Origin of the sequence: Prescottella sp. R16 (assembly GCF_030656875.1) — a bacterium.
Classification (GTDB): Bacteria; Actinomycetota; Actinomycetes; order Mycobacteriales; family Mycobacteriaceae; genus Prescottella.
Map to the genome: position 1 here is coordinate 1,260,622 of NZ_CP130943.1, position 113,438 is coordinate 1,374,059.

Sequence of the window (113,438 nt, forward strand, 5' to 3'; positions counted from 1 at the left end):
CTCACTCATCGGGGTGGACTACCTGTTCGAACCCGATGTGCTCGTCGAACTCGAAGCGACCGCAGTCCTCGACTGACCCCGGTGGGTAGGCCTGCCCGGCACCGGTCGGCCTACCGCCCACCGATGTCCTCCGACCACAACTCGGGCCGCACCGAGGTCATCGTGCGCATCAGGTCGAGCGCCCGCGGATCGGACAGCACGGTCACCTCGACACCGCGGTGTCGCAGCAACTCCAGCTCACCGGGAAACGTCTCGTCCTCGCCGACGACGACACGCGGCACCCGGAACAACAGGATCGCCCCCGCACACATCGGACACGGCGCCAACGTCGTGAACAACGTCATGTCGGCGTGATCGGTGCGGCGGCCGGCGTTCCGGAAACAACTCATCTCGCCGTGCAGAATCGGATCCCCGTCCTGTACCCGCAGATTACGGCCACGGGCGACCAACTCGTCGCCGCGGAACAGTGCCGCCCCGATCGGAATACCGCCCTCCCGGAACCCGGCCTCGGCTTCCGCGAGTGCCACCTCGTATCGACTGTCGTGCGACATCGGCCGCTCCCTCCGACGTAGGTACCGCCAGTACACCCCACCGCAGCGCCGAACGGGATTCACTGTGCGTTCACCGTGTCGAAGGTGGGATCTGTCGTACCCCCGTCGTAGCGTCGGGGCAGGGACGCTACACCGCCGTTTCTCAGCCACGAGGAGCCTCACGTGACCGACATCAGCTCCGTCCGCACCTACGTTCTCGACACCTCGGTTCTGCTCTCGGATCCGTGGGCCGTCACCCGGTTCGCCGAACACGAGGTGGTGCTGCCACTCGTCGTGATCGGCGAACTCGAGGACAAACGCCACCACCACGAACTGGGTTGGTTCGCCCGGGAAGCGCTGCGGATGTTCGACGATCTCCGGCTCGAACACGGCCGCCTCGACCGGCCCGTCCCGATCGGCGACGCCGGCGGCACCCTCCAGGTGGAACTCAATCACACCGACCCGGCCGTGCTTCCCGTCGGATTCCGCACGGACAGCAACGATTCCAGAATCCTGGCGTGTGCCCTCAATCTCGCTGCCGACGGCAAGGACGTCGTCCTCGTCAGCAAGGACATCCCGTTGCGTGTCAAGGCGGGGGCGGTCGGTCTGCCCGCCGACGAGTTCCGTGCCCACGACGTGATCCCGTCCGGATGGTCCGGGATGGCCGAACTCGACGTCGCTCCCGGCGTCGTCGACCACCTGTTCGCCGACGGCCTCGTCGACCTCGACGAGGCCCGGGAGTTGCCGTGCCACACCGGTCTCCGACTGCTCGGCGGCACGTCCAGCGCACTCGGCCGGGTCACCCCCGACAAACGGGTCCAGGTGGTGCGCGGCGACCGGGAGGCGTTCGGCCTGCACGGACGGTCCGCCGAACAGCGGGTGGCCCTCGAACTGCTCCTCGACGAAAGCATCGGCATCGTGTCGCTCGGCGGCAAAGCCGGCACCGGCAAATCGGCGCTGGCCCTCACCGCGGGCCTCGAGGCGGTCCTGGAACGCCGCAGCCACCGCAAAGTCGTCGTCTTCCGTCCGCTGTACGCCGTCGGCGGCCAGGAACTCGGCTACCTGCCGGGCAGCGAGAGCGAGAAGATGGAGCCGTGGGCGCAGGCCGTCTTCGACACCCTCGACGGACTCGCGAGCCCCGAGGTCATCGAGGAGGTACTACGCCGCGGCATGCTCGAAGTCCTGCCGCTCACTCACATTCGCGGACGATCCCTCCACGACTCGTTCGTGATCGTCGACGAGGCCCAATCCCTCGAACGCGGTGTCCTGCTCACCGTCCTGTCCCGGCTCGGAACCGGATCCCGTGTCGTCCTCACCCACGACGTCGCCCAGCGCGACAACCTGCGGGTCGGACGACACGACGGCGTCGCCGCGGTGATCGAGAAGCTCAAGGGGCATCCGCTGTTCGCGCACATCACCCTGACCCGCAGCGAACGCTCGCCGATCGCGGCACTGGTGACGGAGATGCTCGAAGAGTTCGGCCCGAACATGTGACCGAGGGGTCGTCGGGCGGTGGGCTCAACCGGCGTGACCGAATCCACCGCCCGACGACGGGGCGCTCGCCCCCGTCGGGGTGCGGGCGAGCGCCACGCTGCTTCGACAGAGGATGAAGCAGTAGAACCGACGCTAACTCCGCAGCGCCCGATACACAATCCGAATCAGTGCGAAATACGGCATTTCACACGCGGATTCACCCTCCATGGCCGAGAATGTCACTCGTCCCGGTCGACCTGCGTCATCGCGAGCACATCGAGACGCCGGTCCAGCTCCGCCTCGGTCAGCCCGTCACCGACCAGTCCGCGGTCGATCACCGTCTGCCGGATCGTCTTCTTCTCCCGCAACGCCTGCTTCGCGACCGCCGCGGCCTCCTCGTAGCCGATCGCCGAGTTGAGCGGGGTGACGATCGACGGCGACGACTCGGCGAGCGTCCTCAGACGCTCCTCGTCCGCCTCGAGACCGGCGATGCACCGATCTGCGAACAGGCGGGACACGTTGGCCAGCAACCGGATCGACTCGAGCACGTTACGGGCCATCACCGGGATGTACACGTTCAACTCGAACGCGCCCGCAGCCCCGCCCCACGCGACCGTCGCATCGTTGCCCACCACCTGCGCGGCCACCTGCGTCACCGCCTCCGGCAGAACCGGATTGACCTTGCCCGGCATGATCGAACTGCCCGGCTGCAGATCCGGCAACCGGATCTCCCCGAGCCCGGTCAGCGGACCCGACCCCATCCAGCGGACGTCGTTCGCGATCTTCGTGAGCGACACCGCCACCGTGCGCAGCGCCCCCGACAACTCGACCAGCCCGTCCCGCGCGGCCTGCGCCTCGAAGCTGTTGCGGGCGGGACGCAGGGCATCGAGGTCGGTGGTGCGCACCAGCTCCGCCACCACCCGCGGGCCGAACCCGTCCGGGGCGTTCAGCCCGGTACCCACCGCGGTACCACCGATCGGAAGTTCACCGAGCCGGGGGAGTGTCGCCAGCACCCGCTCCATACCCGCCTCGACCTGGTGTGCATACCCGCCGAACTCCTGACCGAGCGTCACCGGGACGGCATCCATCAGATGCGTGCGCCCCGACTTCACCACCGTCCGCCACTGGGTCGCCTTGTCGAGCAGGGCGAGTCGCAGGTGGTCGAGTGCCGGCACCAGATCCTTGACGGTGGCCTCGGTCGCGGCGACGTGCACCGCGGTCGGGAACGTGTCGTTCGACGACTGCGACATGTTCACGTCGTCGTTGGGGTGCACCGTGACCCCGGCCCGCGCCGCGAGACTCGCGATCACCTCGTTGACGTTCATGTTCGAACTCGTCCCGGACCCGGTCTGGAACACGTCGATCGGGAACTGGTCGTCGTGGCGGCCGTCGGCGATCTCGTTCGCGGCGGCGACGATCGCGTCGGCCTTGTCCGGATCGAGCAGTCCGAGGTCCTTGTTGACCTGTGCGCAAGCGGCTTTCAGCAGCCCCATGGCGCGAATCTGGGCGCGCTCGAGGCCGCGGCCGGAAATCGGGAAATTCTCGACGGCACGTTGCGTCTGCGCCCGCCACAGGGCATCGACCGGAACCCTGACCTCACCCATCGTGTCGTGCTCGATACGGAACCGGGGATCGTTGCTGTCAGTCATGGCCCTCAGCTTGCCACCGCGAAACAGCTGAAGGGTCCCTTCACACGCTCGGAGCGCACGAAGGGACCCTTCAGCTGAACGGACTAGAAGCCCACGATCACGGCAGCGGCGGCTGCGCGCCCTCGACCCCGTCGAAGTTGATCGACGAGAACTCGTGCAGCTTCTCGAGGCGGTGGTAGGCCTCGATCATGCGGACCGTGCCGGACTTGCTGCGCATGACGATCGACTGCGTCGTCGCGCCGCCGCCGTAGTAGCGCACACCCTTGAGCAGGTCGCCGTCGGTGACACCGGTCGCGCAGAAGAAGATGTTCTCGCCGGTGACGAGTTCCTCGGTACGCAGGACGCGGTCCAGGTCGTGGCCGGCGTCGATCGCCTTCTGGCGCTCGGCGTCGTCCGTGGGGGCGAGCTTGCCCTGCAGGGCGCCGCCCATGCAGCGCAGCGCGGCGGCGGCGATGATGCCCTCGGGGGTGCCGCCGATGCCGAGGAGCATGTCGACGCCGGACTCGGGGCGGGCCGTCGCGATCGCGCCGGCCACGTCGCCGTCGGAGATCAGGCGGATGCGGGCGCCGGTCTCGCGGATCTCACGGATGATCTCGGCGTGACGCGGACGGTCCAGGATGGTCACGGTCGTGTCGGAGACGGCGCGGTTCTTCGCCTTCGCGACGCGACGGATGTTCTCGGCGACACCGGCGGACAGGTCGATGACGTCGGCGGCCTCGGGGCCGACCGCGATCTTGTCCATGTAGAACACTGCGGACGGGTCGAACATGGCGCCGCGCTCGGCGACCGCGAGCACCGCGATCGAGCCCGGTGCGCCCTTGCTCATCAGCGTCGTGCCGTCGATCGGGTCGACCGCCACGTCGCACAGCGGGCCGTCGCCGTTGCCGACTTCCTCGCCGTTGTAGAGCATCGGGGCTTCGTCCTTCTCGCCCTCGCCGATGACGACGACGCCCTGCATGGAGACGGAGCTCACCATGTGACGCATCGCATCGACGGCGGCGCCGTCGCCGCCTTCCTTGTCGCCTCGTCCGACCCAACGGCCGGCGGCCATGGCCGCAGCTTCGGTGACGCGTACCAGCTCGAGAGCGAGGTTGCGGTCGGGGGCCTCGCGGCGACTCGATGGGGTGCTGGCCGTCATGGGCGGTGCCTCCTGCTTGTCGGTAGACGAATCTCGCTGATGATTCTTTCAGAACGCCCACGAAGAGTGGCCTGCTGGGCCACAATCTCGACGGAACAGGAATACTGGACCTCGTGCCCGACAAGAAGCCCCGTATTCTGCAGAACGGCCAGGACATGGCCTGGTCGTTGATCCCGCTGGTGGTCGCCTGCCTGTTGATCGCGGCGGTTGCCCAGTCCTGTTCGTTCAGCCCGGGTGGGCCCAAGACGGGACCCGTCCCCAGTTTCGACGCCGGCGCGGCGTTCAAGTACGACTCCCGCGAGCTCGGATTCCCGATCCGCCAGCCGGAGATCCCGGAGGGCTGGACGCCCAACTCGGGCAGCCGCAGCATCGTCTCCGGGGACGGCGGCGGCGACTCGAGCAACATCGGATTCATCACCGACGGCGGCCGCTACCTCCAGCTCACGCAGAGCAATGCCACCGAGGAGACGCTGGTGCCGTTCATCGCCGGTGAACCTCGCTACGCGACCGGTACCGAACAGATCGGCGACCACACGTGGGACGTGTTCGGTGGCGACGGGGTCGAGGCGATCTGGGTCAGCGATTTCGGTGACACCCGCATCCTGCTCACCGGCCCGGCACCGGCAGAGGCGTTCACGACCCTCGCGACCGCGGTCGGCGCGGTGGAGCCGCTGCAGCGCTAGTCCGTGTCGTCGGACGCGTCGGACAGGGCCTGTTCGACGCGTCGACGCGCCCCCGCCAGGTGCTCCTCGCAGCGCTTCGCAAGCGCCTCGCCGCGCTCCCACAGGGCGAGGGACGCGTCGAGGTCGAGACCGCCCTGTTCGAGGGCCTTCACGACGTCGACCAGTTCGTCCCGCGCCGCCTCGTAGCCGAGGTCGGCGACATCCGAATTGCTCATTTCTCTCTTCCCATCACGGCGGCGCGCACGGCGCCGTCGGCCAGTCGGACCCGGATCTGGGTGCCGGGCGGTGCGTCGTCGACGGACCGCAGCACCTCCGGCTCGGCGTCCTTCGAATCCCCGAGCACCTTCTGCACGACGGCGTACCCGCGTGCCAGGGTCGCGGCCGGACCGAGTGTCGTCAACCGGGCCCGCAGATGTTCGACGGTGGTCGACTCGGCCCCGATCGCGCGCTGTACGTCGCGGCGGGCGGCGTCGCGCAGCCGCTCCACCTCGTCGGCGCGGCGGTCGATCGATTGCAGCGGGTCGGCGAGTACCGGCCGGCTGCGCAGCTGCTCGACACGGTGATGTTCCCGTTCGACCCAGTTCCGCAGTGCTGCCGCGCTGCGCTCCCGCAACTCCGACACGAGGGCCTGCTCGGCGACGGCGTCGGGCACCACCCGCTTGGCGGCATCGGTGGGTGTCGCGGCCCGCACATCGGCGACGTGGTCGCTGAGCGGGCTGTCCGGCTCGTGGCCGATCGCGCTCACGACCGGGGTGGTGCACGCGACGATCGCGCGGCACAGGGTTTCGTCGGAGAACGGCAGCAGGTCCTCGACGCTGCCGCCGCCGCGGGCCAGGACGATCACGTCGACGGCCGGGTCGGCGTCGAGTTCCTCGAGTGCCGCGACGATCTGCGGCACCGCCGTCGGCCCCTGCACGGTGGCGTGCCGCACCTCGAACCGCACTGCGGGCCACCGTCGTTGCGCGACGCTGATCACGTCCCGCTCGGCGGCACTCGCCCGTGCCGTGATCAGCCCGACCGTGCCGGGCAGGAACGGCAGCGGTCGCTTGAGGCGCGGATCGAACAGGCCCTCGGCCGTCAGCAGCGCCCGCAGTCGTTCGATACGGGCCAGCAGTTCACCGACACCGACCGCGCGGATCTCCGTCACCCGCAGCGACACGCTGCCGCGTCCGGTGTAGAACGACAGCTTCCCGAACACGACCACGCGGCTGCCCTCGGTGAGGGGGACGGGCGCGTCGCGCAGCAGTTGCGGCGAGCACGTCACCGACAGCGACATGTCCACCGACGGGTCCCGCAGCACCAGAAACGCGGTCCGGGTACCGGGGCGGGCGTTGATCTGCGTGAGCTGCCCCTCGACCCACACACTGCCGAGCCGGTCGATCCACTGCGACACCTTCGTCGACACCGTCCGCACCGGCCACGGCTGCTCCGCGGAACTGGGGGACGTCACTTGGCTTTCGCCGCGGTGATGCGGTTGGCCAGCATGGTCTGGAACGGTGCCCGTGCGGTGGTGCGCTCCTCGTACTCGAGCAGTGCGGTCAGGTCCTCGACCGACAGGGCCCGCAGCCGCGACCGCAACTGCGCGAGCGTGAGCGCGGCATAGTCGAGTTCCTCGGCGACGGCCGGGACCGGAACGTTCCCGCCGGTGGGCGTCTCGGTGCCGGACGGGGATTCGGTCCGGGCATCGGACGGTGACGTCGAGTACAACGCGAACCGGCCCGGCGTGGCCGGACGGGCGTCGGTGTCCGCAGCGTCCGTGGCGGAGGAGGTTTCGGGGGCCGGCTCGACATCCACCTCACCGTCGGCACGGTCGTCGTCGAACACCGCCCACGACGGCTTCTCCTCGGCCCGGTCGAACAGGCAGAACGCCTGATCACCCTTGATGGCGAGCGCCGTCATCGACTGCTGCACCCGCATCGTCGTCTGCAGCACCTGGCTGATCGCCGTCATCGGGAACGTCACCGCGGTGGACGGAAGCTTGAGCGCCTCTTCATAAGCAGTGATGGCCATGCCGGCCGCGACACGTGCCATGAACGGGGGACGGATCATGCTCAGCAGGGTACGCGACGAGATGCACCGTAGGCTGGAGTCATGTCTTCGGCAGTTCCTCTCAATTTGGGTATCGCCCGTTCGGCCGGTACCGACACCGTCGGCAAGGGCAGGCGTGTCCTGCTGGCCGAGCCCCGCGGCTACTGCGCCGGCGTCGACCGTGCGGTCGAGACCGTCGAAAAGTCCCTCGAGAAGCACGGTGCACCGATCTACGTGCGCAAGGAGATCGTGCACAACCGGCACGTCGTCGACACGCTCGCCGAACGCGGCGTCGTCTTCGTCGACGAGACCGACGAGGTGCCCGAGAACTCGGTGCTGGTGTTCTCCGCGCACGGCGTGTCCCCGGCCGTGCACGAGGCCGCGGCGGAACGCAACCTGCACACGATCGACGCGACGTGCCCGCTGGTGACGAAGGTGCACCAGGAGGCCAAGCGGTTCGCGCGCGACGACTACGACATCCTGTTGATCGGCCACGAGGGCCACGAGGAGGTCGAGGGCACCGCCGGTGAGGCCCCCGATCACGTGCAGCTCGTCGACGGGCCGGACGCCGTCGAACACATCACGGTGCGGGACGGAGCCAGGGTGGTGTGGCTGTCGCAGACGACGCTGTCGGTCGACGAGACGATGGAGACGGTGCAGCGGCTGCGGCAGAAGTTCCCGCAGCTCGAGGATCCGCCGAGCGACGACATCTGCTACGCCACCCAGAATCGGCAGGTAGCGGTCAAGGCGATGGCCCCCGAATGCGATCTGGTGATCGTCGTCGGGTCACGGAACTCGTCGAACTCGGTGCGGCTCGTCGAGGTCGCGCTGAACGCCGGCACCCGAGCCGCGTACCTCGTCGACTACGCCCGCGAGGTCGATCTCGCGTGGCTCGACGGTGTCCGGACGATCGGTATCACCTCCGGCGCGTCGGTGCCCGAGATCCTGGTGCGCGGCGTCATCGACCTGCTCGCCGAGCAGGGGTTCACGGATGTCCAGTCGGTGACCACCGCGAACGAGACCCTCGTCTTCGCGTTGCCGCGGGAACTGCGGGACGCCCGCGTCTGACGGACGCCCGACGGACACCGCCGGGTGGATCAGAGGCCGCGCGGCGGGTCCCGGCGGTCCCGGTACCGGACCCGCGGCGCCGGCCGAGCGGATGCCGCGGACGGCGGGGCGGTACGTGCGGGAACGGGATCGCGGTCGTGGGTGGCGGGCTCCCGGTATCCGGTGTCCCGATACCCGGGCTCTCGATATCCGGTGTCCCGATACCCGGGCTCTCGATATCCGGTGTCCCGGTGGCCGGGCTCCCGGTATCCGGTGTCCCGGTACCCGCCCGGGCGGACGGCGTCGCGGCTCACCGGCTCCCGGTAGGCCGACGCCTCGCGGCGGATCGGCTCCCGGCGGATCGGTTCCCGTCGGTTCTCCCGACGGCCCCGGTCGCGGTGCGCGTCCCCGGCAGGCGCTGTACGCCGCGGGCGGGACCGCACATCGGCGGGTGCATCCGGGCGCGGGCTGCGAGCGGTGGCGCGGCGGGCCCGGGACCGGGCCGGGGCACCCCGGCTCTGCGAGGCGAGGAACACGCGGGCACCCGCGATCAACGCCACCACGACGGTCGCGGCCAGCATCAAGGGGAAACGGTTGACGAGCGGATACGCGACGGTGAGCGCGAGATCCTTCAGGCTCGTACCGGCACTGTCGGAGATCAACTGCTGGCCGATCGGAACCGCGACGAACAGCAGCAGCGGCGGCTGTACGACCGCGGTGAACAGGCCCCGGTAGCGGACCGCGAGCACCGCGAACACACAGCCGAGGAAATACAGCACCGAGAACGTCGCGGTCAGTTCGCTACCCGAGAAGGCGTCGAGCAGGAAGCCGATGAACGTCAACCCAGCGGCGACGGCGACGGCGCCCCATGCGGGGATACCGGGAACGGTGGGGAGAGCCGATCTCAGGTCGAGCGGCACCCCGGAGCGAGCACGTTGGGTTGCGGACACATTTCGAGGGTAGTCGCTGATCGCCGCGTTGCTCGGTTCGACGGACCGGTGTGCCCGAGGAAACTGTCGGCCGAGTGATCTACCGTCGTTCGCCATGAGGATCCTGCACACCTCCGACTGGCACATCGGACGTACCTTCCACGGCGTCGACCTCCTGGCCGACCAGGACCGGGTCCTCGACGCCGTCGCGGGCCTGGTCGCGGTGCATTCCGTGGACGTCGTGGTGGTCCCCGGCGACGTGTACGACCGCTCGATTCCGAGTGCCGATGCGGTCGCGGTGTGCCACCGGGGGTTCGAGGCGATCCGCCGGGCCGGGGCCGTGATCGTCGCCACGTCGGGCAATCACGATTCTCCGGTACGTCTCGGCGCCGGCGCCGCGTTCACCGCCGCCGGCGGACTGCATCTCCTCACCCGGGTCGACGCACTCGATGCGCCCGTCGTCCTCGACGACACGCACGGCCCGGTCGCCTTCTACGGCATCCCGTACCTCGAACCGGAGATCACGCGGGGGGTGTTGGGCGTCCCGCACGCGCGGTCGCACGCCGACATCCTCGATGCCGCGATGACCCGGATCCGGGCCGATCTGGCGGCGCGCCGCGAGCAGGTACCGGGCCTGCGTTCGGTGCTGCTCGCGCACGCGTTCGTCGTCGGTGGCGAGGCCTCCGAATCGGAGCGGTCCATCTCGGTCGGCGGTGTCGAGACGGTGCCGGCAGCCGCGTTCGACGGTGTCGACTACGTGGCGCTCGGGCACCTGCACTCGCCGCAGACCGTCGCCGAGCACGTGCGGTACAGCGGGTCGCCGTTGCCGTACTCGTTCGGGGAGAGTTCACATCGCAAGGCGGTGTGGCTCGTCGACGTCGACGCGTCGGGGCTCGCGGGTGTCGAGCGGATCGACCTGCCGGTGGTGCGGGGGCTGAGCCGGCTCACCGGCACCCTCGAGGACCTCCTGGCCGACGAGTCGTTTGCGGCGGCGGAGGAGCACTACGTGTCGGTGGTCCTCACCGACGCGTTGCGCCCCGTCGACGCGATGCGGTCGCTGCAGACCCGGTTCCCGTACGCGGTACACATGGAATGGCAGCGGCCCGACGGCAACCCGGAACTCCGGTACCGCGAACGGGTGCGGGGACGATCGGATATCGACGTGGCGCACGGATTCCTGGCCGACGTCCGCAGCGACGCGAGCACGGGGGAGACCCGACTGCTCGAGGACGCGCTGCGCATCGCGTCGGCCCCCGAGGCGGCGTCGGCATGAGACTGCATCATCTGGAGGTGTCGGCGTTCGGCCCGTTCGGGGACACCGTCGCCGTCGACTTCGACGCACTCGGCGCGGACGGGTTGTTCCTGCTGCACGGCCGGACCGGGGCCGGCAAGACGACGGTCCTCGACGCGGTCGCGTTCGCCCTCTACGGCACCGTGCCGGGGGCCCGCCGCGACGGTAAACGGTTGCTGTCCGACCACGCGCCCGCCGGGGCCGTGCCCACGGTGACCCTCGACGCGACGATCGGGGGCCGCCGCCTGCGGATCAGCCGCAGCCCCGAATACGAGCGTCCCAAGAAACGGGGGACGGGCACCCTCACCGAGAACGCGAAGGCCACCCTCGAATGGCGGGACGGGGCGGGGGAGGACCTGTCCCGCATCCCCGACATCGCCCGCGAGGTGGAACGACTCCTCGGCATGACCGCCGACCAGTTCTTCCAGGTGGTGCTGCTGCCGCAGGGCGAGTTCGCGCGCTTCCTGCGGGCCGACAACGAGGAGCGCGGCAAACTCCTCGAGAAACTGTTCGACACCGTCCGGTTCAAGTCCGTCGAGGAGTGGTTCGTCGACCGGCGGAAGGAGAGCGCGGAGCGGGTCGCAGAGCACCGCGCCCGCGTGGATCTGCTGGTGGCGCGGGTGTCGACCGCGGCCGGGCTCGAGGCGGGCGTCGACGACGATCCACTGGACTGGGCGGTGCGCCTGCTCGCGGAGGCCGGGGCGACAGCCGAATCGACGGCTGCCGAACTCGTCGCGGCACGCGGCGTCGAGGAACGTGCGCGGGCTGCTGCCCAGCAGGCCAGGCGGATTCGGGATCTGCAGGCGCGCTGCGCCGCGGCGCGCGCCGCACTGGCCGAACTCGATGCCGGGGCCGCCGAACACGACGCCCTCGAGGGCGAAGCCGATCGGGCGGGCCGGGCTGCAGCAGTCGCCGTCGCCGCATCCGAGGCCGACACCGCGGCGCGGGACGCGCAGACCGCGGACGGCCGTGCGCGCAGCGCTGCGGACCGGCTCGCCGCGTACGGCGACGGCGCCGACCTGGTGGCGGGGCTGTCGTGGCCGCCCACCGTCGCCGACCGCGACACGATCCGGGCGCGGATCCGGGCGTGGACGGAGGAGGTGGCGCGGTTGGACGCTCTGCTCGCCGAGACGGGTGTGCTGACCCGGCTCGACCGGGAGGTCGACGAGATGCGCAGCCGCAGTGCCGAATCCGCGCGCCTGGCCGCCGAGCTCGCCGCGGAACGGGACCGGCTGCCCCAGGACCTCGCCGCCGCCGAGGAGCGGGTCCGGGCCGCCGCGCACGCGCAGTCCTCGTTGCCGGCGCTCGAGGAGGCCGCTGCCCGGGCCGCCGACGCGGCCGCCGCCGCCGACGAACTGGCCTCGCGCACAAGCGCTCTGGAGGCGCTGCGTGCAGACGCGGTGGCCGCGAAGGACGCCCACCAGCAGGCCCGCAGTCACCTGCTCGACGTGCGGGAGCAGCGGATCGCCGGGATGGCGGCCGAACTGGCCGCGCAACTCGTCGGCGGCGAACCGTGCACCGTGTGCGGTTCGCGTGAGCATCCCGAACCGGCCCGGCCCGGCGCGGTGGCGGTCACCAAGGAGGACGAGGACGCCGCCCGGGCCGCGGAACAGCGGGCCGTCGCCGTCCTCGACCGGACCACCGCCGATCTGAGCGAACTGGAACGCGTCGTCGATCTGCTGGTGCAGCGCAGTGGTGGCGGCGACCGGGACGGTCTACGGGCCGCACACGCCACGGCCGTGGACGCCGTCGACCGCGCCCGCGCCGAGGCGATCGGACACCCCGCCGAGGTCGCTGCCCTCGACGGTCTGCGTTCGCGGGCAACGGAACTCGACGACCGGATCTGGGAGGCCACCGCCGAGAAGGCGAGCCTCGACGCGCGGGCCGCGAGCTGCGCCGACCAGGCGGCCGCACTGCGGGCGCGGCTCGCCGAGGCGGCCGGGGACGACACCGACGTGGCGGCGCGGCGCACCCGATTCGACGACCTCGCCTCCCGCGCCACCGATCTGCTCGACGCCCGAGATCGGGCTGTGACGTCCGGTGACACCGCGCGGGACCGGCAGCAGCGGGTCCGGGTCGTCGTCGCCGAGGCGGGTTTCGCGTCCCTCGACGACGCCCTCGCCGCGGTACGCCCGGCCGACCGGATCGACCGGATCCGGGACGTCCTCGGCCGGGCCCGGGACCGCCGGGCGAGCGCCCGTTCGGTGCTGGAAGAACCCGACGTCCTCGCGGTCGCGGATCTCGACGCCGTCGACCCGACCGAAGCGGAGGACGCTGCACGCGCCGCGTCCGCCGCGGTCGAGACGGCGGCCGCGGCGGCGTCCGACGCCGGGAACCGCCGCGACAACCTCGACCGGCTCGTCGCGCAGTTGCAGACGACCATGACGGCGCTGGGCCCGGTGCTGGCGGAGCACGACGAACTCGCGGGCCTCGCGGACGTCGTCGCCGGGCGCGGGCAGAACACCCGCAAGATGTCGCTGCGGTCCTACGTGCTCGCGTCCCGGCTCGAGGAGGTCGCGGTGTCGGCGTCGGTCCGGCTGCGCCGGATGTCCGCCGGCCGCTACGAATTCGTGCACTCCGACGAGGCCGGGGCCCGCGGTCGGCGCGGCGGTCTGGGCCTCGACATTCGGGACGACTACACCGGCGTCGTGCGGTCCGCGAAGACCCTGTCCGGTGGGGAATCGTTCCTGGCGTCGCTCGCGCTGGCCCTGGGACTCGCCGACGTCGTCGCCGCCGAATCGGGGGGTGTCGTCCTCGACACCATGTTCATCGACGAGGGATTCGGCACCCTCGACGCCGACACCCTCGACCTGGTGATGGGTGTCCTCGACGAGTTGCGGGCGGGCGGCCGCGTCGTCGGCATCGTCAGCCACGTCGACGAGATGCGCCAGCGGATCCCGAGCCGGCTGCACGTGGTGCGCGGCCGGACCGGGTCGACGCTGGAGATGGTCGCCGGCTAGCTGCGCGCGGCGGGCTTCTCGTCGGTGGTGTCGTCGGCCTCCGCCGACTCCGTGTGCTCGGTGTCCGTCTTCTCGTCGTCGATCGCATCCTCGGCGTCGAGGAGGGCGTCGCGTTCGAGCCGGTGGTCGATCTGCTCCCCGAGGTAGCGGATCACGACCGCGGCGACCGCGGCGACCGGCACCGCGAGGAACGCGCCGACGATGCCGAACAGGGAGCCGCCCGCGGTGACGGCGAGCAGCACCACCACGGCGTGCAGTTTCATGCTCTTGCTCTGCAACACCGGCTGCAGGACGTTGCCCTCGATCTGCTGCACCGCGATGATGATCGCGAGCACGATCAGCGCGGTCGTCGGGCCGTTCGCGACCAGTGCCACGAGGACCGCGAGAGCTCCGGCGACGAACGCGCCGACGATCGGCACGAAGCCACCGATGAACGTGAGAATCGCGAGGACCGGGGCCAACGGCACCCCGAGGATCAGCAGGCCGGCGCCGATGAAGACGGCGTCGATGAGACTCACCAGCGCCTGGGTGCGGATGAAGCCGCCGAGCGTGTCCCACATGCGGCCGAGGACTTCCTCGAGGTGCCGGCCGGCGCGGCCGCCGCCGACACTGTGCAGCCACGGAATGAACCGGGGTCCGTCCTTGACGAAGAAGAACGCCAGGATCAGCACGAGGCCCAGGGTCACGATCATCGAGCCGGCGGTGGTGACACCGCTGAACACGCCGGACGCGATCGCGGTACCGCTCTCCTGGAGCTTGTTGGTGACGGCGTGGACGGCGGTGTCGATCTGGTCGTCCTGCAGGTTGAACGGGGGGCCCTTCACCCAGTCCTGTACCTGTTGGATGCCCTGGACCGCCTTGTTGGTCAGTTCGGGCGCCTGATCCACGACGGACGGCACGATCAGCGCGATCACGCCGCCGAGGACAGCGAAGAACACGAGAATTGTGAAGGAGGCGGCGCCGGCGGGAGGCATGCCGCGTTTCGTGAGCGCCCGCGTCGGCGGCCACAGCACGGTGGAGACGACGATCGCGAGCAGCACCGGCAGCGCGATCACCCACAGTTTTTCCAGGATCCATCCGAGGACGACGGCGCCGATCGCGATCGCGGCGAGGCACAGTGACCACTTCGCGAGCCACATTCCTCCGGCGCCGATCACCTCGCCGCGATCGCGCATGCGGGTGCGGCGGGCAGGTTGTGCGGTGTTCGGGATGCTCACGGTTCGCGAGTCCTTCCGGCAGTCGGATGTCGGCTGCCGTCGAATCTACTGAATTTACGCACATCGGCCGGGTTGGGACACGTGTGATTCGATCCGGTTACGGAGCGATCGAATCCGACATTCGGCCCGTGCGAGACCGTAGTATCCCGGCCATGGGGAGAAAACTGGTACAGACACAGGGAAGGGTGGCCGCCACGCTCGTTGCTGCGTCCGCGCTCGTGTTCACGCTCGCCGCATGTGGTGACGACGGTGGGACGTCCGAGGAGACCAAGGCCAAGATCAGTTCGGCGGTCACCTCGACCACCGAGCCGAGTCCGGCGGAGGCGCTGCGGTCGAGTATCGAGGCGACGGCGTCGAGCGCGTTGTCGAGCGTCGGGGATGCGTGGGACAACGCGAAACTGACGACGTTCGTGGCTGCGTTCCGGGCGGCGTACCCGGATCTGGCGCGAGATCGTGACGACGACTCGATCGAGACGATCGTCAAGGACACGTGCACGGAACGCGAGGACGGTGCCACCGACGACGAACTGCTCGCGAAGGTGAAGGACGTGGCGGCCTACGGCGGCACGGCGCCGTCCGACGAGCAGGCCGACCGGATCCTGCAGATGGTCAAGCTGGCGTGTCCGTAGCGGCCGGTCGGAACGACGTGGGGTCGGCGGCCTGCCAGTCGCGCCGCCATTCCGGTCGGGGATGGTTCAGCAGTTCACCGTCGTCGAGCCATTCGTAGATTTCGGCGTAGCTGCGGGTGGTGACCCCGTCGACACGGCGGTTGAGCATCGACGGGGTCAGTTCGTCGAAACCGTCGAGGCCCATCGACGCGATCATCTGCTGGGCGCTGGCGACGGTGGCCTGTTGGAAGCGGTGGACGCGGGCCGTCTTGTCCGGGACGTCGAGGGCGCGGGTGCGGGCCGGATCCTGGGTGGTGACGCCGACCGGGCAGCGGTTGGTGTGGCATTTCTGGGCCTGGATGCAGCCGACCGCGAACATCATGGCGCGGGCGGCGAGGGTGAAGTCGGCGCCTTGGGCGATGCGTTTGACGATGTCGGCGCCGCTCGCGACCTTGCCCGACGCGCCGATCTTGATGCGGTCGCGCAGTCCGGCACCGACGAGGGCGTTGTGGACCGTCATCAGGCCTTCGGTGAGCGGCATGCCCATGTGGTCCTCGAATTCGACCGGGCCGGCGCCGGTGCCGCCTTCGGCGCCGTCGACGATGACGAAGTCTGGGGTGATGTTGCGCTGCCGCATCGCCTTGCAGATCGCGAGGAATTCGATGCGGCTGCCGACGCACAGTTTGAAGCCGACCGGTTTGCCGCCGGAGAGGGTGCGCAGGGTGGAGACGAAGTCGACGAGCCCCAGTGGGGTGTCGAACGTCCGGTGCGCGGGCGGGGAGGTGACGGTTTCGCCGATCGGGACGCCGCGCGCGGCGGCGATCTCCGCGGTGACCTTGCTGCCGGGCAGCACGCCGCCGTAGCCGGGTTTGGCGCCCTGCGACAGTTTGATCGAGATTGCCTTCACCTGGTCGTCGGTGGCTTTCGCCGCGAACTGGTCGGGGTCGAAGTCGCCGTCGGGGGTGCGGCAGCCGAAGTAGCCGGACGCGATCTCCCAGATCAGATCGCCGCCGTGTTTGCGGTGGTAGCGGCTGATCCCGCCCTCACCGGTGTCGTGGGCGAAGCCGCCTCGCGCGGCCCCGGCGTTGAGGGCTTCGACGGCGTTCCCGGACAGGGATCCGAAACTCATCGCGGAGACGTTGAGGAGGGCGATGTCGTAGGGGCGGGTGCAGTCGGGGCCGCCGAGACGCACTCGTGGGGGAGTATCGGGAGCGAAGCGGGCCCGCAGCGAGTGGGTGACGAACTCGTAGCCGACCGCCTGGACGTCGCGTTCGGTGCCGAACGGTTCCTCGGCGAGGGTTCCTTTCGCTCTCTCGTACACCAGGTCTCGTGTTTCGCGGTCGAACGGTTTTCCGTCCGTGGAGGATTCGATGAAGTACTGCTGGATCTCGGGCCGGATGCGCTCGAGCAGGTAGCGGGCGTGGCCGAGGATCGGATAGTTGCGAAGCACGTTGTGCCGCCGCTGCGTCAGGTCCCACGTCCCGACCAGGGCGAGCAGGATCAGCGGGACGGCCGCGACGAGCCACCACCACGACGAGACGATCATCGCGGCGGTGGTGGCGAGCGACAGTACCCAGACGGCGACGACGATCGACCAGCGAGCCATGCGGCGATCGTAGGCCCGGATCGTGAGACGTACCCTGACGGCGTTGCGCGCCGGTGTGTCCGCCGGCGGCGAAGGAGATGAAGGGATGTCCACGAACATGAACGCGGATCCGATCACGGAGCTCGAATCGGAACTGGTCGACATGTGGCGGCGTGGGCGCATCCAGACGCGGGAACGGGCCCGTGCGATCGACCCGAAACTCGATCCGGCCTGCTATCCGCTGCTGACGATCCTGGCGCGCGGTGACGCGGTCCCGATGTCGGAACTGGTGTCGGATCTGGGGATCGAGAAGTCGACGTTGACCCGGCAGATCGATGCCGTCGTCCGGCTCGGTCTCGTCGAACGTCGTCCGGATCCGCACGACGCGCGGGCGCGGTTGGTGGCGCTGACCGAGCCCGGCCGCGCCCGGTTGACGGCGTTGCGGGAGTCGACGATCGCGGAGTGGCGGGAGCGGCTGTCGCGCTGGGATCCTGCCGACGTGCGGCAGTTGACGATGTTGCTGCACCGGCTCGCGATGTCGGTGAACCGGGAAGAGCCCGTCGACAGATAGTTGCGCAATGCAACCATTCGCCGTATAGTTGTACGACTCAACTATCTTCGAAGGGGGTTGCATGAGCGCATCCGAAACGCGGGGGACCGGGGCAGCCGAACAAGTAGCGGATGCGCCGATGACGCACCCCCAGCGCATCCAGGCACTGATCGGTCTGCTCCTGGGCATGTTCGTGGCGTTCCTGTCGTCGACGATCGTCTCCAACGCGCTGCCGACGATCATCACCGATCTGCACGGCACCCAGGACCAGTACACGTGGGTCGTCACCGCGACGTTGCTGGCGTCCACCGCGACGACGCCGATCTGGGGCAAGTTCTCCGACATGGTCAGCAAGAAGATGCTGGTCCAGTTGGCGCTGGTGATCTTCACGATCGGCTCGGTGCTCGCCGGCCTGTCGCAGTCGGTTGCCCTGCTCATCGGGGCTCGCGCCGTCCAGGGTCTGGGTCTCGGTGGTCTGCAAGCGCTGGTCGTCATCGTCATCGCGACGATGTTCAGCCCGCGTGAACGTGGCCGCTACCAGGGTCCGATGGCCGGCGTCATGTCCATCGCCACCGTCGCGGGCCCGCTGATCGGCGGCGTCATCGTCGACACCAGCTGGCTCGGGTGGCGCTGGACGTTCTTCGTCGGCGTCCCGCTCGCGGTGATCGCACTGCTCGTCATCCAGCGCACCCTCAATCTTCCGGTCGTCCGCAAGAACGTCAGCATCGACTACATGGGCGCACTGTTCATCGCGTCCGGTGTCAGCACGCTGCTGATCTGGGTGACGTTGGCGGGCAAGAACTTCGATTGGGCATCGGGCGTCTCCTTCGGTCTCGTCGCACTCGGCGTGGCGCTGTTGGCGCTCGCGATCTTCACCGAGACCAAGGCCAAGGATCCGATCATCCCGCTGCGCCTGTTCAAGGACCGCACCACCGCGCTGGCGACCCTCGCGAGCGTCGCGGTCGGCATCGCCCTCTTCGGCGGCGCGGTGTTCCTGGGCCAGTACTTCCAGATCGCCCGCGGCTACTCGCCGACCGCGGCCGGCCTGCTGACGCTGCCCATGGTCATCGGGTCGATGCTGTCGTCGGCGATCTCCGGATCGCTCATCACCAAGTTCGGCCGCTGGAAGGGGTTCCTCGTCGGCGGCGCGATCATGATGACGGTCGGCTTCTTCCTGCTCTCGACGATCGACCACGCCACCGACATGGGTGTGCTCGGGGTGTTCCTGTTCATCCTCGGCATCGGCATGGGCCTGACCATGCAGAACCTGGTGCTGGCGGTGCAGAACACGGTCAGCCCGGCCGACCTGGGTTCGGCCAGCTCGGTGGTGTCGTTCTTCCGCTCGCTCGGTGGCGCGGCCGGCGTCTCGATCCTCGGCGCGGTCCTCTCCAGCCACGTCGCCGATCTGACGATCAAGGGTCTGACGGCGGCCGGGGTGGACATGAGCCAGGCGGGTGGTTCGGGTGCCGGACTGTCCAACCTCAAGGAACTGCCGGGCCCGATCGCGGACATCGTCCGCGGCGCCTACGGCGACGCGACCGCACGGATCTTCCTGATCTCGGGCATCGTCTCGCTGCTCAGCCTGGCCGCGATCCTCTTCATCAAGGAGGTCGCCCTCCGCACCTTCAGCGCCGACGAGCAGCGTCGCGCCGAAGCGGCCGGGGAGGACATCGACGCCGAACTCGCCGAGATCGTCCAGGGTGATCCGATCCTGGTGGACCCGGATCCGATCGCGGACCGAGAGCGACACGAACGGCGATGACGCGCGGGCGGGTGCCGGCTCTATCGTGAACGGTATGGCCGACACCCGCTGGCAGCGTGAACGATCCGCGTCCGACTCCCGTGACTACATCGCACGGTTCGCGCAACTCGACGCCGACGGCGTGGACCTGCACGGCGAGGCGCGGGCCGTCGACGCGCTGCTTCCGCGCGGTGCCCGCGTCCTCGACGCCGGCTGCGGCACCGGACGGCTCGGGGCCGAACTGGCCCGACGCGGCCACCACGTCACCGGCGTCGATCTCGATCCCGTCCTCGTCGAGGCGGCCCGTGAGACGGGCCTGCCGGTGCACGAGGCGGACCTGGCGACCCTCGATCTGCCCGGGGAGCAGTTCGATGCGATCGTCGCCGCCGGCAACGTGATGATCTTCGTCGCCCGCGGCACCGAACGGCAGGTGCTCGGCCGTCTCGCCGCCCACCTCGTGCCCGACGGCGTCCTCGTCACCGGGTTCGCGACGGACTACGAGTACACCGTCGACGACCTCGACGCCGACCTGGCCGCGGTCGGCCTGGCCCGCGAGCACCGGTTCGCGACGTGGGATCTGCGGCCCTGGCGCGACGACGCCGGCTGGGCCGTCACCGTCGCCCGCAAACCTCGGAGCTGACCGACCTTCCGGTTTCCGTTACTCTCCGTGTCGGTAATTTGTCCGTCAGCCAGGGGGGATTCCGCATGTCGGAACCGATCTACACCGCAGGACCGTCCGAACCGTTCGGCGCGCCCACCGGATACGCGCCGCAGCCGTACCCGGCGCAACCGCAGTACCAGCCGGCCCAGTACGGGGGAGCGCCCACACCGCCGCCGTCGAACGCCGGCTGGGCCGTCGCCACCATCATCTGCTTCTGGCCGCTCGCGTTCGCCGCGTTCAACCACCTGCACTCGATCTTCCCGAAATGGGCGGTCGGCGACTACATGGGCGCCCAGTACGCGTCCGAGCGGGTCAAAACACTCGGCAAGATCGCAGTGGGGGTCGGAATCGGGCTCGGAGTGTTCGCGATCCTCATGTGGATCGTGATGTTCGCGGCCTTCGCGTCGGCCGTGAACGAGATCGATACCAGCACCACCTACTACCGGTGACCGGCCGCGGTGGCCGGTCCCGCTCGCGACCGGCCACCGCTCCCGTAGACTCCCTATACCGTGAGCCTTACCCTCGGAATCGTCGGACTTCCCAACGTCGGCAAGTCGACCCTTTTCAACGCGCTGACCAAGAACGACGTGCTCGCCGCGAACTACCCGTTCGCCACGATCGAGCCCAACGTGGGCCTGGTGGAGCTGCCGGATCCGCGGCTGAACAAGCTCGCCGAGATCTTCGGTTCCGAGCGCATCCTCCCCGCCACCGTGTCGTTCGTCGACATCGCCGGCATCGTCAAGGGTGCCTCCGAAGGGGCGGGCCTGGGCAACAAGTTCCTCGCCAACATCCGTGAGGCCGACGCCATCTGCCAGGTGGTCCGCGTGTTCGCCGACGACGACGTCGTGCACGTCGACGGCCGCGTCGACCCGGCATCCGACATCGAGGTCATCGAGACCGAACTCGTGATCGCCGACATGCAGACCCTCGAGAAGGCGCTGCCGCGGCTCGAGAAAGACGCGAAGAAGAACAAGGACCTCAAGCCGCTGCACGAGGAAGCGCTGAAGGCGCAGGAGATCCTCAACGAGGGCAAGACCCTGTTCTCCGCCAAGGACAAGCTGGACTTCGGGCTGCTGCGCGAACTGCACCTGCTCACCACCAAGCCGTTCCTGTACGTATTCAACGCCGACGAGGCCGTCCTCACCGACGACGCGAAGGTCGCCGAACTGCGCGCCTCCGTCGCCCCCGCCGACGCCGTCTTCCTCGACGCCAAGGTGGAACACGAACTCCTCGAACTCGACGAGGAGGACCGCCAGGAAATGCTCGACTCCATCGGCCAGTCCGAACCCGGCCTCCACGCCCTCGCCCGCACCGGCTTCCACACCCTCGGCCTCCAGACCTACCTGACGGCCGGCCCCAAGGAAGCCCGCGCCTGGACCATCCACAAGGGCGACACCGCCCCCCAGGCCGCCGGCGTCATCCACACCGACTTCGAACGCGGCTTCATCAAAGCCGAAGTCGTCTCCTTCGACGACCTCTCCGAAGCCGGCTCCATGAACGCCGCCAAAGCCGCCGGCAAGGTGCGCATGGAAGGCAAGGAATACATCATGCAGGACGGGGATGTTGTGGAGTTCCGGTTCAACGTCTAGAAGCCCTGACCGGAGGCCTGATTGCCCGCCTCGGTACGCAGCAGAACCCGCAGAGGCTCGGAACATATCGTCCGCAGCCCTGCGGGTTCTGTCGTCTGTGCCCGGTTACACCCGGCTGTAGGTGTTCAGCTGACCGACGACGCGGCCCGCGATTTCCACCACGACCAGGCGGCGGTCACGATGATCGCGCCGGCGAGTGAGCCGATGATGCCGCTCGGGCGGAGGGCGAGGCCGTCACCGGCGAACAGGCTGACGAGCAGACCGCCGACGAACGAGCCGCCGATACCGGCTGCACACGCCAGGCTCCAGTCGATTCCGCCCTTGGACTTGTCCACGATGAGCTGGGCGGCGGCACCGACGAGCAGCCCGAACAGGATCATCCCGATGATCAGCATGGCCGGAGTATAGGCAGCAGAATCCGTCGGTCGCCCGGTTTTGCCACTCGGACACGCGGTTTCGTTCGTGGCGGCGGTGCATCGAGATCGGACGGTCTTCCGAGCATACGGCCTGGAGTCGACCGCTGGAGGGGGTGATGGTCAGCCCCTGTGAGGATGTAGGTGGGAAGCCGACTTCGGGAGCCTGTGGCTCGATCCCGATCCGGCCCGCTAGTGCTGCGTCGGTGGGTGGTGGCATGTGAACGATGGAGGATGCCGTGCGCTGGACGGAGACCGGCAGCTCGGTCCCCGTGTTCCGGATACGACTCGCGCCGGGTGGTCGTGTTCTGGCCGAGGCGGGCACACGACCTGTTCTGCTGGGCCACATCGAACGCGGGTGGGTGGGCGGCTCACTGCTGTGGGTGCAGCCGGACCGTGGTGTCGAGGTCCTGCCGCCGTGGACAGCGGGTGAGTGTCGACGTCTCGGCGCCGATACCGTGCGGTGGCAACACGAGATTCGACGTCGACTCCGGGAAAGCCCGAATTCGCCTCTGCACCAGGGGGAGTGGGCTATCTCCTCGTACCCGACGCCCTGGCGGAGCGAAGAATCGTTCCTGCGGGACCGTCGCCGCTGGCTTCGCACACACCTCGTCGAACCGCGACCCGACGACGACCGTCCGGGCGCGATCACGGCCCAGCTCGACTTCTACAGCCAGGTACCCGGCACCGCATCGTTCGTGATTCCCCTTCGAAGGCTCGGCGCCTCGGGGGGATCCCCGAATTCGGGCATACCGGCGACTGTCGCGCGAGGGGGCGCGTGCCCCGATCGTTCTCCTGTGGGTATCGGGCCTGTTCGGTCACGTGATCCTCGACGGGCACGACCGGCTGGTTGCTGCTCTGTCCGAGGGCGTCGCGCCGGAATTCGTCTGCTTGACAAGGGTTGCCGACGCAAGTGAGGCGTCGGCCGAGTCGCGTGCTGTCGCCGACTATGAGACGGCGATGGCAAACCTCTCCTCGATGGAGGCAAACGCGACGCATCAGGTTTCCGGTGTGGACGAGGCACGAGGTGATGCTGCCGTTCTCCTCGCTGAGAAACTGTCCGCCGTGGAGGCCGCCGCGACTCGGGCGTGGACGTTGACCGTGGGAGAATGGGACGCCATCGCGGCCCGCACCTGTCCGAGTCGGCAGAACGGTCTCGGCCTGGAGTAGGTGGCCCGTACTCGTGCGGGCAGTGAGACGTCTCCACGTCATCGGTCACGATCGGCTACACCTGCGACGGAAGCTGTACGCGGTGAGCCTGGTGTCACGAATACTGCATTGATGACGCTCGCCACGCGAAGCTTGTCCGCCGTATCGATGGTGATTCTCTGTGTCGCGGGCTTGGTGGTCGCGGCGTCGGGGAGCAGTGGCGCCGCACCGCCGCCGGGCTGGCGATACACGATGGTGGCGTTCAGCAACACCAGCGACCGCGACATGGATGTGTACGAGTCGGGGGATGGCACCCAGTTCCAACTGGTCCGACCGTCGGCCTACCGGCCACCGTCAGGGCTTGTCCGTGACCCGAGCATCTTCCGGCACACGGACGGGCTCTACTACGTCACCTATACGACGGTGGACGGGGCGAACATCGGCTTCGCGCGCAGCAGTGACCGCATCAACTGGACGCCCATGGGGAACTATCCGGTCCCGTTCTGCTGCGCCTTCCTGCCGGGGACGGGAGACGGCACGGGTTCGGCGAGCCCGCCGGGATCCTCCGGGTCGGCCGGATTCAAGGACGGGCCGTCGCTGTCGCCGTTCACCACGAAGGCCTGGGCACCCGAATGGTTCGTGGACGGCGACCGCGTCGACGTCATCCTGTCGATGTCGACCGGCGGAGGATTCGTGCCGTATCTGATGACGGCGTTGGATTCGTCGCTCCAGTCGTGGAGCCTGCCTGTTCCGCTCGCCGGCATCGGAGCCGACCACATCGACACCACCGTGGTCAAAGTCGGATCGACCTATCATGCGTTCACCAAGAACGAGACGAAGAAGGTCGTCGAACATGCGGTTGCCTCGTCGGCGACAGGACCCTATTCCTTTGTACCGACCGGAAATTGGGGAACGCTGGTGGAGGGCCCAGCCGTTGTCCAGTTGCCGAACGGCGCCTGGCGGGTATACCTCGACGCCTACACCGAAGGAAAATATCTCTACTCCGACAGCACGGACGGGATGAGTACGTGGTCGCCTGTGCAAGAGCTTCCAGGTCTGTCCGGGACGGTGCGCCACGTCGGTGTGATGTGGGAGCCGGCATGACACCGATTCGATGACAGGCAGCGGCACTCGTGGTGCCGCTCGCGGGGGAAGCCGGGTTCCTGCTGTTCACGCACGCAGTAGGGCGTGCAGGTGGTGGAGATCGTCGGCGTACAGATCGAAAGTGTCGCCGGCCGCGGGCGGATCACCGCCGGGCCGCGGCACGTATGCGGTGCGCAGACCTGCTTTCGCGGCAGCACGCAGATCCCATGCGTGAGCCGCGACCATGTACGGCGGAGGTGCGCTCGTGGGTGTGCCCGACAGCGCGAGCCGATAGATCGCTGGATCGGGCTTGTAGGTGTCGGCGTCCTCTGCCGAGAACACCTGGTGCCACCGCATCCCGGAACTGTCGCTCAGCCCGGTCAGGACCCGTCGGCTGGCGTTGGACAAACCTGCCACGGTCACGTCGGTGGCGAGTAGCGTCAGGCCGTCGACGGTGTCAGGCCACGGCTCCAGGCGCTGTGCGGCAGTGGTCAGTGGTCGGACCGCCTCTGCGGGCAGCACACCCGTCGCCGCCAAGTTTTCCAGCGCCTCTGCATCCAGGACGTGGCTGGGAACGAACGCCGTGCCGCCGGAAATGATCTCGCGTTCCCGCTCGGCGACATGAGCCAGCCACGCATCCACGACATGTCCGGCCGCGGCCTCGTCACAACCGGTGAAGGCCATGGTCTGCCTGCGCAGACTGCCGACCTGATCCACGAGAGTTCCCAGGACGTCGAAGACGACTACGGGCCGGTCGGAACCGAGGATGCTCATGACGGCTGGAACATCGACGGACCCCGAACCATTCCGGTGAGTTGATTTTCGGGGTCCGATGTCGTGTCGACGCGAGTGGCGGGTGAGCCAGACCCTGAAACGGCGGTCGAACAATGACCGCCCCACCTGTGCCGGGACTGTGCCCACCTCGTAAGGGCACGGTTGGTACCAGGGCGAGGCAATGGGCGTGAACTGGCATTTGATCCGCGAGTAGGTTTCAGGTGCGGTCGGGATGGGGGAGTCAGCGAAGACACTCCCTTACGCGTTGGTCAGTCCTGTGGCCGGCGGCCAACCGCCGATGGTGAAGTGGGTCGGTGGTGATCGTAGAAGTGGAGCCGGCCGGGGGAGTCCCCGACGAATCACCTGTTGAACCACGGGACAGGCTGGGACAGGGCCATCGGCGGGTAATCTTTCAGTGTGCGATGTGGTTGTCCCACAACGAAAGTCCGCCGATGGCCGCCTATGTCACGCGGCCCGCCGATCGACCTCCAGCTATGTGACAATCGGTCACACCTTTGCTGTCACGAGCCTGGCGTAGGTCTTGAGGTCGAAGTCGGGCTCTGCTGCTTCACTCTGGGTCGGCCCTCGGCCCGAGGCGAGAAGGCGTCGCAGGGCGATGTGATCCGCGGAGCGGTTGACGGACTCGCCGCCGACGAACACTCCAGCCTGCCAGCAAAGTACGGTGAACTTGCCGCCGTCGGGGTCCCCGAGGACAAGTCGCGTGTCCGCCTGCCCGGTAAGGCCGGCCATCTGGAGCTTGTACCCGTGCTGTTCAGACCAGAACCATGGGACTTCTTGGTAGGCGGAAGGACTACCGGTCAGCCGGTTCGCCACCGTCCGAGCTTGGCCAGCGGCGTTCTGGACTGACTCCAATCGAATCCGACGCCCGTCGGGTAGTGGGAAGTTCGCACAATCACCCACAGCCGAGACGTGGGGGTCGGACGTCAGCATGACGTCGCTGACCGTTACGCCGTCGTCGCAGTCGATTCCGGCGACCTCAGCAAGCGCGATGTTCGGGGTCACTCCGACACCCATGACGACGAGGTCGGCACGGAGCGTGTCGCCGTCGGCGAGTCGCACACCGTGTACCTGTCCGTGCGTGCCCAGGATTGCTGTGACGAAGCTGTTGACGGTCAACCGAATCCCGGCGTCCTGGTGCTGGCTGGAGAAGAAGCCGGAGACCTCCGGCGTTACCGCGCGCTGCATGACTCGGTTGCCGGCCTCTATGACCTGTACCTGCTTACCCTTGGCGCGCGCGGCGGCCGCGACCTCGAGGCCGATGAAGCCACCTCCGATCACGACGATGTGTTCGGCCGGACCGAGGTTCGCCACCAACGACTGTGCGTCTTCGAGCGTGTGCAGGGAATGGACACCGGCTAGTTCAGTGCCGGGAATAGGCAGTTGCCGCGGTGAGGAGCCGGTAGCCAGGACGAGGTGGTCATACGGGAGGTCGCCTTGTTCGGTCGACACCGTCAGCGTGCGCCGATTGATTGCCTCGACCTCGACCCCAGTCCGAAGATCTATGTCGAGATCGCCATAGATCGAAGGGTTTCGGAACCACAATTCTTCCAGTGGCGCAGGATCCTTGAGCCAGGCCTTGCTGAGAGGCGGGCGCTCGTACGGGGTGTGGTTCTCTCTCCCGAGCACCGTGATGGGCGCGCTGTGCCCGACTTCGCGGAGACTCAACGCCACCTGGATCCCAGCGTGTCCGGCGCCGACGATGACCACCTGCGGGCCCGTCACCGTTGGGCCTCCGGCATCCGCACCACCAGGTCGTCATCGCCGACCAACAATCCGCACGACAATCGACTGTTGTGTTCCCGATCGCATGCGGTGGCCTCGAGCATCTCGTCTTCGTCCTCGTTCGGAGGAGGGAACTTGTCCAGATCTGCGTCATCGACATAGACATGGCACGTGGCGCACATTGTCTCGCCACCACACTCGGCATAGATGCCACTGACACCGTTGTTCAGTGCGGCACGCATGATGGAAACGCCGGGTTCGACGGCGAGGACAGTCTCGCGGCCGTCGTGAGCGATGTAGGTCACCTTGGGCATTTGTCAGTCCTCCTCGACTCGCCCGTGAAGGCTGAGAGCTTGCTTAGGGCAGCGGCGGACCGCCATCTCGACTCGACGTTGGAGTTCGGGAGTCTCCGGCTGCTTCTTGATCTGCAGCACATCGTCATCGTCGACCTCGAAGACATCACGCACCATCCGCTCGCACACTCCCGAGGCTTCACAGACTTCGAGGTCCACCGTGACGTGGGCCGACTCTCCAACGCTCGCTCGGGAACCGGTCTGGTCCTTGGTCTTGGGTGTCATCACAGTTTCACCTTCAGTTCCTTGATCCCGTTGACCTGCACGGACCGCAACGGCCGTGGATCGCTGACAGCCCTGGCGTCAGGGAAGCGTGCGAAGAGTTCCTGGAACAGCACCCACACTTCGCGGCGAGCCAAGTTCGCGCCGAGGCAGAAGTGGGGGCCGCCGCCTCCGAAAGACTGGTGGAGGTTGGGATCCCGAGTGATATCGAACTGGAATGGCTCGGGGAAAATCGCCGGATCACGGTTCGCAGCAGCAAACCAGATGGCAACCTTCTCTCCCTTCCTCATCTGGACGCCCTTGTACTCCACGTCCTCGGTGAGGACTCGGCCCATGTGCTTGATGGGCGTAGCCCACCGGATGATCTCCTCGGCCGTCGATTGGGCTAGTCCAACCGGGTCGGAGAGAAACAAAGCTTTTTGTTCCGGGAACATCGAGAAGGCTTGCATCCCATGGGTGATCGCCGTACGAGTCGTCTCGTTGCCCGCGGCGATCAGCAGTGCGAAGTAGCCGGCGAGCTGCTCCTCTGGCAGCGGCTTACCGTCGACCTGGATACGGGCGATGTCCGAGAACAGGTCGTCGCCGGGTTCGGCGAGTCGCTCGGCGGCCAGCCGAACGCCATACGCTCGCAGTTCCAGAGTGGCCTCCGTACCCTTCATAGGATCTACGCCGTACTCCGGATCTTGATCGCCCAACGTGCGGTTGGAAAGGTCCAGGAGGTAGGGCCGGTCCTCGGAGCGAACTCCCATGATGTCGCAGATGATCTCCATCGGCAGGCGCGCAGCCACATCCGAAACGAAATCGATCTCCTGCCCTGGTTGGAACTCGGCGACGATCCGCTGTGCCTGGTTGCGAACGTAGTCCTCCATCTTGCGGACCTGCCGCGGCGTGAAGCCGGCATTGACGTGCTTGCGGTTGGCCGTCTGCTCCGGAGGATCCATCTCGATCATGATGCCGGTGCCCGGTCGCACCTGCCCGGAACCTGCATCGTGGTGAGCGCGGATGCCATAACGACTGGAGAAGTGCTGCCAGTCTCGAGTCACTGCGACGATGTCGTCGTAGTCGACGAAGGACCAGAACCCCTTACCGCTGTCGGGGTGCTCGTGCCAAGCGATGGGCTGGTCGGCACGCAGCCGGGCGAGGGCGTCGTGTATGTCGGGCCGTAGCCAGAAGTCGGGGTCTGCCAGATTGATCTCGTCCAAGCCGAGCTCGGTAGCCGGAACGAAGTCGCTAGTGGTAGTCATGTGTGAGGTTTCCTTTTGCCATCGGTGAATCAGAGTCAGTTCCGGATATTCTTGATTCGCGCCTCGGTATAGGCGTGGAGGCCTTCGCGTCCCAACTCGATGCCCAGTCCGGACTGGGCGGCCCCTCCGAACGGGATGTCCAACTCGGCTGGACCATGTTGGTTGATCCACCGGGTGCCGCTACGGACACGGTCGGCGACGGTGGCGGCGCGTTCCTTGTCGGTACTCCACACCGAGCCGCCCAAGCCGAAGTCGGTGTCATTCGCCATCGCCACGGCTTGCTCGACCGAGCCATAGGTGAGGATCGGCAGCAGAGGTCCGAATTGTTCCTCACGGACCAGTCGAGAGGTGGGCGAGAGGCCGGTCACCACGGCAGGCTGAACGAAATAACCCGGTAGGTCTGCCCGGTTGAGCGCAGTCCGATGGAATTTGCCGCCGTCGGCACGTGCGGCAAGTTCGAGGTCGACAAGGAACTGCTGCTGTGCAGCATTGTTGACCGGCCCGATCGTCGTACCCTCGACGCTGCCGTCGCCGACGATTTGCTCCGACAAGTAATCACGGAAGGCTTCGGTGATCGAAGCCTCCAACTCAGCAGGAACCAACACCCGCTTGGGGGCGATGCAGACTTGGCCCGCGTTTCGGAATGCCACGGCTGCGATACCGAGGACTGTACTCTCCACGTCCGCATCCGGGAGGACGATTGCTGCGTCGTTACCACCCAGTTCGAGGGTCAGCCGCTTGAGGCGCGGAGCCGCCGCCCCCATGATCCGGCGCCCAGTGGCAGTCGATCCAGTGAAGGAAATCTTCTCGATGCCGGGATGTTCGACAATCGCTTGACCCAAGTCATTATCTCCCGTAAGCACCTGAACCAGCCCGGCAGGAAGCACCTTGTCGAGGATGTGGCCGAGGGCCAGCGAGGCAAGCGGCGTGGAGGGGGCCGGCTTGACCAGCGCCGCATTTCCGGCAAGCACCGCTGGGGCGACCTTCCAAGCCATGAGTGACAGTGGGAAGTTCCATGCAGTGATAAGTCCAGCGACGCCCAGCGGGTGGAAGTGACGGGTGACAGTCTGGCGCTCGTCGGATCGCAGGATCTCCGGCTCCAGGGAAAGCGTCGCGAAGTAGGCGAAGGCGCGGGCGGCGATACCGACCTCGAGCTGCGCCTGAGCAAGCGGCTTGCCCTGCTCGAGAGTCAGTGTGCGAGCAAGGCTTTCCGTCTCTGCTTCGATCAACTCGCTGACGTCCGCCAGGCACTGACGTCGACTGCTTTCGTCGGTGTCGGCCCACGAGTGCTGCACACCCTGGGCTCGCACCAGCGCGTCACCGAGTTGGTCGGCCGGGAGGACGTCGACGTGACCAACCACCTCGAGTGTCGCGGGATTACTGACCGGAGTCCGAATCAATGAGTTAGCCATATGGCTAATCTAGCCATATGGCTAACTCACGTCAAGGGATCAGCCGCTTGGGTTGCGAACAATTTGCAACGTCAGGTCACGATGATTGCTCTGCCGAGGACGCGTCCCTCCTCTAGAGCGGTCACAGCCTCCTGGATCTCTTCGAACTTGTAGGTGTCGGTCACCAGTTGGCCGACGTCGAGACGTCCCGTTGTGTGCCAGTCGCAGAAACGCCGCAGGCTATCCTGGGTGCAGGTGCCTCCCAGTGTTCCAATCAGCGACTTCTGGTTCCACAGCATGTCGGTAACGTCGACCTCGACGGCGCTGGGAGGGATTCCGACCAGTGCGACATCTCCACCCCTGCCGAGCCCAGCGATGCCGTTGCGGGCCATCGCCACTGCTTGGCTCACTGTGGCCGGCGCTCCGACGCAGTCGATCACCAGGTCGGCTCCGGTGCCGAGGGGGTGGTCGGCCAGGAGTCGATGCACGGCGGATACCGGGTCGACTTCGGAGGCGTTCACTACGTCGGTAGCGCCGAGTCGGGTGGCGAAATCCAGCTTCTGGTGGCTGACGTCCACTGCGACGATGCGACCTGCGGAGGAGGCGGCGGCTCCGGCGATCGCCGTCGTGCCGATGCCGCCTATGCCGATCACGACGACCGTACTCTGGGGTCCGACCGGAACGGTATCGGTGACAACGCCGGCGCCCGTGGGTACCGCGCAGCCCACGATCGAGATCTCGTTGCTCGCGGCTTCTTTCGGCAATTTCATGACATAGAGCGAGTCCAGCAGCACGTGATCGGCCCAGGTGTAGATCTGCGGCGAGAGCCAGTCCGGACCGTCCTTCCTGGCGATGAGAGCCTGTTCGGGAAGCCTGCCCTCCGGGTCTCGGGCGGGGATCCACGTGATGAGGACCGGGTCACCCTCGCTGACGTTGCGAACTTCGGCTCCGGCCTCGACGACCACACCGACCGCCTCGTGACCCAACAGCATGGGGTTCGGGCGCTCCTTCTTCATCCATGTGAGGCTCGACCGGCACACTCCCGAAGCCTGCACCTCCACGCGCACCTGGTGCGGTCCGGGGGCCGGCAGCGCCACTTCTCGAACTTCCAGAGGTCCGTTGGTCATGTCCTGGACGACTACGCGCGCAACTCTGCTCGTCATGATGTTCCCCTTTCTCGGGAGCCGACTTGCCCGGTGACAAGTCGTGCTCACTGTCATAAACTAGCCAAATGGCTAACTTGATGGCAACGGCATCTTCGAAAGGCCCGCTCGCCGGTCGCCGGGTCATCGAGATCGCAGGGAAGGGGCCCGGCCCTTTCTGTGGGATGGTGTTGTCCGACTTGGGCGCCGACGTCATCCGGGTCGACCGACTCGGCACCACCTACGCGCCGACGGAGGTCGTGCATCGCGGTCGGCGATCCATTGCAATCGACCTGAAGTCGGAGCGCGGCGCGGAGCTGGTCCGCCGGCTCGCCTCCACCGCAGACGCTGTGATAGAAGGATTTCGCCCTGGGGTGGCTGAGCGGCTCGGGATCGGACCAGCCGAGTGCATGGCGTCGAATCGACGACTGGTTTACGGTCGCGTGACCGGATGGGGGCAGTACGGCCCCCGGGCTCAACAGCCCGGCCACGACATCAACTACCTAGCTGTATCGGGTGCCTTGCATGCCATCGGACGTGCCGCCGGCTCGCCTGTGCCGCCGGCGAATCTGCTGGCCGACTACGGCGCCGGTGGCATGTTGCTGGCCGTGGGGCTGTGTGCCGCGATGCTGCACGCTGAGGTCAGCGGCTCCGGACAAGTCGTCGACGCAGCGATGCTCGACGGAACTGCGCTGCTGACCGCGGCGATGCAGGGTCGGCTCGACGGCGGCACCTGGCGCGATGAGCGCGGCGCGAACCTGCTCGACACAGGGTGCCCCTTTTACGACGTTTACGAGTGCGTCGACGGTCGCTTCGTCAGCATCGGTGTACTCGAGCCCAAGTTTCTTGCCGGCCTCGTCGTGGCACTCGGGCTCGCCGAAGAGCTGGCGCCACTGCCGACGACGCGCGCAGAGTTGGAAGATCCCCGGCACTGGCCGCGGTTCAGGCATGCCTTCGCCCGCGTTTTCGCCAGCCGCACCCGCGATCACTGGTGCTCGGTACTCGACTCGGTCGAAACGTGCTTCGCTCCTGTGTTGAGCTTGCGCGAGGCGCGGGAGGATCTGCATGCAAGAGCTCGAGGGATCTTCGGCCACGCCGCCGGTCCCGGACATCCATGTCCCGCCCCGCGTTTCAGTGGTACACCGCTCTCCCCTCCGCAGGCGGTGAGGGGCCCAGGATCCGATACGAGCGAGCTCCTCGGGGAGCTCAATCTGTCTGTCGGCGAAATCGAAGCAATGCTCTGTGACAAAGTGATCGAGTAGCGCCGAGCTCTACCACCCCGCCAACCATCCAGCGAAAGGAACCCAGTGAGTGACCCGAGGAGTGCTACGCCTCCACAGCCAGACGCGCGTGAGCGACTCATCGCATCTGCGATCAAACTGATGAGCAGTCAGGCACCCAGCTCGATTACCGGTCGTCAACTGGCCAGCCACGCCGATGTCAATTACGGGCTGATTCATCACTACTTCGGCACTAAATACGACGTGTTCCGGGCAGCGATCGACCGCCTCGTCCAGACCTATATCGCCGACACGGCATCTACGAGCCAGACCGCCGATCTCTCGGTGGCCACGCTTCGTCGCCAACGGTCCGTATGGAAGGTGTTCGCGCAGTTCGCACTCGACGACAAGGCCAGGTCACGGATCAAGTGGCCCTACACTGTAATGCGCCAAGAACTGCGAGATCTGGCCGGAGAAGAACCGGACCGGGAGCGTCGGCAACTTGCTGCGCTGGATTCGGCTTTCACCTTCGGTTGGGTGGTTTTCGATCCGTTGCTACGTGAGGCCTACGACCTCGACGAGAGTGACATGGAGGAGGCGATCATCCGCTTCCGGGAGCTCGTGGCAACGCCACGCCGCATCGGTGAGTGATGGTCCTACGTCAGGAGTACGGAGATCCCGCCAACTGCGATGACTGCCACAACCACCATCTTGAACAGCTCGACTCGCATTCCCTGCGCGAAGTTGGTTGCGAGATAAGAAGCTACCAACGCAGCCGGGAGCCAACAGGCGGTGGCAATCAGTACAGTCCGTGGTACTACCTCTTGGGTGAACGTAACCACCACTGCCGTCACAGTATTGGAGACGACAAAGTACGACGAAAGGTTGGCTAGCGTCGCTATCGTCCCCAAACCTTCACGAGCGAACATCAAGGCCGGTGGGATGCCATTCAGGGAGGCAACCATCCCCATGACGCCGGATGCGGTACCGACGCCGGCGGTGCTGCCGATACCGAACTGGCGGTCGCTGGCCGGTGTGACTGCCAGCACCAGCGCGGCACCGAGGACGAGCACCCCGATCATCCGGCGCAGGTTCTCGGAAGGCAGTACCTCCAGCACCAGCCAGCCGATCACCATTCCGGGGACATAGCCAACGAGGAGTGTCATCACCCTCGGAACCTCGACAGCGCGGACGAACCTCAATGCGACTGAAAGGCGGGTACTCGCACCAAGTAAGAGGTTGATCACCACCGCAGTTGGCAGAGGAATGCCGAGGAGCAGGAAAAGTGGAGTGGAAACCAGGGCGAACCCGAACCCGACCACGCCGCCGAGTCCGGCTGCTGCGAAGGCGCAGATTGTTCCCAACAGGAGTTGCTGTGTGCTCATGCGGGACCGACTGTTACTTCTGACCAACGGTCTTCCGAAAGTCGCCTGTATACGTCATCGGGCGTGACCGGCGTGGGGTACAGCTGGAGCTGTACCCCACGCCGGTGGAGGTTGGGCAGCACGGCGTTGTCAGGCGTTCGCCGGGCACCCGAATAATGAGGACTCACCGTGCGAATCAGGCTTCGCTGCTGCGGTGCGGTAGGAGATGCTCCAAGATCGCCTGGTTGTCACACCCAAGAGGTCGACCGGGGCTCCAGACGCCGCCGGGTTCATTGACGAGTCGCGGAAGTGCGGCTTGCATGGTGACCTCTCCCAGTTGTGAGTCCGGGACGGTGACGAGGTTGCTTCGCGCGGCAACGTGCTCGTTCTCGACGATGTCGTGAGCAGTATTGACGGGACCGCAGGCCAGCCCCCGCTCCCGCAGCAGGGGAACAATCTCGGCCAACGTGTAATCGGTGGTGAAATCCGCCACCCGCTTGTCGACGAGATTGCGGTTGGCCAGACGTTGCTCGAGATCCATACCAGCGAGGTCGCTTGCCCCCATCACCGCCGCGAGCCGCTGCCACATCGCCTCGGTCGAGGCAGGCAAGACCAACCAACGTCCGTCACTTGTGGGGTAAACTCCGGACGGGCATGCGTAGGCTTGGTCGTTGCCCGTCGCCGACCGGATCTCGCCGGTAGATGTGTAGCCCGTGATGAGGTCGTCCATCATTCTCATGACCGGCTCGTAGAGCGCCAGGTCGACAAGCTCGCCTTGTCCGGTAGCTCGCTGCCGGAACAGTCCCAGCATCGTCGCGTAGGCACCGAAGTATCCGGCAAGGCCATCACCGAGTGGGTAGCCGCTGAACATCGGTTCTCCACCTCGGGGTCCCGAGATTTGAGTGAGACCGGCGAAGGCCTCCGCGACCCGTGCGAAGCCCGGGTGATCCGCGAGCGGTCCAGTACGTCCGTAGGCGGTGAGGTGCAGCATGACTAGAGAGGGATTCAAGCCGACCAGTTGATCGTGGTCGAGGCCCCACTTCTGCAGTGTGGGCAATCTGAAGTTGGTGATGAAGACGTCGGCCTGGGCCACAAGTTCGCGCATCACCTCCCCGTCTTCCTCCAGATGGAAGTCGAGGGCCATGCTGAGTTTGTTCCGATTGGTGGCCTTGTGAAAGAGGGACTGCCCATCCTTGAACGGCGGGTATCCGCGCAATGGATCACCGCGACCAGGTTGCTCGATCTTGATGACCTGAGCGCCGAAGTCGGCAAGCAGTGTGGCTGCCAGCGGGGCCGCGATCAGAGTGCTCGCTTCCACCACCCGCACTCCCACGAGGGGGCCGGAGCCGGCGGTGCCGGCCGATGACTGGGCGAACAGTTTGTTCCATGCGCTGGCCGGGTCGCCGCCGGCAGATAGCTCTCGCTCGAGAGTAGTCATGTTTGCTGATTCCAATCTTCCGACTCGTTTGCTGACTCACTCGGAAAGTGCGGACAGGCACTGCGCGGAGACGAAATCGCCGTAAGCAGGCATGGTGTCGGTGCCGGCCATGGCCGCTTGCTGCTCCCAGATTTCCTGCGTAAGCACGGGTCCGAAGGTCGTCGTCTCGAAAATTTCCATGCCACGCTTTTCAGGTTGCTCGAACCAACCCCCCAGCGACTTCCCGAGTTCCTGAGCATTCTGTGGATCCTGCACCCAGTCGTGCGCCTCTCCGATCGAGGTGCAGAAGGCTGTCACGGCGTCCGGATTCGACTTGACCCAATCGGCTCGGGCGCCGGTCACGCTCTGGAGCATCCCCTTATAGAGGTCTGTGCTCGACGAGGTGGCGGAAGCACTGGTTAGCACCGTGTAATCTTTGCCCTCTTCGCCGGCGAGGTGCGCCACCTCCGGGAAGAGGACTGCGGCATCGAACCTGCCCTCCTTGAAGCCGGCCAGGATCGCGGGCACGGAGCCCGCTCCGACGGTCGAGTAGTCTTTGGTATCCAGCCCGGCCTCGCGGGCCGCGATCTGAGCGAAGTAGTCGATCGTTCCGCCGGGAACCGTTACAGCCACGGTCTTGCCCTTGATCGCAAGCGCGGCGTCAGGGTTGCCCACGTCCATCCCCTGCGCCATACCAGGGTGAATCACCATCGAGTAGTTGACGTGAGCGCCGCCGGTCAGCGCAACGATCTGACCATCACCAGACTTCATCAACGGCACCATGGTGGGCGCCGGCAGGTCGGCGATGTCGAGGCTCCCGCCGAGGAGGGCGCTGGTCTGTTGCGGTCCGGCTTGAATGGGTACTAGGTCGACTTCGAGACCGTTCGCCTCGAAGATCCCCTGTTCCTGCGCCACTTCGGTGAGATAGGACGTGAGAATGGTCGGATAGTAGCCGACGCTGATATGCATCTTGCCGTCAGAACCGGCCTCCACCGTGCCGTTTCGTCCCTGACCGCCGCAGCCCGTCAGAACCAAGGTAACGGCCGCAGCGATGGCCAGAGGCATCATTCGTTTCGGGGTGGGAAGTCGCACTTGTTTCTCCTGGAGATTGTGCTGGAGGGAGCGGGAGAACCGAGTCAGAGGAAGTGACACATCAACTCGCGCCGCAGCGATTGGAAATCGGGGTGAGTGGTCAGCTCTGCCGATCTCGGGTATTCGAAGGGGACGTTGACCTCGATCGCCACTTGCCCGTCCTTGACGAGAACGACCCGTTGTCCGAGCATCAGTGCCTCGTTGAGGTCGTGGGTGACGAATATGACGGCTTTTCCGGTCGCTTTCCACATGCCGACCAGTTCTTGCTGAACGGCGAGGCGAGTTTGGGCGTCCAGTGCGGCGAACGGCTCGTCCATGAGGAGTATGTCCGGCTCCGAGGCCCACGTGCGAGCGAGGGCCACTCGCTGGCGCATGCCCTGGGAAAGTTGCCACGGCCACTGCGAGCTTGCATGCGACATGTGGACCATCTCCAGGTAACGCGCTGACTTCTCGCGCCTCTCGTGCCGGGGTTTGCCGCGCAACTCGAGCGGGAACTCGACATTCTTCCGAGCTGTCCGCCATGGGATGAGCGCGTCACGGGCGAACATGTAGGACATGCGTTCGCGAGCGTCGCGCGGCTGACCACCCAGCATGTCGACCTCACCCGCAGTGGGCTCGACCAAGCCGGCGAGCATGTTGAGGATCGTGGTCTTGCCACATCCGCTCTTGCCTACCAGGACGAGAAATTCCCCCGGCCGCACCTGAAGATCGACCCCGTTGAGAACGTGTCGCTCGTCTCCGGTGGGAGTGGTGAATACGACATGGACGTCACGAAGGTCTGCGACCGGAGTCGTCGTCGCGCACTCGTTCTCTGTGGATAGTGACATTGCTTTCCTCACTTGTCGGCCGGCTGCTGCCAGCGCAGGATTCGGTTCTCGATGAGACGCATACCGACGTTGATCACGCTGGCGATTACGGCCAGTACGAGGAGGATTCCGTAGATGGCCTCCATGCGGAACAACCCGGAGTAGTGAATCGTGAGCTGCCCCAAACCGACGCGAGCGCCGATGATCTCGGAGGTCACCACTCCGAGGAGTGAGTAGATGAAACCCAAGCGCAGGCCCGAGAAAATTGATGGGATCGCTACCGGGAACAGGATTTTGGTGAAGACTTGCCGTTTGGTTGCGTTCAGGACTTTGGCGAGCCTCAGGACCTCGGGATCAACCGATTTAACGCCCGCCTGTGCCGACGCCATGATGAGGAACACGGCGATGCTGAAGCCGAGCGCCACCTTGGCACTCGTGCCGATTCCGAAGTATATGATGAAGACCGGCGCCAACGCGATGCGTGGCATCGCGTTGATCGCATCCACATAGGGGCTGATGACCTTCTCGACGCGGGGCAGGAGTCCGATGCTGATGCCGGCTACGACGCCGACAACGGAGGCCAAGGCGAATGCAGCCAACGTCGCGGCCATGGTGGCGCGAGTAGCCTCCATGAGCTCTCCGTTGCTCGCACTCTCGGTGAGATAGCCCCACACATCGGCGGGCGTTCGGGACAGTACCGGGGGCACCAAATCCAAAGTCGTGACTGCGTGCCAGGCAGCAACAATGGCTACCAGCACGAGTGCGCGGGCCACGAACAGCGACACCCAGGAGTTTCCCCATCGAGGTGAGTGCGCGGAGCTGCGGCCTTCCTTTCGCAGTCGCCGCGACAAGGTCATACGTTCGCTGGATGACGAGAGGGGGCGTGCTGCAGGCCCCCCGCCCGCTCCGCCCGAGAGGGTTGTTGTTGACACAGATGTTCCTTCCGTGGACTGACTGACGAATGGTGGTGACGAGTGACGAGGAGCGCCGCGGTCAGGAGGCATCAATCTGCTCGGCGGTCGCTCGGATTCCGGGAAAGCTAGTGCCCAACCGGGAAGTTACATTTTGTAATGACAGGATGTTATGCTCATCACATCAAGTACCGCAAGCCCTCGGCCGGAAAATGTTTGGAGCTTCCACATGGCGCAGCGCACTCGACGCGACCGATCTCTCACAGACTCGCTGGTATTCCAAGCCGTACGCTCGCTCCTCGTACGCGATGGCGTGCTCGCCGGGTTCACCTTCCAGGCCATTGCCGACGAGGCGGGCGTCAACCGAGTGCAGCTGTACCAGAAGTTCGGCACGAGGCGCGGACTGCTTCGGGCGGCGATCCAGGATCTGATGAACGAGACCAAAGCCGACCGGTCTCGGTATCGAAACCTGCCGTTCGTGAAGCGGCGCCGGGCAATCTTCGAGCAGGCATTGGCGAATCCGGACGTCACCCGGCTCGAGGCCCTCTTGGCTCAGGATGGGGACGACGCGTACCAGATCTTCCCCGAGATCGATCTTTCTCGAGCGAACCTGCTCCGTGACTACGAGGAAGGCGCCCTGCCGGAGGACGCCGACGGAGTCGCCTTGCACGTACTCACCGCGGCGGCCTACATGGGCTACTGCGTTTTCAGAGACGGATATGCCCGGGATGTCGAGATCGATGCTGAAGAGCTGGATGGTCGCGTGCTGGAGGCTTTCGAGTACTTGCTCGACCGCGCGTTGACCAAACCCTCACGCTAGTCCGGGGGAGTTGCTGGACAGGCGCGGTGTCACACTGCGGCAGTGTTGACGATGGCCTCGTGTTCGATGAGGGGCGATCGGCCAGTCGTGCCTGGTGTCGACGGGGGGAATCGAACTGAAAGTTTATTGACCACAACAACTTCGGTGCATTCGTATCCACAGCCGGGAACGACGGGCGGGGTGTAGCGGCACCGTTCGTCCGCAGCGGTGGGGGTGGCTGTAGTCGACGGGTGCTCGACGGAATGCTGTGGTTCCGGTGGCGCCGTCGGTCAGGTTCTGTCATTGCACCGACGTGTCGGGAAAGGTATACGCCGTCACCGAAACCGTTGCGGTGAAGGTTGTTTCGCCGGGTTCACCAATGCGGTCGGGGGTGGCGGGGGGTCGGACAAGCGTGGAGCGGTGTAGAACGCAGTGAACTTCAACGACTTTCACTGTTCGAGGATGTCGTCGAGTCGTCGTACTCCTTCGATTATCTGGGCCTCGGTCGCGGCCCCGTAGGAGAAACGCAGGAACGGGGCGGGGGGTTCGTCCGTGAAGAAGTGGCGTCCGTCGCCGACGAGCACCCCGGCTGTGTAGGCGGCGGCACAGATTTCTCGGGTGTCGCTGCCCTGCGGCAGTCGGGCCCAGAGGTGCAGGCCCCCGCGTGGGACGGAGGGGATACGGATCTCGGGTGCGATGGCGCGGATCGCGGAGACGAGTGTGTCACGCCGCGTGGCGAGTTCGGTGCGCAGACGTTTGAGATGCCGGGGCCACGCACTCGACGTCAGGAGGCCGCAGGCGATTTCCTGCATCAGTGGCGCGACGCAGAGGTCGTCCGCGGTGCGGGAGGCGCGGAGCCGTTCACCGGCCGGGCCGCGAGCGACGATCGCGCCGAGTCGGAGACCCGGCGAGGCCGGCTTCGACAGGGTGAAGATCGACACGACGTGCCCGTCGGGGTCGTCGTCGAAGAGTGCGGCCGGGGGGCGGCCGTCGATGTCGAGGTGTCTGGCCCAGTCGTCCTCGATGACGAACACGCCGTGCCGGGCGGCGAGTTCGAGTACCTGCTTCCGGCGTTCGGTGCTCAATACCGCGCCGGTGGGATTCGCATAGCTCGGCTGCAGGTAGATCACACGTGCTCGCGTGCGTTCGAGTTCGTCGGCGAGCCGGTCGACCCGGATTCCGTCGGCGTCGGCGGGCACCGACGCGAGGGTCAGGCCCGCGCTCTGTGCCGCGAGGATGGCGCCCGGGTAACTCGGACTTTCGGTGATGACCGTCGAGCCGGGTTCGGCGAGGGTGCGCATCGTGAACACGAGCCCCTGCTGCCCGCCGGAGACCACGAGCACGTCGTTGGGGTCCGCCCGATACTCGGACGCGAGGATGCGCCGCAGTTCCGGCGATCCCGCGTGCGGCGTCATCATCCAGGACCGACCGCTCTTCGCCGCCCGCGAGCCGATGCGGTGCAGCTCCTCGTTCGGCAGCAGCTCCGGTGCCAGGTACCCCCACGACAGCGGAATGTGTTCGGCGGTGCCGTAACCGCCCAGGCGAGCGGCCCGGTCGGCATCCACCCGGGCCCCGGCGAGCGCCTGGGACTGCCACGAGAAATCGGGCTCGGGTAGTCGTTCGCGGCCCGACACGAACGTCCCCCGGCCGGGCTCGGCACGCACCAGTCCGAACGCACTCAATTCCGAGAGGGCCGCCGAAACGGTGGCTGCACTCGCCTGGAACTCGGCGGAGAGGTTCCGGACCCCCGGCAGCTTCTCCCCGGCCCGCATCGTGACGATGCGCTCGCGGAGGCGGTCCGCGATCTCCGACGCTCTGTTATCGTTGGACATGAAACAAGTAGATAACGTTACTCACATATCTGCAATCTTGTTACGCCCTCGGCCGCGGTCGAGGTCACCCTGTCGGACTCGGAGTCCTCAGCGCTGATCTGCCGAAATCTTCGAACACCGACAGGAGCCACCCATGGCAACGATCACCCCTCCGACGATCCGCCCGCTCGACCCCGCGGACGAAAACCGCTGGCGTTACCTCTTCCGCGAGTACCGCGAGTTCTACAAGCTGCCCGAGTCCGAGGACGTCGTGTCCCGGGCGTGGGGATGGTTCATGGATCCCCGGCACGAATGCAAGGCACTCGTCGCGGAAGCCGACGGCGAGATCCTCGGGTTCGCGCACCATCGTCGTTTCTCGTCGCCCTACACCGGCACCACCGGCCTGTTCCTCGACGACCTGTTCACCGATCCGGCGGTTCGCGGCCGGGGCGTCGGGCGTGCTCTGATCGGGCGTCTCACCGAGATGGCCGCCGCGGAGGGGCGTGCCGTCGTGCAGTGGGTGACCGCCGACGACAACCTGCAGGCCCAGGCGCTCTACGATACCCTCGCCACGCGCACGAACTGGGTCACCTACGAGGCCGGGCCCGCGGGGAAGTGAGCGTCGCACCGTGACGGCGCCGGCGCCTCGCTCAGCGTCCGCTGGGTGACGAACCGGCGCGCCACCCCGGACAGGGGATCGGTGAATTCCAGTTCCCGCGCGAGCAATTGGAGCGGAAGCGTGTGGTCGTCGGGCATCTCGGGCAGAAGGTCCGGGTACCAGGTGTCGCCGAGGATGCCGATGCCGAGCGCCGACAGGTGCACCCGCAGTTGATGCATCCGGCCGGTGTGGGGGCGCAGGAACGTGTGCAACACAGCACGTCCCGAAGCACTCACACCGGTCGCATGCACCGCGATCGACGTCTCGGAGTTGGGTTCGCGGGTGTCGTCGACGACCACCCGCAGCTCACCGCGCCGGGCCTCGATGTGATTGCGGTACACGACCGGAACCGGACGGCCGGCGAGCGTCGGGGCCTCCGGATCCCAGCCGTCCGGCAGCGCCGACACCGCCTCGTACACCTTCGTGACCCGACGCTTCTCGAACAGCGACTGGTAGGCGCCGCGGGTCGCGGGGCGGGCCGAGAACATCACCAGACCGGCCGTCGCTCGATCGAGACGGTGGATCGGCGTCAGATCCGGATTGTCGAGCCGGACCCGCAACCGGACCAGCGCCGACTGCTGTAGATACCGTCCCCCCGGAGTTGTCGGCAGGAAATGCGGCTTGTCGACCACCACCAGGTCGTCGTCGACGTGCAGGATCTCCTCGTGGAACGGCACCGGCTCCTCCACCGGCAGATCCCGGTAGTACCAGACGAACACGTGTGCACCCAGCGGTGTCCCACGTCCGACCGGTGCACCGTCGGCGCCCACGATCTCACCGGCATCGAACCGTCGCAGCAGATCGTCGGCATCCAGATGATCGAACCGGGACACCACGTACTCGGCGATCGTGGCCCACGGCCCCGACGTCGGCACCCGCAGTCGTGTCGGCCCGACCCCGTTCCGGACGGGTAGCGGTGAAGGCATCGGCACGCGGGTCATCATCCCACCGGCGCGTACTCCCACTCGAGGCGGCCGTCGACCACGGACGGAACCCAGCCCCCGTCGAACGGGGCACCGGATTCGAAGCTGTTCGCCAGATCCGTCAGCATCGCGCTCAACGACGCCCAACGCGGACCGACATCGTCGGTGTCGACCTTCTCGAACTCGGTGACACACCCGTGGAGCGGGCCGGGTCGAGTGTCGACGACGAGTAGATAACCGTCCAGCCCGGCGAAGGGAACGAACGCGGGGTGATAAGTGCCGGCCCCCGAGCCGGCGGCACTGTCCGGGTCGGGGGCGCCGAAGTCCTCGTCGAACTCGCCCCAGATGTCGAGTTCCATGGCCCGCTCGTCGATCACCCGATCCAAGGGGAGCAGTTGGTGCCGTGGCAGCAGCTGCACGTGGTCGCCGTCCGGCAATCCGTTGGCGAGGCCGAAGAATTCGACCAACTCGTCCGGCCACGCGACACCGGTGGCCGTGATCGCCGCATCGATGTCGGTCCTCGGCGCACCCGAGAACTCGACACCGTCGATGTTGGTGCGCAGCCAACGGCTGATCCGCTCCCACTGGTCGCTGACCGATCCGGCCGGTGTTGCATGCATCGTCGTCACTGATGTGTCCCTCCCGTGATGGTGATGCCGCCGACCCTAGGCACCGGTACCGACAGAACCGGCTCGCCGCGGGCTGTTACTGGGGTAAACGTCGGGTGATATTCGCAGTAACAGCCCGCATCGGCGGGGAGATGGAGAAGATGATCCGACAACCTCCCCAGCAGACTCGAGGAACACCATGCGCATCTCCCACACCGTGCGTATCGCCCTGCCCGTGCTCGGCGCAGTCGTCGTGCTCACCTCCTGCTCGGGGGCCGATGAACCGACCGCATCGACGACCACCACGATCACGACCACCACGACCAGCGCGCGTCCGACGACCACGAGCACCTCGACCGCGGTGGCTGTGAGTGAACAGTCCGCGCAGGACAGCACGGCCGCACTCGCGGCGCTCGAGGCACTGCCGGTCAAGGGCCGCGCCCCGAAGACCGGCTACGACCGGGCCCTGTTCGGGTCGGCCTGGACGGACGATGTCAGCGTTGCCGGCGGCCACAACGGCTGCGACACCCGCAACGACATCCTCCGCCGGGACCTCGCGAACATCACGCTCGCGCCCGGTTCGAACAACTGCACCGTCCTCACCGGCACCCTGGACGACGCCTACACCGGCAAGACCATCGAGTTCACCCGCGGCGAGGGCACGTCCAACGCGGTGCAGATCGACCATGTCGTCGCACTGTCCGACGCGTGGCAGAAGGGTGCGCAGCAACTCGACGAGCAGACCCGGCGCAACTTCGCCAACGACCCGCGCAACCTGCAGGCCGTCGACGGCCCCGCCAATCAGCAGAAGGGTGACGGTGACGCCGCGACCTGGCTGCCGTCGAACAAGGCGTACCGGTGCACGTACGTGTCCCGTCAGGTCGACGTGAAAACCGCCTACGGACTGTGGGTGACGCAGGCCGAAAAAGATGCCATTGCAAGGGTGTTGGGTGACTGCGGGGGTGTCGCACCGGCCGCCACGACGTTGACCGTCGCACCGGTCGTGGGTCAGCCCACGACTATCGATCCACCGGCCGCCCCGGCCCCCGTCCGCCAGGAACCGGCGCCCGCTCCGGTCCCTGCTCCCGCTCCCGCACCGGCGCCCGCTCCGGCGCCTGCTCCGGCTCCCGCCCCCGCTCCTGCTCCTGCGCCGTCCGGTGGCGGCAACGTCTACTACAAGAACTGTGCTGCCGCCCGCGCCGCCGGTGCGGCACCGATCTACGCGGGCGAGCCCGGCTACAGCAGCAAACTCGACCGCGACGGTGACGGTGTCGCCTGCGAGTAGGAGTCGGTCCGAGCATCCCGACCGACAGTCCTGTCGGTCGTGATGGAACTCGCGTGATTCGAACCCTTGAACGTGCAGGTCGGCGGGGTGGCGACGGCATGTCGCGGTGCGGTTGCCGTTGACGCGGACGGTGCGGTCTTTCAGGATTTCGGCCATGACCTTCCCCGCCGACTTCTGGGTGTCCCGGTACGCCGTCGTGGCGTGCGGGGTGTGTGCCGTCTGTCCGCGTTCCTGTTGAGCGTTGTCGGCGCGCCACATGTTTTCGTGGCGACTTGTACCGAGCGCCTTCGTATTCCGGCCTGACGTCGGATTCTTCTGCATCCTTCACGCACGTATCGGAGGTTCCCATGCGTCGTTCGACGCGTACCCGTTTCGCCTTTCTCGCCCTAGCCGCAGTGTCCGCTGCGGCACTCACCGCCTGCAGTAGTTCGCAGGCCTCGGAGCCGTCCGAGTTCGCCGGCAACCCGGATGCCGGTGTCACACTCCGGATCGGGGACCAGGTGAAGAGCACCCAGTCCCTCCTCGAAGCGGCCGGTGCTCTCGACGATCTCGACTACCGGATCGAATGGTCGACATTCGAGGCCGGTCCGCCGCTGCTGGAAGCGTTGGGGGCCGACAAGATCGATGCCGGTGCCACCGGTGATGTGCCGCCGGTGTTCGCGCAGGCGAACGGCAATCCGGGCCGGATCGTCGCGGTGCAGGCCCGCACCGGGGCCAACGATTTCCTGCTGGTGCCGGGTGGTTCCCCGGCTGCGTCGATCCGTGACCTGCAGGGCAAGCGGATCGCTGTCACCCAGGGATCCAGCTCGCACGGTTTCGTGCTGGGACTGCTCGAGCAGGCCGGGTTGCCGGTCGATGCTGTCCGTCTCCAATTCCTCAGCGCTGCAGATGCACTCGCGGCATTCACGGCCGGCCAGGTCGATGCGTGGGCGGTCTGGAATCCGTACTCCACGATCGGGACGAAGACGGCCGGCGCCCGGATCGTGGTGGACGGCAGCGAGGTCACCACGGGCCAGTCCTACTTCTCGGCGGCAGCAGGCGCGCTGGCCGACCCGAAGAAGTCCGCGGCGCTCGACGACTTCTTCGAGCGTCTCGCCCGCGCCCAGGCCTGGGCCGACGCACACCCCGACGCATGGGTGCCGATCTTCGCGAAGCTGACGAAGCTTCCCGAGGAGGTGGCTGCTGCCGCGTTCGACACCTCGAAGGGGCGCTACGTGCCGATCGACGACGATCGAATCGCCAAGCAGCAGAAGCTGATCGATCTCTTCGTTCAGGCCGGAGTGCTGACGTCGGCGCCGGTGGCCGCGGACTGGTTCGATCCACGATTCGACGATGCGATCGAGCGGGGATCGAAATGACCGCGACCTTGACGAAACCGTCGACCGAGGTCCGACCGTCGACGAAACCTGAAGCGAGACAGAAGGCTCGGCGGCCTGCGCGGCCGGCGCTGCGACTGCTCTCGCCGATCGCGCTCCTGGTCCTGTGGCAGGTGCTCAGCAGTGCCGGCGTCCTGTCCGAGCAGACACTGGCGTCGCCGGCGCAGGTGCTCGCGGCGGCCACGGAACTGTGGTCGGACGGCAGCCTGCAGGACGCCCTGGCGGTGTCGGTGCAGCGAGTGCTGCTCGGTGTCGCGCTGGGAGTGAGTGCGGCCGTCGTGCTGGGCGGGCTGGCCGGGTTCTCGCGGATCGTCGAACTCGCGATCGACCCGCCGATCCAGATGTTGCGGACGGTGCCGTTCCTCGGCCTGATCCCGCTGTTCGTGATCTGGTTCGGGATCGGGGAGCAGCCCAAAGTGTTCCTGGTGGCGCTCGGCGTGATGTTTCCGCTCTACCTCAACCTGTTCGCCGGCATCCGCAGCATCGACGGCAAACTCGTCGAGGCGGCCGAGACCCTGGGGTTGAACAAGTTTCGGTTGGCCGTCCACGTCGTCCTGCCCGGGGCGCTGCCGCAGGCACTGACAGGGCTGCGGATGTCGCTCGGCGTCGCGTGGCTTGCACTGATCGTCGCCGAACAGATCAACGCCGACGCCGGACTCGGCTATCTGATCAACAACGCCCGTATCTATTTCCGCATCGACATCGTCATCTTCGGCCTGCTCGTCTACGCGTTCCTCGGACTCGCGACCGACGCGTTGGTGCGGGCCCTCGAAGGGAGGCTTCTGGCATGGCGCACAACGTATCGCGGGGCGTGACCACACCCGTCGTCACAGCACACGGAGTTCGACGTGTCTTCGGTGCGGACGTGGTTCTCGACAGTATCGACCTGACGTTGCGGCGGGGAGAGATCGTGGCACTCGTGGGGCGCAGCGGCTCCGGTAAGTCGACGCTGCTGCGTGCCGTCGCGGGCCTCGACCGCGGTCACGGCGGACGCATCGACGTCGACGGTTCGATCGCCGTCGCATTCCAGGAACCGCGGCTGCTGCCGTGGAAACGGGTGCACCGCAACGTGTCCCTCGGTCTCGACGGCGCCGGGGGAAAGGAACGAGCGATCGAGGCGTTGGGTGAGGTGAACCTGGCACACCGGGTCGACGCGTGGCCGCTGACCCTGTCCGGCGGGGAGGCGCAGCGGGTGTCGCTCGCCCGCGCCCTCGTCCGCGAACCCGATCTGCTGCTGCTCGACGAGCCGTTCGGTGCGCTCGACGCCCTCACCCGGATCACCGCCTACGAGTTGCTGATCCGGCTGTGGCAGCGACACGGATTCGCGGTCCTGCTGGTGACACACGACGTGGAGGAGGCGGTGCTCCTGGCCGACCGGATCCTGGTCCTCGCCGACGGCCGGATCGCCCACGACGTCGCCGTCGACGCGCCACGACCCCGGCAGCGATCGGATCCGCGGGTCGTCGACCTCCGCACGCTCGTCCTCACTCACCTCGGCGTTCTCGAAAGGACACCCGCATGACACTGCACTTCCACTGGTTTCTGCCCACCTCCGGTGACGGACGCGAGGTGGTCGGCGCGCTCGGGTCCGGGGCGGCATCGGGGCGGGCGACGCAGTCCCGCCCGGCCTCGCTGGACTACCTGACCCTGGTCGCGAAGACCGCCGAACAACTCGGCTACGAGGCGGTTCTCACACCGACGGGCACGTGGTGCTCCGATGCCTGGGTCACCACCGCTGCCCTGATCCGGGAGACGAACAGGCTCCGGTTCCTCGTCGCGTTCCGGCCCGGACTCGTCGCCCCGACACTCGCGGCGCAACAGGCCGCGGCGTTCCAGCAGCTGTCGGGTGGCCGACTGCTCCTCAACATCGTCACCGGCGGTGACGCCGAGGAGCAGCGGCGGTTCGGGGACTTTCTCACCAAGGAGCAACGCTACGAGCGCACCGGCGAGTTCATCGACATCCTGCGTGGGGCGTGGGGTGAGGAGCCGTTCGACTTCACGGGAAACCACTACCGGGTCGAGGGCGCGACCGCGCTCCCGGCGCCGACGCCGGAGATCTTCTTCGGCGGTGCCAGCGAGCCGGCGCTCGATGTCGCTGCGAAACACGTCGACACCTACCTCACGTGGACGGAACCTCCTGCCCGGGTGGCGGCCCTCGTCGACGACGTCCGCCGCCGTGCCGCCGCGCACGGGCGCACGGTGAGTTTCGGGATCCGGGCGCACGTGATCGCCCGGGACACGTCGGCGGAGGCGTGGGCGGTGGCCGACGGACTGGTCGACCGGATGGACCCCACCCTGATCGAGATCGCCCGGAACCGATTGGGCCGGAGCGAATCCGAGGGTCAGCGTCGGCAACTCGGCTTGAGTTCCGACCTGCGGAACCTCGAGGTGTATCCGGGACTGTGGGCAGGATACGGGCTGGTTCGCGGCGGCGCGGGCACCGCGCTGGTGGGCAGCCACGAGGAGGTGGCGGCACTGATCCGGGAGTATGCGGCTGTCGGGATCGACCACTTCGTGCTCTCCGGTCAACCGCACGTCGAGGAGGCCTACTGGTTCGCCGAGGGTGTCCGCCCGATCCTCGCCCGGCAGGGCCTGGCGCACGCGGCGTAGCGGCCGACCTGCCGGAAATTCGGTTGTGTCGTTCCTCGGCGGCAGTACCGTCGAGGAACGACACAACCCCCGACCGGAGAAGAACAGTGACACCGACCGCACACGGTAACCGCCTGCTCAGCTGGGCCAGTCGTCTCGAGGACGAGACGCTGGCGCAGGCCCTCGAGACGGCGTCGATGCCGTTCGTGTTCCCGCACGTCGCATTGATGCCCGACGCTCATGTCGGCAAGGGATCGGCGGTCGGCACCGTCATCCCCACGCGCGGCGCGGTGATCCCGGCGGCGGTCGGTGTCGACATCGGGTGCGGAATGATCGCGGCCCGAACACAGTTCGACGTCGGTGACGTCGACCGGGTGCGGGGGGAGCAGTCGGACGCTCGCGGAGCTGCGGGAGGCTGTCGAGGCCGCGATCCCGCTGTCGCCGGGCAACTACAACCTGACGACATCGCTCGACACATGGTTCGCGCGGAACAAGATCGCGGAGCTGGAGGAGCGGGCGGCCACCGACCGGGTCGACCTGTCACACTCGCCGCGCTGGCGTGAACAGCTCGGCTCCCTCGGCGGCGGAAACCACTTCATCGAGCTGTGCCTCGACGAACAGGACCGGGTGTGGCTGTTCCTGCACTCGGGCAGCCGCGGCGTCGGAAACAAGATCGCGCAGAAGCACATTCGGATCGCGCAGAACCTGTGCCGCAGCCGGGATGTCGCCCTGCCGAACCGGGACCTCGCCTACCTGACCGAGGGCACTGCGGAGTTCGACGACTACATCCGCGAACTCCGGTGGGCGCAGCGTTTCGCCTACCTCAACCGGGCCGAGATGATGGACCGGTTCTCGCTGGTGTTCGGCGACTGGATCGGTGCGACGGTGGACGAGCAGGAACGGATCAACTGCCACCACAACTACACCGAACGCGAGGAACATTACGGCGAGACGGTGTGGCTCACCCGCAAGGGCGCCGTCGACGCCCACGACGGGGTGGCGGCGGTGATTCCGGGGTCGATGGGCACCCGGTCGTACGTCGTCGACGGTAAGGGCAGTGCGGCGGGGCTGTGCTCGGCGCCGCACGGGGCCGGCCGCCGGTTCTCCCGCACACAGGCCCGCAAACGATTCACGGCCGAGGATCTCGCCGACCGGATGCGCGGTATCGAGTACCGGCACGGCACGGAGTGGATCGACGAGATTCCCGACGCCTACAAGGACATCGACGTCGTGATGGACGACGCCCGGGACCTCGTTGCGATCCGCCACGAGCTGCGGCAGATCGTCAACGTCAAGGGCACGTAGAACAGGTAGGGCCCGGGTCAGCTGAGGTCGAAGGAACTACCGAAGTCCAGGAACGTGTCGATCGTCCGGAACATCGGGAACAACGAGATGAGGTTGAGGTTCATCGGGGGCCTTTCCGGTGGTGGAGCCGTGTGCGGGGCAGTGCGCGACCGAAATATAGCCCGCAGTGCTGGGCGAACAGGGCGTTTCGCCGAAAGAAGATTGGACGACCGTCCAAATGTTCGGGTGGTTCGGATGTACTGCGGGCGGGCCGGTCTCGTCGTACGCTCGCCGAGACGACCGGAAGGACGATCACGATGCAGACGATCACCCCGTGCCTGTGGTTCGACACCGACGGTGAGGAAGCCGCCGAGTTCTACGTCTCGGTGTTCGCGAACTCCCGGATTCTGAACGTCACCCGGTACGGGCCCGGCATGCACCGTCCGGAAGGCCTCGCCCTGACCGTGGAGTTCGAGCTCGCGGGGCAGCGGTTCACCGCGCTCAACGGGGGCCCGGAGTTCACGTTCGACGAGGCGATCTCGTTCCAGATCGACTGCGCCGACCAGGCCGAGGTGGACGCGTACTGGTCGAAGCTCACCGCCGACGGCGGGCAGGAAGGCCAGTGCGGCTGGCTGAAGGACCGCTGGGGTGTGTCGTGGCAGATCGTGCCGACGCAACTCGCGTCGTACCTCGGGGGTTCGGACGCCGACGGGGCGCAACGCGCCACCCGGGCGATGCTGGCGATGCGCAAGATCGACATCGACGCCATCCGGGCCGCATACGACGGCGTCTGACGATTCGAGCGAACGCCGCCCGGTACGGTTCACTGTCCGTATGGGATTCAGCCGTGCCGAACTCGAGTCGTACCGCGACGTGGAGGTGCCCGACCTGATCGGCCCCGGCTGCCGGCTGCTGTTCGTCGGCATCAACCCGGGGCTGTGGACGGCGGCCACCGGTGCGCACTTCGCGCGACCCGGCAACCGGTTCTATCCCGCACTGTGGCGGGCCGGGATCGTCGACCGCCGGATCGACCCGACGGCGGGAATGTCGGACGCCGATCGAGAACTCCTGCTCGCGCGCAGTGTCGGTATCACCAATCTCGTCGCCCGCGCCACGGCGCGCGCCGACGAACTCACAGCGGACGAACTCCGGGCGGGCGGCGAGCGGCTGCGATGCATCGTCCGGGACGTGCGCCCACGGGTCGTGGCCGTTGCCGGAATCACCGCGTACCGCACGGCTTTCGGGGCGCGGAAGGCCGTCAAAGGTCGTCAACCGGACGGAATCGAGGGCGCGGAGTTGTGGGTCGTGCCCAATCCGAGTGGACTCAATGCCCACGACACCGTCGACACCCTGGCGGAGGCGTACCGGGCCGCGGCCGTCGAAGCGGGCGTGGTCGTGACGTGAGAACACGCGGGAGATGTGATGGCCGACGAACGGGTACTGCCGCTGTTCGCGTCCGAACCGGCGGCGGCCGCGCTGCTCGCGGCCGCTCTCGCAGCCCTGCTGTTCTCGGAGTTCCGGATCGGACGTACCCACCCCGACGGTGAGCATCCGGACGATGCGTGGACCGGCCCCGTGCTCGGTGTCGGACTTACCGCCGTGTACCTGGGCGGGCCCGCCGTGAGCGTCCTGGTCCCGGCGACCGTGCTCACCACCGGTGCCTGGTGGTACTTCGCCGGCGGCCTCGTGATCGCGGTTGCCGGACAGGCGATCCGGTTGCGTGCCGTGCACGAACTGGGGGCGTCGTTCACATTCCGGGTGCAGACGGTCCCCGGACAGAACGTGGTCGACACCGGGCTGTACCGGTTCGTCCGGCACCCGTCGTACAGCGGGGCGCTGCTGTGCGCGCTGGGCTTCACGATCGCCTGCACCAATTGGCTTGCACCGCTGACGGTGTCGGTATTGGGGGCCGCCTACCTCGTCCGGATTCCGCACGAGGAACGCGTCCTGCTCGCCGGTCTCGGCGAACCCTACCGGCAGTACATGTGCCGGACGAGGCGGATCATCCCGTTCGTGCTCTGACGGCTACGGCACCGCGACGACCGTCAGTCCGGGTGTCGTCGTGCCCGGCAGTGGAATCAGAGTGACGACGACGTGACCCGGACCGGTGTCGAGGACCGCCTCGGGGGGATACCCGTTCAACCCGTTCGACATGCGTGCCGCGCCGGTGGCACCGTTCGACACGTTCAGCCACCGCACCTCGGCGTCGATCATGCACCCCCACCGGCCCGGCAGGTTGCCGGCGACCGTCACGGTGTGGGCGGCGTCGTCGACCAGCGTGGCGCACCGACTCGGTGGCACGTCGAAACTGCCGTTCGGATTCCCGAACGGGGCCGGGGCGATCTGGAACGGGACGGGCGTCGACGCCGCCGAAATTCCGGCGGACAGTGTCCACGCGGCGGCCGCAGCCACGCACACAGCGGCGGGGCGGAACAGGCGGATCGGTCTTGTCGGCATCGCACTCTCCTCATCGATCGGTTACGGGGTACGTGCACTACATCGTGTCGGCGTCCGTCTCTGTCACACTCTCCCACTCCATCTCGTCAGAAGAGACGTACGGACACCACGACACAGGAGAAGACGATGAAGGCACGTATGAACCAGCCCGCGTTGGTGCTCCCCGGCACGATGGACGCACTGCTCGCGCTGGGCAAGACGCTCGAGGGGACCGGGCTGCCGGCCCGCACCGTGCACCTGGTGCACCTGCGCGCCAGCCAGATCAACGGCTGCAGCTTCTGCGTCGAGATGCACGCCCGCGAGGCCCTCGACGAGGGCGACACGATCGAGCGGGTCGTCGCGGTGGGCGCGTGGCGCGAGTCGCGCCGGTTCACCGACGCCGAACGCGCCGCGCTGGCACTCACCGAGGAGGTCACCCGCATCGCCGACCGCCCCGACGCGGTCTCGGACGAGGTGTGGGACGCCGCCGCCGACATCTACGACGAGAAGCAACTCGCGGCCCTGACCATGCAGATCGCGATGATCAACGTGTGGAACCGGCTGAACGCGGCCACCCGGCAGCCCGCAGGTGTCGCCCCGCACGAGTGACCCGCAGACGCACCACGGCCCGGCGGTGGGTACCGCCGGGCCGTGGCCGTCGCCGATCACATGGTGAGCACCATGCGATACCGTGCACGCCCCTCGTCCATGGCGGCATAGGCGTCCGCCGCGTCGGCCAGTGGGCGTTCCTCGATCTGCGCGCGCACACCGGACAGCAGCGCGAACTGCATCGTCTCCTCGACGTCACGGGCGGTGCCCGACGGATGGCCGGTCACGCTCACCCCGGGGGTGATCAACTGCAGGGGGCTGATCGGCAGTGGATCGGGGGTGACGCCCACGACGACCAACTCGCCCTGCGGAACCAGGCCACCGACGGTGTCGGCCATGGCCTTCGAGTTCGCGGCGGTAGCCAGCACCACTGCGACGCCGCCGAGTGCCCGGAGAGCCTGGCCGACGTCGCCGGCAGTGGAATCGACGTAGTGATGGGCGCCGAATCGGCGTGCATCGTCGGCCTTGTCGGCACCGCGGGCGATCGCGACCGTCTCGAACCCCATCGCCCGGGCGAACTGGACACCGAGGTGTCCGAGTCCGCCGACTCCGAGGACGGCGACGCGGTCGCCGGGGCGCGCCCGGGTCTTGCGGAGCGCGTCGAAGGTTGTGACACCGGCGCAGCTCATGGGGCCGGCCTCGGCGAAGGAGAGACCGTCGGGGATGCGGGCCAGCGCGTTGGCCGGCGCGGTCACCGACTCGGCGTAGCCGCCGGGATACTGCCAGCTGGGCACCTGCATCCGCTCGCAGTGGATGAAGATGCCCTTGCGGCACGGGACGCACTGGTTGCAGTGCCCGCCGAACCAGCCGACGGCCACCCGGTCGCCCACCGCGAAGTCGTCGACGCCGTCCCCGAGTTCGGCTATCGTCCCGGCGATCTCGTGCCCGGGGGTGAGCGGCCAGGACATGTCGGGAAATCCGCCGTTCACGAATCCGTGGTCGGTACCGCAGACGCCGCACGCGGCGACCGCGATGCGGACGTGTCCGGGGCCCGGCGGTGTCGTGTCGACATCGACGAGTTCCAATGTTTCGCCGGGAGACCGGACGTGGACTGCACGGTGGGTCGACATCGGCTACCTCGCTCCGTGTGTGGCAATGGGCGATCCGGGTTCCAGTGAATCCCGTGCGGGTGGAGCCTGGCAAGGGTTCGCGCCGCACACGACAAAGACGACGAAAGGCCCGACGGAGCCAATGCTCCACCGGGCCTTCGGGATTCGTTACGTCAGATCACAGACCCGGACGCTTGCCGATCGTCAGTGTGACCTCGCCGGTGCCGGCGAAGAAGTCGTTGCCCTTGTCGTCGACGACGATGAATGCGGGGAAGTCCTCGACGTCGATCTTCCAGACCGCTTCCATGCCGAGCTCGGCGTACTCGACGACCTCGACGTTCTTGATGCAGTCGAGGGCCAGACGGGCGGCGGGGCCGCCGATCGAGCCGAGGTAGAAGCCGCCGTGCGTGTTGCACGCGTCGGTGACCTGCTGGGAGCGGTTGCCCTTGGCGAGCATGACCATCGAGCCGCCGGCGGCCTGGAACTGCTCGACGTAGGAGTCCATGCGTCCGGCGGTGGTGGGGCCGAACGAACCCGAGGCCATACCGTCCGGTGTCTTGGCCGGTCCGGCGTAGTACACCGGGTGGTCCTTGAGGTACTGCGGCATCTCCTCGCCGGCGTCCAGGCGCTCCTTGATCTTCGCGTGCGCGATGTCGCGCGCGACGACCAGCGGGCCGGTCAGCGACAGGCGGGTCTTGACCGGGTGCTTGGACAGCTCGGCCAGGATCTCCGGCATCGGGCGGGTGAGGTCGATCTTGACCGCGGCGCCCTTGCCGGTGCCCGAGACGCCGTCGGTCTCCTCGTCGAGCTGGGTGTCGGTGACCTCGGGCAGGAACCGGCCCGGGTTGAACTCGAGCTGCTCGAGGAAGATGCCCTCGGGGGTGATCTTCGCCTTGGCCTGACGGTCCGCCGAGCACGAGACGGCGATCGCGACGGGCAGCGAGGCGCCGTGGCGGGGGAGGCGGACGACGCGGACGTCGTGGCAGAAGTACTTGCCGCCGAACTGCGCGCCGATACCGATCTTCTGGGTGAGCTCGAAGACCTTCTTCTCGAGCTCGTGGTCGCGGAAACCGCGGCCGGTGATCGCACCCTCGGTGGGCAGCTCGTCCAGGTAGTGCGCCGATGCATACTTGGCGGTCTTGAGCGCGAACTCGGCGGAGGTGCCGCCGACGACGATCGCCAGGTGGTACGGCGGGCAGGCCGCGGTGCCGAGTGAACGGATCTTGGCCTCGAGGAACTGCATCATCGAGTCCGGGTTCAGGATGGCCTTGGTCTCTTGGTACAGGTACGACTTGTTGGCCGATCCGCCGCCCTTGGCCATGAACAGGAACTTGTAGGAGTTCTCGTGGCCCTTCGCGGTGTCCGCGTACAGCTCGATCTGCGCGGGCAGGTTGTTGCCCGTGTTCTTCTCCTCCCACATGGTGATGGGAGCGTTCTGCGAGTAGCGCAGGTTCAGTCTGGTGAACGCGTCGTACACGCCGCGGGCGATCGACTCCTCGTCGTCACCCTCGGTGAGTACGTGCTGGCCGCGCTTGCCCATGACGATCGCGGTGCCGGTGTCCTGGCACATCGGCAGCACGCCGGCTGCCGCGATGTTCGCGTTCTTCAGCAGATCGAGCGCGACGAACTTGTCGTTGTTCGACGCCTCGGGATCGTCGAGGATGCTCGCGACCTGCTTCAGGTGATCGGTGCGCAGGTAGTGGGAGATGTCGTGCAGCGCCGTCTCGGTGAGCAGACGCATGGCCTCGGGCTCCACCTTCAGGAAGGTGCGACCGTCGGGTCCTTCGACGGTGGACACCCCCTCGCTGGTCAGCAGCCGGTACTCGGTGGGGTCTTCACCGATCGGCAGCAGGTCCTCGTAGAGGAATTCCGGCATCGCATATCTCCTGAACACGGGGCTGTGAAGTTCGTATTCAGGCTAACGGCGAGTGTTCGCGTCCCCGCATCGGGGCAGGACGGTATCGAGGTGTGTGACAACCGTCACCTGCGTGACGCGTCGGCGGGCGTACTCTGGAATCGGGTAACGAACACATAACACTGTGGTCGCTCGCGCGCGGGTGATTCATGGAGACGGGACCGCTCTGCGTATGACTCTCGCCCTTCCGGCCGCCGCCGCGGCTGCCCCCTCCACCGGCATCCATCGGATCCGCGCCGCGCACGCCTGGCTGGACGTGGCCGTCGTGGTGGCCGTGCTGGTCGCGACGAACCTCATCGCCCACTTCACCACCGTGTGGGCCAGCATCGCGACGGTCCCGATCTCGGCGGTGATCCTCGTCAGCCTCACCCGACGGCGCGGTCTGCGCTGGTCGGAGCTGGGGTTGTCGCCGCGGCACTGGAAATCCGGGTCGCTGTACGCACTCGCCTGCGTCGGGCTCGTGGTCGCCGTCGTCGGTATCGGCATCGCCCTGCCGTTCACCCGCCAGTTCTTCCTGTCGGAGCGGTACGCCACCGTCTCCGGCGCCCTCGTCGCATCGATGATCGTCATCCCGCTGCAGACCGTGATCCCCGAGGAGCTCGCGTTCCGTGGCGTCCTGCAGGGCACCCTGGGCCGCGTCTCGGGTGCCCGCGGCGTGTTCGCCGCCGGCTCGCTGCTGTTCGGGCTGTGGCACATCGCGTCGTCGCTCGGACTCACCTCCGGCAACAAGGGCCTCACCGGCATCCTCGGCGGCGGGCTGATGGGGCAGATCCTCGGCATCGCCGGCGCCGTCGCCGCCACCGCGGCCGCCGGATTCGTGTTCACGTGGCTGCGCAAGCGCAGCGGCAGCCTCCTCGCCCCGATCGCCCTGCACTGGTCGCTCAACGGCATCGGCGCGCTGGCCGCGGCCCTGGTCTGGCACGTGTCGTTGAGTTGAGCTGACACTCACTCCGCGGTGGTGACCCCCGTGAGCGTGACGCCACGGAAATCGGCCAGCTCCTGTGCCTGTTCGTCGACACCGGTCCGGACCTTCGCCGTCAGGTTCTGCCACGGGGTCACCTCGACGGTGAACTTCCTGCCCGACGTCCGGGGCCGCCACGAGCCGACGATCTCGTCGCCGACGGCAACGGCACCCGGCCGGCCGAGGGGGCGCCACAGATCCTTGCGGGACGCCTCGTCGGGCACGAGCAACTCCCGGTCCTTGAGCTGCAGGTACGGGTCGAACGGGCCGAGGAGTCGCACCGAGGTGTCGGCCGGAGGATCGAGCAGGGCGTCGACGTCGGCGGTGAGGATCGAGGCAGCCTCGCCGTCGATCGAGACGTCGGTGACGTCGCCGGGCCAGTGCGCCTTGACGTCCTTGACCGGGGCGTCGAGGTAGGCGGCGACGATCTTCGGGGTCGCGGGCCCGAAGAAGCGCAGATAGCCGCGGATCGGGTCCAGCCGCGGATCCCGCTCACCGTCGGTGTACGGCGCGAACTCCCAGCCGGGGATGCGTTCGAGGACCGGTGGTGACGTGTTCGGCCGCAGCTCGAGGCCCGCGTGCAGGGCCGCGAGCCGGAACGGCATCTCGTACAGGTGGGTGGCGTTGCACGGCCGGCAGAGCCGCAGATACGGCTCGCCCATGCGGGCGGCGAGCGCCGCCGACATCGCGCCCTTGCCGGTCGGCTCCCGCACGATGTCCCGCATCTCGGCTGCGACGGCCCGCAACGCGTCCGACGCCGGAATCCCGGCTGCCTTCAGCGGACGGTTCGCGTCGAAAATACGTTTACCGGCGTCCGCGTCCGAGAACGGTGCGGTGGCGACGGCGACCGCCGGCAGATCCGCTCGCCGATAACAGTGCGGGGCGGCCCGCAGCGTCCACGCGAGCGCGAGAACGTTCGACGTGTCGGCCGGGGCGCCGCGCACGCGCAGAGCCCACGCGGCCCCGTCCGGCCCGGTGTTCTGGATCCCCAGATCCAGGACGGCACAGTCGGCGGCATCCGACGCAGTACCCGGGCGGCGATCGAGCTGCTGAGCATGCCAACGGAACGCGAGAACCTGTGCACGACTCACGGCGACGGTCATGCGCGGAAGTGTAGGGGTGGTCACCGACACATTGGTGTCATACGGCGTGCGTCATGCATGAATGTCGAGGTCGACCAGCACACCGGTCTCGCGGACCCACGGGCGGTCGTGGTCGGCTCCATCGTCACCCACCCGCTTCGGCGTGGTCTTCGCCTCCTGGTACGCGGCCTCGTCCATGACCGGATATGCCGGATTGTCGTTCTGCAGCAACGTGAGCTGACCCGAAACCCGGCGGGCCCCGCCGAGGCATAGCCGAGCATCCGGTCCCGATCAGCGGGAGTGCCCGGTTTCGGGTATGTCGCACATCACATCATGGCCCCGGAAATACCCACTCGCCGGGCTCTCGTCCCGGCGACTGACTGGCGTTGGTGCGTCGGCGCATCCGCGCCCATCCGGAGGTTGGCATATGGCGTTTTCGTTACTCCCGAGGGCTGTCCGTGCTGCTGCCGCTGTCGCGGCGGCCTCGGTCGTGTTGACAGCGTGCGCCGCCGAGTCCGGCCCGGGTTCCGCACCTGCCGGCGCGCAGACGACGGAATCGGGCTTCGTCGGGCAACAGTCCGACCCCTCCGGGGATCCGGTCAAGGGCGGGACGCTGACCTTCGGTGCGTATTCTCCCATCGCGAGTCTCGATCCGCTGAAGACACAGATGGCAGGCGCTGCGGGCGGCACGGAGATGGCCGCGGTCTACGACGTGCTGGTCCGATACGACGCGGAGACGCAGCAGTTCGAGCCGCAGCTGGCCAAGGCGGTCGAGGTGGCGCCCGACCAGCTCGGCTGGACGATCACACTCCGTGACGGGGTGACGTTCAGTGACGGCTCGCCGCTGGATTCGCGCGCGGTGAAGTGGAGCATCGAACGCTTCGTGGCGGGCAAGGGGACCGGTTCGGAACTGTGGAGTGACACGGTGACCGACATCTCGACTCCGGATGCCGCCACCGTCGTGGTGACACTCGACAAGCCGTGGTCGGATTTCGAGTCCATGCTCGCTTCGGGATTCGGTCTCGTCGTGGCACCCAGCTCCCAGAACGGAGATGTCTTCACACCCATCGGTGCGGGACCTTTCGTCGTCGACCGATTCGCGCAACGTGAGGAACTCGTGCTCAACGCGCGACCGGACTACTGGGCGGGAAGCCCGAACCTGGAAAAGCTACGGTTCGTCTCGCTCGGGGGAGACCAGAACACCCTGGAATCGTTGAAATCCAACGGAATCCAGATGGCATTCCTGCGTTCCCCCGAGGTCGTCGACCAGGCGCGGTCCGCGAACCTTCCCGGCTTCATCGACACCCAGGATCTCGGTTCCATCGGCGTGATCAACAATCGTCCGGGCCGGCCCGGGTCCGACGTGCGGGTCCGGCAGGCGATGGCCTACGCGATCGACCCGCAGGCGCTCGACGACCGGGTGAACAACGGCACCGGGCTTCCGGGATCGGACATGTTCCCGAGCTTCTCCCAGTGGCACACCGATGTGGCGGGACTGCCCACCGACCCGGACCGGGCGAAGTCACTTCTCGACGAGGCGAAAGCCGACGGGTACGACGGCCGTCTGTCGTTCCTGTCGCTGCAGGAACCGACTGCGCAGCGGCGTGCCCTCGCCGTCCAGGCGATGCTGCAGGCGGTCGGGTTCACCGTCACGATCGACTACGTCAACAGTGCCACGGATCAGACGAAGCGAGTTCTCGTCGACCACGACTTCGATGCCGCAGGAAGCTCGCTCAGCCTGAACGATGCGGTTCCGTTCCAACGCTTGAACACCCATCTGCAGAGCAGTTCTGTTCTGAACTCCGCCGGATACTCGAATCCGGAAATGGACAGCCTCCTCGCAGAGCTGCAGACGGCGAAGACCGCCGACGAGAAGCGGCCGATCTTCGCGCGCATCCAACAGGTGGTCAACGACACCGTGCCCTTCGCGACCTGGTCGGCGCAGGCGGTGTTCGTGCCGTGGACTTCCTCGGTGCACGGTGTCACCCCGACTCTCGACAGCGTGATCCTGTTCGACAAGGTCTGGATCGAGCAGTGACCGCCGACGACGACCAGTCGGTGCTCGCCGAGTCGCTGCGGAGGTTCGCCGGAGTCGTCACCGAATTCGGTGACGGTTTCCCCGAACTGCGGGCGCCCGGCCGGCAGATCGACACGGCCGAGGGATACCGGTTGTTCCTGCGGTACCTGACGATAGGTCTCGACCAGTTCGTCGAGCACGCCGACCCAGCGTTCCCGGCGTTCTATCAGAAGTCCAGGGACGGCGTCCGAAAGTATGCGGGGGACAGCCCGGCACAGATCTACGACAGCTGCCCGGTGTCGAGCCGGTACGAGTACGAGGTCACCGGCAATCTTGCAGAGACGGCACTCATCGAACTGACCGTCTACTCGGGTGACTTCAGCGGAACGAATCCACAGCCCCGGCGACTGGTGTCCAGCATCACCGATGAGGAACTGCACGTCTCGGCGAACGGCGACTTCACCGTGCGACTGGCCGCGAACGCCACCGGTCCGAACGCCTTGGTACTCGATGCCGACAGCACCAGCCTGTCCGTCCGGCGCTACCTGCGAGATCCACGGCACGACAAGCCGCGCCCACTCACGATCAGGCGCGTCGGCGCAGACGCGGATAAGCCGGTGCTCCGCACCGACGCGTTGCGGGACGGCATGGTCCGAGCCGCGGAGTTCGCGGCACACAACGCGACGATCTGGGCGCGATGGGTCGACGCCGTCCGCTCGTCCAAGACCAACGTCCTCACCCCGATGCCCGATTCGGGCGACATCTTCACACCCCGTGGACATCGTTACCTGGACGGCTACTGGTCCGTCCCGGAGGGCGGCGCCCTCACCGTCTCCTTCAAGCCGCCGACGGGCGCCTACTGGAGCTTCGTCCCGATGAACTACTGGATGGAGTCCTTCGAATGGCGTTTCGGCAATCGGGTGTACGCCACGAGCCTCGACACCACTCCGGGACCGGACGGGGTCGTTCGTCTGGTCGTGTCGGCGAGCGATCCACATCTCGACGACCACCTGTGGATCGACACCGACGGTCACGTCGAAGGCGTGATGTCGCTGAGGTTCGGGCGGTGCACCACCGACATCGCGGACGTTCGCGTCGAGCCGATCACTCTCGACGACCGACTTTCACCTGTCCACCGCTAAACCCCCCTATCTTCGGAAGGAGTAACACACATGGCTGCCACACCCATCCTGGCAACCGACGGCCAGCGTCGACTCGAATCGCTCGCGCGTGAGATTCTGCGGACCGATGAAATGCTCGACGAGATCGCCGGCGTCGAGGCGCTCTACTCCCGAGACCCTCTGGGCGCTACCGCTACCGGGGCCGCGACGATCCCCCGTGCCGCCCATTCGATCGCGGTCGCATCCATCCTCTATGCCCTGAGCGAGGACCCGATCGACCCGGTCCTCCTGTGGGGTGTCACTGCGCCGCACCGGTTCCACGGGCTCGAGCTCCCCCGCTCGGGGTTCGGCATCGAGAACCCTGACAACGTCTACCGGAAAGCGACGGTGTCCGGAGACCACCGTTACGAGATCCGCGGATCGTTCGGGCCGGAGAGGGTCGTGGAGCTCCACTTCGAGACGCGTGACTCCGTCCCCGGCATGACGGTGATGGCTGCGGAGGGAGGACTTCAGCAGGCGACCCTGCGGAGTGACGCCATCGTCACCGACGCCGACGGCAACTTCACGATCACGATCGACGCGAGCGAATCGGCCGAGGCCACGAACCATCTGACCATTCCCGCGGGAAGGACCAGTTTCCTGATCGTTCGGGACCTGCTGGGCGACTGGGAGTCCGAGCTGCCGTCGCGACTGGAGATCGTCCGCCTCGACGCTACGGAGGAGACGGGGCAGGCGGACGTGCCGCGACTGGCCAAGCGCTCCGCCGAGATTCTCCGAACGATCGCGCCGTTCTGGCTCGATTACTTCAACCAGTACAGCTACGGCGCTCGTCCCCGCAATACGGTCCCGGCTCCCCGCGTCCGCCCCGGCAACCGCGGGATGTCCACCGGTGGCCATTTCGCGCTGGAGGACGACGAGGCCCTCGTGGTCACATTGGACGGTCTCGGGGCCGAGTACCTCGGTATCCAGCTCGCCGATCCATGGGGTGTCGCCTACGAATACGTCCACCGCACGAGCAGTCTCAACACGACCCAAGCCCACCCGAACGCCGACGGCACCTACACCTTCGTCATCTCGCGGGACGATCCGGGCGTGTACAACTGGCTCGACACCGACGGTCACTCGGCCGGTCTGGTCGCGGTGCGCTGGCAGTCCGCCGCCGATCCCCGGCCCGATGCCGCCGTCCGCGAAAGCGTCGTCGTCCGGTTCGCCGATCTCGCTGGTCACCTGCCGGAGGAGACCCTTCGGGTGTCGGCAGTGGAGCGGGATCTGCAACGGGCGAGCCGAGCCGGTCAGTTCCACCGCCGGTACACCTGATCACGAGCCGCGATCGTCGACACGCGCCCCCGGAATCTCGTTCCGGGGCGCGTGTCGACGTACTTCCTCTCTGCCCCAAAGATTGTCGGGTTTTCGTACTGTCGTGTCGCTTGACAGTAGACGGTCGTCTACTGTCCAATTCGAGTGAGCCGGATCGAGTTACCTGTGCGGAAAATCCGGTCGGCCTCCGGGACGTCGAAAGGCGAGAAGATGAATCGAGCAGGGTGTGCCGCCGGTGTCGCGACGCTGGAGAATGTTCGGGAACGTGAGCCTTCGAACGAGCACGCATCCGCAGTCGGTATGGTTGCTCGCCTCACTCGCATTCTCGATGCTTTCGACGCTCCACAGACCGTGCTGAGTCTCGACGACCTCACCAGCCACACGGGTCTGCCGTCGTCCACGACACATCGCATCGTCGTCCAGTTGACGAGGTCTGCTTGGCTCCAACGTCTCTCGGACGGCGGGTACCGGCTCGGGGCGAGAGCGTTCCGATTCCGCGGCAGTCATTCTTCGAGCCATGAGGAGCTGCGCAAAATCGCCGTCGAGGCCGTGCGCGCACTGTCTCTCGGCTCCGGCCTGGTCGCGCACCTGGCGGTGCTCGACGGCCCGGACGTGCTGGTCCTGGACAAGATCGGCGGTCCGGCTGCAGCGCTCGTGCCGTCCCGCGTCGGTGGACGTCATGCACCGCACATCAGCACCTGCGGGCGTGCGATGCTCGCGATGCTTCCTCCGGAAACGGTCGACGACATGACCGAAGGGCGTGCTTTCGGGAGGGGCTCCGTATGGACCCCGGGAACGTTCTACCAGGAACTCGATCGCGTCCGACGGAGACGAGGGATCGCGATCGACGAGACCGGTGAGAATACGCGGGGAATAGCCTCGGTCGCAGGAAGCTTCGGCATCCCAGGTCTTCCCCGGGCATCGATCTCCGTGTGTCTGGGACGCCCCACCGACGCCCTGCGCGTCGTACCGCAGCTCTCGGCGGCGATCCGCGCGATCGAGCGGGCCGCAGAGGCGCATTCGGTTCCGCGGTAGCGAGCCGGTGGGCACGACGGTGCCGCACCGGCTCGCTGCTACCTTCGGGTGTCAGCCGCGCGCCGCGCTGATCCCTGCGCGACGCCCGAAGAAGCTGCCGTCGCCGAGCGACGTGCCCGACGCGTAACCCCACGCGCACACGCCGGACGTACAGCGGCCGGCGGCGAACAGACCGGGAATGGGTTCGCCGGACACGTGCAGGACCTCGGAGTCGACGTTGGTACGCAGGCCGCCGAGAGTGAAGCCGGCGGTGAAGTTCCGCAGATCCAGTGCCGCGATCGGCGACCCGATCGGCTCGACCCACTCCGGCTTCTTGCCGAGCACCGGATCCTCGCCGTTCGCGGCGTGCCGGTTGTAGACATCGACGGTGGCCTGCAGGGTGCCCTCCGGCAGTCCCATCTCGGCTTCGAGTTCCTCGACGGTCTCGGCGACCCACTTGGGCTGGAACCGGAAGAACGGTGTCGACGTCGGCGTGGTCTTCGCCTCCTCGTACGCGGCCTCGTCGATGATCAGGTACGCCTGATTGTCGTTCTGCAGCAACGTGAGCTGACCGATCCGGCCCGGGTAGGTGTCCTCGTTGACGTACCGCTGGCCGCGGCCGTTGACGAGGATGCCGCGCACCATCATCTGCGGATCACCGAAGAACGCGACCTCGGTGGCGTCCATGTGTGCCAGGTCTGCGCCGAGGGCCTGCGCCATCCGGATCGCACGGCCGTCATGCTCCTCGATCGCGGCACCGGGACGGCCGATCAGCCGCGGCGCGAACGACGCGACCATGTCCTTGTTGTACGCGAAACTGCCGGTCGCCAGCACGACGCCCTTGCGCGCGCGGACGGTGACGTCCTTGCCGTACTGCTTCGCGGCCACCCCCACCACCCGGCCGGTGTCGTCGGTGACCAGCGTCTGCACTCGCACGTCGTACTCGGCGCGCACCCCCAGCTGCTCGGCCGTCTCAACCAGCGGCTTCATGAGCATGTAGCCGCCGCCGCGCTCACCGATCTTCTTGTCCGCCATCTGTGGGATGTGGCCGCGCGGTGCCGGGGTGGCGATCGTGTTGAACGGGGCGGCGTTCTCGCCGCCGGAGTACATGAGGCCGTCGTCGAACGGGGTCTCCCACCCGGGCTGAGCGTAGAAACTCTCCTTGAACGGCACCCCGTTGTCGACCAGCCAGTTGAAGTGGTCGACGCTGCCCTCGCAGTACTCGGTGATCTTGGCTTCGTCGGCGCCCGGGCCGAGGGCCGTCATCATGAAGGCCTTCATGTTCTCGGGGGTGTCGTCGAAGCCGAGGGTCTTCTGCAGTGGGGTGCCGCCACCCATGTAGATGAAACCGCCGGACAGCGACGCCGCCCCGCCCCAGCCGCCCGTGCGTTCGAGGACCAGCACGTCGGCGCCGGCTCGGGCCGCCTCGATCGCCGCGCACACTCCGGCGATGCCGTAGCCGGCGATCACGACGTCCGCCTCGAAGTTCCAGGTGTCGATGCTCTCGGCGGACAGGGGGCGGACGGGAGCGGCTCCGGAGGTCGGCTCGGCCATGGGGGAATCCTTTCGACGCACAGCAGATAGAACGTGTTCTATTTATCAGTATCCGTCTTCCGGGTCGATGTCACGCCCGAATCGCCGGACTGCTCGGCGTGCTGTGCAGCCGCGGCTGCCTTGGCGGCCTTCCGGCGCTCGGCCTTCACCGTGATCAGCGCATTGTTCAGACCCGTGCCGAGCGGCCAGCCCACGTAGTGACACAGGAAGATCGCGGCCTCCTCGACCTGCTGCTCGGTGAGCTCCTCGTTCTTCAGGGCTGCGCCGATCTGGATCTTCGCGATGTCCGACTGGCCCTGCGCGGCGATCGCGCCGAGCAGCAGCAGACGCCGGTCCCGCAGGCTCAGGCCGGTCCGGGTCCAGATGTCGGCGAACAGGTGGTCGGCGGTGACCGCGAAGAAATCGCCCGGCACGTCCGCGGGCATCTCCCAGCCGTACACCTGGTTCATCATCGCCACCCCGCGCTCACGCTCGGGCGTGATGGGGAGGCTGTTGTCCGGGGAACCGTTGTCGCTCATGCGTTCTCCTTGGTAGAGGTGGACGAGATCTCGCCGGGGCCGACACCGAGACCGTCACCGAGACCGGAGAGTGCCCGCAGCGCGAGCGGCAGGTCGACACCGAGTCGGTCGCCCAGATCGAGTGCGAGCGTCAGATCCTTCTCCCCGAGGTCGCGTACGTGCGACAGGATCGGCAGCCACGGATCGTCGTCGACGACCGCGGCGGTGGTGTCCCGCAACATGATCGCGCCGGCGCCACCGGTGATCGCGTCGGTGTGCCGTACCACCTTCCCGAGCGCACGGATGTCGAGCCCCGCAGCCTCGGCGAGACGCTGCGCCTCCGACGCCGCCGTGAACGACACGAAATGCAACAGATTGCGCGCCAACTTCATCCGCGTGCCAGCGCCGACCGGGCCCGCGTGCACGACGAGATCCGCGAAGTATCCGAACGGTTCCCGCACGGCGGCGAACGCGTCGTCGCTGCCACCGACCATGACCGCGAGCCGGCCCTGCCGCGCACCGGGAGCGCCGCCGCTGACCGGAGCATCGACCAGTTCGACGCCCTTCGCCCGACAGATCTCGGCCAGTTCGGTCGCCGTCTCGTCGCTGATCGTCGAGTGCACCGCGATCACGGTGCCCGGGCGGGCCGTCGCCAGAATTCCGTCGGTGCCCGTGACGACGTCGCGCACCTGGAGGTCGTCGAGAACGGTCACCGAGATCACCGACGCCTGGGCGGCGACATCGGCCGGGACGGACGCTGCGACGGCACCCGACTCGAGCAGCGGTGCGACGGCCTCGGGTCGGGCGTCGCACACGACGAGCGCGGCGGGTCGGTCGAGGAGACGCGTCGCCATCGGTGCCCCCATGTTGCCGAGCCCGATGTAACCGACGGTGGGGAGCGGCGTGCTCACGACCGGACCACCTGTCCGCCGTCGACGTTGAAGATCTGGCCGGTGATCCACTTTGCCTCGTCCGACAGCAGGAACAGGCACAGTCCGGTGAGGTCCTCGGTGGTACCCATGCGTTGCAACGGGATTCGTTCGACCAGTGCGGCGACGACGGCCTGTGGGGTGGACGTGCGGGTGGCCTCGGTGTCGATGGGGCCGGGGGCGATCGCGTTGATCCGCACGTTCGACCAGCCCAGCTCGGTGGCGAGCTGCTGGGTGAGGCTGTTGATGCCGGCCTTCGCGAGCCCGTAGTAGTTGGAGTACATCCAGGCCGCGGTGGACGACTGGTTGACGATCGATCCGCCGTTCTCGCGCAGGTGCGGCACCACGGCGCGACACACGTTGAGAGCGCCGTCGAGGTTCACGCTCATGAACTTCTTGTAGTAGTCCCATGGCACCGTGAGCAGCGAGTCGATCTTCATGCCGCCGTAGATCGCGGCGTTGTTGACCAGGTGCTGCATGCTGCCGAACCGGTCGAGGGTGAACGTGGCCAGGTCGAGTGCCGAATCCGGCTCGGCCACGTCCACTTCCTTGAACGCGGCGGAGCCGCCGTCGGCGGTGATGCGTTCGGCCGCCTGTTTGCCGAGTTCGGTGTTCAGGTCGGCCACCACCACATTCGCGCCCTCGGCTGCGAGCGCGCGGGCATACCCCTCGCCGATGCCCTGTGCTGCGCCGGTGACGATCGCGGTGCGTCCGTCGAAACGTCCCATCTCGTGTGTCTCCCTTGTGGTCTCGGCTAGTTCGCTGGTTCCGCGACGAGCTTGGTCTCCAGGTACTCCTCGAATCCGGCCACGCCCATCTCGCGGCCGATGCCGGACTGCTTGTAGCCCCCGAACGGGGCGTCGGCGGCGTACCAGATGCCGCCGTTGACACCGAGGGTTCCGGTGCGGATACCGTCCACTACCCGCCGTACCCGGTCGGGGTCGCGGCCCCACACCGACCCGGAGAGCCCGTACGGGGAATCGTTGGCGATGCGGACGGCGTCGTCGTCACCGTCGTGCGGGAGGACCACCAGCACCGGCCCGAAGATCTCCTCCTGTGCAACCCGCGACGAGTTGTCCAGCCCGGCAATCAAGGTCGGCTCGACGAAGAATCCTCGATCGTGCTCGGCGGGACGCCCGCCGCCGACGACGATCTCGCCGCCCTCGTCGACCGCGAGCCGTAGGTAGCCCTCCACCCGCTCCCGCTGCCTCGCGGAGATCAGGGGTCCGCACACCGTGCCGGGGGCGGTGGGATCACCGGGACGGATCCCGGACAGGGTGCGGGCCGTGGCCGCGACAGCCTCGTCGTAGCGTGCCCGCGGCACCAGTAGCCGGGTGGTGATCGCGCACCCTTGGCCGGCGTGTGTGCACACCGTGAACGCGGCCAGCGCGCAGGCCGCGTCGAGGTCGGCGTCGTCGAGCACGACGAATGCGGACTTGCCGCCCAGTTCGAGGAACACCTTCTTCAACGATTCGGCGGCGGTTGCCATGACGGCCCGCCCGGTCGCGGTGGAACCGGTGAACGAGATCAGGTCGACGCGGGGGTCGCGGGCCAACTGCGCACCGAGCCGATGGTCGGTGGACGTGACGATGTTCATCACGCCCGGCGGGATGTCGGTCTCCTCCGCGATCACCGCACCGACCAGGGCCGCGCACCACGGCGTGTCGGGGGCCGGTTTGAGGACGACGGTGTTGCCGGCGGCCAGTGCCGGACCGATCTTCGCGAAGTTGATCTGGTGCGGGAAATTCCACGGGGTGATCGCGCCGACGACGCCGACCGCTTCCTTCAGGACGCGGCGACGGGTGCGGATCCCCATCGGGGATGCCACACCGAGATCGGTTTCCCACGAATACGATTCGGCGAGGTCGGCAAAATATCCCAGGTCGGTGACCGGGCCCTCGAGCTGTGGGCCCGCGGTCAGTAGGCGCGGCGCCCCGGCCTCGGCGATGGTGATCTCCCGCAACTCCTCGAGGTGTGAGCGCAGGGCGTCCCGGAGTTGGCGCAGGCACCGTGCCCGGAAAGCGTGGTCGCGGGACCATCCGGTGTCGTCGAATGCGCGACGCGCTGCCGCGATCGCCGTGTCCATGTCGGTCTCGGTGCCCTCGGCGGCGTACCCGATGCGGTGCTCGGTGGCGGGGTCGATCACCTCGAACATGCCACCGGAGCCGGGTACGAGCTTGCCGTCGATCAGGAGTGCGGAACTGTCGGTCGGGCGCAGTGTCACGGCACGAAACCTTTCTCGCTGGACAGGTGTCTGGACTATAGTTTGGTCACATTCGAATGGCAACGAGGTTGGAGTGAACCGATGACCGAAGCCCTGATCGACCCGCTGGTCTTCGACCCGTACGACTACGACCTCCACGAGGACCCCTACCCGGTCTATGCGCGACTGCGCGCCGAATCGCCGATCTATCACAACCCGGAGATCGGGTTCTGGGCGTTGTCTCGTCACGCCGACGTCCTGCGGGGATTCCGCGATCACACGCGGCTGTCGAGTGCCAACGGCGTCTCGCTGGATCCGGCCGCATACGGGCCGCATGCCCACCTGGTGATGTCGTTCCTCGCAATGGACGATCCCCGGCATGCGCGCCTGCGCCGGCTGGTGTCCCGCGGATTCACGCCCCGCCGCGTTGCGGAACTCGAGCCGCGCATCCGGGAACTCACCCGGCGTTATCTCGAACCCGCCCTGGACGCCGGGGAATTCGACTGGGTCACCGAGGTCGCCGGCAAGCTCCCGATGGACGTCGTCTCCGAACTGATGGGTGTGCCGTCCGGGGACCGGGCCGAACTGCGCCGGCTCGCCGACCTGGTCGTGCACCGTGAGGAGGGGGTCCTCGACGTGCCGCAGGCGGCGGTGGAAGCGTCGATCACCTTGATGGGCTACTACAAGGACATGATCGAGCAACGGCGCCGTTCGCGCACCGAGGACCTCACCTCCGCACTGCTCGACGCGGAACTCGACGGCGACGCGCTCTCCGATCAGGAGGTGCTCGGGTTCATGTTCCTGATGGTGGTCGCCGGCAACGAGACCACCACCAAACTGCTCGGCAACGCCGCCTACTGGGGCGGCCGGTTCCCCGGACAGGTCGCCCAGGTACTCGACGAACCGCAGCGCGTACCCGAATGGGTCGAGGAGACACTGCGTTTCGACACCTCCACACAGGCTCTCGCCCGCACCACCACCGTGGACATCGTGTACCACGGGCAGACGGTGCCGGCGGGGGAGAAGATGCTGCTGCTGCTCGGGTCCGCCAACCGGGATCCGGCGGTGTTCCCCGACCCGGACGAGTACCGGATCGGCCGGGACTCGACCAACAAGCTCGTCAGTTTCGGTGGCGGCGTGCACTTCTGCCTCGGTGCGCACCTCGCGCGGCTCGAGGCGAACATCGCACTCGACGAGTTCGCGCAGCGCGTCACCCACTACGAGATCGACGTCGACGCCGCCGAACGGGTCCACTCGTCGAACGTGCGGGGCTTCGCAGCCCTGCCGATGAAGGTGCAGGTGCGCTGATGCCGCGTTTCGAACCCAATCCCGTCCGACGCCCCGCCCTGATCAGCGGTGCCTCCTCCGGGATCGGCGAGGCCACCGCCTACGCCCTCGCCGAACTCGGGCATCCCGTGGTGCTCGGGGCCCGCCGGCTCGAAAAGACCGAGGCGATCGCGGAGAAGATCCGCAGCAACGGGGGAGAGGCGTTCGCGCACTTCCTCGACGTCACCGACGACGATTCGGTCGACGCGTTCGTCACCGCCGCCGAAAATGCTCTGGGCCCCACCGAGATCGTCGTGTCCGGTGCGGGAGACCTCGAGTTCGGTGCCGCCGACGAGATCGACCCGGTCCGGTTCGCGAACCAGGTCGACGTCCACCTCGTCGGCCCGCAGCGTCTCGCCCACCGGGTCCTGCCCGGCATGCGGGAGCGTCGGCGCGGCGACTTCGTTCTCATCGGATCGGACTGCGCCGACCGGCCCCGACCCCTCATGGGTGCCTACGACGCCGCCAAGGCAGGGCTCGAGGCCATGGGGCGGCAGATGCGCATGGAACTCGAGGGCAGCGGAATCCGGGCGTCCGTCGTCCGTCCCGGGCCGACCCTGACCGGGATGGGCATGGACACCACCCCGGAGGTCATCGCCCCTGTCGCGAAGATGTGGACCACGTGGGGCTTCGCCCGGCACGGTTACTTCCTGCGGGCGTCCGACATGGCCGGTGCCGTCGTCGCGGTCGTGAACGCGCCCCGCGGCGTCCATCTCGTCCTCGTCGAGGTGCAGCCCGAGGCGCCCCTCAAGGCCCTCGAAGTCACGGAGGAGGAATCATGACCCCGCCCGAACCGCCGCGCGTATCCGGCGGCGCCCGCGAACACGAGCCGCCCGAGGGAACTGCGCACCGACGGTCACCGCTGATACAGCGGGTTCGCGACGAATGAGGTGACGTCGGGGTGTTCCGCCTCGTCGACCGTGACGTCGTGTCCGACTTCGAGCTCGTCGAGGAGTGCACGCGTACGAGGTTCCGCGCGCCTTCCGGACGGTCGACGAGGCAGCTCGGGGCTCCGAGTGGAAAGCTGGACTACGGCTGGGTGAAGTCTCGCACCGAGAGCCACGACCACGACCATCGGATCGAATAAATGTGACTCCTCTGGGCATTCTTTTCCGGCGGAGGGAAAGTATCGCTATTCGAGCGTTCTGCGTTACAAGCGGAATCAGTTCCCCGTTGTCCACGCCGGGCATTGGGGTGAAGTGGGGGGTGAATCCCCCTGTCGGTGGTGGTACGCAACCGGTAACGATGCCGCAGTTCAGTGGGTTTATCATTCGAATGATGGGCGGCACTAACTGATTTCGTCGACGTGGTAGGCGACCGAATCTGGTATCGAAATCTGGTCGAGATGTTATCTTGATCGTGCCTGTAAGCATGTGGCTGGGGGATTTTGCTATCCGCTCGATGGGGGTCGGCCGGATTTTCGGGGGGCGTTTTTCGCCTGTTCTGTCTTCATGCAGCTGGGCTGTCTGTTGTGCGTTGCTGGCATGCCGATCGAGGAGGTCGAAGACCGATGTCTACCCACAAAGCCCGAAATATGAGAACGCTCAGGATGAAGAGTCGCATCCTGGTGGCGGCCACGGCCGTCGGCGCTTTGACGATCGCGACACCGTCGGTCGGGCAGGCGCAGCCGGCGTCGGTGAACGGAATCGGCAGCAGCGCGAACGGTGGTGCGAACGGCGGCGTTTCGGGTCTCGGCAGCAGCGCCGACGGTGCCGGTGGCGGTGGCCTCGGCAGCACGGTCGGCCCCGGCGGTGCCGGCGGTGGTGCCGGCGCGGGCAGCACCGGCAACCTCGATCTGGCACACCTGGCCGAACTGGCCCTCGGTAGCCTCGGGGAAGGCGGCGTGGGCCTCGGCAGTCTCGCGGAACTCGCGCTCGGCAGCCTCAGCGCAGGTAGCGGTGACACGTCCACCGGTAGCGACGGCGACCTGAACCTCGAGAGTGCAGCGGACGCTGTACTGGGGAGCCTCGGACTGCCGGCACTCGGCAGCTCCGGCGGCGGTGACGCCGGCGCCGGTTCGAGCGGCGCGAACGGCAGCAACGGCGGCACCGATGCAGGCAGCAGTGATCTCGGTGATCTGACGACCGGCAGTCTCGGTGACGCGGGTGCGGGTTCGAGCGGTGGCGCCGATGCCGGTAGCTCGGATCTGACCACAGGCAGTGCTGATCTCGGTGCCGGAAGTCTCGAGGACCTGGATGTGGGCAGCCTGGGTGAAGGTGTGCTCGGTAGCTTGGCGGTCCCGCTGGGAAGCTTGGCTTTGCCGGTATTGGGGAGTGTCGGCGCGCTCGGTAGTGCCGGTGACTCCGGTAGTGAGGCTGGTACGGATGCGGGTAGCGGGGAACTCCCCGCGGGCAGCAGTGATCTCGGTGCCGGCAGTCTCGGTGATGCGGGTGCGGGTTCGAGCGGTGGCGCCGATGCCGGTAGCTCGGATCCGACCACGGGTAGTGGTGACCTGGAGGCCGGTAGCCTCGGTGATCTGGATGTGGGCAGCCTGGGTGAAGGTGTGCTCGGTAGCTTGGCGATCCCGTTGGGGAGCTTGGCCCTTCCGGTGCTCGGTAGTGTCGGTGCACTCGGTAGTGCCGGTGACTCCGGTAGTGAGGCTGGTACGGATGCGGGTAGTGGGGAACTCCCTGCGGGTAGTGCTGACCTCGGTGCCGGCAGTCTCGGTGACGCGGGTGCGGGTTCGAGTGGTGGCGCCGATGCCGGTAGCTCGGATCTGACCACCGGTAGTGGTGATGCGGATCTGGGTAGCCTCGCGCTGCCGGCCCTCGGTAGTCTGGCGATCCCGTTGGGGAGCTTGGCCCTTCCGCTGGGGAGCCTGGCTTTGCCGGTATTGGGTAGCGCGGGCGCGCTCGGTAGTGCCGGTGACTCCGGTAGTGAGGCTGGTACGGACGCGGGTAGTGCTGATCTCGGTGCCGGGAGCCTCGGTGATCTGACGACCGGCAGTCTCGGTGACACGGGTGCGGGTTCGAGTGGTGGCACCGACGCGGGGAGCTCGGATCTGACCACCGGTAGTGGTGATCTCGACGCGGGCAGTCTCGGCGATCTGGATCTGGGCAGCCTGGGAGAAGGTGCGCTCGGCAGCCTGGCGATTCCGTTGGGTAGCTTGGCCCTTCCTCTCGGTAGCCTGGCGCTTCCGGTGCTCGGTAGTGTCGGTGCTCTCGGTAGTGCCGGTGACGCGGGCAGTGACGGTGGCACCGATGCCGGTAGCGCGGAACTCCCCACGGGCAGTGTTGATCTCGGTGCGGGCAGTCTCGGGGACGCGGGTGTGGGTTCGAGTGGTGGGGCCGATGCTGGTAGCGCGGATTTGACCACGGGCAGTGGTGACCTCGGCGCGGGTAGCTTGGGTGACTTGCTGACGGGAAGCCTCGGCGACACCGGTAGCGGTGATGCGGACCTGGGTAGCCTCGCGCTCCCGGCCCTCGGCAGCCTGGCGATCCCGTTGGGTAGCTTGGCCCTTCCGCTCGGCAGCTTGGCGCTTCCGGTGCTCGGTAGTGTCGGTGCTCTCGGTAGTACCGGTGACGCGGGCAGTGACGGTGGTGCCGATGCCGGTAGCGCGGAACTCCCTGCGGGCAGTGTTGATCTCGGTGCGGGCAGTCTCGGGGACGCGGGTGTGGGTTCGAGTGGTGGGGCCGATGCTGGTAGCTCGGATCTGACCACGGGCAGTCTCGGTGATCTGATGACCGGCAGCCTCGGTGACACCGGTAGTGGTGATGCGGATCTGGGTAGCCTCGCGCTCCCGGCCCTCGGTAGTCTGGCGATCCCGTTGGGTAGCTTGGCCCTTCCGCTCGGTAGCTTGGCGCTTCCGGTGCTCGGTAGTGTCGGTGCACTCGGTAGTGCCGGTGACGCGGGCAGTGAAGGTGGCACCGATGCCGGTAGCAGTGACCTCGGTGCCGGCAGTCTCGGTGATGCGGGTGCGGGTTCGAGTGGTGGCACCGATGCGGGCAGTGCGGAACTCCCCACGGGTAGTGCCGATCTCGGTGCGGGGAGCCTCGGTGATCTGCTGACCGGCAGCCTCGGGGACACCGGTAGTGGTGATGCGGATCTGGGTAGCCTCGCGCTACCGGCCCTCGGAAGTCTGGCGATCCCGTTGGGTAGCTTGGCCCTTCCGCTCGGTAGCTTGGCGCTTCCGGTGCTCGGTAGTGTCGGTGCACTCGGTAGTGCCGGTGACGCGGGCAGTGAAGGTGGCACCGATGCCGGTAGCAGTGACCTCGGTGCCGGCAGTCTCGGTGATGCGGGTGCGGGTTCGAGTGGTGGCACCGACGCGGGGAGCTCCGATCTGACCACGGGTAGTGCCGATCTCGGTGCGGGGAGCCTCGGTGATCTGCTGACCGGCAGCCTCGGGGACACCGGTAGCGGTGATGCGGATCTGGGTAGCCTCGCGCTACCGGCCCTCGGAAGTCTGGCGGTCCCGTTGGGTAGCTTGGCCCTTCCGCTCGGTAGCTTGGCGCTTCCGGTGCTCGGTAGTGTCGGTGCACTCGGTAGTGCCGGTGACGCGGGCAGCGAGGGAGGTACCGATGCGGGCAGTGCGGAACTCCCCACGGGCAGTGCCGATCTCGGTGCGGGCAGTCTCGGTGATCTGACGGCCGGCAGCGCCGGTGAGGCAGGAACCGGATCGACCGGCAGCACCGGGGAACTCGCCCCGGGCAGCACCGACAGCAGCAGCACCCAACTCGGCAGTGCGGCTCTCGGCAGTGCCGCACTCGGCAGCCTCGGCCTCGGTAGCGCCGCCACCGGTGGAGCAACCATCGGCAGCGCAGTCGACAGCGGCAGCGGCGCCCCCGTCGTCGACGAGGAGAACGAGAACCACGATCAGGTGGTCCCGGTCGTGCGGACCCTCCCCGACACCGGCGCCCGCACCGCCACCGACGTGGCCGCACAGGCGACGCGCCGCGGCCAGATCGTCGACATCCCAGTCGGTGGCGTCGAAGCCGGAAACAAAACCGCCTCCGACGACACCACCGGCCGCAACGCACTCCTCGGCACCGCGCTGCTCCTCGCCGCCGCAGCCGGAACCACCGCCGCCGTCGGACGCCACCGGCGCAAGCAGGCGTAAGAACCACACCACAATGGACACCACACCGACAGGCCGCCCCCGGCACACTCGCCGGGGCGGCCTGTCGGCCGTCCTCGCCGCCTGCACAGCGACAACGATCACCCTGGCCGGCTGCACCACCACCGGGCCGGTATCCCTCGGTGAACTGTCCCCGCACCCCGGCATCACGACACCCGCCGAGACAGCCGTACTGCGCCCCGACCACCTCGTGATACCCGCCATCCGCGTCGACACCGACCTGATGGACCTCGGACTCGAATCGGACGGCACTCTGGAAGTGCCGCCGGGAGCATTCCCTGCCGGCTGGTACACCGGATCACCCGTCCCCGGAGACCTCGGCCCCGCTGTCCTCGCCGGCCACGTCGACTGGAACGGCGAAACCGGCGTCTTCCACCGACTCCACGAACTCGAGCCCGGCGACGAGATCATCACCCGCCGCACCGACGGCACCACCGCCGTGTTCCGTGTCGGCCGCGTCGAGAACTACGCGAAAACAGAATTTCCCACCCTCGACGTGTACGGCGACATCGACCACCCCGGCATCCGTCTCATCACATGCGGCGGCGAATTCGACACCGCTGCAGGGAGCTACCGCGACAACACCGTCGTCTACGCAGACCTCGTCACATGACCGGGTGGCTCACCCGAGCTTCTTGCGGCCCCACCGGAAATACGACAACGGGCCGACGAAGTTCACCGCGATGATCGCCGCCCACTTGCCCTTGCTGCCGTTCACCCGATTCCGTGGCCGACGCGCCAGATCCGCCCACGCGCTCACCGCCAACACCACCTGCATCGAACCCAGTGCGGCAAGCCCCGCACGCTGCACAGTGCTCAACTCGGCCCACTTCTTCGCCGCCACGACGCCACTCCCTTCGATCGGTGAACCCGACGGTCCCACAGTCTTTCTACCCGACCCGGCACCGACACACTTTGTATCGACATTCGTCTCGCGTCGGGTGTGCCGGATCGGTAGCGTGACGTTCAGGTGAGGACCAGGCCGGCCCCGTGCCGGCACGGAATAGGGGAAACGATGGCTGACCTGGTGCTGTTCGGTGACATCCTGACCATGGACGACGACCTCCCGCGGGCCGCCGCCGTGGCCGTCCGGGACGGCCGCATCCTCGCCGTCGGCTCCGACGCCGACATCGCCCCGCACATCGCCCCGCACACCCAGATCCACGACGTCGGAACCGCCTGCATCGTCCCCGGATTCGTCGAAGCCCACGGCCACCCACTCAACGAGGCCGTGATGCTCGGTGAACCCGTCGTCGACATCCGGCCCGTCACCGTCCCCGACTCCGCCGGGGTGCTCGCCGCGATCGCACAGGCAGTCGCCGATGCGGGCCCGGACGGGGCGATTCTCAACGGCTGGGATCCACTGCTGCAGAAGGGACTCGACGAACCGACCCTCGCCTGGATGGACGAACAGTCACCCGACGCGCCGCTCGTCGTCCTGCACAATTCGGGGCACGCCGCCTACTTCAACTCGTCCGCCGCGACGGTCGCCGGCATCACCCGCGACACCCCGGACCCGGAGGGCGCGCGTTTCGGACGCGACGCCGCCGGCAATCTCGACGGCGTCGCCTACGAGATGGCCGCGGTCCTGGCAGTGGCCGGCCCGCTCGTCGCGGCCGCCGCCGCCCGGTACCCCGAACTGATCGCCGCCGAATGCGCCCGTATGAACGCGGTCGGTGTCACCACCGTCAGCGAGATGGCGTTCGACCCCGCCATGCGGGCACCGCTCGCCGAGGCCGTCGCCGCCGGAGTCCTCACGACCCGGCTGCGTCTCTACGAAACCTCAGGCCCCGCACGGGAGTCCGACGTCGAACCCGGTGACGGAGACGAACTGGTACGGCAGATCGGTATCAAGATCTGGGCCGACGGGTCACCGTGGATCGGCAACATCGCCCTCAGCTTCCCGTACCTCGACACACCGGCCACCCGAGCCCTGGGGATGGCGTGCAGTCACGGTCACGCCAATTACACCGAGGAACAGATCTTCGACATCAGCACCCCCTACTTCGCGAAGGGCTGGCAGATCGCGTGCCACGCCCACGGCGACGAAGCCATCACGACGGTGCTCGACGCGTGGGAGAAGATGCTCGCCGCGTATCCACGGTCCGATCACCGGCTGCGGCTCGAACACGTCGGCGCGATGCGACCGGACCAGTTCCGGCGCGCCGCCGACCTCGGGGTCACCGTCAGCCTGTTCGTCGACCACCTGTACTACTGGGGTGACGTCCTGGTCGACGACCTGTTCGGCAGTGACCACGGCGGACACTGGGCGGCAGCAGGATCCGCGCTCGCCGCCGGGCACCGCATCTCGTTCCACAACGACGGGCCGGTCACCCCGACGAACCCGCTGCGCAACATCGCCGACGCGGTCACCCGCCGCTCCCGGGGCGGCAAGATTCTCGCCCCCGACGAACGGATCCCCGTCGAGGCCGCGCTGCGCGCACAGACCGTCGACGCGGCGTGGCAACTGTTCGGCGACGACACGATCGGCGTGATCCGGCCCGGAGCGCACGCGGATCTCGTTGTCCTGTCCGAGAATCCGCTCGACGTCGACCCGGTTGCACTTGCCGACATAAAGGTGAAGGCCACCGTGTTCGACGGTGACGTCGTCCACGGTGGCCTTCACTGACCTCGGTCAGTTCACTGCGTGCTTCGGTGATTCGTCGGCGCGCTTGCGCAGTCCGGTGACGGCGAGCAGCGCCACGGTGACCGCGAACCATCCCGCGAGCACCCACAGGCCGTGGCCCACACCGGTGCCGCCGAAGTAGACGATCGAGCGGACGGCGTCCACCGCACCCGAGCCGATCCAGAAGTGGCTCAACGCCGACCAGAAACCGGGCAGGAAATCGGCGGGGAACGCGCCGCCCGCACTCGGGAAGTTGACGAAGATCATCAGCGTCATCACGACCATGATCGCAGCCTGACCGAACAGCCGGTTGACCAGGATGCTCACCAACCCGACGATGAACGTGTAGGCGACGACGACCGCCAGCATGCCCAGGTTCGCGAGGAACGAGGCCTCGTAGAAGCCGATGAAGATCGCCGAGACCAGATACGACACGAGGACACCGACGACGGACATCGTGCCCAGGACCGCGAGCTGCAAGCGGGTGCGCATGCGCGGCGCGACCTGGGCGAGCACGGTGATCGTCAGGTAGCCGACGATCGTGCACACCATCACCAGGTAGAACAGCCCGGTTCCCGTGGGGTCGTCGGCGGCCAGGGGAGCGTGGTCGAGGACGTTCAGTTCCACGCCCTGCGCGGCGGCCAGCGGCTGCGCCAGGCCCTCGACGGCCTGCACCCGCATCGCTCCTTCGGCGGACGCGATGTGCAGGTTCATCGGCGCGCCCAGCTCGAGGACTCCGGCGACCTCCCGGTTCTGCAGACGGTCGAGCGCGGCGGCCGTGTCCGTCGTGGCTTCGAGGTCGAACTTGTCGCCGACCGAGGGGGCCAGCCGGTCCACGAGTGCGGTGGTGGCCGCGTCGGGGCCTGCCACGACGACCTCGACGTGACGCGGCGTCGGATCGTGGAATGCGCTCACGTAGCAGAGCGCGAACATCACCGCGAAGAACAGCGGGAACACCATCGACTGGACGACGACGCGCCACGGGGTGCGGGCGGAGCCGGTCGGGGCGGCGGGGGCGTCGTGTTCGGAGTGGAGGACCGGCGCGACCGCGTCGGTGTCGGCCGCGATGGCCTGGGTCCATTCCTGCTGCTGTTGGTCGTGGCGGCTGGGCATGCGCATCGGCCTTTCTGAATCGTCGATCTGTCAACAGCGTTGACGGACGGCAAGTCAACAGTGTTGACAAAGGTTTGTCAACACTGTTGACGTAGGCTGTGGGGCACAGTTGGCGGCGATCCGTACGAGCGAGCGACAACGAAGGAAGAGATATGTCGGCCGAGACCTCCGAGCACGGTGTCCGCGCGGGCACCGCCCACAATCGCGAAGCCGTGCAGGCCGCTGCCGCGGAACTGTTCGCCGAACAGGGCTTCGCCGGCACCGGCGTCCGGGACATCGCGCGGCGGGCCGGCGTCGACCCGGCGCTCGTCATCCGCTACTTCGGTTCCAAGGAGAAGCTGTTCGTCCGCACCATGACCATGTCGGATGCGTTCGTCGAGGTCGTGCAGGGTCCGCTCGACGATCTGGGCCGGGAACTGGTCGATTTCGTGGTCCGCCGCACCCGCCGTCGGCAGATCCACCCGCCGAGCGCGATCTACGCGGCGCTCGTGCGTGCATCCGACCGTCCCGCCGTGCGCGAGCACCTGCAGGAGGCGATCGAACAGATGATCATCGAGCCGCTCGTTCCGCGACTCGCGGGCGACGACGCCGGCCTGCGCGCACACCTGCTGGCGGCGCAGCTGTCCGGTCTGATGACGGCCCTGTACGTCGTGGAGAGCCCGTGGCTGCTCGACGCCCCCATCGACGGGATCGTCGAACGGTACGGGGCCGCACTGCAGGTCCTCGTCGACAGCTGACGAGTCTCCCGGTGGACGGAACATCCGCTGCGTCCACCGCGCCGACGGCATCAGGATGACGTGGATCACATTCACGGAGTCGGCGAGAGGAACGAACATGGGCGTTGCAGGGTTCGACGAGGAATTCGATGTCGTCGTGGTGGGCTCCGGGGCCGCCGGGTCCGCGGCCGCACTCGCCGCGCAGCGGGCCGGTGCCGCCGTTCTCGTCGTGGAGAAGTGCGACGAGGACGTCGCGGGCGGCAACACCCGGGTCTCCGGCGGCGGCTGGTGGGTCAACGCCGACCCGCAGCGGGCCCGGACCTTCCTGCGCTCGCTGTGCGGCCCGTTCCCGCTGCCCGACGATGTCGTCGACGCCTGGGCGGACGAGACCGCCGCGAACTCGCAGTGGATGAAGGAACTCGGCGCCGACGTCGCACTGAGCGCCGAGTACCACACCGAACCCGAATATCTGGGGGAGGAGGGCAGCGACTGCTACGCCGGGATGGACGCGATCGGCGGGCGGCTCGGCAACTCGCTGCTCTTCGACTTCCTGCGAAAGGCAGTGGCCGAGAGCGGGATCGAGATCCGCTACGCCACCCCGGCCGGTGAACTGATCACGGACGACGGCATCGTGACGGGCGTCGTCGTGGGCAGTGGGTCCGGCAGTCGGCGGATCGCGGCCCGCGGCGGCGTGGTGCTCGCCACCGGCGGTTTCGCCGGAAATCCGCAGATGGTGCACGACTACCTCCGGGTCCACGATCACGTGCTGTGGGGGTCCCCGGCGTCCACCGGCGACGGACACCACCTCGCGCAGTCGGTGGGTGCGGACCTGTGGCACATGGACAACATGGCCACCATCACCGGTGTCCGCGGCGACGACGGCAGCGGCCACTACCTCGCGCTGTGGGGTGCACACAACTACCTGTTCGTCTCCGAGGAGGGTCGCCGCTTCGTCGACGAGTCGGCCGTGGCCTACCCCAACCACGGGCACATCCGGCGCGACGGAGCCTGGGAACTGTTCCCGCTGCGCCCGTTCCGGCTCGTCTTCGACGAGCGGATGCGGACCGCCGGGCCGCTCAGCCCTACCGCCGACGTGCTCCCGGTCGGCTGGAACCTGCTGATGAACGGCTCCCGCTGGAGCGCGGACAACAGCGCCGAGATCGACAGGGGCTGGATCCGGCGGGCGGAGTCGATCGCCGAGCTCGCGCAGATCATGGACATCGACCCGGCGACGCTGGAACGCACCGTCACGCTCTACAACGAGGCGTGCGCCGCGGGCCGCGACGACCACTTCGGCCGCAACCCCGACATGCTCGGCGCGGTGTCCGAGGCGCCGTTCTACGTCCTCGACGTGGTGCCCCTGCTGGGGTGGAGCAACGGCGGCCCGCGCCGGGACGGGCGCTCGCGTGTCCTGGACACCCGGGGCGAGGCGATCGACGGCCTGTACGCCGCCGGCGAGGTGAGCTCGACCTACAGTTGGTGCAAGGACGGCGGATTCCACATCGCCGATGCGCTCGCGTTCGGTCGGGTCGCCGGTCGGGACGCGGCCGCACGGGCCACCGGTGTCGAGCCCGGCGGTGCCAGCCGATAGCATCCACGTCGGCCGACCGACAGTGTGATGGGAGCGGGTGTAGCAGGTGCAGGAGTCTCAGCGTGGGGACGACGCCGGTCCGGCCGGTGCGCTCGCCCAGCTCCCTCCCTACACGGATTTGCTGTGGCCGACGCTGCAGGCGCTCATCGCACTCGGGGGGTCGGCGTCCAACAACGAACTCGACGGCGCCGTCGTCGAACGGGAGGGCTGGTCGCCGGCCGTGCAGGCGATCCTGCACGGAGCCGGCCCCGGAACCGAGGTCGAGTATCGATTGGCTTGGGCCCGAACATATCTCAAGGGCATGGGGCTGATCGAGAACAGTCGCCGGGCGGTGTGGGCCGTCACGAAGACGGGGCGTGAGGTCACCGAGCGCGAGATCCGCCCCCTGCTCGTGGCGTTCACCGCCGACAAGCGTCGGCAGCGTCTCGAACGCAAGGCCGATGTTCCTGACCCGCAGTCGGTTCCGCTTCCCGACGACGGCGTGCCCGCGGTCGAGCCGTACGACGAGGGCATCGTCGACCCGGACTGGAAGACCGATCTGATCGAGTCGATCCTGCGCATGTCGCCCGGCGGTTTCGAACGACTGATCCAGCGACTGCTGCGCGAGGCCGGATTCTCCACCGCCACGATCACCGGCCGCGGTGTCGACGGCGGTGTCGACGGCATCGGCATGTGCCAGATCTCGCTGCTGAGCTTCCCGGTCGCGTTCGCGTGCAAGCGGATCAACGGCAGTGTCGGCGTCGGCGCGGTACGGGACCTGCGCGGAGCCATGGCCGGCCGCGGCGAGAAGGGGCTGCTCATCACCACCGGCACGTTCACGAGCGAGGCCCGCGCCGAATCCCGCCGCGACGGTGCACCCCCCGTCGACCTCATCGACGGGGAGCGCCTGTGTGGACTCCTCAAGGAACACGCCCTCGGCGTACGCACCACGACCCGTGTCGTCGAGGACGTCACCGTGCAGCCGGATTTCTTCACCGGACTCGAATCGTCCTGATCGTCCACGTCACCGATGTGGCTGACGAAACCCGAGCCGCTGTGGTGGAATAGGCGTCGAATCGAACAGGGCCCGAACCGAATCGGTGCGGGCGGCCCAGTCAGTCGATACCGGACGCTGCCGGTGATGTGAGGTGCTCAGGTGCAGGTTTCCAGACGAGGATTGTTCCGAATCGCCGCCGCAGGCACCGCCGCTGCGGGTCTGGCCGCCGTCACCGGACCGTCGATCGCGAACGCCGGCCCGGCCACTCTCGTCGACTTCTCGGCCGGGGTGCCGTCGCCGCTGTCGATCCGTGCCGCCGGGCACGTCGGCGCCATCCGATACGTCTCCGACCGTCGCCCCGACGCCGCATGGATGTTGGGCAAGCCGATGCAGTTCACGGAGGCCGCCGCGATGGCCGCGACCGGGCTGCAGATCGTGTCGTGCTACCAGCTCGGCAAGGGCGAGACGTCGGACTGGCGGGGCGGATACGACGCCGGTATCCGGCACGCCCGCCGCGGACTCGAACTGCACCGCGCCGCCGGTGGTCCCGACAACTGCCCCATCTATGCGTCCATCGACGACAATCCGTCGGGCTGGGAGCTGAACAATCTGATCACCCCGTACCTGCGCGGGTGGGAGGACGTGATCGGACACGCGAACGTCGGTGTCTACGGCAACTCGCCGACCATCGACCACTGTCTGCGGACCGGCGTCGGATCCTGGTTCTGGCAGCACAATTGGGGCACCCCCGCCGGGTACGTACACCCGGCCGCGCACCTGCACCAGTTCGAGATCGACAAGCGCACGATCGACGGTATCGGCGTCGACGTCAACTCGATCCTGAAGCCGAACTACGGCCAGTGGTCGACGAGCAGACCATTCTTCCTGTCCTGACCGGGAAACGTAAAGCTAAGGTAAGGGCATGTCTGTCGTCTACAACATCCTCGTCGCCGTCCACCTGCTCGGCATGGCCGCGATCGTCGGTGGCTACCTCGCCGTCCTGAAGGCTCCCCGGATCAGCGAGGTGATGGTGTGGGGCGCCCGCATCCAGCTGCTGTCCGGTCTGATCATCGTCGGACTCGGTGAAGCCGTCGATTCGCTGGGCAAGGACTACGACCACGCCAAGATCGGCGTCAAGCTGCTCATCAGCCTCGTGATCGTCGCGGTCGCCGAGATCGGTCGGGCCCGGCAGAAGCGCGGCGAAGCCAACCCCAACTTCGCGCACATTGTCGGCGGCCTCGCGATCGTCAACGCACTGATCGCGGTGCTCTGGACCAGCTACTGACGATCCGACGAACTGGAACGGGCGCCCTCCACCAGGAGGGCGCCCGTCGTCGTTTCTTCCCGCGTCAGCCCGGGAGGTTCGCCATCTTCGCCATCCACGCCCGTGCATCGTCGGGCAGATTCCCGGACGCGTCGGCGTGCGTGCACCACTTCTTCGCCATCGACAGGAAGTTCATCGGGTTGTAGGCGTCCTCCTCGTGCGACCACAGATTGTCGCCCGCATAGTGGAGGATCGTGATGTTCGCGGCACCGTGTTCGGTGCCGTCCCCGGGATCCTCCATCGGATTCTGTACCTCGCACACCACCCAGCCGCGTTCCTCGTCGATCACGTACCAGGAGACCGGGAATTCCGGCATCCGGTTGCCGGGGAACGCCGTCATCGTGCGCGTCACCCAGCGCCGGATCGCCTCGCGCCCCGAGAACTGGCCGAACGCGTGCTCGTTGTAGGTGGCGTCCTCGGTGAACTGGTCGGCGAAGACGTTCCAGTCGCCGGTCTGCGTCGCCTGTACCACGGTCTTCTGGTAGTTCTCGAAGGCGGCCTCGAGTTCGTCGCGGGTCCACGCCATCCCTGCGCTCCTCCTGCTCGGTTGCGGATGCCCCGCCTCGCGGGCGGGACTCCTGCAACCTAACCCACGAATGGAACACGTTTCAGTTGTTCGCAGAAAACGGATGAACCGGTCACCGGTGAAACGTTGTGGGGTCGCCCGTCGATAACTCCGAAAAGCGCCTACGACCTGGAGGTCCCGTGGAATTCCTCATCAACCTGCTGTACTCGATCGCCGGCAACCTGTACATCGGTTCCTCGGACGCCCTGGGCGGCGGGTCGTCCTCCGCGGATCAGCAGACCGCCTGATCGCCGTACGTCGAAGGCCCGCACCGGATCCGGTGCGGGCCTTCGACGTCTCACGGGAGCGAGGCGATCAGGAACGGGCGCGACGCTTCGGCGACGGGATCAGTGCCGCGAAGACCAGGGAGACCACCGCGGCGACGACCGCGATCACGAACGTCGCCCGGAACGCGTCCAGCGACGGGATCGTGGCCGTACCGAGCGTCACCGTCATCCCGGCGAGCACGACGCTCACGACCGCCGCAGCCGTCGAGGTGCCGATCGAGCGCATCAGGGCGTTGAGTCCGTTGGCGGCCGCCGTCTCGGACAGCGGCACGGCCCCGATGATGAGGGCCGGCATCGCCGAGTAGCTCAACCCCACACCGGCGCCGATGATCATCGAACCGATCATGATCTGCCACACCGTGGACGAGAAGAAGTACACGAACGTGTAGCCCGCAGCGACCACGACAGCGCCGACCATGAGGGTGAAACGCGGTCCGCGCCACGCCGAGATCTTCGCCGACACCGGCGAGAGCGCCATCATCACCAGTCCGCCGGGGGCGAGGGTGAGACCGGTCGCGACCATCGACAGGCCCAGGCCGTAGCCGGTGGACTCGGGTGCCATCAGGAGTTGGGGGAGTGTCAGCGAGTTGCCGTACATGCTGAACCCGATGGCGATCGACGCCAGGTTCGTGAACAGTACGTGCGGCCGTGCCGACACCCGCAGGTCGACCAGTGGACGCGACGTGCGCAGCTGTAGCACGCCCCACGCGAGGAACACCACGGCGGACGCGGCCAGCAGTCCGAGTGTCAGGGGATCGCTCCAGCCCCACGTGCCGCCCTTCGTGATGGGAAGCAGCAGCAGGACGAGCGCGGCACTGAGACCGACAGCGCCGACGGCATCGAATCGGCCGGGGTTGCGTACCGGTGACTCGGGGATGACGCGCACCGCGATCACGGTGCACACCAGGCCGAGACCGGCCGCCATCCAGAACAGGACGTGCCAGTCCGCGACCTCGGCGACCGCCGCCGCGACGGGGAACCCGACCGCACCGCCGACACCGAGGGTCGCGCTCACGACGGCCATCGCCCCGGCGACCTTCTTCGGCTCGAGTTCGTCGCGCAGAATGCTGATGCCGAGCGGGATGACGCCGACCGCCGCGCCCTGCAGGGCGCGTCCGACGACGAGAGGAATCAACGAGTTCGCGAACGCGCACACCACGGAACCGACGACGACGAGCAGCAGGCTCGCGATCAGGATCCGCTTCTTGCCGTACATGTCGCCGAGCCGGCCACTGATCGGAGTGACCACCGCGGCCGCGAGCAGGGTGGCGGTGACGGCCCACGACGCGTCGGAAGGTGTGGTGGACAGCAGGTGGGGTAGTTCCGGGATGACCGGGACCACGAGGGTCTGCATGAGCGCGACGACGATGCCGCACAACCCGAGTGTGGCGACGATGACCCTGCCGGAGCGGCGTTCGGTCGGCGGTGTCGCCCCGGGCGCGTCCGGCGACGCGACGGATGAGGTCAAAGGAACTCCTCGAATTTCACGAAAGAAGAAAAATCGGCAATGTAAGGGTGTGCACGCTACATAGCATGTGCAGTATGCACAATAGAGGGGTCCGCGCAGCGGTGCCCGACTGTTGGACGACGATCGTCGAGATCCACGGAGAAGAGAGGACGGATGTCGTGCCCGAAGACCCCCGTGTGACAGCGGACATCGAGTTCGAGCTGACCCTGATGTCGCGCTACCACACGATGTCGCGGCAACGCGGCGGCCAGAAACTCGAGCGGTCCGCCTACCTCATCCTGGGGCGGCTCGAACTCGAGCCGCCGATGAGCCTGAAGGAACTGTCCGAGGAGTTCCGGCTGGACATCTCGACCATCAACAGGCAGGTCGGGGCATTGCAGCGCAACGGGTTCGTCGAACGACTCACCGACCCGGCCGGTGGTGTCGCCCGCAAGATCCGGCCGACGGCCGAAGGCCTCCGGCAACTGCACGAGGACCGCGAACTCAACCGGCACGGAGTCGGCAGCGTCCTCGACCGATGGTCGGACGCCGACATCCGGAACCTGCGCGACCTGCTCACCCGCTTCAACCGGGACATCGAGCAGATCGAAGGACGACTCTGGCCGCGACCGGAGGAACGCGACGACTGACGGCGGTCGGTGTGTCTACGACTGCGCGTGCCCCGACGGTACGTCGGTGAGCTCCGGCTCGTCCGCGACCACGACCAGCGGCGGTCGCTCGTCGGGTGCGTGACCGACCGCCCGCCACGACAGCAACGACCACCTCGACAGCCCGGACAGTGCCGAGCCGACACTGGCGAACGACAGCGACGACAACACCGATCCGGCGGAACCGATCGAACCTATCGACAGGACCGAGCCGACCGAACCTATCGACAGGACCGAACCCACACTGCCGATCGACAGGATCGACCCCTCGGAACGAATGGACAGGATCGACCGCCGGGACTTCCTGGACCGGATCGAACGTGTAACTGCGGGCATGCCCCGGTCTACCACGGCTGTCCGGCCGGACACCAGCACGGAACGGCAAAGACGAAGGCCCCGCCGGAAATCCGGCGGGGCCTTCTGTCGGGTGTGGGACGGGTCAGGCGACCGCGACCATGCCGATGGTCGGCAGGAAACTGCACGTGATCGGGGCGGCGCCGTCCGGTTCGGTCGTCAGCGAACCCGAGATGACGGCCAGGACCCGACCGGGTCCGGTGTCCGCGATCGCCGAGAGCGTCGCCGGACCGTCCGGGTTGATCCGGGCCTCGGTCGTGAGGTTCTGCGTGTCCCGGCGACCGTTGTCGACGTTGATCCAGGACACCGTCATGCCCTGATCCGGTGCCGCCTTCGCGGTGCCGAGGGCGGTGAAGACGAACCCGGCCTGGCCGGCCGCGGGTCCCGGCGGGGGCAGGTGCGCCGGACCGGGGACCGCGAGAGCGGTACCGACGGAGTCGCTCGACGGGGCGATGCAGCCCTTGCCGACGGTCGGGTAGAGGAACTGGGCGATCGGCGGGCCGTCCTGCGGAATCTCCGGGCCGCCACCGCCGCTGCCGTCGAGGAACGTGATGACCCGCTCGAGCGTCGACTTCAACTCCGGCGGCAGATTCGCACCCTCGAGCAGAGCGCGGGCCTGCGCGAGCAGGTCGGCCTTGGCGTCGACGTCGGCGATGTCCGCCGGCGCCGCGACCGCACCCATGATGGCCGGTGCGAGCGACGCCAGGGCCTCGACCGGGACGCCTTCGGGAAGCGCGGGCGGGGCGGGTTCCGCGGCAGCGGTGGCCGGGACGGCGAGCGTGGCGGCGGCAGCGACTGCGCACGCGGTGATCGCTCGGCGCATTCCTCGGTTACGAATCACGGTTCCCATCCTTTACGTACGACCCGATCGTGACCTACGTCGCGTGCAGTCTATGCATGCTGTGACGTCACTGCCACGGCCCCGTGACCATATCCCGTGACGCATGAGGGGCAAGTGAACTTTGATTCAACTGTTACGCGTGGGCAAAGCGGTTTGTCGACGGCCTGCCCCCACGCGTTACGCTGACGCGACTTCGGGGCTCGTCCCGCCGTCGCATCACACCGCGTGCGCACAGCCACACGATCACGGGGAGAACACCAGCCAGTGCCGGAGCAGTCACTCGTCGAGCGGGAATCCCGCAAGCACACCGTGTGGTCCCGGTTCCTCCGATGGGCGCCGATGGTGCTCGCGGTGTCGGTCCTGGCGCGACTGCTGTGGACGGTGCTGACCCCCAACGGCCTCAACTTCGTCGACCTGCACGTCTACGTCGACGGTTCGGCGGCCCTGCTGCGCGGCGACCTGTACGCGTTCACGTACTCCGACGACACCCCCGACTTCCCGCTGCCGTTCACCTATCCACCGTTCGCGGCCCTGGTGTTCCTGCCCCTGCACTACCTGCCGTTCGGTCTGGTGGGGCTGCTCTGGCAGGCCGGCACCGTCGTCGCACTGTTCTTCGTCGTCCGGATCAGTCTCGAACTGCTGCTCGGTGACGCCGCCCGCACCCGGTACTGGCAGTCGATCGCGATGCTGTGGACCGCCGTCGGCGTGTGGAGCGAACCGGTGCGGACGACCCTCGACTACGGGCAGGTCAACGTCTTCCTCGTGCTCGGTGCGATGCTCGCGGTCCGCAGCACCCGCTGGTGGGTGTCCGGCGGCATCGTCGGCGTACTCGCCGGAATCAAACTGACCCCCGCCGTCACCGGCCTGTACTTCCTGGCGCAGCGCCGGTGGCGGGCCGCTGTGTTCTCGGCCGTCGCGTTCGCCGGCACCGTCGCCGTCAGCTACGTCGTGATCGGAGCCCAGGCCCGCGACTACTTCACCACCAAGTTCGGTGACGCCGACCGGATCGGCCCGGTCGGCTCGGCATGGAACCAGTCGCTGCGAGGCGCACTCAGCCGGCTCGCCGGCCACGATGTCGGCACCGGTCCGGTGTGGATCGTGGGCGTCGCGATCGCCGCCGCGCTCGTGGTCCTCGCGTGGCGCGCTCTCGACCGCGAGGACCGGCTCGGCACGCTCGTGCTCGTGCAACTTCTCGGACTGCTGGTGTCACCGATCTCGTGGGTGCACCACTGGGTGTGGGTGCTGCCCATGCTGATCTGGCTGGTGCACGGGCCGTACCGCCACCTGCTCGGTACCCGGATCGTGGCCGCGTCCTGGCTCGCGGTCACCGTCGTCGGGGTGCCGTGGGTGCTGCATCGTCTCGAAGGCGAAGCCATTTCCCGTCCCGGCGCACTCGCGTGGGCCGGGACTGTCAACGTGGCCGGGGCGCTCGTCGTGTTCGGGTGGGTCGCGTACGCCGGACGCCGTGCGACGGCTAGGGAGTCGGCGGAGACGACGCCAGCGCGTCGATCCGACGTGCCAGCTCCAGATCCGCGGCCGTGATCCCGCCCGCGGAATGCGTCGACAGGGTGTACGTCACGGTGCGCCAGCGGATGTCGATGTCGGGATGGTGGTTCATCGACTCCGCGGCTTCCGCGACCCGGTCGACGAGAACGATCGCGGCGGGGAAGCTCGTCGATTCGATCGTGCGGACGAGCGTGGCGCCGTCGCGGCGCCACGCGGGGAGGTCGGTGAGTGCGGAGTCGATCTCGGGGTCGGACAACAACTCGGCCATACCCCATCATGGGACGCCGACACGGAGGCTGCAATGAGCGTCGAACGCGAGGTCGTCGCGGCCGCGGTGATCCGGGACGGCCGGCTGCTGCTCGCGCAGCGCACCCGGCCGCCGGAGCTGGCGGGCCTGTGGGAGCTGCCCGGAGGCAAGGTCGAACAGGGCGAGAGTCCCGCCGACGCGGTGCGCCGGGAACTGCGCGAGGAACTGGGCGTGGAGGTGGCACCGGGGGAGCGGATCGGGGCCGACGTGCCGCTGCGGGACGGGCTGGTGCTCCGGGCCTATCGGGCGGAGTTGATCGACGGTGTCCCCCGCCCACTCGACCACGCTGCGCTGCGCTGGGTGGACGCGGACGAACTGCCGTCGATCGCGCTCGTCGGCAACGATCGGGGCTGGGTGCCGGACCTGGTGGCGCTGCTCGTCGGTTGACGTTCAGGCTGCCCGGGCCTTCTTGAGCCCCTTCTTGAGCTCCTTCTTGGTGGCACCCTGGTCCTCGAGCTTCTTCATCCTCATGATCACGACCGGGCACTTCAGGCAGCGGGTCTTCTTGCGGCAGCACTTCTTCTTGGGCTTGAGGCCGGACACCTCGGAGGCCTTCACCTTGCCTTTGCCCATGTGCGAACCGGCCTTCCTCCCGAACCCGACGCCCGAATCGACGTCGCGGAAGTTAGCGTACCCTCATATTTCGGTGGCGCCCAGGTGTCGGAGGGTCAGTGGCGTATATCACGATTCGCAGGTCGAGGCCCGATTTCCGAGGCCGCGATGTGGGCGGAGCCCGTACGGGCGGGTAGGGTATTCGCTGGCCGCAATGCCTCCGTCGGCGCAGATGTCGTGATCTTTCCCGCGACCTCGATGCGTTCCGCGACGAGGGGGATCGCGAATGGGACATCACGCATGCGCGCAGCGGCAGCCATACGCCGTGCGACACCAATCTCGCGTGGCCCACGTCAGCAGCCAGGAGAACGCCCCGCGTGAGCACCAGTAACTTCCGTAACGTCGCCATCGTCGCGCACGTCGACCATGGCAAGACCACTCTCGTCGACGCCATGCTGCGCCAGTCCGGCGCTTTCGCCGAGCGGGCCGAGTTGGTCGACCGCGTCATGGACTCCGGTGACCTCGAACGCGAGAAGGGCATCACCATCCTCGCGAAGAACACCGCCGTCCACCGTCACAACGCCGATGGCACCGTCACGGTGATCAATGTGATCGACACCCCGGGTCACGCCGACTTCGGTGGCGAGGTCGAGCGCGGCCTGTCGATGGTCGACGGTGTCGTCCTGCTCGTCGACGCCTCCGAAGGCCCGCTGCCACAGACCCGGTTCGTGCTGCGCAAGGCACTCGCCGCATCGCTGCCGGTCATCATCGTCGTCAACAAGACGGACCGCCCCGACGCTCGCATCGAAGAGGTCGTCTCCGAGGCGCAGGACCTGCTCCTCGACCTGGCGTCCGACCTCGACGACGAGGCCGCCGCCGCTGCCGAGGCCCTGCTGGACCTGCCGGTCCTGTACGCGTCGGGGCGCGAGGGCAAGGCGTCGATGAACCAGCCGGAGAACGGCCAGGCTCCCGACACCGAGAACCTCGACGTCCTGTTCGACGTCCTCATGGAGCACGTCCCGGCCCCGAAGGGCGACGTGTCCGCGCCGCTGCAGGCCCACGTCACCAACCTCGACGCCTCCGACTTCCTGGGTCGTCTCGCCCTGGTCCGCATCCACAACGGTGAACTCCGCAAGGGCCAGCAGGTTGCGTGGATGCACGCCGACGGCGTCAAGAACGTCAAGATCACCGAGCTGCTCAAGACGGTCGGTGTCGAGCGCGAGCCCGGTGAGGTCGCCGTCGCCGGCGACATCGTCGCCGTCGCCGGTATCCCCGACATCATGATCGGTGACACCCTCGCCGACACCGAGAGCCCGGTCGCCCTGCCGACGATCGCCATCGACGATCCCGCGATCTCCGTCGTCATCGGCACCAACACGTCGCCGCTCGTCGGCCGCGTCAAGGGGCACAAGCTCACCGCCCGCATGGTGAAGTCCCGCCTCGACTCCGAGCTCATCGGCAACGTGTCCCTGCGGGTCCTCGACATCGGTCGCCCCGACGCGTGGGAGGTCCAGGGCCGTGGCGAACTGGCGCTGGCCATCCTCGTCGAGCAGATGCGCCGCGAGGGCTTCGAGCTCACCGTCGGCAAGCCGCAGGTGGTCACCAAGCAGGTCGACGGCAAGGTGCACGAGCCGTTCGAGGAACTGACGATCGACACCCCCGAGGAGCACCTCGGCGCGATCACGCAGCTGCTGGCCAACCGCAAGGGCAAGATGGTCCAGATGACCAACCACGGCACCGGCTGGGTGCGGATGGAGTTCATCGTCCCGGCCCGCGGCCTGATCGGTTTCCGCACCGACTTCATGACCGAGACCCGCGGCACCGGTATCGCCAACGCCGTCTCGCACGGCTACGGTCCGTGGGCCGGTGAGATCCGCGCCCGCCACACCGGTTCGTTGGTCTCGGACCGCACCGGCTCGGTGACCCCGTTCGCGATGATCCAGCTCGCCGATCGCGGCACGTTCTTCGTCGAGCCGGGCTCCGACACGTACGAGGGCATGGTCGTGGGCATCAACCCGCGCGCCGAGGACCTCGACATCAATGTCACCAAGGAGAAGAAGCTCACCAACATGCGTTCGGCCACCGCCGACGCCACGGAGACCCTCGCGAAGCCGATCGAGCTGTCGCTCGAGGCCGCGATGGAGTTCTGTGCCGCCGACGAGTGCGTCGAGGTCACCCCCGAGGCGATCCGCGTGCGCAAGCTGCACCTGTCCCAGACCGACCGTGCCCGTGAGCGTTCGCGGCAGAAGGCTCGTGACAAGGCCGCACTGTAAAGTGCGCTGACGTGCCTGCGCGCCTTTTCGAGGGTAGTCACTACCGGAAAGGCGCGCAGGCGGCGTAGCCGCATACGAAGGGACGGGTGAGTGAGACGGGTGTTGCCGGGGGTTGCCTCGTTGGTCGCCGGGCTTGCTCTCACCGCCTGCACCGCCAATCCGCCGCCGCCGGTGGAGAGCACGGACAGTCCGAAGCCGACGACAGCGGTCACTGCGGCGAAGAACACCGTCGTGGTCGGGATCGACGATGTCGGTCTCGGGTTCAATCCGCATCTGCTGGCCGATCAGTCGCCGGTGAATGCGGCGGTGTCGTCGCTGGTGTTGCCGAGCCCGTTCCGCCCGGTGTCGGATCCGGCCCGGCCCGGGGTCACCGAGTGGGTGCCCGATCCGTCGGTGCTGGTGTCGGCGACTCTCGCGCCGCCGACACCGGAGGCGCCGGTGTCGATCGTCTACCAGCTTCGTAACGAGGCCCAGTGGTCCGACGGTGCACCGATCGCGGCCGAGGATTTCCGTTATCTGTGGCGGCAGATGCTCGGCCAGCCCGGTGTCGTGGATCCGGCCGGCTACGGATTGATCGAGGACATCGAATCGTCCGGTGGCGGGAAGACGGTCACGGTCCGGTTGTCCGCGCCGTATCCGGCGTGGCGGGAATTGTTCACCGATCTGGTGCCGTCGCATCTGCTCAAGGACTCGCCGGGCGGTTTTGCGCGCGGCCTGCTCGACGGAATCCCGGTGTCCGGCGGCCGATTCCACATCAAGTCGGTCGATCGGGGACGGGACGAGATCCTCCTCGAACGCAACGACCGGTTCTGGGACACCCCGGCCGAACCCGATCAGATCCAGATGCGTCGGGGCGGTTCACCCGCCCAGCTGTCCGATTCGATGCGTTCGGGAGACGTTCAGGTGGCGCGCGTGCACGGTGGTGCGGCGACGCTCGCGCAGTTGTCGGCGATCCCGGACGTCCGTACCGGTACCGAGTTGCAGCCGCGGGTCCTGTCGGTGGCACTCAACGGCAGAACGTCCGAACTGTCGAACGTTTCCGTGCGGAAGGGGCTGCTCGGGCTGTTGGATGCGCATCTTCTCGCGATGGTCGGTGCCGGCACCGAGTCCGCGGTCGTTCCGGCCCGCGCGCAGGTGCTGGCTCCGTCCGATCCGGGGTACACGGCCACGGCCCCGCCGGCGCCCACCCGGGAGCAGGCGGTCGCCTGGCTGGCGGAGGCCGGCTACCACGTGGCCCCGAACAGCGGTGAGAACATCGACCCGGAGACGGCGACGGACGGCCGGCTGATGCGCGGTGACGAGCAGTTGACGCTCGTACTCGGCGCACCCGAGAACGACGACACCGCGATCGCCGTCGCGAACACCGTGGCCGATCAGTGGCGCGGGGCGGGAGTCGCGGCGTCCGTCCGGGCGTTGCGGGCCGAGGACCTCTACGGTGATGCCCTCGAATCGGGCCGCGTCGACGCCGTCGTCGGGTGGGAGCGGGCCGGATCGGATCCGGCGACGGCCCTCGCGTCGCGGTTCGGTTGTGTGCCCGTTGCGTTGCCGGAGACGGCGACGGAGCCGCCGCCGTCCACGAATTCCGGCGACCCGGTGGGTCTGCAGGCGCCGAGCAACATGTCGGGAGTGTGTGATCCGGCATTGCAGCCCGAGATCGATGCCGCGCTGCGCGGTGAGACGGACGTGTCACGGGTGATCGCGGACGCCGAACCGCGGCTGTGGGAGCTTGCCGCAACGCTGCCGGTGCTGCAGGACAACGTGATCGTCGCGGCCGGCCCCGGCGTCGAAGGTGTGGCACTGGCGGGTCCGGTACGGGTCGGCATCTTCGTGGACGCCCCCGCATGGACCCGGACGTCGACATGAGTGAGGTGGCCCGGTGAGTTCGCGTCGAATCCTGTTCGTACACGCGCATCCCGACGACGAGACGCTGACGACGGGCGGCACCATCGCCCGGTACGCGTCCGGCGGCGCGGAGGTGACCGTCGTGACGTGCACGCTCGGTGAGGAGGGGGAGGTGATCGGCGACGCGTGGGCGGGACTGGTCGCCGACCGGGCCGACCAGTTGGGTGGTTACCGGATCCTCGAGCTCACCCGGGCACTGCAGGCGTTGGGCGCCGCCGGGCCCCGGTTCCTCGGCGGGGCCGGACGGTGGCGGGACTCGGGCATGGCGGGGACGCCGTCGGCCGCGAATCCGCGAGCCTTCGTCAACTCGGACGACGACGAGGTGATCGGGGCGCTCGTCGCGGTGATCCGCGAACTGCGGCCCCACGTCGTCGTCACCTACGATCCGGTCGGCGGGTATGGGCATCCGGATCATGTTCGGGCACACCGCATCACGACCGCGGCGGTCGAGGCGTCCGGTGCCGGGTCGTGTCCCGGTTCGGGGGATCCGTGGGAGGTCGCGAAGTTCTACTGGACCGTCACCGAACGGTCCGCACTGGATGCGGGTCTGGCTGCGATCGGGGAGATCCCGGCCGGGTGGCGGATGCCGGAAGCCGGTGAGCTGCCGAGCGTTCCGGACGTCGAGGTGACGGCGGCGGTGGACGTGTCGCCGGTGCTGGACGCGAAGATCGCGGCGCTGCGCGCCCATGCCACCCAGGTGGCGGTGGCGGCGTCGGAGACCGCGATGGCCCTCTCGAACGATGTGGCCCAGCCGATCCTGGCGGAGGAGCACTTCGTGCTGGTCCGCGGGCAGGCCGGACCGGTCGACGACTCCGGTAGGGAGACCGACCTGTTCGCCGGGATCGACGTGTGAGCGGTCAGCCGAGTCGTAGATCCGGACGGTAGCGGTGCACCCAGGCGCCGATGGTGCCGGTGCGCCAGTGCTCCTCGAACTCCGCGGCGTTGATCGTGGCGGCCGGCGTGTGGAAGGGCTCTCCGGCCTGTAGTCGTGAGCCGAGAGCCTGATCCTGTGCAGCGAGGATTCGCCGGGATGCGCCCGGAACCGGACGCACCACACCACGGCCGGTGAGGACGACGGCCGTCTCGGCTCGTAGCGCCGCCGTTGCGGCATTGCCGATCGTGCGAGCCCGGCTGCTCATCCACCAGGGCGGGTCCGCGACGACGTTGACGGGGGCGTCGCACACCCCGGTGAGCCCGTTCCACGGGATCTCGACGATCGTGGCTGCGTCGATCCGGGTGAGGCCGGTGGGCGAGAGGACGAGGCGTTTGGCGTCGTACCTCGCGCGCAGCCGACGGGTGTTGCGCAAGTGCAGGACCGCAGTGGCGCCGACGGCCACCGCGACGGTGGCAGGCCAGTAGATTTCCGGTGATCGCGGATAGATCAGGCCGACGACGAGCATCACGAGCAGCCCGATCGCGCATGCGAACACTACGAGTTGTGGAAGGGACCGCGGGTTCGGCTGATCGGCACGCAGAATGCAGCGCAGTTCGACACTTCCCCCCGCGGCCGCGTACGGCAGCGTCATGACGGGAGAAGCTACCGGACCGACGCTCCCGTATGCTGTGACCCGCGCCACTGATTATCGAGCGTGAGGGCATGGGCATGAACTGGCACGACCTCTACTACGGTTCGGTGTACGGCTTCGCGGACTGGGTGAGCGACCTGCTGACGTCGCTCGGGTATCCGCCGGTGCCGTGAGATCATCGGGGTCATGACCGCGCCGAGCCTGCCCGCCGACACCGAGACCGCCGGCACCCCGACCGCGACGGAGTCTCGTACGACGCTCGCGTTGCTCACGTTCGACGGCTTCCTGTGTGCCGTGCTGTCGGTGCTGTTCCTGCCCGCGTATCTCGGGACGACGCCGTTCCCGGTGGCGATCCTGGTGGCGGCCGTCGTGAATCTGCTGCTCGTGCTCGGTGCCCGCAAGTTCACCGACAATGCCCTCGCCGCGGCGGTACCCCTGTTCGGCTGGTTGTTCGGGTTCGGCGTGTGCATCCTCGGCGGCCCGGGGGGCGACGTCCTGGTGTTCGAGGACTGGCGCACCCTGCTGCTGTTCGTGGCCGCACTGCTGCCGGCGTGCCTGTACCTGTTCCGGGTGCGGCTCGAGTCGCTGACGGCGGCCGCGCGGGGGTGAGACTACTTCCCTGTCCGGTCGCGGAGTTGCGCTTGTCCTATCGGGGCAGTAGGCGGAGGACGGCTCGAAGGGCAGGGTTGGGGTCGTCGCGGTGCCATGCGGCGCGCAGGTCGACGTCGTCGGCCGCCGTATCCAGCGGCACGAAGACCACGTGCGGATCGGAGACGTTCCGGGCGACCGACGCCAGCGTCAGGTGACCCCCTACCTCGGCGCCGACGAGCGCCAGAGCCGTCTGTGTGTCCGGTGCGATCTGCACGATGTCGGCGACGAATCCGTTGGCCTGCGCCATTTTCCGTAACCGGTCCGAGAGCACCGAGCCCTCGTGTGGTGGCAGGGAGACGAACGGTTCCCCGGCCAGTTGGTCCGCGGTCAGCCGTCGGGACTCCGCCAGACGGTGGCTGTCGGGGAGGGCCACGACGAGAGAGTCCCTCATCACCACCCGCGCGGACACCTCCGCGGGGATGGTGTCCCACCGTCCCAGTGCGATATCCGACTCGCCCTGCAGGAGTTTTTTCATCGCCGGCTGCGCGAAGTTCTGACTCGACAGTTCGAGTTGGATCCCGGGGCGCTGCGAACGCACCGTTCGGGCCAGCGTGGCGACCAGGGGGTGCGTCGAGACTCCCGCGAACGCGACGCGTACCAGGCCTGTCTCTCCTGCGTCCGCCGACCGTACGGATTCCTCTGCGCGCCGGATGGCGTCGACGGCTTCGCGGGCCGGGCCCACCAGTGCCCGGCCGCTCGACGTCAACTTCACCGACCGGGTGCTTCGCTCGAACAGCACCGTCCCGAGTTCTCGTTCGAGGGCTTTGATCGTGCGACTGAGCGGTGGTTGCGTGATGTGCAGGCGGTCCGCGGCCCGCCCGAAGTGCAGTTCCTCTGCCACGGCGAGGAAGTATCGCAACTGCCCGACGTCCACCGGTCTCCTCATTATTCCTTATTGGGTATCAATACGATGCAAACTAGATATTGGACTGATCATAATCTGGCAACGATCATGTTGTCATGATCACACTCGGTTCCGATGTCTCCGAGGATGTTTTCGCCGACGTCCTCGACCAGGTCCGCGGCTTCGTCCGCGACCGGGTCCTGCCCCGTGAACAGGAAATCGCCGACGCCGACGCGGTCCCCGAGGACATTCGCGCCGCCGCCGAGGACATGGGGTTGTTCGGCTACGCCATCCCACAGCAGTGGGGCGGGCTCGGCCTGAACCTGGTCCAGGACGTGGAGCTGGCGATGGTGCTCGGCTACACCAGCCTGTCGCTCCGCTCGATGTTCGGCACCAACAACGGCATCGCAGGTCAGGTGCTGGTCGGTTTCGGTACCGACGAACAGAAGCGGGCATGGCTGGGACGGATCGCCTCGGGCGAGGTCGTTGCGTCGTTCGCGCTGACCGAGCCCGGCGCCGGGTCGAATCCTGCGGGGCTGCGCACCACGGCCGTCCGGGACGGCGACGACTGGGTGATCACCGGTGACAAGCGATTCATCACCAATGCTCCGATCGCGGACCTGTTCATGGTGTTCGCCCGCACCCGCCCGGCCGGGGAGGACGGAGCCGGTATCGCTGTCTTCCTCGTTCCGGCCGCCACCGACGGTGTCACGGTCGGTGCGAAGGACCGCAAGATGGGGCAGGAAGGCTCCTGGACCGCTGACGTGCGCTTCGACGGCGTGCGGGTACCGGCAGCCTCGCTCGTGGGCGGCAGCGAGGCCGTCGGCTACCGGGCGGCGCTGACCTCGCTCGCACGCGGGCGGGTGCACATCGCGGCGCTGGCGGTGGGACAGGCGCAGCGGGCGCTCGACGAATCCGTCGCCTACGCAGCCGAGGTCACCCAGGGCGGCACGCCCATCGGCGACTTCCAGCTGGTCCAGGCGATGATCGCCGACCAGCAAACCGGTGTGATGGCCGGCCGTGCCCTGGTGCGCGATGCGGCGCGGGCGTGGGAGGAGAACACCGATCGTCGGATCGCGCCGTCGGTGGCCAAGCTCTTCTGCACCGAGATGGTCGGCAAGGTCGCCGACCTGGCCGTCCAGATCCACGGAGGCAGCGGCTACATGCGCGATGTCCCCGTCGAACGAATCTATCGGGACGTGCGCTTGCTCCGACTGTACGAGGGCACCAGCGAGATCCAACGCCTGATCATCGGAGGCGGTGTCGTCAAGGAGGCGAAGAACCGGATGTCGCGATGAATCCGCTCGCCGATCCGGCACCGACGACGTCGACGGGTCGATCCGGGTCGGCACCCACACCCCACCGGAAGAACGATCACGCACAGAAGACGAGGACCACGATGCTCGAAGGACACACCGCCGTAATCACCGGAGCGGCACAGGGAATCGGGCTTGCGATCGCCCGTACGTTCGCCGAGCACGGTGCCAACATCGTCATCGGCGACCTCGACCGTGCGAAAGCCGAGGAGGCTGCGGCATCGTTGCCGACTCCCGCCGTCGGACTCCACTGCGACGTCACCTCCGAGGCCGACGTCGCCGGGCTGCTGTCCGCGGCGGTCGACTCGTTCGGCTCACTCGACGTGATGGTCAACAACGCCGGTATCACCCGCGACGCCACCATGCGCACGATGACCGAGCAGCAGTTCGACGACGTCGTCCAGGTTCATCTCCGCGGTTGCTGGAACGGAACTCGTCTGGCCGCGAACATCATGCGTACGTCGGGTGGGGGATCGATCATCAACCTGTCGTCGATCTCCGGGAAGGTCGGCTTCATCGGCCAGACCAACTATTCGGCGGCCAAGGCCGGCGTCGTCGGCCTCTCCAAAGCGGCCGCCAAGGAGGTGGCCCACCTCGGTGTGCGAGTGAACGTCGTCCAGCCCGGACTCATCCGAACTGCGATGACCGAGGCGATGCCCGCGAAGGTCTGGGACCAGAAGCTGTCCGAGGTGCCGATGCAGCGGGCCGGTGAGCCCGAAGAGGTCGCATCGGTCGCGCTCTTCTACGCCTCGAAGCTGTCCTCCTACATGACCGGCACCGTCGCCGAGGTCACCGGCGGCCGCTACATGTAGCCACGGCAGCACAGCAGGTGAGGAACCGGCACGAAATCGGCAGCGGAACATAGGAAAGGTGGACCACAGTCATGACCGTACTGACTTTCGACACTCCCGACGAGGTGCACAACCAGCTGGGAAGGGTGATCGGACCGGGCCCCTGGCTCACGATCGATCAGGCCAGGATCGATACCTTCGCCGAGGCCACAGGGGATCACCAGTGGATCCACACCGATCCGGAACGGGCCGCGTCCGGCCCCTACGGAACGACGATCGCACACGGGTATCTGACCCTCTCGCTGCTACCGGTGCTGGCCGCCGACCTCTACACCTTCGCGTTCGGGTCGGCACGAGTGAACTACGGCTGCAACAAGGTTCGCTACCCGAGCCCGGTGCCTGTCGGCTCCCGCATCAGGGCGGCAGCGAAGCCGGTGACGTGCTCCACGACCCCCAAGGGGACGCTGGTCACCGTCGAATTCACGGTGGAAGTCGAGGGGAGCACCGTGCCGGCGTTGGTCGCCGAGACCGTGGCGCTCGTCGCGGCGTGACCCGGCGGCCCCGGACGCTACCTGCAGAGAAGAAGTGAAGAAAGGAACGAACATGATTCAGGAACGTAGGACTGCGATCGTCACCGGTGGGGCGCGGGGGATCGGTGCTGCGGTGGCGGTGCGGCTCGCGTCGGACGGGTGTGCGGTCGCGGTGGTCGATCTCGACGAGTCTGCGTGTGCGGCGACGGTGTCCGCGATCGAGGCTGTCGGTGGTTCGGCGTTGGCGGTGGGTGCGGATGTCGGGGACGAGGCGTCGGTGGGGGCTGCGGTCGAGCGGATCGCGGCGGAGCTCGGGGCTCCGACGGTGTTGGTCAACAATGCGGGTGTCACTCGGGACAATCTTTTGTTCAAGATGACGGTCGAGGACTGGGATGCGGTGATGGACGTGCATCTTCGGGGGTCGTTCCTGATGACTCGGGCGGCTCAGAAGTACATGGTGGAGGCCAGGTTCGGTCGTATCGTGAATCTGTCGAGTGTGTCGGCGTTGGGGAATCGTGGGCAGGTCAATTATTCGGCGGCGAAGGCGGGGTTGCAGGGGTTCACGAAGACCCTCGCGCTCGAGTTGGGTCGGTACGGGGTCACCGCGAACGCGATCGCGCCGGGTTTCATCGAGACCGAGATGACTGCTGCTACTGCTGCCCGGATGGGGGTGGACTTCGAGGAGTTCAAGAAGAGGGCGGCGTCGGAGATTCCGGTCGCGCGTGTGGGTCGGCCGGAGGACATCGCGAACATGACGTCGTTCTTCGTCGGTGAGGGTGCGGGCTTCGTGTCCGGTCAGGTCGTCTACGTCGCCGGCGGGCCCAGAGGTTGAGCTGGACGACGATCGAAAAGTGCCGAACGAGCGTCCCTGCGGCCGTGACCGTGGGATGACTGTGTGAGCATCGCGCGTTCGTGATCGGCGCCGATGGCGTCGACAGCCTGCTGCGCCGGTCCGCACGACCTATGGTGGAAGGGACAGTCCGAGTCCGCTCGAACGGGAGGTGATCGTGATGGTGTCGATCGATGCCGAGAACATCGGCCCCGACGATGCGGCAGCCGAGACGTCCGTCGACGTTCCGGAGGCCGATCTGGTGGAGGAGGCGACGTCGGACGACGACGAGTCCCCACAGAATGTTCCGCTCGAGGTGAATCCGGCGGACGCCGTCGAACAGCATCGGAGTGTCCCGGACGACGAGGACTACCCGCGCGGATAGACCGATTCGGTGAGACCCGCGGTGGCAGCGAGACCGGTCGGTGGCGCATGATCGTCGGGTGAGTCACTCGAGCGATGACACCGACCGGTCCACGATCCTGCCGAGTCCGCCGGTTCCCACCGAGGCTCCGTCCGCGAGTGCGATGCGGCGGGTCCTGCGTCGGGCCCGGGACGGGGCGACGCTCAACGTCGACGAGGCCACCGTGCTGTTGCAGGCTCGTGGTACCGATCTCGAGGATCTGTGTGCGTCCGCGGCACGGGTGCGGGACGCCGGCCTCGAGGCGGCGGGCCGACCGAAGACGGTGTCGTATTCGCGGAAGGTGTTCGTGCCGATCACCCGGCTGTGCCGCGACAAGTGCCACTACTGCACGTTCGTCACGGTGCCCGGCAAGCTGCGGGCCGCCGGCCAGGGCATGTACCTCGAGCCCGACGAGATCCTCGACATCGCCCGCCGTGGTGCCGAATTGGGTTGCAAGGAGGCGTTGTTCACGCTCGGGGACCGGCCGGAGGATCGCTGGCCCGAAGCGAAGCAGTGGCTCGACGAGCGCGGCTACGACTCCACCCTCGACTACGTGCGGGCGATGGCGATCCGCGTCCTCGAGGAGACAGGGCTGCTGCCGCACCTCAACCCGGGTGTCATGAGCTGGGAGGAGATTTCCCGGCTCAAGCCGGTAGCACCGTCGATGGGCATGATGCTCGAGACGACGTCGACCCGCCTGTTCACCGACAAGGGCGAGTGCCACCACGGCAGTCCCGACAAGGATCCGGAGGTGCGTCTGCGCACCCTCACCGATGCGGGCCGGCTGTCGGTGCCGTTCACGACCGGCATCCTCGTCGGGATCGGTGAAACCGTCCGGGAACGTGCCGAGTCGATTCTGGCGATCCGCAAGCTGCACAAGTCGTTCGGGCACGTGCAGGAGGTGATCGTGCAGAACTTCCGCGCCAAGCCGGACACTGCGATGCGCGACACCCCGGACGCGGATCTCGAGGAGTTTCTCGCCGCCGTCGCGGTGTCCCGTCTGCTGCTGGGGCCGGGCATGCGGATCCAGTCGCCGCCGAATCTGGTGTCGGAGGCCGAATGCCTGGCACTGATCGGGGCCGGTGTCGACGACTGGGGTGGCGTCTCGCCGCTCACCCCCGACCACGTCAATCCCGAACGCCCGTGGCCGAACCTCGAGGCCCTTGCTGCAGTCACCTCCGAGGCCGGGTACACGCTCGTCGAACGGACGGCCGCGCAGCCGCAGTACGTGCTGGCCGGGCACCCGTGGATCGATCCGCGGATCGGGGCGCACGTGCGGGCCCTCGCCGACCCGGACACCGGTCTGGCGCGGGACGGTGTGACGCCGGCGGGCCTGCCGTGGCAGGAACCGGACGAGGAGTGGGTGTCGTCGGGACGCGTCGACCTGAACACCGAGATCGACACCGACGGCCGCAACACCGACACCCGCTCGGATCTGGGCAGCGCGTTCGGCGACTGGGAGACCGTGCGCGAGCAGGTCCTCGAACTGGACCGCGCCGCACCCACCCGCGTCGACACCGACGTCCTGTCCGCGCTGCGCAGCGCCGAACGCGACCCGGCAGGTCTGTCCGACGACGCCTACCTCGCCCTCGCGACCGCCGACGGGGACGGTCTCGAGGCCGTCGTCGCGCTCGCCGACGCGCTACGCAAGGACGCCGTCGGAGACGACGTCACGTACGTGGTCAACCGGAACATCAACTTCACCAACATCTGCTACACCGGCTGCCGGTTCTGCGCGTTCGCGCAGCGCAAGGGCGACGCCGACGCGTTCACCCTGTCGGCCGAGGAAGTGGCCGACCGGGCCTGGGAGGCGCACGTCGCGGGCGCCACCGAGGTGTGCATGCAGGGCGGTATCGACCCCGAGCTGCCGGTCACCGGCTACGCCGATCTGGTGCGCGCGGTCAAGCGGCGGGTGCCGTCGATGCACGTGCACGCGTTCAGCCCGATGGAGATCGTCAACGGCGCGTCCCGCGGCGGGCAGAGCATCCACGACTGGCTCGTCGAACTGAAGGACGCCGGCCTCGACACCATCCCCGGCACGGCCGCCGAGATCCTCGACGACGAGGTCCGCTGGGTGCTCACCAAGGGCAAACTGCCGGCGTCGGCGTGGATCGACGTCGTCACCACCGCGCACCGGGTGGGCCTGCGATCGAGTTCGACGATGATGTACGGGCACGTCGACCGGCCCGAGCACTGGGTGGGGCATCTGCGGGTGCTCCGTGGAATCCAGGACGAGACAGGCGGTTTCACCGAGTTCGTGTTGCTGCCGTTCGTGCACCAGAGTGCGCCGCTGTATCTGGCGGGGGCGTCGCGTCCCGGTCCGACGCAGCGCGACAACCGGGCCGCGCACGCGCTCGCCCGGATCATGCTGCACGGGCGGATCGCCAACATCCAGACCAGTTGGGTCAAGCTGGGCGTCGCCGGAACGCAGGCGATGCTGCAGGGCGGCGCCAACGACCTCGGCGGCACCCTGATGGAGGAGACCATCTCCCGGATGGCCGGATCGCAGCACGGGTCGGAGAAGACGGTCGCGGAACTGCGGGCCATCGCCGACGGCATCGGCCGCCCCGCCCGCGAACGGTTCACGAACTACACGCTGCGCGACGGAGCCCCGATCCCGGTGCTCTGAGCGGTCAGTTCACCAGCAGGACGCCGGCCAGGGCGATCGCCGCGACCCAGACGGTGGATGCGGCCGCGAGGACGAGTGGCCGGGCGCCCACCTTCCGGATGGTGGCGATGTGCACCCCGGTCCCCAGGGCGAACATCGCCGCCGTCAGCAGCGCGGTCTGGGCGAACTTGGCGATGTCCAGGACGACATCGGGCAGGACCCCGGTCGAGCGCAGTGCGGCGCATGCGAGGAACGCGACGACGAACAGCGGGACGAGCGGGGGAAGTGTCCCCGCGTTCGCGCCCTCGGGTGCCCGCCGGCGCTGGTACACACTGATCGCCGTCATCACGGGCGCGAGCATCACCACGCGCGCCAGTTTCACGACGGCCGCCACCGCCAGCGCCCCGCCACCGATCACACCGCCGGCCGCGATCACCTGGGCCACCTCGTGGATGCTGCCGCCCGCCCACATGCCGGCGACGGTGTCGTCGAGACCGAGCAGCGACGCCAGCAGGGGAACGACGGGAATCATCAGCGTGCCGAAGATGACGACGAGCGCGACGGCCGTCAGCACCTCCTCTTCCTCGGCGTCGACCACGCCGTCCACGGCTGCCACGGCCGCGGCACCGCAGATCGAGAACCCGCACGCGATCAACAGCCGCTGCGTCCACGACAGGCCGAGGAGCCGGCCGGCGAACAGGGTGCCGGCGATGCCCAGAACCACGATCGCGACGACCACCGCGATCACACCCCAGCCCAGGCCCAGGATGTCGCTGAACATCAACTGCAGGCCCAGCAGGGCGATGCCGACGCGCAGCAGCTTCTTCGACGAGAACGTCAGCCCGGGGCGACATCGGGCGGGAAGGTGTACGACGTTCGCGGCGACCGCGCCGAGCACGATCGCGATCAGCAGCGGGCTGACGGTCGGCAGAACCTGCCCGACACCCATCGCGACGGCGGTGGCCACGACGGCGACCGCAAGTCCCGGCAACAGCGGCGCGACGACGTTCTGCACGCGTGACGGTGCACTGCCGATCGGGGTGCTCGGTCGTTCGGTCTGTTGGTCGATCTCGCTGCTCATGGAATCCAGCTTCGGCTGCGAGACGCCGTGCGAGTAGACCCCGGATCGACATGGGGGCATATGAAATCGATATGAGTGATACTCGGGACATATACTGCGCGCATGGCCGGACGCTGGCCCGATCTGGGCGTACTCGAGTTGATCGTCGGAGTGGACGATCACGGAAGTCTCAGCGCCGCAGCACGTCAGGCGGGTATCGCGCAACCGAACGCGAGCCGCGCCATCCGGCAGATCGAGCGCCAGTTCGGCACGACACTGCTGCAGCGCCGCCCGACCGGTTCCACCCTCACCCCCGAGGGCACCGTCGTCGCGCACTGGGCGCGGCGGGTCCTGTCCGAGGCCGGGCACCTGCTCGACGTCGCCGAAGGGTTGCGGACCGAACGCGTCGCACAGTTGCGGGTGGGGGCCAGCATGACCGTCGCCGACCATCTCGTGCCGGGCTGGCTGGGACGCTTCCGCAGCCGGTACCCGCAGGTGTCCCTGCACCTGCAGGTACTCAACTCCACCCAGGTGTACGACCGGCTGGCGACCGGTGCCTGCGACATCGGGTTCGTCGAATCGCCGACGGTGCCCACGACGCTCGGGATGACGACGCAACGGTCGCTGCACAGCGTGACCGTCGCGCGGGACCGGCTCGTCGTCGTCGTGCATCCGGAGCATCCGTGGGCCCGCCGCCGCAAACGCTTGACGGTGGCGGAACTGGCGGCGACCCCGCTCGTGGTGCGCGAGCCGGGATCGGGCACCCGCACCACACTCGACGTGGCGCTCCAGGAGTACGACGCCGTCCCGCCACTCCTGGAACTGGGCAGCGCGGCCGCGATCCGGACCAGCGTCGTCGCCGGCATCGGCCCCGCTGTGATGAGCACCCTCGCCGTCGAGGAACAGATCCGCAGCGGCGAACTGAAGATGATCGACGTCGAGGGCCTCACGCTCGACCGGCGCCTGCGCGCGGTGTGGTGCGGGCGGCGGGAACTCGGCGGTCTCGCCGGTGAACTCGTGCGGATGGTACGTCGCGAGCGCGGGGACGACTGACCCGGTACGGAACGGACCGTAGGGCACCCTAACCTGGTGGAGGGATCGCGGGCGCTTCATACTGGTTGTTCCGCATGTCGCCGGGTGTCCACACCCGGCGGTCGCCCAGAAAGGCAGGGAGCGCAGCAGTGACCTACACGATTGCAGAACCGTGCGTCGATGTGATGGACAAGGCCTGTATCGAGGAGTGTCCGGTCGACTGCATCTACGAGGGTGCCCGCATGCTCTACATCCACCCGGACGAGTGTGTCGACTGCGGTGCGTGTGAGCCGGTGTGTCCCGTCGAGGCGATCTTCTACGAGGACGACGTGCCGGACCAGTGGAGCGGCTACGTCGCTGCCAACGTCGACTTCTTCGACGACCTCGGTTCCCCTGGTGGCGCCGCCAAGCTCGGCAAGGTCGATTACGACGCCGCGCTGATCAAGGCGCTGCCGCCCATGAACGAGGACTAGCGGAAAACGTTCGAGGAAGATCAGTGCCGCGTCATTCTGTAGTCAAGACCCTGCCCGACTTTCCGTGGGACTCGCTGACGTCCGCGAAGGAGACGGCGTCCGCGCATCCCGGCGGAATCGTGAACCTGTCCGTCGGCACCCCTGTCGACCCGGTCGCCCCGGCGATCCGGGAGGCGTTGGCGTCGGTCGCGGACGTGCCGGGATATCCGACGACGCACGGCACCGTCGAACTGCGTGAGGCGGCATCCGCGGCGCTCGCCCGGCGCTACGGCACCACCGGTATCGACCCGGCGGCGATCCTGCCGGTGCTCGGCACCAAGGAAGTCATCGCGTGGCTGCCGAAGCTCCTCGGGCTCGGCGCGAACGATCTCGTGGTCATCCCCGAGGTCGCCTACCCCACGTACGAGGTGGGCGCACTGCTCGCCGGCACACAGGTGGTGCGTGCCGACGGGACCGCGCAGCTGGGTCCGCAGAAGCCGGCACTGATCTTCGTCAACTCCCCGTCCAACCCCACCGGCAAGGTGCTCGGTGTCCCGCATCTGCGCAAGGTCGTCGACTTCGCCCGCGAACGCGGCGCGATCGTCGCGTCCGACGAGTGCTACCTGGGCCTCGACTGGGGTGGGGAGGCCGTCTCCCTCCTCGACCCGCGGGTGTGCGACGGCGACCACACCGGCCTGCTGGTGATGCAGTCGCTGTCGAAGACGTCGAATCTCGCCAGCTACCGGGCCGGACTCGTCGCCGGCGATCCGGCCCTGGTCGCCGAACTGCTCGAGATCCGCAAGCACGCCGGCATGATCATGCCGCTGCCCATCCAGGCCGCCATGACCGCCGCCCTGAACGACGACGAGCAGGAAGCCGAGCAGCGGGAACGCTACCGTCACCGCCGCGACACCCTCCTCGCCGCTGTCCTCGCCGCCGGCTTCACCGTCGACGACTCCGAGGCCGGCCTGTACCTGTGGGCCACCCGCGGCGAGGACTGCCGCACCACCGTCGACTGGTTCGCCGACCGCGGCATCCTCGTCGCACCCGGCGACTTCTACGGCCCCCGGGGTCGGCAGCACGTCCGGATCGCCCTCACCGCATCGGACGAACGCATCGCCGCGGCGGCGAGCCGCCTGATGTAGCTGGGCGAGCCGCCTGATGTAGCTGGGCGAGCCGCCTGATGTGGCCGCGGCGAGCCGTCTGTCCAGATTCCTCGCGTTCCGCGCACTTGTTGCGGGGGCATGGGGGCGCTGTCGGGCGTAGCCTGAGCGTGATTGCAGTTGTCTTTGGCTGACGCTGAGGAGGGCAGCATGGATGCCGTCACGCAGGTTCCGGTGCCGTACAACGAGCCGGCGCAGTCGTACGCGCCGGGCAGTCCCGAGCGCACCCGGTTGAAGGACGCGCTGGGCCGTCATCTGGCGGAGCCGATCGACATTCCGCACATCGTCGGCGGAGCCGACCGTCGCGGCACCGGAGCCCGTCTGGAAGTGGTGCAGCCGCACCGGCATTCGTCGGTACTTGCCACGATCGGCAATGCCACCTACGACGATGCGGCCGCGGCGATCGAGGCTGCGGCTGCGGCCGCGCCCGCCTGGCGGGCACTGCCGTTCGACGAGAGAGCCGCGATTCTGCTGCGGGCCGCGGATCTGCTGGCCGGGCCGTGGCGGGAGACGATCGCCGCCGCGACGATGCTGGGCCAGTCGAAGTCGGTGCAGCAGGCCGAGATCGACGCCCCGTGCGAGCTGGTCGACTTCTGGCGGTTCAATGTCCACTTCGCCCGGCAGATCCTCGCCGAACAGCCGATCTCGTCGCCCGGGGTGTGGAACCGGCTCGACTACCGGCCGCTCGAGGGGTTCGTGTACGCGATCACCCCGTTCAACTTCAGTGCGATCGCCGGGAACCTGCCGACGGCGCCCGCTCTTATGGGCAACACGGTGATCTGGAAGCCGTCGCCCACGCAGTCCCTCGCCGCCTACTGGACCCTGCGCCTGCTCGAGGCCGCGGGACTCCCGCCCGGAGTGATCAATCTTCTCACCGGCGACGGACTCGCGGTATCCGATGTGGCACTGCAGGATCCGCGGCTCGCCGGTATCCATTTCACCGGTTCGACACGTACGTTCCGGCACCTGTGGCGGGAGGTCGGCGCCGGCATCGACCGCTACCACGGGTATCCGCGTCTGGTGGGGGAGACCGGCGGCAAGGACTTCGTCGTCGCACACCCGTCGGCCGATCCGGCGGTCCTGTCGACCCTCCTGATCCGCGGCGCGTTCGAGTACCAGGGACAGAAGTGCTCGGCCGCGTCCCGCGCCTATCTGCCGAAGTCGTTGTGGGAGAAGATGCGCGACGACTTCCTCGCCGAGGTCGACGCCCTCACGTACGGGGACGTCACCGACCTCGGGAACTTCGGTGGTGCGCTCATCGACCGCCGCGCCTACGACAAGAGCGTCGCCGCGATCGAACGGGCCCGCGGCGTGGCCGGGGTGCAGATCGCGGTCGGCGGCACGTACGACGACAGCGTCGGCTATTTCGTCCGGCCCACTGTGCTGCTCGTCGACGATCCGGGTGACGAGTCGCTGGCCACCGAATATTTCGGACCGCTCCTGTCGATCCACGTGTACGACGACGCCGCACCGGGCGCGTGGTCGGACGTGCTCGCCGCCGTCGATGCCGCGTCGCCGTACGCGCTCACGGGCGCGGTGGTCGCCACCGATCGGGCCGCGATCGAACAGGCTTCGACGGCACTGCGGTTCGCGGCCGGGAACTTCTACGTCAACGACAAGCCGACCGGGGCGGTCGTCGGGCAGCAGCCGTTCGGTGGTGCCCGCGGGTCCGGCACCGACGACAAGGCGGGCTCGCCGCTGAACCTGCTGCGGTGGGTGTCGGCGCGCACGATCAAGGAAACGTTCGTCCCGCCCACCGATCACCGGTATCCGCACATGGGGCCGGGCGGCGCGTGATGGCGCCGTCGGTGCTGTCGAATCCGCTGCGACCGGCGATCCTCGCGGCCGCCCGATCGGGCCGGGTCAAGGAGGCGGTGACCCGGGTGCCGGTGACGAAGTCGATCGTGCGCAGGTTCGTGGCGGGGGAGGCGCTGTCCGACGCGGCCGCGGCGGCATCGGCCCTGCTCGGGTCCGGGCGCGCGGTGAGCGTCGACCACCTCGGGGAGGATGTCCACGACGCGGAGCAGGCCCGTGGCACCGTCGCCGCCTACCTCGAACTGCTCGCCGTGCTGGGACGACTGCCTGCCGGACGGTTCGACGGGACGCACCCGCTGGAGGTGTCGGTGAAACTGTCGGCGCTGGGGCAGACGTTGCCGCGGGACGGGGAGAAGGTTGCGCTCGACCACGCCCGGACCCTGTGCACGGCGGCCCGCGAACACGGTGTGCGGGTGACCGTCGATGCCGAGGACCACACCCGCACCGATTCGACGCTGTCGATCGTGCGGGAACTGCGTGCCGACTTCCCGTGGGTCGGGGCGGTCCTGCAGGCGTACCTGCGGCGCACCGAGGGCGACTGCCGGGACCTTGGCGGTGCCGGGTCCCGGATCCGGCTGTGCAAGGGGGCGTATCGCGAACCGGAGTCGGTGGCCTACCGGTCCCGCGCCGACGTCGACGCGTCGTATCTCCGGTGCCTGCGCATCCTGATGGGCGGCGACGGGTACCCGATGGTCGCCACCCACGATCCGGCGATGATCGACGCCGTGGCACCACTGCTCGCGGAAACCGGCAGGAGTACGGACAGTTTCGAGCATCAGATGCTGTTCGGGATCCGTGACCTCGAGCAGGTGCGGCTCGTCGACGTCGGACGTCGCGTGCGCGTGTACGTGCCGTACGGCACCCAGTGGTACGGCTACTTCATGCGCCGACTCGCCGAACGCCCGTCGAACCTGCGGTTCTTCCTCCGCTCGACGCTCACCCGGGACTGACCGGTATGAGAGGGTGGGCGTCGTGCTGCTCACCTCGTTGAACCCGCTGGCCGTCGCGCGCGGCGACGACATGCCCGACGCCGTCCGGATCGGCGACACCACGCTCTCGCGTACCGACATCCTCGGTGCCGCCGGAGCTCTGGCCAAACGTCTGGCCGGGGCGCGCCGGGTCGCGGTTCTGGCGACGCCGACCCCGTCCACGGTGATCGCGGTGGTCGGGGCGCTGCTCGCCGGCGTCACGGTGGTGCCGGTGCCGCCCGATTCGGGTCCCGCCGAGGTCACCCACATCCTCACCGACTCCGGCGCGCAGGCGTGGCTCGGGCAGGCGCCCGACGGGTCGACGCTGCCGGTGGTGCCGGTGCGGCTGCACGCCCGCGACTGGCACACCCACCCCGAACCGCCGGCGTCGGCGACCGCGTTCGTGCTGTACACCTCCGGGACGACCGGCGCCCCGAAGGGAGTGTTGCTGAGCCGCGGCGCGATCGCCGCCGGTATCGACGCACTCGCCGAGGCCTGGGCATGGACGCCGAAGGATACTGTGGTGCAGGGTCTTCCGCTGTTCCACGTGCACGGGCTGATCCTCGGTGTCCTGGGGCCGCTGCGGGTCGGCAGCCGCCTGGTCCACACCGTCGCGCCGACACCGCAGGCATACGCCGAGGCCGCGCGAGCCGACGGCACCCTGTTCTTCGGAGTGCCGACCGTGTGGTCGCGGATCGCCGACGACGCGGACTCCGCCCGTGCTCTGGGCACCGCGCGGCTGCTGGTGTCCGGCAGTGCGCCGCTCCCCGTCCCGGTGTTCGAGAAACTCCACACACTCACCGGCCACGCCCCGATCGAGCGCTACGGCATGAGCGAAACCATGCTCACCCTCAGCACCCGCGTCGACGGCGAACGCCGCCCCGGCTGGGTCGGCCTGCCGGTCCGCGGCGTCGAGACCCGGCTGCGCGACGAGAACGACAACGACGTCCCGCACGACGGGGAGAGCATCGGCGGCCTCCAGGTGCGCGGCCCGATGCTGTTCGACGGCTACCTGAACCGCCCCGACGCCACCGCGGAGTCCTGGACCGACGACGGCTGGTTCGTCACCGGCGACGTCGCCGCCGTCGACTCCGGTGGCTTCCACCGGATCGTCGGACGCGCCTCCACCGACCTCATCAAGACCGGTGGATTCCGGGTCGGCGCAGGCGAAGTGGAGACCGCGCTGCTCGGATACCCGGGAGTGCGGGAGGCTGCCGTCGTCGGACTGCCCGACCCCGACCTCGGGCAGCGGATCGTCGCCTTCGTCGTCGGAGCGGGGTTCGACGAGGCGACCTTGATCGACCACGTCGCAACACACCTGTCCGCACACAAACGGCCACGCGAAGTACGGATCGTGGACACCCTGCCCCGCAATGCCATGGGCAAGGTGCAGAAGAAACTGCTCTAGACGCCGCCGGCGCCTAGTACCGATAGAACCCCTCACCGGAGGCGACGCCGAGCTTGCCCTTGTCTATGTAGTTCTCCTTGAGCCATGCGGCGAGTTTCTGTGCCGACGCGTCACCGTGGACCATGATGTTGTAGGGGGTCGTCAGGCCGATGATGTCGAGCATCTGGAACGGTCCCAGCGGTGCGCCGGTGGCGATCTTCCAGGTTTTGTCGACGTCCTCGGGGGACGCGTAGCCGCCGGCGGCGAGGGCTGCCGCCGAGTTGAGGAACGGTACGAGCAGCGAGTTCAGGACGTATCCGGCCTTCTCCTTGTGGATCTCGATCGGCACCATCCCGATCTCGGACGCGAACTCCACGACTTCGCGGAACACGGCCGGGTCGGTGCGGTCGGTGCCCATCACCTCGGCGGTGTTGAACTGCCACACACGGTTGGCGAAGTGCAGGGCCAGGAAGCGGTCGGGTCGTCCGGTCGAGTCCGCGAGATCGCTCGGCAACAGCGTCGACGAGTTGGTCGCGAAGATCGTCTTCTCGGGTGCGGCCGCACCGATCCGCCGGTAGGTGTCCTGCTTGAGTTCGAGGATCTCCGGGATCGCCTCGATCACCAGGTCCGCCTCGGCGACCGCCGCCTCGAGATCCGATGTCGACGCGATGCGACCCAGGGCGTCGGTGACCCGGTCGTCGTCGGCACCGGACACTTCGCGCCGGTACGTGTCGGCCAGGCCCGCGAATCGTTCGCGGGCCGCGTCGAGGGCTTTGTCGTCGATGTCGAACGAGGTGACGTCGAATCCCTCGAACGCCGTCTGGAATGCGATCTGCGAGCCGAGGACGCCGGCTCCCAGCACGGTGACTCTGCGAATGTCGGTCATGGTCCCGACCCTATCCGCCGACCTGTCGCAGCGGCGTACGGTCGGGGAATGAGTGCTGTCACGAGTACCCGAATCGTTCTCGCCTCGAGACCGGACGGAGAGCCGAATCCCGGCAACTTCCGTACCGAGACAACGAAATTGCCTGAACTGTCCGACGGGCAGGTGCTGCTGCGCACCGTGTACCTGTCGCTCGACCCGTATATGCGGGGGCGGATGAGTGCCGCCGAATCGTACGCCGACCCGGTCGAGGTGGGCGAGGTCATGGTCGGCGTCGTCGTCGCGCAGGTCGTCGAATCACGCAGCCCCGACGTCCCTTCCGGGTCGTACGTCCTGTCCTACAGCGGATGGCAGACCCACGCGGTGGCCGACGCCGGCTCGGTTCGTCTCCTCGATCCGGACGCGGCCCCGTTGTCCACCGCCCTGGGTGTGCTCGGGATGCCCGGTTTCACCGCCTACGCGGGACTGCTGCGGATCGGACGGCCGCAGCCCGGCGAAACCGTCGTCGTCGCGGCTGCGGCCGGCCCGGTCGGATCCGCGGTGGGGCAGATCGCGAAGATCCATGGGGCCCGCGCCGTCGGCATCGCCGGCGGACCCGACAAGTGCGCGTATGTGCGCGACGAACTCGGGTTCGATGCCGTGATCGACCACCGCGCACCGGATTTCGCCGAGCAGTTGCGGGCCGCGGTGCCGGGCGGCATCGACGTCTACTTCGAGAACGTGGGCGGCCCGGTCACTGCGGCGGTGTTGCCGCTGCTCAATCTGTACGCGCGGATCCCGGTGTGCGGGTTGGTGTCCCAGTACAACGCTGCGACCGCTCCGGAGGGGCCGGACCGGCTCCCGGCCTTCATGGGGCTGATCCTCACGAAGAGCCTCACCGTTCGCGGTTTCATCCAGTCCGAATTCGTCCGGGAGATGTACGCGGACTTCGAACGCGACGCCTCCCGGTGGCTGTCCGAAGGACGGTTGAAGTACCGGGAGGACGTCGTCGACGGACTCGGGAACGCGCCCGAAGCGTTCCTGGGGATGTTGCACGGCACGAACTTCGGGAAGCTCGTGGTCCGTGTCGGCCCCGAGGAGTGAGCGCCGGCGTCAGGACGTGACGCCGACGGGCTTGTCACCCACGATCGAGATGCGATCCATGACACGGCGGGCGGGGAAGTAGTCGCTGGAGGCGTAGTGCTGGCAGGTGCGGTTGTCCCAGAACGCGATCGTGTCGGGCTGCCACTGGAGACGCACCTGGAACTCCGGCCGCTGGACGTGGCGGTACAGCATGCGCAGGAGGTCGTTGGACTCCTCCTCGGACACACCGAGAATGCGCTGTGTGAAGATCGAATTGACGAACAGCACGCGGCGCCCGGTCTCGGGGATCACCCGCACCACCGGATGTGTGACGGGCGGGAACGCCGGACGGAGCATCTCGACGGTCTCCGCCGGCATACCGCGGCCGAACGAGTTGATCCAGTCGTGCTCGGCCTCGAGGTGGTCGATACGTGCCCGGAGGTCCTCCGGAAGGAGGTCGTAGGCCGCTCCGGTGTCCGCCCACAGCGTGTCGCCGCCCACTTCTGGAACCTCGACGCCGCGCAGAACCGCTGCGAAGGAGGGGAATTCGTGCCAGGTGACATCGTTGTGCCACATGTTCTCGACGCCGGCCGCCATCGCATCCTTCGCGAGGGTCGCGACATCCGCGTC

General features: G+C 67.8%; 110 protein-coding genes and 1 pseudogene (2 of these 111 only partly in view). 63 read left to right on the forward strand and 48 right to left on the reverse strand.

What is annotated here, in order from left to right; genetic code table 11:
- Window positions 1–76, forward strand: the end of a protein-coding gene (locus tag Q5696_RS05970; protein ID WP_305094284.1) for a RidA family protein. Its footprint begins 335 nt before the window's first position; 76 of the gene's 411 nt are visible here — the last part of the coding sequence; its start codon lies beyond the left edge, outside the window; the stop codon is at window positions 74–76.
- Between the two features lie 34 nt (window positions 77–110).
- Here Q5696_RS05970 and Q5696_RS05975 read toward each other — a convergent pair whose 3' ends face one another.
- Window positions 111–551 carry a nucleoside deaminase gene (locus Q5696_RS05975; protein ID WP_305094285.1) on the reverse strand — a complete coding sequence of 147 codons (441 nt, stop codon included), beginning with the start codon at window positions 549–551 and terminating at the stop codon, window positions 111–113.
- Window positions 552–713: 162 nt separating this feature from the next.
- Here Q5696_RS05975 and phoH2 point away from each other — a divergent pair, with 162 nt between their 5' ends.
- Window positions 714–2,024, forward strand: a complete 1,311-nt coding sequence (phoH2, locus tag Q5696_RS05980) for an RNA 5'-3' helicase PhoH2 (protein WP_305094286.1) — start codon at window positions 714–716, stop codon at window positions 2,022–2,024.
- A 218-nt stretch (window positions 2,025–2,242) separates the two neighbouring features.
- Here phoH2 and Q5696_RS05985 read toward each other — a convergent pair whose 3' ends face one another.
- A complete protein-coding gene (locus Q5696_RS05985) occupies window positions 2,243–3,652 on the reverse strand; it encodes a class II fumarate hydratase (RefSeq protein ID WP_305094287.1) in 1,410 nt (469 codons plus the stop codon).
- Window positions 3,653–3,749: 97 nt separating this feature from the next.
- Entirely contained in the window at window positions 3,750–4,790 is a 1,041-nt protein-coding gene (gene glpX, locus Q5696_RS05990) for a class II fructose-bisphosphatase (RefSeq protein ID WP_305094288.1), read from the reverse strand.
- A 113-nt stretch (window positions 4,791–4,903) separates the two neighbouring features.
- Here glpX and Q5696_RS05995 point away from each other — a divergent pair, with 113 nt between their 5' ends.
- Window positions 4,904–5,473 carry a DUF4245 domain-containing protein gene (locus Q5696_RS05995; RefSeq protein ID WP_305094289.1) on the forward strand — a complete coding sequence of 190 codons (570 nt, stop codon included), beginning with the start codon at window positions 4,904–4,906 and terminating at the stop codon, window positions 5,471–5,473.
- On the opposite strand, the gene Q5696_RS06000 is transcribed toward Q5696_RS05995, so the two are convergent.
- The 3 genes from Q5696_RS06000 to Q5696_RS06010 are packed head-to-tail and all read right to left on the reverse strand — an operon-like array spanning window position 5,470 to window position 7,522.
- Window positions 5,470–5,688: an exodeoxyribonuclease VII small subunit gene (locus Q5696_RS06000; RefSeq protein ID WP_305094290.1), complete on the reverse strand. Its 219-nt coding sequence runs from the start codon at window positions 5,686–5,688 to the stop codon at window positions 5,470–5,472. The two genes, Q5696_RS05995 and Q5696_RS06000, sit on opposite strands and share 4 nt — an antisense overlap.
- Window positions 5,685–6,923 (reverse strand): exodeoxyribonuclease VII large subunit, encoded by a 1,239-nt coding sequence (gene xseA / locus Q5696_RS06005; RefSeq protein ID WP_305094291.1) that lies wholly within the window; start codon window positions 6,921–6,923, stop codon window positions 5,685–5,687. The genes Q5696_RS06000 and xseA overlap by 4 nt, the downstream gene beginning before the upstream one ends.
- Window positions 6,920–7,522 (reverse strand): lipid droplet-associated protein, encoded by a 603-nt coding sequence (locus Q5696_RS06010; protein ID WP_305094292.1) that lies wholly within the window; start codon window positions 7,520–7,522, stop codon window positions 6,920–6,922. The genes xseA and Q5696_RS06010 overlap by 4 nt, the downstream gene beginning before the upstream one ends.
- Before the next feature lie 42 nt (window positions 7,523–7,564).
- Here Q5696_RS06010 and Q5696_RS06015 point away from each other — a divergent pair, with 42 nt between their 5' ends.
- On the forward strand, window positions 7,565–8,569 hold the full coding sequence (locus Q5696_RS06015) for a 4-hydroxy-3-methylbut-2-enyl diphosphate reductase (RefSeq protein WP_305094293.1): 1,005 nt from the start codon (window positions 7,565–7,567) through the stop codon (window positions 8,567–8,569).
- A 29-nt stretch (window positions 8,570–8,598) separates the two neighbouring features.
- Here Q5696_RS06015 and Q5696_RS06020 read toward each other — a convergent pair whose 3' ends face one another.
- Window positions 8,599–9,498: a DUF6542 domain-containing protein gene (locus Q5696_RS06020; protein WP_305094294.1), complete on the reverse strand. Its 900-nt coding sequence runs from the start codon at window positions 9,496–9,498 to the stop codon at window positions 8,599–8,601.
- A gap of 94 nt (window positions 9,499–9,592) precedes the next feature.
- On the opposite strand from Q5696_RS06020, the gene Q5696_RS06025 reads away from it, so the two are divergent.
- Window positions 9,593–10,750 (forward strand): metallophosphoesterase family protein, encoded by a 1,158-nt coding sequence (locus tag Q5696_RS06025; protein ID WP_305094295.1) that lies wholly within the window; start codon window positions 9,593–9,595, stop codon window positions 10,748–10,750.
- Window positions 10,747–13,728: an AAA family ATPase gene (locus Q5696_RS06030; RefSeq protein WP_305094296.1), complete on the forward strand. Its 2,982-nt coding sequence runs from the start codon at window positions 10,747–10,749 to the stop codon at window positions 13,726–13,728. Before Q5696_RS06025 ends, Q5696_RS06030 begins: the two co-directional genes overlap by 4 nt.
- Here the strand turns inward: Q5696_RS06030 and Q5696_RS06035 are convergent.
- Window positions 13,725–14,903, reverse strand: coding sequence for an AI-2E family transporter (locus Q5696_RS06035; protein ID WP_305095152.1), 1,179 nt, complete (start codon window positions 14,901–14,903; stop codon window positions 13,725–13,727). The two genes, Q5696_RS06030 and Q5696_RS06035, sit on opposite strands and share 4 nt — an antisense overlap.
- A gap of 227 nt (window positions 14,904–15,130) precedes the next feature.
- On the opposite strand from Q5696_RS06035, the gene Q5696_RS06040 reads away from it, so the two are divergent.
- Window positions 15,131–15,574 (forward strand): hypothetical protein, encoded by a 444-nt coding sequence (locus Q5696_RS06040; protein WP_305094297.1) that lies wholly within the window; start codon window positions 15,131–15,133, stop codon window positions 15,572–15,574.
- On the opposite strand, the gene Q5696_RS06045 is transcribed toward Q5696_RS06040, so the two are convergent.
- Window positions 15,555–17,159 (reverse strand): FMN-binding glutamate synthase family protein, encoded by a 1,605-nt coding sequence (locus Q5696_RS06045; protein WP_305094298.1) that lies wholly within the window; start codon window positions 17,157–17,159, stop codon window positions 15,555–15,557. The two genes, Q5696_RS06040 and Q5696_RS06045, sit on opposite strands and share 20 nt — an antisense overlap.
- A gap of 97 nt (window positions 17,160–17,256) precedes the next feature.
- On the opposite strand from Q5696_RS06045, the gene Q5696_RS06050 reads away from it, so the two are divergent.
- The 5 genes from Q5696_RS06050 to ychF all read left to right on the forward strand — a co-directional run bounded on the left by Q5696_RS06050 (window position 17,257) and on the right by ychF (window position 21,679).
- Window positions 17,257–17,709 (forward strand): MarR family winged helix-turn-helix transcriptional regulator, encoded by a 453-nt coding sequence (locus Q5696_RS06050; protein WP_305095153.1) that lies wholly within the window; start codon window positions 17,257–17,259, stop codon window positions 17,707–17,709.
- A gap of 118 nt (window positions 17,710–17,827) precedes the next feature.
- Window positions 17,828–19,450 (forward strand): MDR family MFS transporter, encoded by a 1,623-nt coding sequence (locus Q5696_RS06055; RefSeq protein ID WP_514131067.1) that lies wholly within the window; start codon window positions 17,828–17,830, stop codon window positions 19,448–19,450.
- A gap of 34 nt (window positions 19,451–19,484) precedes the next feature.
- Window positions 19,485–20,069: a class I SAM-dependent methyltransferase gene (locus Q5696_RS06060; RefSeq protein WP_305094300.1), complete on the forward strand. Its 585-nt coding sequence runs from the start codon at window positions 19,485–19,487 to the stop codon at window positions 20,067–20,069.
- A 65-nt stretch (window positions 20,070–20,134) separates the two neighbouring features.
- A complete protein-coding gene (locus Q5696_RS06065) occupies window positions 20,135–20,539 on the forward strand; it encodes a CD225/dispanin family protein (protein ID WP_305094301.1) in 405 nt (134 codons plus the stop codon).
- A 60-nt stretch (window positions 20,540–20,599) separates the two neighbouring features.
- The gene (gene ychF, locus Q5696_RS06070) at window positions 20,600–21,679 is read left to right on the forward strand and encodes a redox-regulated ATPase YchF (RefSeq protein WP_305094302.1); all 1,080 of its coding nucleotides are present in this window, start codon (window positions 20,600–20,602) and stop codon (window positions 21,677–21,679) included.
- A 125-nt stretch (window positions 21,680–21,804) separates the two neighbouring features.
- On the opposite strand, the gene Q5696_RS06075 is transcribed toward ychF, so the two are convergent.
- Window positions 21,805–22,074 (reverse strand): GlsB/YeaQ/YmgE family stress response membrane protein, encoded by a 270-nt coding sequence (locus Q5696_RS06075; RefSeq protein WP_305094303.1) that lies wholly within the window; start codon window positions 22,072–22,074, stop codon window positions 21,805–21,807.
- An 840-nt stretch (window positions 22,075–22,914) separates the two neighbouring features.
- Between Q5696_RS06075 and Q5696_RS06080 the strand changes: the two genes are divergently transcribed.
- A complete protein-coding gene (locus Q5696_RS06080) occupies window positions 22,915–23,262 on the forward strand; it encodes a hypothetical protein (RefSeq protein WP_305094304.1) in 348 nt (115 codons plus the stop codon).
- 147 nt (window positions 23,263–23,409) lie between these two features.
- On the forward strand, window positions 23,410–24,345 hold the full coding sequence (locus Q5696_RS06085) for a glycoside hydrolase family protein (RefSeq protein WP_305095154.1): 936 nt from the start codon (window positions 23,410–23,412) through the stop codon (window positions 24,343–24,345).
- A 66-nt stretch (window positions 24,346–24,411) separates the two neighbouring features.
- Here Q5696_RS06085 and Q5696_RS06090 read toward each other — a convergent pair whose 3' ends face one another.
- The 7 genes from Q5696_RS06090 to Q5696_RS06120 form a co-directional block, all read right to left on the reverse strand.
- On the reverse strand, window positions 24,412–25,098 hold the full coding sequence (locus Q5696_RS06090; protein ID WP_305094305.1) for a haloacid dehalogenase type II: 687 nt from the start codon (window positions 25,096–25,098) through the stop codon (window positions 24,412–24,414).
- A gap of 507 nt (window positions 25,099–25,605) precedes the next feature.
- On the reverse strand, window positions 25,606–26,841 hold the full coding sequence (locus Q5696_RS06095) for an NAD(P)/FAD-dependent oxidoreductase (RefSeq protein WP_305094306.1): 1,236 nt from the start codon (window positions 26,839–26,841) through the stop codon (window positions 25,606–25,608).
- Window positions 26,838–27,155 (reverse strand): 2Fe-2S iron-sulfur cluster-binding protein, encoded by a 318-nt coding sequence (locus tag Q5696_RS06100; protein ID WP_305094307.1) that lies wholly within the window; start codon window positions 27,153–27,155, stop codon window positions 26,838–26,840. Before Q5696_RS06100 ends, Q5696_RS06095 begins: the two co-directional genes overlap by 4 nt.
- A 3-nt stretch (window positions 27,156–27,158) precedes the next feature.
- Window positions 27,159–27,419 (reverse strand): ferredoxin, encoded by a 261-nt coding sequence (locus Q5696_RS06105; protein ID WP_305094308.1) that lies wholly within the window; start codon window positions 27,417–27,419, stop codon window positions 27,159–27,161.
- Window positions 27,419–28,660, reverse strand: a complete 1,242-nt coding sequence (locus Q5696_RS06110) for a cytochrome P450 (protein ID WP_305094309.1) — start codon at window positions 28,658–28,660, stop codon at window positions 27,419–27,421. The genes Q5696_RS06105 and Q5696_RS06110 overlap by 1 nt, the downstream gene beginning before the upstream one ends.
- A gap of 35 nt (window positions 28,661–28,695) precedes the next feature.
- Window positions 28,696–30,072: an aldehyde dehydrogenase family protein gene (locus Q5696_RS06115; protein WP_305094310.1), complete on the reverse strand. Its 1,377-nt coding sequence runs from the start codon at window positions 30,070–30,072 to the stop codon at window positions 28,696–28,698.
- 71 nt (window positions 30,073–30,143) lie between these two features.
- On the reverse strand, window positions 30,144–31,214 hold the full coding sequence (locus tag Q5696_RS06120) for a zinc-binding dehydrogenase (protein WP_305094311.1): 1,071 nt from the start codon (window positions 31,212–31,214) through the stop codon (window positions 30,144–30,146).
- Between the two features lie 68 nt (window positions 31,215–31,282).
- Here Q5696_RS06120 and Q5696_RS06125 point away from each other — a divergent pair, with 68 nt between their 5' ends.
- Together Q5696_RS06125 and Q5696_RS06130 are read left to right on the forward strand one after the other, a co-directional pair.
- Window positions 31,283–32,455, forward strand: coding sequence for a CaiB/BaiF CoA transferase family protein (locus Q5696_RS06125; protein WP_305094312.1), 1,173 nt, complete (start codon window positions 31,283–31,285; stop codon window positions 32,453–32,455).
- 45 nt (window positions 32,456–32,500) lie between these two features.
- Window positions 32,501–33,064 (forward strand): TetR/AcrR family transcriptional regulator, encoded by a 564-nt coding sequence (locus tag Q5696_RS06130; RefSeq protein ID WP_305094313.1) that lies wholly within the window; start codon window positions 32,501–32,503, stop codon window positions 33,062–33,064.
- 5 nt (window positions 33,065–33,069) lie between these two features.
- On the opposite strand, the gene Q5696_RS06135 is transcribed toward Q5696_RS06130, so the two are convergent.
- From Q5696_RS06135 to Q5696_RS06155, 5 genes are all read right to left on the reverse strand, one after another.
- Entirely contained in the window at window positions 33,070–33,798 is a 729-nt protein-coding gene (locus Q5696_RS06135) for a TSUP family transporter (RefSeq protein ID WP_305094314.1), read from the reverse strand.
- Window positions 33,799–33,973: 175 nt separating this feature from the next.
- Window positions 33,974–35,215 carry a CaiB/BaiF CoA transferase family protein gene (locus Q5696_RS06140; RefSeq protein ID WP_305094315.1) on the reverse strand — a complete coding sequence of 414 codons (1,242 nt, stop codon included), beginning with the start codon at window positions 35,213–35,215 and terminating at the stop codon, window positions 33,974–33,976.
- Between the two features lie 36 nt (window positions 35,216–35,251).
- On the reverse strand, window positions 35,252–36,286 hold the full coding sequence (locus Q5696_RS06145) for an ABC transporter substrate-binding protein (RefSeq protein ID WP_305094316.1): 1,035 nt from the start codon (window positions 36,284–36,286) through the stop codon (window positions 35,252–35,254).
- A 44-nt stretch (window positions 36,287–36,330) separates the two neighbouring features.
- The gene (locus tag Q5696_RS06150) at window positions 36,331–37,113 is read right to left on the reverse strand and encodes an ABC transporter ATP-binding protein (RefSeq protein WP_305094317.1); all 783 of its coding nucleotides are present in this window, start codon (window positions 37,111–37,113) and stop codon (window positions 36,331–36,333) included.
- Window positions 37,114–37,121: 8 nt separating this feature from the next.
- A complete protein-coding gene (locus Q5696_RS06155) occupies window positions 37,122–37,877 on the reverse strand; it encodes an ABC transporter permease (RefSeq protein WP_305094318.1) in 756 nt (251 codons plus the stop codon).
- Window positions 37,878–38,232: 355 nt separating this feature from the next.
- On the opposite strand from Q5696_RS06155, the gene Q5696_RS06160 reads away from it, so the two are divergent.
- Window positions 38,233–38,823 carry a TetR/AcrR family transcriptional regulator gene (locus Q5696_RS06160; protein ID WP_305094319.1) on the forward strand — a complete coding sequence of 197 codons (591 nt, stop codon included), beginning with the start codon at window positions 38,233–38,235 and terminating at the stop codon, window positions 38,821–38,823.
- Window positions 38,824–39,251: 428 nt separating this feature from the next.
- On the opposite strand, the gene Q5696_RS06165 is transcribed toward Q5696_RS06160, so the two are convergent.
- On the reverse strand, window positions 39,252–40,634 hold the full coding sequence (locus Q5696_RS06165) for an aminotransferase-like domain-containing protein (protein ID WP_305094320.1): 1,383 nt from the start codon (window positions 40,632–40,634) through the stop codon (window positions 39,252–39,254).
- Between the two features lie 133 nt (window positions 40,635–40,767).
- Here Q5696_RS06165 and Q5696_RS06170 point away from each other — a divergent pair, with 133 nt between their 5' ends.
- The gene (locus Q5696_RS06170) at window positions 40,768–41,232 is read left to right on the forward strand and encodes a GNAT family N-acetyltransferase (protein ID WP_305094321.1); all 465 of its coding nucleotides are present in this window, start codon (window positions 40,768–40,770) and stop codon (window positions 41,230–41,232) included.
- On the opposite strand, the gene Q5696_RS06175 is transcribed toward Q5696_RS06170, so the two are convergent.
- Together Q5696_RS06175 and Q5696_RS06180 are read right to left on the reverse strand one after the other, a co-directional pair.
- Window positions 41,205–42,215, reverse strand: a complete 1,011-nt coding sequence (locus Q5696_RS06175; protein ID WP_305094322.1) for a pseudouridine synthase — start codon at window positions 42,213–42,215, stop codon at window positions 41,205–41,207. The genes Q5696_RS06170 and Q5696_RS06175 overlap by 28 nt on opposite strands.
- Entirely contained in the window at window positions 42,212–42,814 is a 603-nt protein-coding gene (locus tag Q5696_RS06180) for an SMI1/KNR4 family protein (RefSeq protein WP_305095155.1), read from the reverse strand. The genes Q5696_RS06175 and Q5696_RS06180 overlap by 4 nt, the downstream gene beginning before the upstream one ends.
- 187 nt (window positions 42,815–43,001) lie before the next feature.
- Here Q5696_RS06180 and Q5696_RS06185 point away from each other — a divergent pair, with 187 nt between their 5' ends.
- The 9 genes and pseudogenes from Q5696_RS06185 to Q5696_RS06225 all read left to right on the forward strand — a co-directional run bounded on the left by Q5696_RS06185 (window position 43,002) and on the right by Q5696_RS06225 (window position 51,358).
- Window positions 43,002–44,087, forward strand: a complete 1,086-nt coding sequence (locus Q5696_RS06185) for a GmrSD restriction endonuclease domain-containing protein (protein WP_305094323.1) — start codon at window positions 43,002–43,004, stop codon at window positions 44,085–44,087.
- 395 nt (window positions 44,088–44,482) lie between these two features.
- Complete coding sequence (locus Q5696_RS06190; RefSeq protein ID WP_305094324.1) at window positions 44,483–45,445, forward strand: ABC transporter substrate-binding protein; 963 nt, start codon at window positions 44,483–44,485, stop codon at window positions 45,443–45,445.
- Window positions 45,442–46,278 (forward strand): ABC transporter permease, encoded by an 837-nt coding sequence (locus Q5696_RS06195; RefSeq protein ID WP_305094325.1) that lies wholly within the window; start codon window positions 45,442–45,444, stop codon window positions 46,276–46,278. Before Q5696_RS06190 ends, Q5696_RS06195 begins: the two co-directional genes overlap by 4 nt.
- On the forward strand, window positions 46,251–46,985 hold the full coding sequence (locus Q5696_RS06200) for an ABC transporter ATP-binding protein (protein ID WP_305094326.1): 735 nt from the start codon (window positions 46,251–46,253) through the stop codon (window positions 46,983–46,985). Before Q5696_RS06195 ends, Q5696_RS06200 begins: the two co-directional genes overlap by 28 nt.
- A complete protein-coding gene (locus Q5696_RS06205) occupies window positions 46,982–48,073 on the forward strand; it encodes an LLM class flavin-dependent oxidoreductase (RefSeq protein WP_305094327.1) in 1,092 nt (363 codons plus the stop codon). The genes Q5696_RS06200 and Q5696_RS06205 overlap by 4 nt, the downstream gene beginning before the upstream one ends.
- 86 nt (window positions 48,074–48,159) lie before the next feature.
- A pseudogene (locus Q5696_RS06210) lies at window positions 48,160–49,357 on the forward strand (RtcB family protein).
- A 296-nt stretch (window positions 49,358–49,653) separates the two neighbouring features.
- Window positions 49,654–50,130: a VOC family protein gene (locus tag Q5696_RS06215; RefSeq protein ID WP_305094328.1), complete on the forward strand. Its 477-nt coding sequence runs from the start codon at window positions 49,654–49,656 to the stop codon at window positions 50,128–50,130.
- Between the two features lie 40 nt (window positions 50,131–50,170).
- The gene (locus Q5696_RS06220) at window positions 50,171–50,740 is read left to right on the forward strand and encodes a mismatch-specific DNA-glycosylase (protein ID WP_305094329.1); all 570 of its coding nucleotides are present in this window, start codon (window positions 50,171–50,173) and stop codon (window positions 50,738–50,740) included.
- Between the two features lie 18 nt (window positions 50,741–50,758).
- Window positions 50,759–51,358, forward strand: coding sequence for a methyltransferase family protein (locus Q5696_RS06225; protein ID WP_305094330.1), 600 nt, complete (start codon window positions 50,759–50,761; stop codon window positions 51,356–51,358).
- A gap of 3 nt (window positions 51,359–51,361) precedes the next feature.
- Here Q5696_RS06225 and Q5696_RS06230 read toward each other — a convergent pair whose 3' ends face one another.
- Complete coding sequence (locus Q5696_RS06230) at window positions 51,362–51,793, reverse strand: hypothetical protein (RefSeq protein WP_305094331.1); 432 nt, start codon at window positions 51,791–51,793, stop codon at window positions 51,362–51,364.
- Between the two features lie 126 nt (window positions 51,794–51,919).
- Between Q5696_RS06230 and Q5696_RS06235 the strand changes: the two genes are divergently transcribed.
- Window positions 51,920–52,381, forward strand: a complete 462-nt coding sequence (locus tag Q5696_RS06235) for a carboxymuconolactone decarboxylase family protein (RefSeq protein WP_305094332.1) — start codon at window positions 51,920–51,922, stop codon at window positions 52,379–52,381.
- A 56-nt stretch (window positions 52,382–52,437) separates the two neighbouring features.
- On the opposite strand, the gene Q5696_RS06240 is transcribed toward Q5696_RS06235, so the two are convergent.
- Together Q5696_RS06240 and Q5696_RS06245 are read right to left on the reverse strand one after the other, a co-directional pair.
- Entirely contained in the window at window positions 52,438–53,451 is a 1,014-nt protein-coding gene (locus Q5696_RS06240) for an alcohol dehydrogenase catalytic domain-containing protein (protein WP_305094333.1), read from the reverse strand.
- Window positions 53,452–53,608: 157 nt separating this feature from the next.
- Window positions 53,609–55,306: a fumarate hydratase gene (locus Q5696_RS06245; RefSeq protein WP_305094334.1), complete on the reverse strand. Its 1,698-nt coding sequence runs from the start codon at window positions 55,304–55,306 to the stop codon at window positions 53,609–53,611.
- A 211-nt stretch (window positions 55,307–55,517) separates the two neighbouring features.
- On the opposite strand from Q5696_RS06245, the gene Q5696_RS06250 reads away from it, so the two are divergent.
- Entirely contained in the window at window positions 55,518–56,282 is a 765-nt protein-coding gene (locus tag Q5696_RS06250) for a CPBP family intramembrane glutamic endopeptidase (RefSeq protein WP_305094335.1), read from the forward strand.
- An 8-nt stretch (window positions 56,283–56,290) separates the two neighbouring features.
- On the opposite strand, the gene Q5696_RS06255 is transcribed toward Q5696_RS06250, so the two are convergent.
- Window positions 56,291–57,409 carry a winged helix DNA-binding domain-containing protein gene (locus Q5696_RS06255; RefSeq protein ID WP_305094336.1) on the reverse strand — a complete coding sequence of 373 codons (1,119 nt, stop codon included), beginning with the start codon at window positions 57,407–57,409 and terminating at the stop codon, window positions 56,291–56,293.
- A 51-nt stretch (window positions 57,410–57,460) separates the two neighbouring features.
- Window positions 57,461–57,619, reverse strand: a complete 159-nt coding sequence (locus tag Q5696_RS06260) for a hypothetical protein (RefSeq protein WP_305094337.1) — start codon at window positions 57,617–57,619, stop codon at window positions 57,461–57,463.
- A gap of 436 nt (window positions 57,620–58,055) precedes the next feature.
- On the opposite strand from Q5696_RS06260, the gene Q5696_RS06265 reads away from it, so the two are divergent.
- From Q5696_RS06265 to Q5696_RS06280, 4 genes are all read left to right on the forward strand, one after another.
- Window positions 58,056–59,426 (forward strand): ABC transporter substrate-binding protein, encoded by a 1,371-nt coding sequence (locus Q5696_RS06265; protein ID WP_305094338.1) that lies wholly within the window; start codon window positions 58,056–58,058, stop codon window positions 59,424–59,426.
- Complete coding sequence (locus Q5696_RS06270; protein WP_305094339.1) at window positions 59,423–60,547, forward strand: hypothetical protein; 1,125 nt, start codon at window positions 59,423–59,425, stop codon at window positions 60,545–60,547. The genes Q5696_RS06265 and Q5696_RS06270 overlap by 4 nt, the downstream gene beginning before the upstream one ends.
- 30 nt (window positions 60,548–60,577) lie before the next feature.
- A complete protein-coding gene (locus tag Q5696_RS06275) occupies window positions 60,578–61,843 on the forward strand; it encodes a DUF1214 domain-containing protein (RefSeq protein ID WP_305094340.1) in 1,266 nt (421 codons plus the stop codon).
- Window positions 61,844–62,143: 300 nt separating this feature from the next.
- The gene (locus Q5696_RS06280) at window positions 62,144–62,878 is read left to right on the forward strand and encodes an IclR family transcriptional regulator (protein ID WP_305094341.1); all 735 of its coding nucleotides are present in this window, start codon (window positions 62,144–62,146) and stop codon (window positions 62,876–62,878) included.
- 51 nt (window positions 62,879–62,929) lie between these two features.
- Here the strand turns inward: Q5696_RS06280 and Q5696_RS06285 are convergent, their stop codons facing one another.
- Genes Q5696_RS06285 through Q5696_RS06305 form a run of 5 tightly spaced genes read right to left on the reverse strand, consistent with a single transcriptional unit; the run spans window position 62,930 to window position 68,061 of the window.
- A complete protein-coding gene (locus Q5696_RS06285) occupies window positions 62,930–64,411 on the reverse strand; it encodes an FAD-dependent oxidoreductase (protein WP_305094342.1) in 1,482 nt (493 codons plus the stop codon).
- A gap of 38 nt (window positions 64,412–64,449) precedes the next feature.
- A complete protein-coding gene (locus Q5696_RS06290) occupies window positions 64,450–64,929 on the reverse strand; it encodes a carboxymuconolactone decarboxylase family protein (RefSeq protein ID WP_370654871.1) in 480 nt (159 codons plus the stop codon).
- Window positions 64,926–65,819: an NAD(P)-dependent oxidoreductase gene (locus Q5696_RS06295; RefSeq protein WP_305094343.1), complete on the reverse strand. Its 894-nt coding sequence runs from the start codon at window positions 65,817–65,819 to the stop codon at window positions 64,926–64,928. The genes Q5696_RS06290 and Q5696_RS06295 overlap by 4 nt, the downstream gene beginning before the upstream one ends.
- Window positions 65,816–66,565, reverse strand: a complete 750-nt coding sequence (locus tag Q5696_RS06300; protein ID WP_305094344.1) for an SDR family oxidoreductase — start codon at window positions 66,563–66,565, stop codon at window positions 65,816–65,818. The genes Q5696_RS06295 and Q5696_RS06300 overlap by 4 nt, the downstream gene beginning before the upstream one ends.
- 26 nt (window positions 66,566–66,591) lie before the next feature.
- Entirely contained in the window at window positions 66,592–68,061 is a 1,470-nt protein-coding gene (locus Q5696_RS06305) for an aldehyde dehydrogenase (protein WP_305094345.1), read from the reverse strand.
- An 81-nt stretch (window positions 68,062–68,142) separates the two neighbouring features.
- Between Q5696_RS06305 and Q5696_RS06310 the strand changes: the two genes are divergently transcribed.
- The 4 genes from Q5696_RS06310 to Q5696_RS06325 all read left to right on the forward strand — a co-directional run bounded on the left by Q5696_RS06310 (window position 68,143) and on the right by Q5696_RS06325 (window position 75,053).
- On the forward strand, window positions 68,143–69,348 hold the full coding sequence (locus tag Q5696_RS06310; RefSeq protein WP_305094346.1) for a cytochrome P450: 1,206 nt from the start codon (window positions 68,143–68,145) through the stop codon (window positions 69,346–69,348).
- Complete coding sequence (locus Q5696_RS06315) at window positions 69,348–70,148, forward strand: SDR family oxidoreductase (RefSeq protein ID WP_305094347.1); 801 nt, start codon at window positions 69,348–69,350, stop codon at window positions 70,146–70,148. The genes Q5696_RS06310 and Q5696_RS06315 overlap by 1 nt, the downstream gene beginning before the upstream one ends.
- A 767-nt stretch (window positions 70,149–70,915) precedes the next feature.
- Window positions 70,916–74,422 carry a beta strand repeat-containing protein gene (locus Q5696_RS06320; RefSeq protein ID WP_305094348.1) on the forward strand — a complete coding sequence of 1,169 codons (3,507 nt, stop codon included), beginning with the start codon at window positions 70,916–70,918 and terminating at the stop codon, window positions 74,420–74,422.
- A gap of 13 nt (window positions 74,423–74,435) precedes the next feature.
- Window positions 74,436–75,053, forward strand: coding sequence for a class F sortase (locus Q5696_RS06325; RefSeq protein ID WP_305094349.1), 618 nt, complete (start codon window positions 74,436–74,438; stop codon window positions 75,051–75,053).
- Window positions 75,054–75,062: 9 nt separating this feature from the next.
- Here Q5696_RS06325 and Q5696_RS06330 read toward each other — a convergent pair whose 3' ends face one another.
- Entirely contained in the window at window positions 75,063–75,284 is a 222-nt protein-coding gene (locus Q5696_RS06330) for a PLD nuclease N-terminal domain-containing protein (RefSeq protein ID WP_305094350.1), read from the reverse strand.
- 171 nt (window positions 75,285–75,455) lie between these two features.
- Here Q5696_RS06330 and Q5696_RS06335 point away from each other — a divergent pair, with 171 nt between their 5' ends.
- Window positions 75,456–77,069, forward strand: a complete 1,614-nt coding sequence (locus tag Q5696_RS06335; protein WP_305094351.1) for an amidohydrolase — start codon at window positions 75,456–75,458, stop codon at window positions 77,067–77,069.
- Between the two features lie 6 nt (window positions 77,070–77,075).
- On the opposite strand, the gene Q5696_RS06340 is transcribed toward Q5696_RS06335, so the two are convergent.
- A complete protein-coding gene (locus tag Q5696_RS06340; RefSeq protein WP_305094352.1) occupies window positions 77,076–78,179 on the reverse strand; it encodes a hypothetical protein in 1,104 nt (367 codons plus the stop codon).
- Between the two features lie 152 nt (window positions 78,180–78,331).
- Between Q5696_RS06340 and Q5696_RS06345 the strand changes: the two genes are divergently transcribed.
- From Q5696_RS06345 to Q5696_RS06365, 5 genes are all read left to right on the forward strand, one after another.
- The gene (locus Q5696_RS06345) at window positions 78,332–78,916 is read left to right on the forward strand and encodes a TetR/AcrR family transcriptional regulator (RefSeq protein WP_305094353.1); all 585 of its coding nucleotides are present in this window, start codon (window positions 78,332–78,334) and stop codon (window positions 78,914–78,916) included.
- A 97-nt stretch (window positions 78,917–79,013) separates the two neighbouring features.
- Entirely contained in the window at window positions 79,014–80,486 is a 1,473-nt protein-coding gene (locus Q5696_RS06350; protein WP_305094354.1) for an FAD-dependent oxidoreductase, read from the forward strand.
- A gap of 46 nt (window positions 80,487–80,532) precedes the next feature.
- The gene (locus tag Q5696_RS06355; RefSeq protein WP_305094355.1) at window positions 80,533–81,480 is read left to right on the forward strand and encodes a restriction endonuclease; all 948 of its coding nucleotides are present in this window, start codon (window positions 80,533–80,535) and stop codon (window positions 81,478–81,480) included.
- A 141-nt stretch (window positions 81,481–81,621) separates the two neighbouring features.
- Window positions 81,622–82,356: a DUF1906 domain-containing protein gene (locus tag Q5696_RS06360; protein ID WP_305094356.1), complete on the forward strand. Its 735-nt coding sequence runs from the start codon at window positions 81,622–81,624 to the stop codon at window positions 82,354–82,356.
- A gap of 28 nt (window positions 82,357–82,384) precedes the next feature.
- Window positions 82,385–82,747: a hypothetical protein gene (locus tag Q5696_RS06365; protein ID WP_305094357.1), complete on the forward strand. Its 363-nt coding sequence runs from the start codon at window positions 82,385–82,387 to the stop codon at window positions 82,745–82,747.
- Between the two features lie 64 nt (window positions 82,748–82,811).
- On the opposite strand, the gene Q5696_RS06370 is transcribed toward Q5696_RS06365, so the two are convergent.
- Together Q5696_RS06370 and Q5696_RS06375 are read right to left on the reverse strand one after the other, a co-directional pair.
- On the reverse strand, window positions 82,812–83,312 hold the full coding sequence (locus Q5696_RS06370; protein WP_305094358.1) for a nuclear transport factor 2 family protein: 501 nt from the start codon (window positions 83,310–83,312) through the stop codon (window positions 82,812–82,814).
- 354 nt (window positions 83,313–83,666) lie between these two features.
- Window positions 83,667–85,106: an MFS transporter gene (locus Q5696_RS06375; RefSeq protein ID WP_370654872.1), complete on the reverse strand. Its 1,440-nt coding sequence runs from the start codon at window positions 85,104–85,106 to the stop codon at window positions 83,667–83,669.
- A 158-nt stretch (window positions 85,107–85,264) separates the two neighbouring features.
- On the opposite strand from Q5696_RS06375, the gene Q5696_RS06380 reads away from it, so the two are divergent.
- A complete protein-coding gene (locus Q5696_RS06380) occupies window positions 85,265–85,735 on the forward strand; it encodes a MarR family winged helix-turn-helix transcriptional regulator (protein WP_305094359.1) in 471 nt (156 codons plus the stop codon).
- 15 nt (window positions 85,736–85,750) lie between these two features.
- Here the strand turns inward: Q5696_RS06380 and Q5696_RS06385 are convergent, their stop codons facing one another.
- A complete protein-coding gene (locus Q5696_RS06385; RefSeq protein ID WP_305094360.1) occupies window positions 85,751–86,089 on the reverse strand; it encodes a hypothetical protein in 339 nt (112 codons plus the stop codon).
- A 103-nt stretch (window positions 86,090–86,192) separates the two neighbouring features.
- Window positions 86,193–86,930: an Rv1157c family protein gene (locus tag Q5696_RS06390; RefSeq protein ID WP_305095158.1), complete on the reverse strand. Its 738-nt coding sequence runs from the start codon at window positions 86,928–86,930 to the stop codon at window positions 86,193–86,195.
- Between the two features lie 357 nt (window positions 86,931–87,287).
- Between Q5696_RS06390 and Q5696_RS06395 the strand changes: the two genes are divergently transcribed.
- Window positions 87,288–88,490, forward strand: a complete 1,203-nt coding sequence (locus Q5696_RS06395) for a mannosyltransferase (RefSeq protein ID WP_305095159.1) — start codon at window positions 87,288–87,290, stop codon at window positions 88,488–88,490.
- On the opposite strand, the gene Q5696_RS06400 is transcribed toward Q5696_RS06395, so the two are convergent.
- Window positions 88,423–88,722: a 4a-hydroxytetrahydrobiopterin dehydratase gene (locus Q5696_RS06400; protein ID WP_305094361.1), complete on the reverse strand. Its 300-nt coding sequence runs from the start codon at window positions 88,720–88,722 to the stop codon at window positions 88,423–88,425. The genes Q5696_RS06395 and Q5696_RS06400 overlap by 68 nt on opposite strands.
- Before the next feature lie 33 nt (window positions 88,723–88,755).
- Here Q5696_RS06400 and Q5696_RS06405 point away from each other — a divergent pair, with 33 nt between their 5' ends.
- A complete protein-coding gene (locus Q5696_RS06405) occupies window positions 88,756–89,148 on the forward strand; it encodes a (deoxy)nucleoside triphosphate pyrophosphohydrolase (protein ID WP_305094362.1) in 393 nt (130 codons plus the stop codon).
- Window positions 89,149–89,151: 3 nt separating this feature from the next.
- Here the strand turns inward: Q5696_RS06405 and Q5696_RS06410 are convergent, their stop codons facing one another.
- Complete coding sequence (locus Q5696_RS06410; RefSeq protein WP_305094363.1) at window positions 89,152–89,334, reverse strand: hypothetical protein; 183 nt, start codon at window positions 89,332–89,334, stop codon at window positions 89,152–89,154.
- Window positions 89,335–89,690: 356 nt separating this feature from the next.
- Between Q5696_RS06410 and typA the strand changes: the two genes are divergently transcribed.
- The 3 genes from typA (at window position 89,691) to mshB (ending at window position 94,341) form a co-directional block, all read left to right on the forward strand.
- Complete coding sequence (gene typA, locus Q5696_RS06415) at window positions 89,691–91,586, forward strand: translational GTPase TypA (protein ID WP_305094364.1); 1,896 nt, start codon at window positions 89,691–89,693, stop codon at window positions 91,584–91,586.
- A 90-nt stretch (window positions 91,587–91,676) separates the two neighbouring features.
- On the forward strand, window positions 91,677–93,449 hold the full coding sequence (locus Q5696_RS06420) for an ABC transporter family substrate-binding protein (protein WP_305094365.1): 1,773 nt from the start codon (window positions 91,677–91,679) through the stop codon (window positions 93,447–93,449).
- Between the two features lie 13 nt (window positions 93,450–93,462).
- Window positions 93,463–94,341 carry an N-acetyl-1-D-myo-inositol-2-amino-2-deoxy-alpha-D-glucopyranoside deacetylase gene (gene mshB, locus Q5696_RS06425; protein ID WP_305094366.1) on the forward strand — a complete coding sequence of 293 codons (879 nt, stop codon included), beginning with the start codon at window positions 93,463–93,465 and terminating at the stop codon, window positions 94,339–94,341.
- A gap of 4 nt (window positions 94,342–94,345) precedes the next feature.
- Here the strand turns inward: mshB and Q5696_RS06430 are convergent, their stop codons facing one another.
- Complete coding sequence (locus Q5696_RS06430; protein ID WP_305094367.1) at window positions 94,346–95,014, reverse strand: hypothetical protein; 669 nt, start codon at window positions 95,012–95,014, stop codon at window positions 94,346–94,348.
- 186 nt (window positions 95,015–95,200) lie between these two features.
- Here Q5696_RS06430 and Q5696_RS06435 point away from each other — a divergent pair, with 186 nt between their 5' ends.
- Window positions 95,201–95,623 carry a hypothetical protein gene (locus Q5696_RS06435; RefSeq protein WP_305094368.1) on the forward strand — a complete coding sequence of 141 codons (423 nt, stop codon included), beginning with the start codon at window positions 95,201–95,203 and terminating at the stop codon, window positions 95,621–95,623.
- Between the two features lie 37 nt (window positions 95,624–95,660).
- Here Q5696_RS06435 and Q5696_RS06440 read toward each other — a convergent pair whose 3' ends face one another.
- Window positions 95,661–96,539 carry a LysR substrate-binding domain-containing protein gene (locus Q5696_RS06440; RefSeq protein ID WP_305095160.1) on the reverse strand — a complete coding sequence of 293 codons (879 nt, stop codon included), beginning with the start codon at window positions 96,537–96,539 and terminating at the stop codon, window positions 95,661–95,663.
- Window positions 96,540–96,625: 86 nt separating this feature from the next.
- On the opposite strand from Q5696_RS06440, the gene Q5696_RS06445 reads away from it, so the two are divergent.
- From Q5696_RS06445 to Q5696_RS06470, 6 genes are all read left to right on the forward strand, one after another.
- Window positions 96,626–97,807: an acyl-CoA dehydrogenase family protein gene (locus Q5696_RS06445; RefSeq protein ID WP_305094369.1), complete on the forward strand. Its 1,182-nt coding sequence runs from the start codon at window positions 96,626–96,628 to the stop codon at window positions 97,805–97,807.
- A 101-nt stretch (window positions 97,808–97,908) separates the two neighbouring features.
- Window positions 97,909–98,637 carry a 3-oxoacyl-ACP reductase FabG gene (fabG, locus tag Q5696_RS06450; RefSeq protein WP_305094370.1) on the forward strand — a complete coding sequence of 243 codons (729 nt, stop codon included), beginning with the start codon at window positions 97,909–97,911 and terminating at the stop codon, window positions 98,635–98,637.
- 71 nt (window positions 98,638–98,708) lie between these two features.
- A complete protein-coding gene (locus tag Q5696_RS06455) occupies window positions 98,709–99,167 on the forward strand; it encodes a MaoC family dehydratase (RefSeq protein WP_305094371.1) in 459 nt (152 codons plus the stop codon).
- A 52-nt stretch (window positions 99,168–99,219) separates the two neighbouring features.
- Window positions 99,220–99,978 (forward strand): 3-oxoacyl-ACP reductase FabG, encoded by a 759-nt coding sequence (gene fabG, locus Q5696_RS06460; protein WP_305094372.1) that lies wholly within the window; start codon window positions 99,220–99,222, stop codon window positions 99,976–99,978.
- A gap of 178 nt (window positions 99,979–100,156) precedes the next feature.
- On the forward strand, window positions 100,157–100,360 hold the full coding sequence (locus Q5696_RS06465) for a hypothetical protein (protein ID WP_305094373.1): 204 nt from the start codon (window positions 100,157–100,159) through the stop codon (window positions 100,358–100,360).
- 40 nt (window positions 100,361–100,400) lie between these two features.
- On the forward strand, window positions 100,401–103,007 hold the full coding sequence (locus Q5696_RS06470) for a bifunctional FO biosynthesis protein CofGH (protein ID WP_370654873.1): 2,607 nt from the start codon (window positions 100,401–100,403) through the stop codon (window positions 103,005–103,007).
- A gap of 4 nt (window positions 103,008–103,011) precedes the next feature.
- Here the strand turns inward: Q5696_RS06470 and Q5696_RS06475 are convergent, their stop codons facing one another.
- On the reverse strand, window positions 103,012–104,067 hold the full coding sequence (locus tag Q5696_RS06475) for a YeiH family protein (protein WP_305094374.1): 1,056 nt from the start codon (window positions 104,065–104,067) through the stop codon (window positions 103,012–103,014).
- Window positions 104,068–104,169: 102 nt separating this feature from the next.
- Here Q5696_RS06475 and Q5696_RS06480 point away from each other — a divergent pair, with 102 nt between their 5' ends.
- From Q5696_RS06480 to Q5696_RS06505, 6 genes are all read left to right on the forward strand, one after another.
- A complete protein-coding gene (locus Q5696_RS06480; protein ID WP_305094375.1) occupies window positions 104,170–105,099 on the forward strand; it encodes a LysR family transcriptional regulator in 930 nt (309 codons plus the stop codon).
- Window positions 105,100–105,227: 128 nt separating this feature from the next.
- Window positions 105,228–105,551, forward strand: a complete 324-nt coding sequence (gene fdxA / locus Q5696_RS06485; RefSeq protein WP_305094376.1) for a ferredoxin — start codon at window positions 105,228–105,230, stop codon at window positions 105,549–105,551.
- A gap of 23 nt (window positions 105,552–105,574) precedes the next feature.
- Complete coding sequence (gene dapC, locus Q5696_RS06490; protein WP_305094377.1) at window positions 105,575–106,675, forward strand: succinyldiaminopimelate transaminase; 1,101 nt, start codon at window positions 105,575–105,577, stop codon at window positions 106,673–106,675.
- A gap of 168 nt (window positions 106,676–106,843) precedes the next feature.
- On the forward strand, window positions 106,844–108,490 hold the full coding sequence (pruA, locus tag Q5696_RS06495) for an L-glutamate gamma-semialdehyde dehydrogenase (RefSeq protein WP_305094378.1): 1,647 nt from the start codon (window positions 106,844–106,846) through the stop codon (window positions 108,488–108,490).
- Window positions 108,490–109,458, forward strand: a complete 969-nt coding sequence (locus Q5696_RS06500; protein ID WP_305095162.1) for a proline dehydrogenase family protein — start codon at window positions 108,490–108,492, stop codon at window positions 109,456–109,458. The genes pruA and Q5696_RS06500 overlap by 1 nt, the downstream gene beginning before the upstream one ends.
- Window positions 109,459–109,480: 22 nt before the next feature.
- Window positions 109,481–110,884 (forward strand): acyl-CoA synthetase, encoded by a 1,404-nt coding sequence (locus tag Q5696_RS06505; RefSeq protein WP_305094379.1) that lies wholly within the window; start codon window positions 109,481–109,483, stop codon window positions 110,882–110,884.
- A 13-nt stretch (window positions 110,885–110,897) separates the two neighbouring features.
- On the opposite strand, the gene Q5696_RS06510 is transcribed toward Q5696_RS06505, so the two are convergent.
- Complete coding sequence (locus Q5696_RS06510; protein WP_305094380.1) at window positions 110,898–111,749, reverse strand: 3-hydroxyacyl-CoA dehydrogenase; 852 nt, start codon at window positions 111,747–111,749, stop codon at window positions 110,898–110,900.
- A 48-nt stretch (window positions 111,750–111,797) separates the two neighbouring features.
- Between Q5696_RS06510 and curA the strand changes: the two genes are divergently transcribed.
- Window positions 111,798–112,829 carry an NADPH-dependent curcumin/dihydrocurcumin reductase gene (gene curA / locus Q5696_RS06515; protein WP_305094381.1) on the forward strand — a complete coding sequence of 344 codons (1,032 nt, stop codon included), beginning with the start codon at window positions 111,798–111,800 and terminating at the stop codon, window positions 112,827–112,829.
- 9 nt (window positions 112,830–112,838) lie between these two features.
- On the opposite strand, the gene Q5696_RS06520 is transcribed toward curA, so the two are convergent.
- A protein-coding gene (locus tag Q5696_RS06520; protein WP_305094382.1) for a TauD/TfdA dioxygenase family protein crosses the window boundary here: on the reverse strand, window positions 112,839–113,438 show its 3' portion. It continues 363 nt past the right edge of the window; only the last 600 of its 963 coding nucleotides appear in the window; its start codon lies beyond the right edge, outside the window; it ends in the stop codon at window positions 112,839–112,841.

Bases quoted from the DNA above. Each gene is read 5' to 3' on its own strand.
- Q5696_RS06340 (WP_305094352.1), bottom strand. From the start codon at position 78,179: ATGCCCAGCCGCCACGACCAACAGCAGCAGGAATGGACCCAGGCCATC.
- Q5696_RS06150 (WP_305094317.1), bottom strand. From the start codon at position 37,113: ATGTCACTATCCACAGAGAACGAGTGCGCGACGACGACTCCGGTCGCA.
- Q5696_RS06315 (WP_305094347.1), top strand. From the start codon at position 69,348: ATGCCGCGTTTCGAACCCAATCCCGTCCGACGCCCCGCCCTGATCAGC.
- Q5696_RS06290 (WP_370654871.1), bottom strand. From the start codon at position 64,929: ATGAGCGACAACGGTTCCCCGGACAACAGCCTCCCCATCACGCCCGAG.
- glpX (WP_305094288.1), bottom strand. From the start codon at position 4,790: ATGACGGCCAGCACCCCATCGAGTCGCCGCGAGGCCCCCGACCGCAAC.
- Q5696_RS06280 (WP_305094341.1), top strand. From the start codon at position 62,144: ATGGTTGCTCGCCTCACTCGCATTCTCGATGCTTTCGACGCTCCACAG.
- Q5696_RS06510 (WP_305094380.1), bottom strand. From the start codon at position 111,749: ATGACCGACATTCGCAGAGTCACCGTGCTGGGAGCCGGCGTCCTCGGC.
- pruA (WP_305094378.1), top strand. From the start codon at position 106,844: ATGGATGCCGTCACGCAGGTTCCGGTGCCGTACAACGAGCCGGCGCAG.
- Q5696_RS06245 (WP_305094334.1), bottom strand. From the start codon at position 55,306: ATGCCGGAATTCCTCTACGAGGACCTGCTGCCGATCGGTGAAGACCCC.
- Q5696_RS06125 (WP_305094312.1), top strand. From the start codon at position 31,283: ATGGCTAACTTGATGGCAACGGCATCTTCGAAAGGCCCGCTCGCCGGT.
- Q5696_RS06225 (WP_305094330.1), top strand. From the start codon at position 50,759: ATGGCCGACGAACGGGTACTGCCGCTGTTCGCGTCCGAACCGGCGGCG.
- Q5696_RS06410 (WP_305094363.1), bottom strand. From the start codon at position 89,334: ATGGGCAAAGGCAAGGTGAAGGCCTCCGAGGTGTCCGGCCTCAAGCCC.
- Q5696_RS05975 (WP_305094285.1), bottom strand. From the start codon at position 551: ATGTCGCACGACAGTCGATACGAGGTGGCACTCGCGGAAGCCGAGGCC.
- Q5696_RS06200 (WP_305094326.1), top strand. From the start codon at position 46,251: ATGGCGCACAACGTATCGCGGGGCGTGACCACACCCGTCGTCACAGCA.
- Q5696_RS06395 (WP_305095159.1), top strand. From the start codon at position 87,288: ATGGTGCTCGCGGTGTCGGTCCTGGCGCGACTGCTGTGGACGGTGCTG.
- Q5696_RS06335 (WP_305094351.1), top strand. From the start codon at position 75,456: ATGGCTGACCTGGTGCTGTTCGGTGACATCCTGACCATGGACGACGAC.
- Q5696_RS06435 (WP_305094368.1), top strand. From the start codon at position 95,201: ATGACCGCGCCGAGCCTGCCCGCCGACACCGAGACCGCCGGCACCCCG.
- Q5696_RS06035 (WP_305095152.1), bottom strand. From the start codon at position 14,903: ATGCGCGATCGCGGCGAGGTGATCGGCGCCGGAGGAATGTGGCTCGCG.
- Q5696_RS06300 (WP_305094344.1), bottom strand. From the start codon at position 66,565: ATGGGACGTTTCGACGGACGCACCGCGATCGTCACCGGCGCAGCACAG.
- Q5696_RS06135 (WP_305094314.1), bottom strand. From the start codon at position 33,798: ATGAGCACACAGCAACTCCTGTTGGGAACAATCTGCGCCTTCGCAGCA.
- Q5696_RS06445 (WP_305094369.1), top strand. From the start codon at position 96,626: ATGATCACACTCGGTTCCGATGTCTCCGAGGATGTTTTCGCCGACGTC.
- Q5696_RS06370 (WP_305094358.1), bottom strand. From the start codon at position 83,312: ATGGCGTGGACCCGCGACGAACTCGAGGCCGCCTTCGAGAACTACCAG.
- Q5696_RS06140 (WP_305094315.1), bottom strand. From the start codon at position 35,215: ATGACTACTCTCGAGCGAGAGCTATCTGCCGGCGGCGACCCGGCCAGC.
- Q5696_RS06465 (WP_305094373.1), top strand. From the start codon at position 100,157: ATGGTGTCGATCGATGCCGAGAACATCGGCCCCGACGATGCGGCAGCC.
- Q5696_RS06500 (WP_305095162.1), top strand. From the start codon at position 108,490: ATGGCGCCGTCGGTGCTGTCGAATCCGCTGCGACCGGCGATCCTCGCG.
- Q5696_RS06010 (WP_305094292.1), bottom strand. From the start codon at position 7,522: ATGATCCGTCCCCCGTTCATGGCACGTGTCGCGGCCGGCATGGCCATC.
- Q5696_RS06385 (WP_305094360.1), bottom strand. From the start codon at position 86,089: ATGCCCGCAGTTACACGTTCGATCCGGTCCAGGAAGTCCCGGCGGTCG.
- Q5696_RS06400 (WP_305094361.1), bottom strand. From the start codon at position 88,722: ATGGCCGAGTTGTTGTCCGACCCCGAGATCGACTCCGCACTCACCGAC.
- Q5696_RS06350 (WP_305094354.1), top strand. From the start codon at position 79,014: ATGGGCGTTGCAGGGTTCGACGAGGAATTCGATGTCGTCGTGGTGGGC.
- Q5696_RS06195 (WP_305094325.1), top strand. From the start codon at position 45,442: ATGACCGCGACCTTGACGAAACCGTCGACCGAGGTCCGACCGTCGACG.
- Q5696_RS06255 (WP_305094336.1), bottom strand. From the start codon at position 57,409: ATGACCGTCGCCGTGAGTCGTGCACAGGTTCTCGCGTTCCGTTGGCAT.
- Q5696_RS06060 (WP_305094300.1), top strand. From the start codon at position 19,485: ATGGCCGACACCCGCTGGCAGCGTGAACGATCCGCGTCCGACTCCCGT.
- fabG (WP_305094370.1), top strand. From the start codon at position 97,909: ATGCTCGAAGGACACACCGCCGTAATCACCGGAGCGGCACAGGGAATC.
- Q5696_RS06180 (WP_305095155.1), bottom strand. From the start codon at position 42,814: ATGCATGCAACACCGGCCGGATCGGTCAGCGACCAGTGGGAGCGGATC.
- Q5696_RS06250 (WP_305094335.1), top strand. From the start codon at position 55,518: ATGACTCTCGCCCTTCCGGCCGCCGCCGCGGCTGCCCCCTCCACCGGC.
- Q5696_RS06320 (WP_305094348.1), top strand. From the start codon at position 70,916: ATGAAGAGTCGCATCCTGGTGGCGGCCACGGCCGTCGGCGCTTTGACG.
- Q5696_RS06390 (WP_305095158.1), bottom strand. From the start codon at position 86,930: ATGCGCCGAGCGATCACCGCGTGCGCAGTCGCTGCCGCCGCCACGCTC.
- Q5696_RS06025 (WP_305094295.1), top strand. From the start codon at position 9,593: ATGAGGATCCTGCACACCTCCGACTGGCACATCGGACGTACCTTCCAC.
- Q5696_RS06325 (WP_305094349.1), top strand. From the start codon at position 74,436: ATGGACACCACACCGACAGGCCGCCCCCGGCACACTCGCCGGGGCGGC.
- Q5696_RS06275 (WP_305094340.1), top strand. From the start codon at position 60,578: ATGGCTGCCACACCCATCCTGGCAACCGACGGCCAGCGTCGACTCGAA.
- Q5696_RS06185 (WP_305094323.1), top strand. From the start codon at position 43,002: ATGCGCATCTCCCACACCGTGCGTATCGCCCTGCCCGTGCTCGGCGCA.
- Q5696_RS06240 (WP_305094333.1), bottom strand. From the start codon at position 53,451: ATGTCGACCCACCGTGCAGTCCACGTCCGGTCTCCCGGCGAAACATTG.
- Q5696_RS06030 (WP_305094296.1), top strand. From the start codon at position 10,747: ATGAGACTGCATCATCTGGAGGTGTCGGCGTTCGGCCCGTTCGGGGAC.
- Q5696_RS06455 (WP_305094371.1), top strand. From the start codon at position 98,709: ATGACCGTACTGACTTTCGACACTCCCGACGAGGTGCACAACCAGCTG.
- Q5696_RS06075 (WP_305094303.1), bottom strand. From the start codon at position 22,074: ATGCTGATCATCGGGATGATCCTGTTCGGGCTGCTCGTCGGTGCCGCC.
- Q5696_RS06000 (WP_305094290.1), bottom strand. From the start codon at position 5,688: ATGAGCAATTCGGATGTCGCCGACCTCGGCTACGAGGCGGCGCGGGAC.
- Q5696_RS06480 (WP_305094375.1), top strand. From the start codon at position 104,170: ATGGCCGGACGCTGGCCCGATCTGGGCGTACTCGAGTTGATCGTCGGA.
- Q5696_RS06110 (WP_305094309.1), bottom strand. From the start codon at position 28,660: ATGACTACCACTAGCGACTTCGTTCCGGCTACCGAGCTCGGCTTGGAC.
- Q5696_RS06205 (WP_305094327.1), top strand. From the start codon at position 46,982: ATGACACTGCACTTCCACTGGTTTCTGCCCACCTCCGGTGACGGACGC.
- Q5696_RS06215 (WP_305094328.1), top strand. From the start codon at position 49,654: ATGCAGACGATCACCCCGTGCCTGTGGTTCGACACCGACGGTGAGGAA.
- Q5696_RS06165 (WP_305094320.1), bottom strand. From the start codon at position 40,634: ATGTCCAACGATAACAGAGCGTCGGAGATCGCGGACCGCCTCCGCGAG.
- Q5696_RS06090 (WP_305094305.1), bottom strand. From the start codon at position 25,098: ATGAGCATCCTCGGTTCCGACCGGCCCGTAGTCGTCTTCGACGTCCTG.
- Q5696_RS06100 (WP_305094307.1), bottom strand. From the start codon at position 27,155: ATGCCCAAGGTGACCTACATCGCTCACGACGGCCGCGAGACTGTCCTC.
- Q5696_RS06015 (WP_305094293.1), top strand. From the start codon at position 7,565: ATGTCTTCGGCAGTTCCTCTCAATTTGGGTATCGCCCGTTCGGCCGGT.
- Q5696_RS06105 (WP_305094308.1), bottom strand. From the start codon at position 27,419: ATGACACCCAAGACCAAGGACCAGACCGGTTCCCGAGCGAGCGTTGGA.
- Q5696_RS06285 (WP_305094342.1), bottom strand. From the start codon at position 64,411: ATGGCCGAGCCGACCTCCGGAGCCGCTCCCGTCCGCCCCCTGTCCGCC.
- Q5696_RS06045 (WP_305094298.1), bottom strand. From the start codon at position 17,159: ATGGCTCGCTGGTCGATCGTCGTCGCCGTCTGGGTACTGTCGCTCGCC.
- Q5696_RS06085 (WP_305095154.1), top strand. From the start codon at position 23,410: ATGGTGATTCTCTGTGTCGCGGGCTTGGTGGTCGCGGCGTCGGGGAGC.
- Q5696_RS06365 (WP_305094357.1), top strand. From the start codon at position 82,385: ATGTCTGTCGTCTACAACATCCTCGTCGCCGTCCACCTGCTCGGCATG.
- Q5696_RS05985 (WP_305094287.1), bottom strand. From the start codon at position 3,652: ATGACTGACAGCAACGATCCCCGGTTCCGTATCGAGCACGACACGATG.
- Q5696_RS06265 (WP_305094338.1), top strand. From the start codon at position 58,056: ATGGCAGGCGCTGCGGGCGGCACGGAGATGGCCGCGGTCTACGACGTG.
- Q5696_RS06310 (WP_305094346.1), top strand. From the start codon at position 68,143: ATGACCGAAGCCCTGATCGACCCGCTGGTCTTCGACCCGTACGACTAC.
- Q5696_RS06065 (WP_305094301.1), top strand. From the start codon at position 20,135: ATGTCGGAACCGATCTACACCGCAGGACCGTCCGAACCGTTCGGCGCG.
- Q5696_RS06405 (WP_305094362.1), top strand. From the start codon at position 88,756: ATGAGCGTCGAACGCGAGGTCGTCGCGGCCGCGGTGATCCGGGACGGC.
- Q5696_RS06175 (WP_305094322.1), bottom strand. From the start codon at position 42,215: ATGATGACCCGCGTGCCGATGCCTTCACCGCTACCCGTCCGGAACGGG.
- Q5696_RS06220 (WP_305094329.1), top strand. From the start codon at position 50,171: ATGGGATTCAGCCGTGCCGAACTCGAGTCGTACCGCGACGTGGAGGTG.
- fabG (WP_305094372.1), top strand. From the start codon at position 99,220: ATGATTCAGGAACGTAGGACTGCGATCGTCACCGGTGGGGCGCGGGGG.
- Q5696_RS06160 (WP_305094319.1), top strand. From the start codon at position 38,233: ATGGCGCAGCGCACTCGACGCGACCGATCTCTCACAGACTCGCTGGTA.
- Q5696_RS06430 (WP_305094367.1), bottom strand. From the start codon at position 95,014: ATGACGCTGCCGTACGCGGCCGCGGGGGGAAGTGTCGAACTGCGCTGC.
- curA (WP_305094381.1), top strand. From the start codon at position 111,798: ATGAGTGCTGTCACGAGTACCCGAATCGTTCTCGCCTCGAGACCGGAC.
- Q5696_RS06050 (WP_305095153.1), top strand. From the start codon at position 17,257: ATGAACGCGGATCCGATCACGGAGCTCGAATCGGAACTGGTCGACATG.
- Q5696_RS06170 (WP_305094321.1), top strand. From the start codon at position 40,768: ATGGCAACGATCACCCCTCCGACGATCCGCCCGCTCGACCCCGCGGAC.
- Q5696_RS06235 (WP_305094332.1), top strand. From the start codon at position 51,920: ATGAAGGCACGTATGAACCAGCCCGCGTTGGTGCTCCCCGGCACGATG.
- Q5696_RS06115 (WP_305094310.1), bottom strand. From the start codon at position 30,072: ATGGCTAACTCATTGATTCGGACTCCGGTCAGTAATCCCGCGACACTC.
- Q5696_RS06230 (WP_305094331.1), bottom strand. From the start codon at position 51,793: ATGCCGACAAGACCGATCCGCCTGTTCCGCCCCGCCGCTGTGTGCGTG.
- Q5696_RS06055 (WP_514131067.1), top strand. From the start codon at position 17,828: ATGACGCACCCCCAGCGCATCCAGGCACTGATCGGTCTGCTCCTGGGC.
- Q5696_RS06345 (WP_305094353.1), top strand. From the start codon at position 78,332: ATGTCGGCCGAGACCTCCGAGCACGGTGTCCGCGCGGGCACCGCCCAC.
- Q5696_RS06475 (WP_305094374.1), bottom strand. From the start codon at position 104,067: ATGAGCAGCGAGATCGACCAACAGACCGAACGACCGAGCACCCCGATC.
- Q5696_RS06120 (WP_305094311.1), bottom strand. From the start codon at position 31,214: ATGACGAGCAGAGTTGCGCGCGTAGTCGTCCAGGACATGACCAACGGA.